The organism is Sporosarcina thermotolerans (genome assembly GCF_030067815.1).
Taxonomy (GTDB): Bacteria; Bacillota; Bacilli; order Bacillales_A; family Planococcaceae; genus Sporosarcina; species Sporosarcina thermotolerans.
Genome location: NZ_CP125968.1, coordinates 3,130,147 through 3,245,489, shown reverse-complemented (window position 1 = coordinate 3,245,489; position 115,343 = coordinate 3,130,147). Strand labels below are relative to the sequence as shown.

Annotated in this window: 100 protein-coding genes and 18 pseudogenes (2 of these 118 only partly in view); 100 read left to right on the top strand and 18 right to left on the bottom strand. The window is 42.3% G+C overall.

Translation table 11 applies throughout. The annotated features are described in order from the left end of the window. Positions 1-2,357, bottom strand: the 5' portion of a protein-coding gene (secA2, locus tag QNH10_RS18235) for an accessory Sec system translocase SecA2 (RefSeq protein ID WP_283732695.1). The gene continues 10 nt to the left of window position 1, outside the view; the window shows 2,357 of its 2,367 coding nt (coding positions 1-2,357); its start codon is at positions 2,355-2,357; its stop codon lies off the left edge, out of view. Positions 2,358-2,612: 255 nt separating this feature from the next. On the opposite strand from secA2, the gene QNH10_RS18230 reads away from it, so the two are divergent. Beyond that, positions 2,613-3,656 (top strand): glycosyltransferase family 4 protein, encoded by a 1,044-nt coding sequence (locus QNH10_RS18230; protein ID WP_283732694.1) that lies wholly within the window; start codon positions 2,613-2,615, stop codon positions 3,654-3,656. A 292-nt stretch (positions 3,657-3,948) separates the two neighbouring features. On the opposite strand, the gene QNH10_RS20850 is transcribed toward QNH10_RS18230, so the two are convergent. The 3 genes from QNH10_RS20850 to QNH10_RS18215 all read right to left on the bottom strand — a co-directional run bounded on the left by QNH10_RS20850 (position 3,949) and on the right by QNH10_RS18215 (position 5,792). Further along, on the bottom strand, positions 3,949-4,311 hold the full coding sequence (locus tag QNH10_RS20850; protein ID WP_347177921.1) for an LCP family glycopolymer transferase: 363 nt from the start codon (positions 4,309-4,311) through the stop codon (positions 3,949-3,951). Beyond that, positions 4,308-5,006, bottom strand: coding sequence for an LCP family protein (locus QNH10_RS18220; protein ID WP_347177920.1), 699 nt, complete (start codon positions 5,004-5,006; stop codon positions 4,308-4,310). Before QNH10_RS18220 ends, QNH10_RS20850 begins: the two co-directional genes overlap by 4 nt. 153 nt (positions 5,007-5,159) lie before the next feature. Continuing rightward, positions 5,160-5,792: a YigZ family protein gene (locus QNH10_RS18215; RefSeq protein ID WP_283732692.1), complete on the bottom strand. Its 633-nt coding sequence runs from the start codon at positions 5,790-5,792 to the stop codon at positions 5,160-5,162. Positions 5,793-5,940: 148 nt separating this feature from the next. Between QNH10_RS18215 and QNH10_RS18210 the strand changes: the two genes are divergently transcribed. From QNH10_RS18210 to QNH10_RS18195, 4 genes and pseudogenes are all read left to right on the top strand, one after another. Further along, complete coding sequence (locus QNH10_RS18210) at positions 5,941-7,101, top strand: sensor histidine kinase (RefSeq protein WP_381426413.1); 1,161 nt, start codon at positions 5,941-5,943, stop codon at positions 7,099-7,101. A 2-nt stretch (positions 7,102-7,103) separates the two neighbouring features. Next, positions 7,104-7,777 (top strand): annotated as a pseudogene (locus tag QNH10_RS18205) (response regulator). 63 nt (positions 7,778-7,840) lie between these two features. Further along, a complete protein-coding gene (locus QNH10_RS18200) occupies positions 7,841-8,413 on the top strand; it encodes a nuclear transport factor 2 family protein (RefSeq protein ID WP_283732690.1) in 573 nt (190 codons plus the stop codon). 489 nt (positions 8,414-8,902) lie between these two features. Next, positions 8,903-9,277, top strand: coding sequence for a YhjD family protein (locus tag QNH10_RS18195; protein WP_283732689.1), 375 nt, complete (start codon positions 8,903-8,905; stop codon positions 9,275-9,277). Positions 9,278-9,337: 60 nt separating this feature from the next. Here QNH10_RS18195 and QNH10_RS18190 read toward each other — a convergent pair whose 3' ends face one another. The 3 genes from QNH10_RS18190 to QNH10_RS18180 all read right to left on the bottom strand — a co-directional run bounded on the left by QNH10_RS18190 (position 9,338) and on the right by QNH10_RS18180 (position 11,763). After that, positions 9,338-9,688 (bottom strand): competence protein ComK, encoded by a 351-nt coding sequence (locus QNH10_RS18190; RefSeq protein WP_488199571.1) that lies wholly within the window; start codon positions 9,686-9,688, stop codon positions 9,338-9,340. 282 nt (positions 9,689-9,970) lie between these two features. Beyond that, positions 9,971-11,137 carry a M20 metallopeptidase family protein gene (locus QNH10_RS18185; RefSeq protein ID WP_283732687.1) on the bottom strand — a complete coding sequence of 389 codons (1,167 nt, stop codon included), beginning with the start codon at positions 11,135-11,137 and terminating at the stop codon, positions 9,971-9,973. A gap of 104 nt (positions 11,138-11,241) precedes the next feature. Beyond that, a complete protein-coding gene (locus QNH10_RS18180; protein WP_283732686.1) occupies positions 11,242-11,763 on the bottom strand; it encodes an antibiotic biosynthesis monooxygenase family protein in 522 nt (173 codons plus the stop codon). A 217-nt stretch (positions 11,764-11,980) separates the two neighbouring features. Here QNH10_RS18180 and hemE point away from each other — a divergent pair. The 4 genes and pseudogenes from hemE (at position 11,981) to QNH10_RS18160 (ending at position 16,332) form a co-directional block, all read left to right on the top strand. Next, a pseudogene (gene hemE / locus QNH10_RS18175) lies at positions 11,981-13,017 on the top strand (uroporphyrinogen decarboxylase). A 36-nt stretch (positions 13,018-13,053) separates the two neighbouring features. Further along, a complete protein-coding gene (hemH, locus tag QNH10_RS18170; protein ID WP_283732685.1) occupies positions 13,054-13,983 on the top strand; it encodes a ferrochelatase in 930 nt (309 codons plus the stop codon). 92 nt (positions 13,984-14,075) lie between these two features. After that, positions 14,076-15,428, top strand: a complete 1,353-nt coding sequence (gene hemY, locus QNH10_RS18165; protein ID WP_347177919.1) for a protoporphyrinogen oxidase — start codon at positions 14,076-14,078, stop codon at positions 15,426-15,428. A gap of 46 nt (positions 15,429-15,474) precedes the next feature. Then, positions 15,475-16,332 (top strand): glycerophosphodiester phosphodiesterase family protein, encoded by an 858-nt coding sequence (locus tag QNH10_RS18160; protein WP_283732684.1) that lies wholly within the window; start codon positions 15,475-15,477, stop codon positions 16,330-16,332. A 39-nt stretch (positions 16,333-16,371) separates the two neighbouring features. On the opposite strand, the gene yhfH (QNH10_RS18155) is transcribed toward QNH10_RS18160, so the two are convergent. Next, positions 16,372-16,497, bottom strand: a complete 126-nt coding sequence (gene yhfH, locus QNH10_RS18155; protein ID WP_283732683.1) for a protein YhfH — start codon at positions 16,495-16,497, stop codon at positions 16,372-16,374. A gap of 77 nt (positions 16,498-16,574) precedes the next feature. Next, on the bottom strand, positions 16,575-16,700 hold the full coding sequence (yhfH, locus tag QNH10_RS18150; RefSeq protein WP_283732682.1) for a protein YhfH: 126 nt from the start codon (positions 16,698-16,700) through the stop codon (positions 16,575-16,577). Positions 16,701-16,978: 278 nt separating this feature from the next. Here yhfH (QNH10_RS18150) and lplA point away from each other — a divergent pair, with 278 nt between their 5' ends. The 7 genes and pseudogenes from lplA to QNH10_RS18115 all read left to right on the top strand — a co-directional run bounded on the left by lplA (position 16,979) and on the right by QNH10_RS18115 (position 24,705). Next, positions 16,979-17,971, top strand: coding sequence for a lipoate--protein ligase (lplA, locus tag QNH10_RS18145; RefSeq protein ID WP_283732681.1), 993 nt, complete (start codon positions 16,979-16,981; stop codon positions 17,969-17,971). 564 nt (positions 17,972-18,535) lie between these two features. After that, positions 18,536-19,240: a response regulator transcription factor gene (locus QNH10_RS18140; RefSeq protein WP_283732680.1), complete on the top strand. Its 705-nt coding sequence runs from the start codon at positions 18,536-18,538 to the stop codon at positions 19,238-19,240. Further along, positions 19,237-20,289: a sensor histidine kinase gene (locus tag QNH10_RS18135; RefSeq protein ID WP_283732679.1), complete on the top strand. Its 1,053-nt coding sequence runs from the start codon at positions 19,237-19,239 to the stop codon at positions 20,287-20,289. The genes QNH10_RS18140 and QNH10_RS18135 overlap by 4 nt, the downstream gene beginning before the upstream one ends. Beyond that, positions 20,240-21,007 (top strand): ABC transporter ATP-binding protein, encoded by a 768-nt coding sequence (locus QNH10_RS18130; RefSeq protein WP_283732678.1) that lies wholly within the window; start codon positions 20,240-20,242, stop codon positions 21,005-21,007. The genes QNH10_RS18135 and QNH10_RS18130 overlap by 50 nt, the downstream gene beginning before the upstream one ends. A 200-nt stretch (positions 21,008-21,207) precedes the next feature. Beyond that, complete coding sequence (locus QNH10_RS18125) at positions 21,208-21,369, top strand: FtsX-like permease family protein (RefSeq protein WP_347178073.1); 162 nt, start codon at positions 21,208-21,210, stop codon at positions 21,367-21,369. Next, positions 21,366-22,964, top strand: coding sequence for an FtsX-like permease family protein (locus QNH10_RS18120; protein ID WP_283732676.1), 1,599 nt, complete (start codon positions 21,366-21,368; stop codon positions 22,962-22,964). Before QNH10_RS18125 ends, QNH10_RS18120 begins: the two co-directional genes overlap by 4 nt. Positions 22,965-23,152: 188 nt before the next feature. Then, a pseudogene (locus QNH10_RS18115) lies at positions 23,153-24,705 on the top strand (fatty acid--CoA ligase family protein). A gap of 389 nt (positions 24,706-25,094) precedes the next feature. On the opposite strand, the gene QNH10_RS18110 reads toward QNH10_RS18115, so the two are convergent. After that, complete coding sequence (locus QNH10_RS18110; RefSeq protein WP_283732675.1) at positions 25,095-25,976, bottom strand: LysR family transcriptional regulator; 882 nt, start codon at positions 25,974-25,976, stop codon at positions 25,095-25,097. 104 nt (positions 25,977-26,080) lie between these two features. Between QNH10_RS18110 and QNH10_RS18105 the strand changes: the two genes are divergently transcribed. From QNH10_RS18105 to QNH10_RS18075, 7 genes and pseudogenes are all read left to right on the top strand, one after another. Beyond that, positions 26,081-27,166 carry a citrate synthase/methylcitrate synthase gene (locus tag QNH10_RS18105; RefSeq protein ID WP_283732674.1) on the top strand — a complete coding sequence of 362 codons (1,086 nt, stop codon included), beginning with the start codon at positions 26,081-26,083 and terminating at the stop codon, positions 27,164-27,166. 77 nt (positions 27,167-27,243) lie between these two features. Continuing rightward, positions 27,244-29,212 (top strand): annotated as a pseudogene (locus QNH10_RS18100) (S9 family peptidase). A 76-nt stretch (positions 29,213-29,288) separates the two neighbouring features. Beyond that, positions 29,289-29,774 carry a GNAT family N-acetyltransferase gene (locus tag QNH10_RS18095; RefSeq protein WP_283734688.1) on the top strand — a complete coding sequence of 162 codons (486 nt, stop codon included), beginning with the start codon at positions 29,289-29,291 and terminating at the stop codon, positions 29,772-29,774. After that, positions 29,771-30,307, top strand: coding sequence for an SF0329 family protein (locus tag QNH10_RS18090; protein WP_283732673.1), 537 nt, complete (start codon positions 29,771-29,773; stop codon positions 30,305-30,307). Before QNH10_RS18095 ends, QNH10_RS18090 begins: the two co-directional genes overlap by 4 nt. A 203-nt stretch (positions 30,308-30,510) precedes the next feature. Continuing rightward, positions 30,511-31,242 carry an ABC transporter ATP-binding protein gene (locus QNH10_RS18085; protein ID WP_283732672.1) on the top strand — a complete coding sequence of 244 codons (732 nt, stop codon included), beginning with the start codon at positions 30,511-30,513 and terminating at the stop codon, positions 31,240-31,242. Next, positions 31,239-32,263, top strand: a pseudogene (locus QNH10_RS18080) (ABC transporter permease). The gene QNH10_RS18085 and the pseudogene QNH10_RS18080 overlap by 4 nt, the downstream one beginning before the upstream one ends. A gap of 10 nt (positions 32,264-32,273) precedes the next feature. Next, positions 32,274-32,921, top strand: coding sequence for a TetR/AcrR family transcriptional regulator (locus QNH10_RS18075; protein ID WP_283732671.1), 648 nt, complete (start codon positions 32,274-32,276; stop codon positions 32,919-32,921). Between the two features lie 181 nt (positions 32,922-33,102). On the opposite strand, the pseudogene QNH10_RS18070 reads toward QNH10_RS18075, so the two are convergent. After that, a pseudogene (locus tag QNH10_RS18070) lies at positions 33,103-33,877 on the bottom strand (enoyl-CoA hydratase-related protein). A 310-nt stretch (positions 33,878-34,187) separates the two neighbouring features. Between QNH10_RS18070 and QNH10_RS18065 the strand changes: the two are divergent. The 19 genes and pseudogenes from QNH10_RS18065 (at position 34,188) to QNH10_RS17980 (ending at position 48,470) form a co-directional block, all read left to right on the top strand. After that, positions 34,188-35,032: pseudogene (locus QNH10_RS18065) on the top strand (DegV family protein). 159 nt (positions 35,033-35,191) lie between these two features. Beyond that, positions 35,192-35,383: a hypothetical protein gene (locus tag QNH10_RS18060; protein ID WP_283732670.1), complete on the top strand. Its 192-nt coding sequence runs from the start codon at positions 35,192-35,194 to the stop codon at positions 35,381-35,383. Then, positions 35,349-35,432, top strand: a pseudogene (locus tag QNH10_RS21395) (hypothetical protein); the annotation flags it as partial. The gene QNH10_RS18060 and the pseudogene QNH10_RS21395, both read left to right, overlap by 35 nt. 200 nt (positions 35,433-35,632) lie before the next feature. Next, positions 35,633-36,568 (top strand): helicase-related protein, encoded by a 936-nt coding sequence (locus QNH10_RS18055; protein WP_283732669.1) that lies wholly within the window; start codon positions 35,633-35,635, stop codon positions 36,566-36,568. 120 nt (positions 36,569-36,688) lie between these two features. Beyond that, entirely contained in the window at positions 36,689-37,171 is a 483-nt protein-coding gene (locus QNH10_RS18050; RefSeq protein WP_283732668.1) for a ComF family protein, read from the top strand. A gap of 14 nt (positions 37,172-37,185) precedes the next feature. Further along, positions 37,186-37,611 (top strand): TIGR03826 family flagellar region protein, encoded by a 426-nt coding sequence (locus QNH10_RS18045; RefSeq protein ID WP_283732667.1) that lies wholly within the window; start codon positions 37,186-37,188, stop codon positions 37,609-37,611. A 286-nt stretch (positions 37,612-37,897) separates the two neighbouring features. Continuing rightward, entirely contained in the window at positions 37,898-38,236 is a 339-nt protein-coding gene (gene flgM, locus QNH10_RS18040) for a flagellar biosynthesis anti-sigma factor FlgM (RefSeq protein WP_283732666.1), read from the top strand. Further along, positions 38,181-38,681 (top strand): flagellar protein FlgN, encoded by a 501-nt coding sequence (locus QNH10_RS18035; protein ID WP_283732665.1) that lies wholly within the window; start codon positions 38,181-38,183, stop codon positions 38,679-38,681. The genes flgM and QNH10_RS18035 overlap by 56 nt, the downstream gene beginning before the upstream one ends. Positions 38,682-38,691: 10 nt before the next feature. Further along, positions 38,692-40,161, top strand: a complete 1,470-nt coding sequence (flgK, locus tag QNH10_RS18030) for a flagellar hook-associated protein FlgK (RefSeq protein ID WP_283732664.1) — start codon at positions 38,692-38,694, stop codon at positions 40,159-40,161. An 18-nt stretch (positions 40,162-40,179) separates the two neighbouring features. Further along, positions 40,180-41,055 carry a flagellar hook-associated protein FlgL gene (gene flgL / locus QNH10_RS18025; RefSeq protein WP_283732663.1) on the top strand — a complete coding sequence of 292 codons (876 nt, stop codon included), beginning with the start codon at positions 40,180-40,182 and terminating at the stop codon, positions 41,053-41,055. Between the two features lie 64 nt (positions 41,056-41,119). Beyond that, positions 41,120-41,557, top strand: a complete 438-nt coding sequence (fliW, locus tag QNH10_RS18020; protein WP_283732662.1) for a flagellar assembly protein FliW — start codon at positions 41,120-41,122, stop codon at positions 41,555-41,557. Further along, positions 41,558-41,779, top strand: coding sequence for a carbon storage regulator CsrA (csrA, locus tag QNH10_RS18015; RefSeq protein ID WP_283732661.1), 222 nt, complete (start codon positions 41,558-41,560; stop codon positions 41,777-41,779). A 249-nt stretch (positions 41,780-42,028) separates the two neighbouring features. Further along, a pseudogene (gene hag, locus QNH10_RS18010) lies at positions 42,029-42,873 on the top strand (flagellin Hag). A 113-nt stretch (positions 42,874-42,986) separates the two neighbouring features. Next, complete coding sequence (locus tag QNH10_RS18005) at positions 42,987-43,505, top strand: glycosyltransferase family 2 protein (RefSeq protein ID WP_283732660.1); 519 nt, start codon at positions 42,987-42,989, stop codon at positions 43,503-43,505. Beyond that, the gene (locus QNH10_RS18000) at positions 43,433-44,626 is read left to right on the top strand and encodes a tetratricopeptide repeat protein (RefSeq protein WP_283732659.1); all 1,194 of its coding nucleotides are present in this window, start codon (positions 43,433-43,435) and stop codon (positions 44,624-44,626) included. Before QNH10_RS18005 ends, QNH10_RS18000 begins: the two co-directional genes overlap by 73 nt. 161 nt (positions 44,627-44,787) lie before the next feature. Next, a complete protein-coding gene (locus tag QNH10_RS17995) occupies positions 44,788-46,266 on the top strand; it encodes a CDP-glycerol glycerophosphotransferase family protein (RefSeq protein ID WP_283732658.1) in 1,479 nt (492 codons plus the stop codon). 259 nt (positions 46,267-46,525) lie between these two features. After that, positions 46,526-47,224 (top strand): sugar phosphate nucleotidyltransferase, encoded by a 699-nt coding sequence (locus QNH10_RS17990; RefSeq protein WP_283732657.1) that lies wholly within the window; start codon positions 46,526-46,528, stop codon positions 47,222-47,224. Further along, positions 47,217-47,393: a hypothetical protein gene (locus QNH10_RS17985; RefSeq protein WP_283732656.1), complete on the top strand. Its 177-nt coding sequence runs from the start codon at positions 47,217-47,219 to the stop codon at positions 47,391-47,393. The genes QNH10_RS17990 and QNH10_RS17985 overlap by 8 nt, the downstream gene beginning before the upstream one ends. Before the next feature lie 135 nt (positions 47,394-47,528). Further along, positions 47,529-48,470, top strand: a complete 942-nt coding sequence (locus tag QNH10_RS17980) for a SidA/IucD/PvdA family monooxygenase (protein WP_283732655.1) — start codon at positions 47,529-47,531, stop codon at positions 48,468-48,470. 320 nt (positions 48,471-48,790) lie between these two features. On the opposite strand, the gene QNH10_RS17975 is transcribed toward QNH10_RS17980, so the two are convergent. Then, positions 48,791-50,662, bottom strand: coding sequence for a phosphocholine cytidylyltransferase/choline kinase family protein (locus QNH10_RS17975; protein ID WP_283732654.1), 1,872 nt, complete (start codon positions 50,660-50,662; stop codon positions 48,791-48,793). A gap of 995 nt (positions 50,663-51,657) precedes the next feature. On the opposite strand from QNH10_RS17975, the gene QNH10_RS17970 reads away from it, so the two are divergent. The 22 genes and pseudogenes from QNH10_RS17970 to QNH10_RS17865 all read left to right on the top strand — a co-directional run bounded on the left by QNH10_RS17970 (position 51,658) and on the right by QNH10_RS17865 (position 73,110). Next, entirely contained in the window at positions 51,658-52,008 is a 351-nt protein-coding gene (locus QNH10_RS17970; RefSeq protein ID WP_283732653.1) for a hypothetical protein, read from the top strand. A gap of 17 nt (positions 52,009-52,025) precedes the next feature. Then, positions 52,026-52,427, top strand: a complete 402-nt coding sequence (locus QNH10_RS17965; RefSeq protein WP_283732652.1) for a hypothetical protein — start codon at positions 52,026-52,028, stop codon at positions 52,425-52,427. A gap of 71 nt (positions 52,428-52,498) precedes the next feature. Further along, a complete protein-coding gene (locus tag QNH10_RS17960; RefSeq protein WP_283732651.1) occupies positions 52,499-52,822 on the top strand; it encodes a hypothetical protein in 324 nt (107 codons plus the stop codon). Between the two features lie 181 nt (positions 52,823-53,003). Continuing rightward, a complete protein-coding gene (locus tag QNH10_RS17955) occupies positions 53,004-54,377 on the top strand; it encodes a flagellin N-terminal helical domain-containing protein (protein WP_283732650.1) in 1,374 nt (457 codons plus the stop codon). A gap of 436 nt (positions 54,378-54,813) precedes the next feature. Continuing rightward, positions 54,814-55,647 (top strand): phage replication protein O, encoded by an 834-nt coding sequence (locus tag QNH10_RS17950; protein WP_283732649.1) that lies wholly within the window; start codon positions 54,814-54,816, stop codon positions 55,645-55,647. Positions 55,648-55,718: 71 nt separating this feature from the next. After that, positions 55,719-56,321 (top strand): DUF8042 domain-containing protein, encoded by a 603-nt coding sequence (locus QNH10_RS17945; protein ID WP_283732648.1) that lies wholly within the window; start codon positions 55,719-55,721, stop codon positions 56,319-56,321. Then, positions 56,321-56,841: pseudogene (locus tag QNH10_RS17940) on the top strand (cupin domain-containing protein). Before QNH10_RS17945 ends, QNH10_RS17940 begins: the two are co-directional and overlap by 1 nt. A gap of 298 nt (positions 56,842-57,139) precedes the next feature. Then, positions 57,140-57,589, top strand: a complete 450-nt coding sequence (locus QNH10_RS17935; protein WP_283732647.1) for a GNAT family N-acetyltransferase — start codon at positions 57,140-57,142, stop codon at positions 57,587-57,589. A 76-nt stretch (positions 57,590-57,665) separates the two neighbouring features. Beyond that, positions 57,666-57,938: pseudogene (locus QNH10_RS21285) on the top strand (DUF5694 domain-containing protein); the annotation flags it as partial. Between the two features lie 47 nt (positions 57,939-57,985). After that, the gene (locus QNH10_RS17925) at positions 57,986-58,414 is read left to right on the top strand and encodes a DUF5694 domain-containing protein (protein WP_430541128.1); all 429 of its coding nucleotides are present in this window, start codon (positions 57,986-57,988) and stop codon (positions 58,412-58,414) included. Between the two features lie 320 nt (positions 58,415-58,734). Then, complete coding sequence (locus QNH10_RS17920; RefSeq protein ID WP_283732645.1) at positions 58,735-59,043, top strand: hypothetical protein; 309 nt, start codon at positions 58,735-58,737, stop codon at positions 59,041-59,043. A gap of 112 nt (positions 59,044-59,155) precedes the next feature. Beyond that, complete coding sequence (locus QNH10_RS17915; protein ID WP_283732644.1) at positions 59,156-60,124, top strand: catalase; 969 nt, start codon at positions 59,156-59,158, stop codon at positions 60,122-60,124. A 256-nt stretch (positions 60,125-60,380) separates the two neighbouring features. Next, a complete protein-coding gene (locus tag QNH10_RS17910) occupies positions 60,381-63,581 on the top strand; it encodes an AfsR/SARP family transcriptional regulator (protein ID WP_283732643.1) in 3,201 nt (1,066 codons plus the stop codon). A gap of 658 nt (positions 63,582-64,239) precedes the next feature. Then, the gene (locus QNH10_RS17905) at positions 64,240-65,511 is read left to right on the top strand and encodes a substrate-binding domain-containing protein (protein WP_283732642.1); all 1,272 of its coding nucleotides are present in this window, start codon (positions 64,240-64,242) and stop codon (positions 65,509-65,511) included. 98 nt (positions 65,512-65,609) lie between these two features. Then, positions 65,610-66,384, top strand: a pseudogene (locus QNH10_RS17900) (ABC transporter ATP-binding protein). Further along, entirely contained in the window at positions 66,362-67,069 is a 708-nt protein-coding gene (locus QNH10_RS17895) for an ABC transporter ATP-binding protein (RefSeq protein ID WP_283734686.1), read from the top strand. The pseudogene QNH10_RS17900 and the gene QNH10_RS17895 overlap by 23 nt, the downstream one beginning before the upstream one ends. A gap of 13 nt (positions 67,070-67,082) precedes the next feature. Continuing rightward, positions 67,083-67,942 (top strand): annotated as a pseudogene (locus QNH10_RS17890) (branched-chain amino acid ABC transporter permease). Between the two features lie 4 nt (positions 67,943-67,946). Then, positions 67,947-68,947: pseudogene (locus QNH10_RS17885) on the top strand (branched-chain amino acid ABC transporter permease). Beyond that, a complete protein-coding gene (locus tag QNH10_RS17880) occupies positions 68,947-69,975 on the top strand; it encodes a 3-oxoacyl-ACP synthase (RefSeq protein ID WP_283732641.1) in 1,029 nt (342 codons plus the stop codon). The pseudogene QNH10_RS17885 and the gene QNH10_RS17880 overlap by 1 nt, the downstream one beginning before the upstream one ends. Beyond that, positions 69,966-70,862: an intracellular short-chain-length polyhydroxyalkanoate depolymerase gene (phaZ, locus tag QNH10_RS17875; protein ID WP_283732640.1), complete on the top strand. Its 897-nt coding sequence runs from the start codon at positions 69,966-69,968 to the stop codon at positions 70,860-70,862. The genes QNH10_RS17880 and phaZ overlap by 10 nt, the downstream gene beginning before the upstream one ends. A 12-nt stretch (positions 70,863-70,874) precedes the next feature. After that, entirely contained in the window at positions 70,875-71,615 is a 741-nt protein-coding gene (locus QNH10_RS17870; protein ID WP_283732639.1) for a beta-ketoacyl-ACP reductase, read from the top strand. Between the two features lie 19 nt (positions 71,616-71,634). Further along, positions 71,635-73,110 (top strand): acyl-CoA synthetase, encoded by a 1,476-nt coding sequence (locus tag QNH10_RS17865; protein WP_283732638.1) that lies wholly within the window; start codon positions 71,635-71,637, stop codon positions 73,108-73,110. A 581-nt stretch (positions 73,111-73,691) separates the two neighbouring features. Here QNH10_RS17865 and QNH10_RS17860 read toward each other — a convergent pair. Continuing rightward, positions 73,692-73,877 (bottom strand): hypothetical protein, encoded by a 186-nt coding sequence (locus QNH10_RS17860; RefSeq protein ID WP_283732637.1) that lies wholly within the window; start codon positions 73,875-73,877, stop codon positions 73,692-73,694. 266 nt (positions 73,878-74,143) lie between these two features. Here QNH10_RS17860 and QNH10_RS17855 point away from each other — a divergent pair, with 266 nt between their 5' ends. From QNH10_RS17855 to QNH10_RS17750, 22 genes and pseudogenes are all read left to right on the top strand, one after another. Then, on the top strand, positions 74,144-75,745 hold the full coding sequence (locus QNH10_RS17855) for a gamma-glutamyltransferase family protein (RefSeq protein ID WP_283732636.1): 1,602 nt from the start codon (positions 74,144-74,146) through the stop codon (positions 75,743-75,745). A gap of 170 nt (positions 75,746-75,915) precedes the next feature. Then, a complete protein-coding gene (gene flaG / locus QNH10_RS17850) occupies positions 75,916-76,287 on the top strand; it encodes a flagellar protein FlaG (protein WP_283732635.1) in 372 nt (123 codons plus the stop codon). A gap of 15 nt (positions 76,288-76,302) precedes the next feature. Next, entirely contained in the window at positions 76,303-77,127 is an 825-nt protein-coding gene (locus QNH10_RS17845; RefSeq protein ID WP_283732634.1) for a flagellar cap protein FliD N-terminal domain-containing protein, read from the top strand. Continuing rightward, complete coding sequence (gene fliD, locus QNH10_RS17840) at positions 77,093-77,803, top strand: flagellar filament capping protein FliD (RefSeq protein WP_283732633.1); 711 nt, start codon at positions 77,093-77,095, stop codon at positions 77,801-77,803. Before QNH10_RS17845 ends, fliD begins: the two co-directional genes overlap by 35 nt. 58 nt (positions 77,804-77,861) lie before the next feature. Next, entirely contained in the window at positions 77,862-78,263 is a 402-nt protein-coding gene (gene fliS, locus QNH10_RS17835) for a flagellar export chaperone FliS (RefSeq protein WP_283732632.1), read from the top strand. Continuing rightward, positions 78,260-78,613: a flagellar protein FliT gene (fliT, locus tag QNH10_RS17830; RefSeq protein ID WP_283732631.1), complete on the top strand. Its 354-nt coding sequence runs from the start codon at positions 78,260-78,262 to the stop codon at positions 78,611-78,613. Before fliS ends, fliT begins: the two co-directional genes overlap by 4 nt. Before the next feature lie 157 nt (positions 78,614-78,770). Beyond that, a complete protein-coding gene (locus QNH10_RS17825) occupies positions 78,771-79,358 on the top strand; it encodes a hypothetical protein (RefSeq protein WP_283732630.1) in 588 nt (195 codons plus the stop codon). 23 nt (positions 79,359-79,381) lie between these two features. Continuing rightward, complete coding sequence (locus QNH10_RS17820) at positions 79,382-80,260, top strand: methyl-accepting chemotaxis protein (RefSeq protein WP_283732629.1); 879 nt, start codon at positions 79,382-79,384, stop codon at positions 80,258-80,260. 57 nt (positions 80,261-80,317) lie between these two features. Continuing rightward, entirely contained in the window at positions 80,318-80,719 is a 402-nt protein-coding gene (locus QNH10_RS17815) for a PilZ domain-containing protein (protein ID WP_283732628.1), read from the top strand. A 107-nt stretch (positions 80,720-80,826) separates the two neighbouring features. Then, positions 80,827-81,390, top strand: coding sequence for a ribosome hibernation-promoting factor, HPF/YfiA family (hpf, locus tag QNH10_RS17810; RefSeq protein ID WP_283732627.1), 564 nt, complete (start codon positions 80,827-80,829; stop codon positions 81,388-81,390). Between the two features lie 354 nt (positions 81,391-81,744). Continuing rightward, on the top strand, positions 81,745-84,252 hold the full coding sequence (gene secA, locus QNH10_RS17805) for a preprotein translocase subunit SecA (protein ID WP_283732626.1): 2,508 nt from the start codon (positions 81,745-81,747) through the stop codon (positions 84,250-84,252). Between the two features lie 107 nt (positions 84,253-84,359). Beyond that, a protein-coding gene (prfB, locus tag QNH10_RS17800) for a peptide chain release factor 2 (protein WP_283734685.1) occupies positions 84,360-85,461 on the top strand; the annotation gives its coding sequence in 2 pieces (ribosomal slippage) (positions 84,360-84,431 and positions 84,433-85,461; 1,101 coding nt in all). Between the two features lie 220 nt (positions 85,462-85,681). Next, positions 85,682-86,005: a cytochrome c551 gene (gene cccB / locus QNH10_RS17795; protein WP_283732625.1), complete on the top strand. Its 324-nt coding sequence runs from the start codon at positions 85,682-85,684 to the stop codon at positions 86,003-86,005. Positions 86,006-86,234: 229 nt separating this feature from the next. Beyond that, positions 86,235-86,921 (top strand): cell division ATP-binding protein FtsE, encoded by a 687-nt coding sequence (ftsE, locus tag QNH10_RS17790; RefSeq protein ID WP_283732624.1) that lies wholly within the window; start codon positions 86,235-86,237, stop codon positions 86,919-86,921. After that, positions 86,911-87,794 (top strand): annotated as a pseudogene (gene ftsX, locus QNH10_RS17785) (permease-like cell division protein FtsX). The gene ftsE and the pseudogene ftsX overlap by 11 nt, the downstream one beginning before the upstream one ends. Positions 87,795-87,851: 57 nt before the next feature. After that, positions 87,852-89,135 (top strand): murein hydrolase activator EnvC family protein, encoded by a 1,284-nt coding sequence (locus QNH10_RS17780; protein ID WP_283732623.1) that lies wholly within the window; start codon positions 87,852-87,854, stop codon positions 89,133-89,135. A 231-nt stretch (positions 89,136-89,366) separates the two neighbouring features. Further along, on the top strand, positions 89,367-90,020 hold the full coding sequence (locus QNH10_RS17775) for a hypothetical protein (RefSeq protein ID WP_283732622.1): 654 nt from the start codon (positions 89,367-89,369) through the stop codon (positions 90,018-90,020). Next, the gene (locus tag QNH10_RS17770; protein ID WP_283732621.1) at positions 90,013-90,606 is read left to right on the top strand and encodes a peroxiredoxin family protein; all 594 of its coding nucleotides are present in this window, start codon (positions 90,013-90,015) and stop codon (positions 90,604-90,606) included. The genes QNH10_RS17775 and QNH10_RS17770 overlap by 8 nt, the downstream gene beginning before the upstream one ends. 71 nt (positions 90,607-90,677) lie before the next feature. After that, positions 90,678-90,968 (top strand): S41 family peptidase, encoded by a 291-nt coding sequence (locus QNH10_RS17765; protein WP_283732620.1) that lies wholly within the window; start codon positions 90,678-90,680, stop codon positions 90,966-90,968. Positions 90,969-90,979: 11 nt separating this feature from the next. Further along, complete coding sequence (locus tag QNH10_RS17760) at positions 90,980-92,119, top strand: S41 family peptidase (protein ID WP_283732619.1); 1,140 nt, start codon at positions 90,980-90,982, stop codon at positions 92,117-92,119. A 163-nt stretch (positions 92,120-92,282) separates the two neighbouring features. Beyond that, complete coding sequence (locus tag QNH10_RS17755) at positions 92,283-93,452, top strand: PDZ domain-containing protein (protein ID WP_283732618.1); 1,170 nt, start codon at positions 92,283-92,285, stop codon at positions 93,450-93,452. A 24-nt stretch (positions 93,453-93,476) separates the two neighbouring features. Continuing rightward, positions 93,477-93,743, top strand: coding sequence for a CsbA family protein (locus QNH10_RS17750; RefSeq protein ID WP_381426399.1), 267 nt, complete (start codon positions 93,477-93,479; stop codon positions 93,741-93,743). Between the two features lie 87 nt (positions 93,744-93,830). Here QNH10_RS17750 and QNH10_RS17745 read toward each other — a convergent pair whose 3' ends face one another. Together QNH10_RS17745 and QNH10_RS17740 are read right to left on the bottom strand one after the other, a co-directional pair. Next, a complete protein-coding gene (locus tag QNH10_RS17745; protein ID WP_283732617.1) occupies positions 93,831-94,139 on the bottom strand; it encodes an AzlD domain-containing protein in 309 nt (102 codons plus the stop codon). An 11-nt stretch (positions 94,140-94,150) separates the two neighbouring features. Then, a complete protein-coding gene (locus QNH10_RS17740; RefSeq protein WP_283734683.1) occupies positions 94,151-94,876 on the bottom strand; it encodes an AzlC family ABC transporter permease in 726 nt (241 codons plus the stop codon). Positions 94,877-95,030: 154 nt separating this feature from the next. Here QNH10_RS17740 and QNH10_RS17735 point away from each other — a divergent pair, with 154 nt between their 5' ends. The 9 genes from QNH10_RS17735 (at position 95,031) to QNH10_RS17700 (ending at position 107,421) form a co-directional block, all read left to right on the top strand. Continuing rightward, positions 95,031-95,654: a TVP38/TMEM64 family protein gene (locus QNH10_RS17735; protein ID WP_283732616.1), complete on the top strand. Its 624-nt coding sequence runs from the start codon at positions 95,031-95,033 to the stop codon at positions 95,652-95,654. Between the two features lie 281 nt (positions 95,655-95,935). Further along, positions 95,936-97,351 (top strand): helicase-exonuclease AddAB subunit AddB, encoded by a 1,416-nt coding sequence (locus QNH10_RS20845; protein ID WP_347177918.1) that lies wholly within the window; start codon positions 95,936-95,938, stop codon positions 97,349-97,351. After that, the gene (locus QNH10_RS20840; RefSeq protein ID WP_347177917.1) at positions 97,339-99,426 is read left to right on the top strand and encodes a PD-(D/E)XK nuclease family protein; all 2,088 of its coding nucleotides are present in this window, start codon (positions 97,339-97,341) and stop codon (positions 99,424-99,426) included. Before QNH10_RS20845 ends, QNH10_RS20840 begins: the two co-directional genes overlap by 13 nt. After that, a complete protein-coding gene (gene addA, locus QNH10_RS17725; protein WP_283734682.1) occupies positions 99,410-103,135 on the top strand; it encodes a helicase-exonuclease AddAB subunit AddA in 3,726 nt (1,241 codons plus the stop codon). Before QNH10_RS20840 ends, addA begins: the two co-directional genes overlap by 17 nt. Then, positions 103,132-103,365, top strand: a complete 234-nt coding sequence (locus QNH10_RS17720) for a hypothetical protein (protein ID WP_283732615.1) — start codon at positions 103,132-103,134, stop codon at positions 103,363-103,365. The genes addA and QNH10_RS17720 overlap by 4 nt, the downstream gene beginning before the upstream one ends. A 2-nt stretch (positions 103,366-103,367) precedes the next feature. Further along, the gene (locus tag QNH10_RS17715) at positions 103,368-104,336 is read left to right on the top strand and encodes a DUF418 domain-containing protein (RefSeq protein ID WP_283732614.1); all 969 of its coding nucleotides are present in this window, start codon (positions 103,368-103,370) and stop codon (positions 104,334-104,336) included. Positions 104,337-104,420: 84 nt separating this feature from the next. Further along, positions 104,421-105,320 carry a fumarylacetoacetate hydrolase family protein gene (locus QNH10_RS17710; RefSeq protein WP_283732613.1) on the top strand — a complete coding sequence of 300 codons (900 nt, stop codon included), beginning with the start codon at positions 104,421-104,423 and terminating at the stop codon, positions 105,318-105,320. Between the two features lie 71 nt (positions 105,321-105,391). Next, a complete protein-coding gene (locus QNH10_RS17705; RefSeq protein WP_283732612.1) occupies positions 105,392-105,766 on the top strand; it encodes a YisL family protein in 375 nt (124 codons plus the stop codon). 203 nt (positions 105,767-105,969) lie between these two features. Next, positions 105,970-107,421: an alpha-amylase family glycosyl hydrolase gene (locus QNH10_RS17700; RefSeq protein ID WP_283732611.1), complete on the top strand. Its 1,452-nt coding sequence runs from the start codon at positions 105,970-105,972 to the stop codon at positions 107,419-107,421. A 72-nt stretch (positions 107,422-107,493) separates the two neighbouring features. Here the strand turns inward: QNH10_RS17700 and QNH10_RS17695 are convergent. Further along, positions 107,494-108,343: pseudogene (locus QNH10_RS17695) on the bottom strand (DegV family protein). 21 nt (positions 108,344-108,364) lie between these two features. Continuing rightward, positions 108,365-109,181, bottom strand: a pseudogene (locus QNH10_RS17690) (Cof-type HAD-IIB family hydrolase). A 174-nt stretch (positions 109,182-109,355) separates the two neighbouring features. Between QNH10_RS17690 and QNH10_RS17685 the strand changes: the two are divergent. From QNH10_RS17685 to QNH10_RS17675, 3 genes and pseudogenes are all read left to right on the top strand, one after another. Then, entirely contained in the window at positions 109,356-110,102 is a 747-nt protein-coding gene (locus QNH10_RS17685) for a prolyl oligopeptidase family serine peptidase (RefSeq protein ID WP_347177916.1), read from the top strand. A 60-nt stretch (positions 110,103-110,162) separates the two neighbouring features. Beyond that, complete coding sequence (locus tag QNH10_RS17680) at positions 110,163-110,471, top strand: metal-sulfur cluster assembly factor (protein WP_283734681.1); 309 nt, start codon at positions 110,163-110,165, stop codon at positions 110,469-110,471. 198 nt (positions 110,472-110,669) lie between these two features. Further along, positions 110,670-112,804: pseudogene (locus QNH10_RS17675) on the top strand (ATP-dependent Clp protease ATP-binding subunit). A gap of 62 nt (positions 112,805-112,866) precedes the next feature. Here the strand turns inward: QNH10_RS17675 and QNH10_RS17670 are convergent. Next, positions 112,867-113,052, bottom strand: a complete 186-nt coding sequence (locus tag QNH10_RS17670) for a YjzD family protein (RefSeq protein WP_283732610.1) — start codon at positions 113,050-113,052, stop codon at positions 112,867-112,869. A gap of 185 nt (positions 113,053-113,237) precedes the next feature. On the opposite strand from QNH10_RS17670, the gene QNH10_RS17665 reads away from it, so the two are divergent. Continuing rightward, positions 113,238-114,170, top strand: coding sequence for a beta-ketoacyl-ACP synthase III (locus QNH10_RS17665; protein ID WP_283732609.1), 933 nt, complete (start codon positions 113,238-113,240; stop codon positions 114,168-114,170). A gap of 218 nt (positions 114,171-114,388) precedes the next feature. Continuing rightward, positions 114,389-115,343: the 5' portion of a beta-ketoacyl-ACP synthase II gene (gene fabF, locus QNH10_RS17660; RefSeq protein ID WP_283732608.1), read on the top strand. Its footprint extends 281 nt past the window's final position; the window shows 955 of its 1,236 coding nt (coding positions 1-955); it begins with the start codon at positions 114,389-114,391; the stop codon falls past the right edge of the window.

The window sequence follows — 115,343 nt, the reverse complement described above, 5'->3', positions numbered from 1 at the left end:
TCGGCCTCCTGTTGTTGTGAAATAAGCTTCATAAATCCGATTACCTCGGATGCGATACTGCGGCGCAGCTTTTGGTAATGTGTGGCGAATAGTTGCAGGCCTTCACGCTGATAAATCCGCATCGGGTCTTCTTGTCCGTAAGATCGTAAACCAATCCCTTCTTTCAGACGGGTCATCACTTCAAGATGTTTCACCCACATACTATCGATATGGCTCAACATTACTTGAGGGATGAGGTTGACGACTTCCTCATTATCAGCGAAAGAATCGACATAGGCAAACAGTTCATCAATCGGCTCTTTGTATAATTTCAGGATATCAGAAGGCTTTTCTACATTACGCGGCAGCGTAAGCGGCTTCAGTAAAAGGCTGTTCATCGTCCTTTCGATTCTATCGAAATCATAGTTGTCGACAGTTTCATTTTCAGGGCAACTGTCGTAAACGACAAATTCCACCGCTTCAGACACCATTGTTTTTAACTGGCTGAAAAGGTCTTCTTGTTCAAGAACTTTATCCCGTAATGAATAAAGAACACCGCGTTGGTCATTGATGACATCATCCAACTTCAAATTGTATTCGCGCATGGAGAAGTGGGCGCCTTCGACAATTCGTTGCGTACGCTCTGTCAATTCATTCACTTCCGGATTTTGAACAAGGCCATTTTCACCGGTTTTGACTTTTTTATTGAATTTCTCCAAATCATCTTTTGCGAAACGAGTAAACATTTCATCTTCAAGTGAGAGGAAGAACTGGCTTTCACCGTGGTCACCTTGACGTCCGGAACGACCGCGTAATTGGTTGTCGATTCGACGGCTTTCGTGCTTTTCCGTACCTAAGACGAAAAGTCCACCGATTTCCTCGACACCGTCACCAAGCACAATGTCAGTTCCGCGTCCAGCCATGTTCGTAGCTACCGTAATATGACCATATTGTCCTGCTTGTGAAATGAGGTCGACTTCCTGTTCAACGCTTTTTGCATTCAAAAGGTTATAGTCAAGCTTAAAGCGATCCAAATAATCGGCCACTTTTTCAGATTGCAAAATAGATGTAGTACCAACAAGAACGGGTTGTCCTTTTTCATGTCGCTTGGCAACTTCTTTTGCAACCGCTTCGTACTTCTGCTCAATCGTTTGGTACACCATATCTGGTGAATCAATACGAGCGCGCGGACGATTCGTTGGAATTTGGATAACTTCCATATTATATACTTCACGGAATTCTTTTTCCTGAGTCTTCGCAGTTCCTGTCATTCCGCTTAGCGTTGGGTACATCCGGAAATAGTTCTGAATCGTAATTTGGGCTTGTGCTTTATTTTCATCGGTGATGGGCAGACCCTCTTTTGCTTCAATCGCCTGGTGAAGGCCGTCCGAAAGCGTCCTTCCTTCCATAATTCGGCCAGTGAACATATCGACAAGCTCTACTTTTTCATCTTTCACGATATAATCGACATCGCGTTTGAAAATGACATATGCGCGAACTGCTTGGATCATGTAATGATAGAGTGTTTGGTGTTCCAAATCATATAGATTATCGATGCCAAACGCCTTTTCAACCTTCTCGATGCCTTCCTCAGTCAATGAAGTAGCTTTTGTTTCATCGTCGAATTCAAAATCCACGCCCTTTTTGAAACGCTTAGCAAGTCTTGCGGCGATAAAATGAAGATCCGCATCTGCCTGCATTTTGCCGGCGACAATCAAAGGTGTTTTCGCTTCATCAATCAGAACGCTGTCGACTTCATCGATAATCGCAAAATGGTATGGACGCTGAACTTTATCTGCCGTATGACGCACCATATTATCGCGAAGATAGTCGAATCCAAACTCCGTGCCGACTCCGTATGTGATGTCGGACATATACGCATCCTGCTTTTCGGGCCCTTGCATCATCGGTACATTTAAACCGACAGTCAGTCCAAGGAAGCGATGAATTTGACCGATTTGATCATAATCTCGTTTAGCAAGATAATCATTGACGGTAATAACGTGGACACCTTTTCCTTCGAGAGCTCTTAAATAGGAAGGAAGTGAAGCAACAAGTGTCTTTCCTTCACCTGTCGGCATCTCTGCTATATTTCCTTCGGCTAATACCATTCCGCCGATTAGTTGCACATCGAAGTGGCGCATGTCCAAGATTCGTTTCGAGGCTTCACGCACAACTGCAAAAGCCTCTGGAAGGATATCATGGACGGTTTCACCGTTTTGAAGTTGCTCTTTAAATACTGTAGTCATATTTGCAAGTTCTTCGTCAGTGAAGCCTTCGTATTTTGATTCTAAATTATTTATGTGTTGAACAACTTTACGGTATTTGCGAAGCTGTCTTTCACTAGTTTGATTTGAACGCTTAAAAAATGATAACATGTAATGGATGCTCCTTTGTCTAATCCCTCTTTAAGGATACGTCTATTTTATCAAAGTATATCTGAAATGACTACCACAAGGGAGAAATCAAACATTACGCACGATACGAAGCCGCTTAAATGTTCGTTTATAGTTTGAGTTAAATTAAAATAGGGTATGGAAGTCTATGTTTTTGCAAACTTGGATGCTTTCCCTATCTAAACGTGCTATAATACGTTTGGCTATCTAAATTTGTTTTATTCGGGGAGGAAGGACATGTTATTCCTTGCAATGGCTGCTGCATTCGTAGCTTCCATCATACTAACTCCACTTGTCATAAAGTTTGCATTCCGAATCGGGGCAGTCGATCATCCCAATTATAGGAAAGTGCATGCGTCCGTCATGCCGCGTATCGGCGGGGTCGCAATTTTTGGCGCTTTCGCTGTCGGCTATTTATTATTACGTCCTGAAGATGAGCATGCAATTGGAATTCTTGTTGGAGCACTTATCATTATCATAACTGGATTTTTGGATGATATGCTTGATATCACCGCTAAGGCTAAGTTACTTGGCCAATTGGCTGCTTCTATTGTAGTTGTCGCTTGGGGCGGTTTACAAATCGAATTCATTAACTTACCATTTTTCGGTCCTTTTGATTTTGGATACTTAAGTATTCCAATTACAATCATTTGGATTGTTGGCATAACTAACGCTATTAATCTAATTGATGGCTTGGATGGTCTTGCTGCTGGCGTTTCTACGATTGCTCTCATATCTATTACTGTGATGGCTGTAATCATGGGAGACATGTTCGTTGTCGCGACTGCTGCTATCTTGGCTGCAAGCTCACTTGGCTTCCTGTTCTATAATTTCCAGCCCGCGAAAATTTTTATGGGGGATACAGGGGCATTATTCCTTGGTTACATGATTGCAGTATTAGCATTATTAGGGTTTAAGAATGTTGCAGTCGTTTCGTTGGTCATCCCAATCATCATGTTAGGTGTACCAATTTCGGACACATTCTTTGCGATTGTTCGTCGTTTAAGGATGAAACAACCGATTTCAGCACCAGATAAATCGCATTTACATCATTGTCTGTTGAGAGCAGGGTTCTCCCACAGACAGACTGTTCTTATTATTTACGGACTTGCTATTCTATTCGGTGTTGCGGCTGTACTTTTCTCACAGGCAACGGTCTGGGGCGCAATCGTACTTATCGCCGTCATGCTCCTTGCAATTGAGCTTTTCGTCGAAGTCATTGGCCTGGCCGGAACAAATTATCGTCCTATATTGAACCTTGTTCGTATGATTGGAAAATAAATAATACTATATAGAACGGTGGTATGCGAATGATGCATATCATCGTTCTTTTTTATTGGAATGAAACAAAAATGGGGATCGATTGTTTGTCGCGGGTGGTTATCTGTCACTTTCACAAATTTATCGGTCACTTGCCGGGGGTTATCGGTCACTATCGCAAAGATATCGGTCACTTGCTGCGAGTTATCGGTCACTTCACGAAATATCGTCGTTTCATGACCTTCGACCTATCTGGATTATATTTTGTTCCAACAAAAAACACCCAGCTGAATAGAATCAGCGGGATGTTTTTTCATTTTATATCTTCACTGCCATCAGCACTTTCATCTGTTGCCCCGTAAATGTCTGAACTGCCATCAGTTAAATTCGAAGAATCCGGGATGAGTCCAAGATGGGCTTTCAATAACTGTTTTACATTTTCCAGGTCGGTTTGATCCAACTGATAATAATAGGGACCTTTTGAATAATCATCATAGCCTTTTAAGTTAATCGTATCGATTTTGGGCATACCACCTTTTGCATATTCCCAGAACGATGTCATCACACCAAAGGTCATGTCAGTTTTCATATTATCTCCGACAGCCTCGATGACATCTCCATACTTCCCGATCGATTTCACTGAAGCCGTTTCTTTGATGATTGCTTGCAAAATCATTTGTTGGCGCTTTCCACGTTCAAGATCGCTATCAAGCTTACGTGTGCAGCTAATGCAAGAGCATGTCGACCGTCAAGCACATGAAGTCCTTTTTTCAATTGAATGGTGTTTTTATCATTTTCGTCTTTTTCCAGTCTGTTATATGGTACTTCGACTTCAATACCGCCTAATGCATCAACAACTTCGATAAACGCATTGAAATTCATCTTCACATAATAATCGATTGGAATGTCTAACAATTCCTCGACTGTTTCGATTGCTGCATGAGTTCCTCCGAAAGCATGAGCATGGTTGATCCGATCTTTATATCCGACTTTCGGGATGTAGACGTAAGAGTCCCGAGGGATGCTTAATAATTTTACGGATTTTTCTTCCACATTGAAGGTTGCAACAAGAAGTGCATCGGAGCGGCCTCTTGCTTCCATCCGAGTATCATTTTCATCTACACCGATTAATAAAATGGATACGTTATCCCTCGACGGCTTAACCTTGGAATTACCTCTTAATTCGGATTTCGATGTAGTAGGAACCGCTTCATATGCATTTTCGACGGCTTGTTCAGCCTTCTGACGCAATGAAAGCGCGTAGGAAGCTATTACAAGCAATGCGGTCAACGAAACTAATAGACCTATTTTGACGGCAATACGAGTCTTTGACGTCGCTTTCTTCATTTTTTTAAATTCTTTTCTTTTCATATTTAAGCCTCCACCGGGCTAAGGAATTTTCTTAGCAATTTTAATCTTTTAGTTAGTATGCGCAAAAGTCTACGTGTAACTTAGTTGCAATAAATGTAATCATTCGTCAACTTTCACCATTATACTATTAAATTCGGTTGTCGTATACTATTATCAGACTTCAAATTCAAGGAATGTATTAGATTCAGTGGATATCTCGGCTTGGCCGTTTGTTAAATCTGTTATCCATTCGATAAATTCATTGGAATGATCAGTCGGTACGTATAGCAGTAAGCTGACGTCTTCCTCATATAGAATCTCTTTTAATGGATAAGGAGATTGCCTAACTTCATTCTCAACTTTTCCAAGCCAAGTGTAATCGATGGAAACTTTCATTAACTGATGCAGCTTTCGTTCAACTACACCGGTTGCGGCTATTCCTTCGGTTGTGGCCCGGCCATACGCCCGAATTAGTCCGCCGCCGCCTAATTTGATGCCTCCGAAATAGCGAGTTACTACAACTGCAGTATCTTTCAATCCTTGTTTTTTCAGGACTTCAAGCATCGGAAAACCAGCTGTTCCTGATGGTTCTCCGTCATCATTCGCTTTTTGAATCTGGTCATGCTCCCCGATAATATAGGCTGAACAGTTGTGTGTCGCTGTATGGTGCATCTTTTTGATCTCTTGTATGAAATCCAATGCTTCCTCTTCCGTCTCTACCCGTCTGACATATGTGAGGAATTTAGATTTTTGTATGACGAGTTCACTTTCGCCGGACAATTTGACTGTTTTGTAATCCGCTCTCATTTGCAGCACCCCTATCACTTGTAATACAATCTTAATATGTATTCAGTTTTATGATGATATAATAATAAAGTGTATTCGTTATTAAAGAATACTGCAACATTGCTACATAGTGGCCTGGATGGGAGTGTTAAAATTGGCAGAGAATACCATGGATATCCAACGTTTGGAAAGTATCTTCGATAATATGGTTAATGTGATGGATAAATCCAAAAATGATATTTTCTCTATTAGCGAGCAAAGCCGCCTAACCTTCCAGGAGATGCAGACTGAAATTGCACTTATTAAAGAAGAGATTTCCCGGGTAATCGATGAAGGAGATAATTTAGAGGATTTGACACGGCATTCTCGGAGAAGACTTGCGGATGTATCGAAGAACTTTATGAATTACTCCGAGGAAGAAGTGCGAAAGGCTTATGAGACTGCGAATGATCTGCTTGTAAGGTTATCTATCAACCGGATGGAGGAAAAGCAATTACGTGCACGCCGGGACGATCTTGATCGGCGAATAGCAGCTCTATTAGAGACAATTGATAAAGCTGATCACCTTATTAATCAGGTAACTACAGTCATTTCGTATTTGACTTCCGATTTGAAAAAGGTTGGTGAAGCGTTAGAAACGGCACGAAAGAAACAGGAGTTCGCTGTTCAGATTATCCAGGCACAAGAGGAAGAACGAAAACGCCTTTCCCGGGATATTCACGACGGTCCAGCTCAGATGCTCGCCAATGTTCTGCTTCGTTCTGGACTTATTGAAAAGACCTTTACCGAAAGAGGTCCCAATGAAGCGATATCCGAGCTTCACTCATTAAAGGAAATGGTAAGAAATGCCCTTCTTGAAGTGCGTCGTATCATTTATGACCTACGTCCCATGGCGCTTGATGATTTAGGGTTAATACCGACACTACGAAAGTATTCCCAAACGACCATGGAATATGAGAAAGGTACTACAATTCACTTCGTGAATAATGGCAGCGAGCGGCGCTTGGAGCCGAATTTTGAAGTGTCGACTTTTCGACTTGTTCAGGAATGCATTACCAACGCCCTTAAACATGGTAAATCAAGGGATGTATGGGTGAAAGTTGAATGGCTTCGTGATACAATGAACATTGTAGTGAAAGATAATGGAAAAGGCTTTGACGTAAATCAATCTAAAGAGAAATCATTCGGTATTATTGGGATGCGGGAGCGCATTGAATTGCTGAAAGGTGAAATGAAAATTATTTCAAGCGTAGGCAATGGTACTACAGTGTTATTCCGTATTCCGTTACAGGAAAATATAATTGTTGAAAAGGGTATTGGGAGGGAATGAAAATGACCAAAATTTTAATTGTGGATGACCATCAGCTTTTCCGAGAAGGTGTTAAGCGTATTCTCGATTTCGAAGACTCATTCGAAGTAGTGGGAGAGGGGGACGATGGCTCTGAAGTGGCTGAACTTTACAGACGCTTTGAACCAGACGTCGTATTAATGGATATCAACATGCCGGGAATGAATGGCGTAGAGGCAACAGAAAAGGTTAAAAACGAATTCCCGGACGCGAAAATTATCATTCTCTCCATCCATGATGATGTTCATATGTATCGCATGCGTTGAAGTCAGGCGCACTTGGCTATATGCTGAAGGAAATGGACGCTGACGCTATCGTCCAAGCCATCAAGGTCGTAGCGGCTGGAGGTTCATACCTACATCCGAAAGTGACTCGCAATCTTGTTGCGGAATACCGTCGTCTCAGCGAACGAGAACATAAAGGATACTTCCATCAAAATGACATTCGCCGTCCGCTTCATTTATTGACAAGACGTGAATGTGAAGTATTACAATTGTTGACGGATGGACAAAGCAACCGTACAATTGGGGAAACGCTTTTCATCTCTGAAAAAACTGTGAAAAACCACGTATCCAGCATCTTGCAAAAGATGAGTGTCAACGACCGTACTCAGGCAGTTGTCACTGCAATCAAAAACGGCTGGGTTGAAGTTAAGTAATATTAATTGGTATGATAAAGGGGCCTTTTAAAGGGTCCCTTTTTTAATGTTAGGAGGAGTAGTATGAAGAAAAATGTACTGATTTACTTGGCTTTAGCGCTTGTTCTTATTCTTGGGGCATGTTCTAATAAGGAAAATTCCACTGGTGGTTCTGTAAGTGATGGTGAAACGGTTGGTGGCTTTGGTTCGATTGATCACGGGGTAGATGAAAATAAGGTTGGTTTTAATATGTTGGGCGGTTCGATTGAAGAGGCGACGAATGTTCCTTCTGCGGAGAAGGATCTTATTATAAAGTCTTTTGAGACGTATATGCATGCTTTTAATAATCAGGATGTTGATGAATATATGAGTGTTCTTTCTAAAAATCCTAAGAGTTTTACAATTGATGAAGAGCGGGTTTATATTGAGGGTGTTTTTAAGGAGTACGCATTGAGCCGTGAAGCGTCGGATATTACGGTTGTTAAGTATGATGAGGATACGAATGAGGCTCAAGTTTTTGCGAATTTGTTTACTTCGATGAAGCAGAAGTCGACGGGTCTTGAGACGAAGCGTAATGGTCGTCAGGTGACTGTTTTCGCGAAAGAGGATGGGGAATGGAAGGTCACTTCAGTTTATTATATGGAGGATCAGAAGTAAGCAATAAGTTGATTTGCGCTTCGGGCGGACGCTTTCCGTGGGGCGCGGGTGAGCCTCCTCGTCCGCGACGCTTCGCTTTGCTCCCTGCGGGGTCTCACCATTCGCGCTTAATCCCACAGGAGTCGCCGCCCTACGCTTCAATCAACGGTGACTGCTTTTAATAAATTATTTTTTTGAATAAAACATAAGAACGAGTCCATCATTAAATTAAATGGTGGGCTCGTTTTTTATTTCCAAAATCGCATAAATTCCTTTAAATACTCATAAAACAATTGAAACACGCTTTAACGCTGTTAAAAGCTTATAAATCGCGCAAAATACGCACAAATCCCCGCAAAAGTCCATAAATCTCCCGAAACACGCATAAAGCGCGCAGCTACCTCACTCATTCTCCGCTGCGGATAAAATTACCTTCCGGCCTGTGTTGCATTTTCCGAATTTAAGTCATATAATAAGAACAAACGTTCCTTTTGAGAGGAGGAGAAAGTGATGCCTTTAATTCCTGGGAAGGCATTGCCTTATTTTGAAAATATGATTTATCTGCCGATGCTTTTAATTGTATTGCAACGTGATCGGGAGCTGCTTGAAAAGGGCCCGTTCAAATTGAAGGGCCCTTATCTTAAAATTATTGATGCTACGATGACACAGGTTCAAAGCGAGTTGCAAGAAACGAAATTTTATCTGAGACGCCATGATATGAAAGTAATCCGTAAGGACAGGGATAGTATGTTTACGGAATACATTTTTATCAATGGTGGCTATGAAGATCATCGCCGGTATTTGAATGTCCGTCTAAGAAACAGGACGGAAGAATTATTGGATTCGTATTTCACAAGGATGGGAAATTATTCGGCCTCTCATTAGCCGGGAAAAAGAAAAATGAACGGTTTGCCATTTCTCGTTTCTTTAGGAAATCTTTTTCGATCATTCTTGCCAAGGCGAATTGGCGATACAGGGTGGGGCTGAGATTTCCGTTTTGAATTTTTGTCCATTATCAAAATAAACGGAAGTGCCTAAGCCGTCAGTGCTGAAAAGATCGATTGCATGGTACGCAATCCATACATTTTGGTCTGACTGAGGTGATAGTGTTGGTAGGAAGATGTATGGTAAGCCATAAGAGTTTGCCAACAAAATGGGCGATTTTTGTCTGTTATTCCCGAATAACACTTTAGATGCCTTCAAGGTGGTTTCATAATCAGAACCATATTCGGCGCAAGAACGGCTCACAATATGTAACGGTTTTTTCGGAACGATCAACGTCTTCTCCCGCTCGATGACTCTTGTGAAGATTTTGTTGCCTGCATTTTCGGTGCCAATACGAAGGTCTTTTCTGTAATGATGTATCTCGTGGTTAACTCATTATTGATCGGTAATTCCCCCTTTTTCGTCAAAATCTCTGTCTATCCCGTCCACTTTATAGTATAGGATAAATAAAATAATAGCAATCAATTGGTGCGATAATTTGAATTATTTATTCAAAACTAACAATTACGCAGTGAAAAAGGACACCCTTCTCAAATTGGGGTGTCCTTGTAGATGTTAATTATCCAATTTTTCTTAAACAGTTTGATAGTCTAATGCGGCCGCGCCGAGTGTCTTCGCTGCAAGTAACATCGCTTGTTCATCAAAATCGAATTTCGGATGATGGTGTGGGTAAGGGGTAGCCGGTTGTGCTCCTGTGAAGAAGAATGTTCCGGGAACCTTTTCCAAATAATATGCGAAATCCTCTCCGCCCATATGTGGCTTGCTTTCGATGACCGCGTCAACACCTGGGATTTGCTCAGCAACTTCTTTTAGGAATTCAGTCTCCGCTTTATGGTTCACGACGGCAGGGTAGCCGCGGAAATAGTCGAATTTGATTTCACAGTCGTGGGTGATAGCAGTTCCTTCTACGACACGCTTCATTTCCCGTTCCATCAAATCACGAATTTCCGGGTTGAAGGAACGGACGGTACCGCCAAGTTTGGCAGAGTCCGCGATTACGTTGAAGGCATTGTCGGCGATGAAAGAGCCAACGGAAAGTACAGCGGACTCAATCGGATTGACACGTCTCGACACAAGCTGCTGAAGGTTTATGACAAGCTGCGCTCCAATAACTACCGCGTCTTTCGTCTGATGAGGAGATGCCCCGTGTCCACCTGCCCCTTGGATTGTTATTTCGAATCGGTCGGCAGCCGCCATGACTGGTCCTGTTAAGTATTCAATCGTTCTTAATGGAGTACCCGACCAGAGATGGGTACCGAAGATTGCATCGACGCCTTCGAGACATCCGTCCTCAATCATTGAAATGGCGCCACCTGGAGCATATTCCTCTGCGTGTTGGTGGATAAACACATATTCCCCTGCAAGATCTTCCTGCATTTCATGGATGGCTTTCGCCAATTGCAATAATGCAGCGGTATGTCCATCGTGGCCGCACGCATGCATGACGCCTGGTACTGTGGATTTATAAGGAACATCTTTTTCATCCTGGATTGGCAATGCATCAAAATCAGCACGCAATGCAACCGTCTTTCCTGGACGAGCCCCTTTGATGCGAGCCACTACTCCGTTGCCGCCAACACCTGTTTGAACATCGACCCCAAGATCGGTGTAGAAATCATGGATATATTGTGCAGTTTTCTCTTCCTGAAATGATAATTCCGGATGCATATGCAGATGTCTGCGGATGATCACCATATCTTCAAAGCTACGGTCCAGCTTTTCGAACAATCGCCCATTCATTCGATAACCCCTCTCAAAAACGTATTTTCTATACATTCGTAATTATAACAATACGTTTCGGGACCCGCAATATGTCTAACTGCTCCGCTTTTGCTGATAGATGCTTATCGTTCGCCGCTATCCTCTTTCTTTGCAATAAATGTAGTAATATAGGGAGCGCTTGAAAAAATATGCGTCGTACTATTTGCAAACTCCTTATTATCAATCATTTGATGGGAATTCTTATACGACGATGTGTTTTTCCAAAGGTCGAAGTCCGAAGCCTCTTCCCATTCCGTCATAATGACATATGTGTCCGAACCAATCGGGCGAAGTAGGCGGAAGGCAACGAACCCCGGTTGGGACTCGATTTCTTCATTTAAAGAAGAGAAACGATGTTCGAAAACAGGACGCCCCTCATCAGTGATTGTGACATTATTGCAGACAAAAAAGCCTTCATCTTTAAGATTGCCGGTTGAACTGATGACTTCATAACGTCTTGGTGTTTGGAATAATGACTTCGCCTCTGTTTCATGTAAAAGTAGCGACTGTCCGCCACCGTGCATGAGGATCATTCCCTTATCTTTATAGCGTTGTTGAAGTTTCTCCATAAAGTCCTTCGTTCCGGATGTCAAATACAAATTCATTCCCAAATCCTCCTCTACTATAGATACTACTCATATTTTCCCTTATCAGAAGAATTAAAACAAACAATGGCGATATGGTGGCAGAAATGACAGAGAAAGCAGTACAAATTCATGACAAAACGAGGCAAATACTATACTTTACGCTAGGAAACGTCTATATTTGAAAGCGAATAAAGAAAAACGTTTGCTAATACTTTAAGAAGGTGGGAATCGATTTATGACAACATTTAACGATACACTGCTTCGTGCTGCTAAAGGCGAAAAAATTGACCATACACCGGTTTGGTACATGAGACAAGCTGGCCGTTCACAACCGGAATACCGTAAAATAAAAGAAAAATACTCCCTTGAAGAGATTACACACCAGCCGGAACTTTGTGCATATGTAACAAAGCTGCCTGTTGATAACTACAATGTAGACGCTGCAATTTTGTATAAGGATATCGTAACGCCTTTGCCAGGAATCGGGGTCGATGTGAAAATTAAAGCGGGCGTTGGCCCTGTTATTTCTAATCCAATCCGTTCTGTGCAAGATGTTCATAATCTTGGAGAACTGTCTCCAGAAGATCATATTCCATTTGTTCTCGACACGATTAAAATATTGAAAGAACAACTGACTGTACCATTGATCGGTTTCGCTGGTGCGCCATTCACGTTGGCAAGCTATATGATTGAAGGCGGCCCGTCAAAAAGCTATAATCTGACAAAATCCTTCATGGTGTCGGAACCGGAAGCATGGTTTGCCCTTATGAATAAATTGGGTGATACAATCATCACTTCCATCAAGGCACAAGTTAATGCAGGAGCTGCAGCAATCCAAGTATTTGACTCATGGGTCGGAGCTTTGAATGTATCTGACTATAGAACATTCATCAAACCTGTCATGAACCGAATCTTCTCAGAGCTGCGCGAATTAAATGTACCGCTAATCACGTTTGGAGTCGGTGCAAGCCATTTGGCAAACGAGTGGCATGACCTTCCTGTAGACGTCGTCGGTCTTGATTGGCGTTTAAGCATCAAAGAAGCCGGGAAAGAGGTTTGACGAAGACATTACAAGGGAATTTAGATCCTTCATTGCTCCTTGCTGATTGGAACATCATAGAAGAACGTGCAAAAGTAATCGTCGAACAAGGCGTAGAGCACGGCAGCCATATCTTCAACTTGGGCCACGGAGTTTTCCCAGAAGTCCAACCAGCAACTTTGAAGAGATTGACTGAATTCGTACATGAGTACAGTGCACAACTACGAAAATAAGTAAAACTATAATCAGATTAAAACGAGGTGCAACTAATGACAAGGAAGAAAATGGGGCTTTTAGTCATGGCGTACGGAACTCCGTACAAAGACGAAGACATAGAACCGTACTACACGCATATTCGACGCGGTCGTCCACCAGCACCGGAACAACTACAAAACCTTCGTGACCGCTACCAAGCAATCGGCGGAATTTCTCCACTTGCGAAAATCACGGAAAACCAAGCAAACGCGCTTTGTGATCACTTGAATAAAACACAAGATGAAATCGAATTTAGCGTATATGTCGGACTAAAACATATTACGCCTTTCATTGAAGAAGCGGTTGAAAAAATGGACGCAGATGGAATCAAAGAAGTAGTTTCCATCGTACTTGCACCACATTACTCAACATTCTCCGTAAAATCATACAATGAACGTGCGAAAGAAGAAGCAGAAAAATACGGTATTTCGATTACTTCAGTTGATAGCTGGTACAAACAACCGAAATTCATCCAGTATTGGACAGAAAAAATCCGGGGTTCATTCGATAGCATGAACGAAGCGGAACGGGAAAAAGCATGTCTGATCGTTTCAGCACACTCTTTGCCTGAGAAAATCAAGCAGTTCGGAGATCCATATCCTGAACAATTGGAAGAAACGGCGAAAATGATCGCTGAAGCTGCTGAAGTGAAAAACTATGCAGTCGGTTGGCAAAGTGAAGGACAGACGGGAGAGCCTTGGTTAGGGCCGGACGTACAAGACTTGACGCGTGAATTGCATGAAAAAGACGGATATGAAGCATTCGTTTATACGCCGGTTGGCTTCGTTTCGGACCATTTGGAAGTTCTATACGACAATGATTACGAATGTAAAGTTGTTTGTGATGAAATTGGTGCTTCTTATTACCGTCTGGAAATGCCGAATACAGATCCGCTATTCATTAGTGCCATGTCTGATGCTGTTCTTGAACAACTGAAGGCGTGAAACAGTGAGGAAGTGATGATGGACATGAATGAACAGAAGAAAAAAGTTGTCATTGTCGGTGGGGAATCACTGGGCTCTCTGCGGCGTTTTATATGCAAAAGGCGGCACAGGAACAGAATTTGCCAATCGAAGTAATGCTCATCGAAGCGACCAAACGCCTCGGTGGTAAAATTCAAACGGTTCGCCGCGACGGATTTGTGATTGAACGTGGTCCTGACAGCTTCCTGATTCGTAAGAAAAGCATGGAGGAATTCGCCAAAGACCTCGGTATTGACGGGGAGTTAGTGCGAAATGCAACCGGGCAAGCGCATATCCTCGTGAATGGCCGGCTTCAACCGATTCCTCCAGGCTCTGTCATGGGAATTCCGACGAAGATGAGTCCATTCTTAGGATCAGGTCTGTTTTCATTGACCGGAAAACTGAGGGCAGCTGGAGATTTGTTCTTACCGCGCTCCAGAGTCGAGGGAGATCAGTCACTCGGTCAATTCTTCCGCCGTCGTTTCGGCAGGGAGATTGTGGATAACCTAATTGAACCACTTCTTTCCGGTGTCTATGCAGGGGATATCGATCATATGAGTTTGCAATCGACTTACCCTCAATTTTACCAAGTGGAAAAGAAGCACCGGAGCCTTATCCTTGGGATGAAGAGAACGACTCCGAAGCAAGTGCCGCAGAAGGATGGACACGGGGCTTCGAAAGAGGGTGCATTCCATTCATTCCGGAATGGTCTTGAATCAATCGTAGAAGCTGCGGAACAGCAACTATTTCCGGGGACTGTGAAGAAAGGGGTCCGCATCGAAAACATTTCGAAACAGGGGAACCAAACTATCCTTGAGTTGAATAACGGGGAAGTCGTTTTGGCAGACGCGGTCATCGTAACGACGGGCCATATGGCTGCCCACCAACTATTCGCTTCTCACGGACTGCTTAAAGGCTTGAAGGAAATCCAGACGACTTCTGTTGCGACTGTCGCCCTTGCATTTCCTGCAGATGCCGTCGTCCAGGACAAGGAAGGCACGGGTTTCCTTGTTTCAAGAAGCAACGATTATTCCATAACGGCATGTACATGGGTCCATCGGAAATGGCCGACAACGACGCCGGAAGGAAAAATTCTGCTACGTGCTTTCGTCGGACGGATCGGGGAAGAAGCGATCGTCGATTTGCCGGATGGTGAAATTGAGAAAATCGTACTTGAGGACCTTGGTAAAGTTCTTACGATCAAAGGCAAACCCGATTTCTCAGTCATCACACGATTCAAGGAAGATCGTCCTCAATATAGGGTCGGTCATCGCCAACGTGTTGACGAGGCACGTGCTGAATTGAAACAAGAGTTTCCGAACGTCAAATTAGCGGGCGCCTCCTATGACGGGGTCGGCTTGCCGGACTGTGTCAACCAAGGAAAAGCAGCTGTGGAAGAAGTACTTCAAGAGCTGTTTCATAATTAAAAGAAAAATCCGCCTAGTGCGGGCTTTTTGACTTAGAGGGGGAGATATGATGAAGAAAATAATCGGTATATGTATTGCGCTTATTTTATTGTCGGCTTGCTCCCTTGGGTCGGATTGGGATAATCCCATGCCTGAAGATGGGTTCATTATGATCGCTCATCGTGGGGCTTCGGCTTATGAACCGGAAAATACACTGCCGTCATTCGAGCTTGCGGAGAAATTAGACGCTGATTATATTGAGCTTGATGTTCATTTGACAAAAGACGGAGAGCTTATCGTCATGCATGATGACGAAGTAGACCGCACGACTGAATCCATGGGTAAAATAAAGGACTATACTCTTAGGGAACTGAAAGAGTTAGACGCCAATGAGGAAGAGGGCGAAATAGTTGCAGTCACGGGTCGTGACAAGGATGCCTATGAAATTCCGATATTGAGTGAAGTCTTTGATGAGATGGCGGATGATATCCATTATGTCATCGAATTGAAGGATACGGAGCAATACGTGGGAATTGAAAAGAAGATAATCGATCTGATGAAGGAATATGAATTGATTAGTGAGAACAGTAATGGTTATCCGAGAGCCATTATCCATTCATTTGATAAAGAGGCACTGAAGGAAGTGCATAGGCTAAATCCAGCAATTCCATTACTGCAATTGATTTCCTTTGATGAAGATGAGGAGGCTAAAATTCCGAAGAAGGAGTTGAAGGATATGCTATCCTATGCATCCGGAGTCGGAGTGAGTTATGAAGCGATAACCCCTTCATTTGTGAATAAAATGCATAAAGAAGGGCTTGTCGTCCATGCATATACAGTGGATGATGCGGAAGCGGCATTGCGTTTGAAGGCGATGGGGGTAAATGGAATTCATACGAATGAACCGGATTTATTGGATGAATAAAAGCAGCTGAGTTTGCGTTCTCAGCTGCTTTTATGTTGACTAAATTATATTGCATTCATCGCATTTATTGCTATAGCATTCATGCTGTTCCTCTATTTCTTTTCCGCAAGTAATACAGGTTTTCGGTGGCAGGTTTTTGAAAAACTCAATGACATTCTCCATCATAACAATCCCTCCGATCTATTCTGTAGTAACACTAAATGAATATAGTTATTTGTAATATAACAGTTTAGATAAAAAAATTAGATGACATTGCACTCTTCGCATTTATTACTGTAGCATTCGTGCTGTTCCTCAATTTCTTTTCCGCATGTAGTACAGGATTTAGCAGGTAGGTTCTTGAAAAACTCGATGACATTCTCGATCATATTGTTCTCTCCAATCTATTCTGTATTAATACTACTTGAATAATATGTGTTTGTAGTATAACAGTATTGATAAAAAAATAGTATACTACGGTATTTTCACAATTGGCTAATGGGGCGATTCTATGATTCTATACTCCCGGTCAACATATTCATCATCTCTTGTTCTATAACTAAGATTAATATTGTCAGTGTATTATAACAACCGAACAAATGTCAAGACTTATTTTGCTATTTCGTATAAAATAGAGATGAATTCAATTACATAGGGGGCAATTAGTGTGTTCTTCGTTGATAATAAAGGCATAACAGACCCACGTATCAACCTCGCGATCGAGGAGTATGTACTGAAAAACATGGACGTCGATAAAGATTCGTTTTTGCTGTTCTATATTAACGGACCTTCAATCATCATCGGGAAAAATCAAAACACCGTCGAGGAAATCAATACAGAGTATGTCGATGCAAACGGTATTCATGTCGTCCGCCGACTTTCCGGGGGCGGTGCTGTGTACCATGATTTAGGAAACCTCAACTACAGTTTCATAACGAAGGATGATGGAGAATCTTTCCGTAACTTCAAAAAGTTCACGGAGCCGGTCATCAAAGCGTTGGCAGATATGGGAGTAAAGGCGGAATTGTTAGGCCGAAATGACATACTTGTCGAAGGGCGTAAAGTTTCGGGCAACGCGCAGTTTGCTACACATGGCCGTATGTTCACCCATGGAACTCTTATGTTCAACACTGAAATTGAGCGGGTCGTTTCCGCGTTGCGTGTCAGGAAGGACAAGATTGAATCAAAAGGGATCAAGTCCATCCGTAGCCGTGTCGCGAATATCTCGGAATTCATCGAAGAACCGATGACAATCGAACAGTTCCGAATGAACATTTTGAACTCGATTTTCGGGGGCGAAGAAAATATTCAATACATGGAGTTGACCGAGCAGGATTGGGAAAATATCCATGCGTTGTCAGCTGAGCGTTACGGCAACTGGAACTGGAATTACGGCAAATCGCCTAAATTCAACGTACAGCATTCACATCGTTTCCCTGTTGGTGGCATCGATGTGCGCCTTCAAGTAGAAAACGGAAATATCCAAGACGTGAATATATACGGGGATTTCTTCGGTGTAGGTGAGGTTCAGGTTGTTGAAGAAAGTTTGAAAAATGTCCAATACGATCGTGAATCCATTAGCAATGCGATTGAAGGAGTAGACATTCCAACGATCCTTGGTGGTATTACGAAAGAAGAATTCATTAATTTAATTTATTGATTGAAAGAAAACCGGTGCATGCCGGTTTTTTTCTTTTGGTTTAGTATATGTGGGGTTTGAGGAAAGGGTGTTGGCGGATTTGTTGGTTCGAGGATGTGGAATTTGGGCGAGTTGGTGATAAAGTGCGGAGAGTCGGTGATAAACTGCGGAGAGTCGGTGATAAACTCCCCAGAGTCGGTGATAACAGGCCGAGAGTCGGTGATAACGCCCCAAAAGTCGGTGGTAATGCATTTTCATTGGTGCGCGTTTCTAAGTGAAGTGCAACTTTTCAGGTGGAAAACGGGTGTATTTGAGTGATTCGGTGATAAAGTGGCAAGAGTTGGTGATAAACTCCCCCAAGTCGGTGATAACGCTCCAAGAGTCGGTGATAACTCCTGCTTAAGCGGTGATAAACTTCCTCTAAGTGGTGATAAAGTCTGCCTAAGCGGTGATAAACTTCCTCTAAGCGGTGATAAACTCCACCCAAGTGGTGATAACCGCCCCTGGGCGATTGTGATCACTGATGCCGAGCGAATTTTTCAATGATACGATATAATATAGGAACTGGTAAGGGGGGAATTGGCATTGGCGAATCACCGTATTTTTATTGTGGAAGATGATAAGAAAATCTCACATTTATTGGCGGAGACGCTTCGGAAGTATCAGTATGATGTGGCGATTGTGGAGGATTTTGATAATGTGGACACGGAGTGTTTGGCGTTTGATCCGCATTTGATTTTGCTTGATATAAATTTGCCTTCTTATGATGGGTATTATTGGTGCCGTCAATTGCGGCAGCATACACGATGCCCGATCATTTATATTTCGGCTCGATCCGGGGATATGGATCAAGTGTTTGCGCTTGAGAATGGTGGGGATGATTTCATTACGAAACCTTTTCATTACGAGATCGTCCTTGCGAAGATCAGGAGTCATTTGAGAAGGGCGTTCGGGGAGTATGCGCCGAGTCAGGGGGAGCGGACTGTGAAGTTAGGTGCGCTTGAGTTGTTCATCGAACGGATGGAACTTCATTTACGTGATGAGGCGATTCCGCTTCAGAAAAAAGAAGCCATCATTCTTGAACTGCTAATGGAGGCGTCGCCGAAAGTGGTGTCGCGCGAGACGCTTCTTGAGGAGTTATGGGATGATCAGTCTTTTGTCGATGAGAATACGTTGAATGTGAATATGACGCGTGTGCGGAAGAAACTCACTGATTATGGTGTGAAGTCGACTATTGAGACAGTTCGTGGCTCGGGCTATCGGCTATTAGCGGCGCCGGAGGAATCATGAGGCAGATCCGTTTATTCATAAATGAATACTTGTCATGGGTCATCTTCGAAATGTTCCTTATATCGTTCATAATCGTTTTGTATTGGCTGGATGGATTCACCGGCATCAACACGATGATCTACTCGATCATCATCAGCATGCTGTTGTTAGGTGCATTCCTTGGGGCGAAATTCATCACAAGAAGATCGTATTACAATGCGATTATCCGCAAACCGACGAAGATGGAGGATGCGCTCATCAGGAATGTGCGAACGTCTGAACAGAAAAGGTCTTCGGATTTTATGCGTGATTTGTATAGTCTGCACCAGAATGAAGTGCAGACCCTTTATGCGACACAGCATCGGCAACTCAATTTCATGAATCAATGGGTGCATCAGATGAAGACGCCGATTTCTGTCATTAATTTACTCCTTCAAGAAGAAGGGGAGCTTGATAAAAGAAGTGTCCGGGAAGAAGTGGATAAAATACAACGCGGGCTGGATGCTGTGCTTGTCAATGCAAGGCTTGGGACGTTCGAAGAAGATATGCATATCGAACGGGTCGGTTTGAAAAGTCTTACCCAACAAATTGTGACGGATCATAAGCGGTTGTTCATTACAAACGGTGTGTTTCCGGTTATTTCAATCGATGAGCGGTTGGTCGTTGCGACCGATCCGAAATGGATGAAGATCGTCATCGGGCAATTCATCACAAATGCTGTGAAATATACGTTCGGCGAAGGAAAGCGAGTGTATTTATCCGCGGAGCATACGAAAAAAGGATTTGAATTGACGATACGTGACGAAGGGGTAGGCATCCCGGCATCCGATCTGAAGCGGGTGACAAGGGCGTTTTTTACTGGTGAGAACGGAAGGCTCACGGGTGAGTCGACAGGGATGGGCCTTTATATTGCAGATGAAGTGTGCGGGAAGTTAGGACACCCATTGGCGATTAAATCGGAAGTTGGAAAAGGTACGGCTGTGAAGATCTTGTTTACAAATGGAGAGATGGGTGAGGCGGATGCCGAAGAACGCAATCCTAAAACTGAAGCAGATAACGAAAATCTATGAAGGTAAGGTGATCCATCGTGCGCTAAACCGGCTGGATTTCGAAGCGGACGAAGGGGAATTCATCGCAATTATGGGGCCGTCCGGCAGTGGCAAAACGACATTGTTGAACATCATTTCGACAATCGATATGCCCACTTACGGACAGGTCCTAATCGACGGAATTGAGCCCGAGTCGTTGAATGGCAATGAATTGGCGCTCTTCAGGAGACGTAATTTCGGCTTTGTCTTCCAGGACATCAATTTGCTCCAAATGCTGACTGTTGAAGAGAACATTGTTCTGCCTCTCACATTGGATGGGCTGCCTATTTCGGAAATGAAAAGACGGATCGCTCGATTGGCAGATCAACTCACATTAACTGAAATTCTTAATCGCCGACCGGATGAGTTATCAGGCGGACAAGCGCAGCGGACAGCTGTCGGCAGAGCGCTAATCCATAAACCGAAACTTATCCTTGCGGACGAACCGACAGGGAACCTTGATTCCAAATCTGCAAAGGAAGTATTGGAATTGCTCAGCCATATCAATCAAACCGAGGGGACGACTATCATTATGGTGACGCATGATCCGATTGCAGCAAGCTATTGCGATCGTGTGTTGTTCATCAAGGATGGGGAGATTTTCAATGAAATTTATAAGGATGAAAGACGACAGACGTTTTTCCAACGGATATTGAATGTGCTTAGTTTGCTTGGAGGAAATGTCCATGATTTGCGATAGATGTGATTCATTCCAAATAGGGAGGTCTGCTGCATGACGTTTCGCCAGTTTGCCTATCGGAATGTTGTGCGGAATCGGCGAATTTACGCGGCCTTTTTCATGGCGAGTGTTTTTTCGGTAATGGTTTTTTTCCTTTATTCCATGCTGCTTTTCCATCCATCCATTGAGGGGGCTCCTTACGGGATATTGCGTTGTTGGGCATGGGTGCAGCGGAACTCATCCTTTACATATTTACAATGTTTTTCTTGTTTTATTCGATGCGTGCATTTTTGCAGGCGAGGACGAAGGAGTTTGGCATCCTCCTTCATTTAGGTATGGAAAAACGGCAATTGCATCGGCTCATTTTCATCGAGACGATATGATTGGTGCGGGCTCAATCGGAGTGGGGACGTTTTTAGGGTATATGTTCTCGAAGTTTTTCTTCATGGTCGTTAAACGGATTGTCCTATTGCCTGCGTTGCCATTGTATTTATCATGGGAACCATTTGCATTAACCGTAGGTGCATTTTTTAGCCTTTTCATCATCATTTCGCTTGTCGCTCCCGTATTCATCCGGACTGACGGATTGCATGAACTAATCCGCGGGGACGGCAGTGGAAAAGAAAAGGAAGGCTTTTCGAAAATCCGTGGTTCTCTTGGATTAATCCTTTTAGTGCTTTCCTATACGTTGGCTTCACTTACATCCAATAATATTGTCATCGGGCTCATTTTCCTTCTACCACCACTTGCAACACTTGGAACGTATTTCTTTTTTACGGATTCCTTGCCATTCCTTCTTCATCTTTTCAAAGGGAGGAAGGAATTGTATTGGCGTCACTTCCGGTTGTTGGCCATATCCGAAGGGGTAATCCGTTTGAAGGAAAATGCGAGGATGTTTTTCATCGTCACAATCGTATCTACGGTCGCGTTCATGTCGGTAGGTATTCTTGCTTCATTAACTTCATTCGCCTCGCAGTACCGGGAAGTGAACCCTCTTGGCCTTGTCTATGTCAGCTATCCGGGTGACAAGATGGAGGAACAGAACATTAAACGGCTTCGTGATGAATTAAGGAGAAATGGGCTTGAGTACACATATGTAGATTTTCCAGTCTTGAAACAACGCTCTTCCTATACGGAATTCACAGTATCCATCGTTAAACTCTCAAGTATTAATGAGTTAGCGACGGCTTTTGGCAATACAGCGTTTGAATTGGACGAAGGAGAGGCACTATTCCTGCCACCGACGATTTCTACATTCGAGCAATTGAACAGTCAAATTGTCGAAACGGTATTGGAGGAAAGCGGAGTTTCCATACGGATCAACGGCGCGTACCCTCACCAATTATTCCCGGCACATGCGATTGGAACGAATGCAATCATTTTGAATGATACGGATTTTGACCGGATTGCCGCTTTCGTTAAAACTCCATCGGTTGTTTATCATGCTTTCGACATCCCGGAGTGGCAGATGACGAAGAATATCGGCATGACGATTGAGCATTCGATGACGGAATCGATTTTGGCGGGAACATCCCATGAACTTAATTACACGTTTGATAATCCAGGGCGGAACTATTCCATCATACGGACAACATTCACCTTATTGCTTTTCATCGGTTTATTGTTAGCAGGAGTATTTCTACTTGCTGCGGGAAGTTTTATTTACTTCAGGTTGTACACTTCCCTTGACAGTGACCGGAAGCAATTCGATGTGCTGCGGCGTATGGGCATTACCGATAGGGAGTTCAAGAAAATCATCAATCGACAGCTTATTCCACAATTCTTTGTCCCTTGGGGAGTGGCGCTGTTGCATAGTTCCTTTGCATTTTTAACATTGCAAGTCATTTGGGATGCACTCGCCGAGATTTCGATTGTGCGTGAACTAATCTTCGTCTTGCTTGGGTTTACAATTTTACAGGTCATCTATTTCTATCTGATCCGCTGGCGCTATCTTGCGCATATCCGAACATCGAGCTGATGCTGAAAAGGCATGGGCTCGATGTTTTTCTTTACTAATTTTCCGAAATAAAGAATACGCTTTTAGCATTCGGACTATTACTATTTGAGTAGATTTTCAAAAATCATTGTTAACTATAAACTTTTCTTATATAATAATAGAGAGAATTATGAATGGTTGTTCATTTTTTGGGAAAGGGGATGTTATGTATGAATTTGGTCACACAGGTTTATGAAACATCGAAACTGAAGCCGGAAAAGACGGCTTATCATTTCATGGGCAAAGATACGAAATACGGCGAGTTCGACAAGCATGTGTCCACGTTTGCTCAAGGACTTGAAGATTTAGGGGTTAAAAAGGGAGACCATGTTGCATTTTTATTAGGGAATACGCCGCATTTCATCGTTTCACTTTACGCAACGATGCGGATTGGGGCTACTGCAATTCCAATCAATCCGATTTATTCACCAAGTGAAATCTCGTATATCCTACATAATAGTGATGCGAAGGTTGTCATTGCGCTTGATCAGCTATTGCCGCTCGTCGAAAAGGCTGCTACCTCGTTCCCGACAATCGAACATTATATTATTTGTGAGACAAGTACATTAACCGGAAGTTCAATTTCGGAATTACCGGAAGATGTGAGAAAGAAAGTGAGCCAGTTTACACATTTCTTTGCGAAGGACAGGCCTAACAAAGCTCCAATTGAAGTTGATGAAAATGAAACCGCTGTCATTCTATACACATCGGGTACAACTGGACATCCGAAAGGCGCGATGTTGACGCATAAGAATTTGTATTCGAATGCACGAGATACCGCGGATTACCTAAGTTTTTCAGAGGAAGACCGCGTTATTGCGACATTGCCGGTATTTCATGTGTTCGCGCTTACAGTTGTTGTCAATGCACCATTATTAAAAGGTGCAACGATTTTACTGCTGCCGAAGTTCAGTCCCGCAGAAGTATTTGAAACAATTAAGGCGCAGCAGGCTACCATTTTTGCAGGCGTTCCGACGATGTTCAATTTCCTTTATCAGTTCCCTGAAGGGGCGGCGGAGGATTTTAAAAATATTAGGATAGCTATTTCGGGCGGGGCTTCATTGCCTGTGGCGCTTTTAACAAATTTCGAATCTAAATTCAATGTAAGGATTTCGGAAGGATACGGCCTTTCCGAAGCGTCTCCTGTCACTTGCTTCAATCCATTAGACCGAGAACGCGTACCGGGTTCGATTGGAAGAAGTATTGTGAATGTGGAAAATAAAGTCGTCGATGAGTTCGGGATGAAGTGTCGGTTGGTGAAGTAGGTGAGCTTGTAGTCCGAGGGCCGAATGTGATGAAGGGTTATTATAAGATGCCTGAGGATACAGCTGCCGCAATCCGCGATGGTTGGCTATATACTGGGGATATGGCGCGACAGGATGAAAATGGCTATTTCTATATTGTAGACCGCAAGAAGGATATGATTATTGTTGGCGGATATAATGTGTATCCGCGTGAAGTTGAAGAAGTGTTGTTTGAGCATCGCGATATTGTTGAAGCTGCGGTGATTGGTGTGCCGGATGCTGATTTTGGCGATGAAGTTCAAGCCTTTGTTGTTTTGAAGGAAGGCGCAGAACGAAATGCCGAGAAGTTGAAGGCGTATTGTGCGAAGCGCTTGGCAAAGTATAAGGTTCCGAAGTCGATCGAGTTTTTGAGTGAACTGCCTAAGAATACAACAGGTAAAATTCTTAGACGGTCATTGAAGGATATAGTGAAGCAATAACAGTACAAACATTGATTTCCGCTTCAGGCGGACGCTTTCCGCGGGGCGCGGGCGAGCCTCCTCGTCCGCTTCGCTACCTGCGGGGTCTCGCCATTCGCGCTAAATCCCGCAGGAGTCGCCGCCTTCCGCTTCAATCAATAGAGAGTATTTAACATGAAAATAGTATCTCACCTTCGAAATACGCATAAACCCTCCTAAACACGCATAAATCCATACAAAAGTTTATAAACTCCGGAACTCACGCATAAATCCATTCAAAACCTCATAAATCCCCCGCAATCACGCATAACCGCCGCATCTGCTACATTTTTAAAACCTTAATTTGTCAAAAACACTTTTCACGACTATTAGAACAATAATACACTATTCTTCTCCGCGATATCGGTAATTCATCCAAAGTAGAATCCGGAGATGTCTCGGATGAATTCTTCTTCCAGATCTCCCTTCTTTTTCAACAGGATGAAAGTGGCGACGGAGGGGAGGGGGAATAGGTCGAAGTGGGGTCTCATGAGTCTTCCTTCCAATAATTCACGGCGTACAATTGAGTGGGGGAGGAATGAGACGCCGATTCCTTCTTGGATGAACCGTTTGGCTATATGGGCTTGCGTTACTTTCATCGTCCGAATGCCCGGGATCTGCTTGTTTAATGTGAAAAGCAATTCATCCCAATAGACGGGGTGATGGTGGGTAAGTAAATAATTAATCATCAATGCCTCTTTTACATCAATTTGTGGTCCGCTTTCTTCGTCATAGCTGTCGGTCGGCATGACAAAGATAATTGGATCCTCGTAAATGCGCTGGGATTCAATATTTTTTAGTGTCGCGTCGAGTGCTGAAATGCCTAAATTTACTTCGCCACTGTCGACAAGGCGTTCGATCAATTCCGACTCCTCAACTCGAATCGTCAATTCGACTTCCTCGTGCCGTTCCATGAAGGTCCTCAAAAAATATGGCAAAATCGTTTCCGCCATTAATGGTGAAATTGCAATTGTCCAGTTCCGTCTGTATCCTTGCGCAAATGCATGCATTCGATCTACGCTATCATCTAACTTCTGTATTAATCCTACTGCCTCATCGTAAAACAATCTTCCTGCCTCAGTCAGCGATACACGTCGATTGATCCGATCAAAAAGCTGTATCCCTAAATGCTCTTCCAATAGCCGGATTTGTACAGTCACACTTGGTTGGGACAGCATCAGTTTTTCCGCGGCTTTCCGGAAGTTCAGTTCTTCTGCCGCTATGATAAATGTTCGTAGCCATTGAGTATCCATTCAACCCCTCCTGATTGATTAATAAATTTAATTAAGTCAATAGTAATTATTCAATTTAATTAATTATATCTTTACTTTATACTAAAAGAAAAGGAGGAATGAACATGTTTAATAGAGGTTTGAAGGATGTTGTGGCAGTCCATACGAAGATCGCATCAGTTGACGGTGAGTTGGGGGAGCTCAGATATAGGGGGATTTTAGTGGGCGAGTTAGTCCCGGATCATTCATTCGAAGAATTGGCTTACCTTTTATGGCATGGTAAATTCCCGGACGAAGAGGAACTGAATTCATTGAAGTCGAAGATGCGAGCAGGCAGAAGACTTCCACAGCATATTGCATCCATTATCGATATCCTACCGAAAGATATTCCACTAATGGATGCGATCCGGACCGCAATTTCTGCATATGGTCAGGTTGAATTCAAGCAAAAACCGATAGATGAACAGGCGATTGTTCTCACCGCTGCGTTACCCGTTATCATCGCAAGGCATTACAGGAATGTGAATCAATTGCCCATCGTTGAGCCGGACGAAAATCTTTCGCATACTGCCAATTTCCTCTGGATGCTAAATTACGAAAAACCTACTGATGTACACGTTGAAGCGCTTGAGACCTACTTGAAACTGACGATGGAGCATGGCATGAATGCCTCTACTTTCGCTGGGCGGGTCACGATTTCTACTGAATCCGATTTGACGGCGGCCGTTACTTCAGCGCTCGGAACGATGAAAGGTCCATTACATGGAGGTGCCCCTTCAGGAGTCATCGATCTGCTTGAGGAAATAGGTACTCAAAATAATATCCGTCCAGTAATCGAGCAAAGATTAAAAAACGGTGAGCGAATTATGGGATTCGGCCATCGGGTTTATAAAACAGAAGATCCGCGCTCAATTCTACTTAGGAAGAAATGTGAAAGCATGGCAGGTAAAGATGAGTGGTTAGATCTTGCGACGACAGCCGAAAAAGAAATTATCGACTTACTCAAGACGTATAAACCAGGCAGAGAATTATACACAAATGTCGAATACTATGCGGCAGCCATCATGCGTGCCATCAACATGCCGCCTGAACTGTTCACTCCGGCATTCAGCGCCGCAAGAATTGTCGGATGGACGGCCCATGCAATCGAACAACAAGGTGATAACACCATTTTCCGACCACAATCTTTATATGTCGGAAATAAATTTTAATAAATTTAAAAATGAAGAAGGGATAACTGTTACGGGTGTCGAAATATGTAGAATAGAAAAAGAAGGGGGAATTCCATATGAGAAACCTACAAGTAGACGACCTATTTAAACTACAATCCGTCACAAACCCACAGTTATCACCAGACGGGAAAGAAGCGCTGTTCATCAAAACGCATATCGACGAAGAGGATAATAAATACATTTCAAACTTGTACCATATTGACCTTTCTACAAACGAAGTGACGCAATGGACGCACGGAAAACACCGTGTCAGCTCACCTAAATGGTCAGTGGACGGAAAGCAAATCGCTTTTTTGTCGAATCGCGACGATAAAAATCAGCTGTATATTCTGCCTGTACGTGGTGGAGAAGCAAAAAAAGCAACGTCTTTTGATAAAGGCGTTTCAAGCTTCCAATGGTCTCCTTGCGGTACAAAAATCTGGTTTGACGCATCGCTAAAAGAAGGCAGGGACTTCAGTTTCAAAGAAGAAAAGAACGATAAAAAGAAGCCTGAACCAGTACGCGTTACGAAAATGAAGTACAAAATGGATGGCGTCGGTTTATTGCCACAGGATTCATACAAGCAAATCGGTTTCGTCAATCTTGAAACTGAGGAGGTCACTCAATTTACTGAAGGAAATTTCCAGCATTCATTACAGGCGGTTTCAAATGATGGCCAACATCTTGTCATCGGTGTGAACCGGAAGGAAAACTTGGACCATGAATTCCGTCAGCCACTCTTTTTGGTGAATGTGGAAACGAAGGAAGAAACGGTAATCATTGAAGAAGAGGGCTATTATGGTGGCGCACGCTTTTCATTGGATGACAATTATATTGCGTTCGTAGGTTCGGACCGTGCATACCAAAACGCTTCACACGGCCATTTATATGTGTACGACACGAAAAGGGGCAATACAATTAATATCACTGAAAGCATCGATGCACCTGTCGGGGATTATACTGCCGCGGATCATCAGCAATCGGCAAGCGCACCAAGCGCCGTGTGGACGAAAGACAATGACCTGTACTTCCAACTTTCAACGATGGGAGATGTCCGTCTCTATTTCGCAACACTTGAAGGAGAGCTGTATCCAGCTACGCCGGAAAACGAGCATGTCTATGGATATGATGTGAATGCAGAGGGTGATTTTGCGTTAGTCGCTATTAGTGACCCTGTACATCCTGGTGAAATCTATCAAATGTATTGCAACCGGAGAAAGGAAAGCTCTCACTTCATTCAATGATAATTATTTGAAGGAAGTAGAGCTTGTTCATCCGGAAGCAATAACGTTTAAAGGTCCTAAAGATTGGGATGTACATGGTTGGCTTATGAAACCGGCAGGATTCGAAGAAGGGGAGAAATACCCATTAATCGTCAATATCCATGGCGGTCCGCACGCAATGTACGGCAACACATTCTTCCATGAAATGCAGCTGTTTGCGGCAAGTGGATATGGTGTCCTGTACATCAACCCACGCGGGAGCCATGGGTACAGCCAAGAATTCGTTGACGCTGTACGTGGTGATTACGGTGGCGGCGACTATGAGGACATCATGGCAGCTGTCGACTCTGCACTTTCCGAGAATGTTTGGATTGACGCAGACCGTCTCGGCGTGACAGGTGGCAGCTATGGCGGATTCATGACGAACTGGATTGTCGGCCATACGAACCGTTTCAAAGCAGCAGTTACACAACGTTCGATCTGTAACTGGATCAGCTTCTTCGGTGTTTCCGATATCGGATATTACTTCAGCGAATGGCAAATCGCGGCGGATATGAAGGATGTAGAGACATTATGGAAGCATTCTCCGTTGAAATATGCGGAAAATGTGGAGACTCCATTATTGATCCTCCACTCTGAAAGAGATTTCCGTTGCCCGATTGAACAGGCTGAACAGCTTTATATTACGTTAAAGAGCATGGGGAAAGAGACGGAATTCGTCAGATTCCCTGATGCAGACCATAATCTATCGCGGACCGGTGCACCGAATCTGCGAATCGAAAGACTAAATGAGATGACGGGCTGGTTCGCGAAATACCTATAATTTCGGAGGACACAGTTTGACGTATACACTTGAAGGCGTAACCATTCGCCCTATTAAAGAAGATGACTTGCGACGTATGTGGGAACTTACTTTCAAAGAGGAAAATCCAGAATGGAAGAAATGGGATGCTCCTTATTATCCGCATATGACAATGTCGTATGAAGTCTATTTAGAACGTAAAGACAAATTAATAGCACAAGATGATTATTGGGGTATCGAAGTGGACGGCGAACTTATCGGCATGCTCAGCTATTACTGGGAGCACAAGCCGTCCCTTTGGCTCGAAATGGGCATCCTCATATACGAGCCGAAATATTGGAGTGGCGGCTTTGGAACGAAAGCCCTCACAATGTGGATCGATCATTTATTCAATGAAATGCCGCTTGTCCGCGTCGGTCTTACGACTTGGTCCGGGAACATGAGGATGATCCGAGTAGCTGAAAAATTAGGCATGACAATGGAAGCGCGTATCCGCAAAGTACGTTTCTGGAACGGTGTCTACTACGACTCCATCCGTATGGGCGTGTTGCGAGAAGAGTGGGAAGAGCATAAAGCGAAATGAGATGGTCGAAGTTAAAGCAATTGGCGGAAGGATTTCTATGTGAACCGCTTCAGGGGAGAGTCCAATACCATTGGATTATCCATCGGAAAAGCCATGACCAAACAGGCACTTTTCGCATAACATTTGACGGAGATGAAATTTTTCGCGCTTCCGATATACCCTATAACCTCGCAGCCACATCCCGGGGTCAGGAACTAACTGTAGAAAGGGCGATCGACCCGTTGAAATGGGATTCCGATTGGCGGAAGATGTGGGAATCAAATGAACTTAAACAGCTTCACGCAGCGTATGATGATGCTGAAACTGAAGTTAGAGAGAGTGGCTTATATCCGGCAGGTGAAATCATCGGGCTACTGTTTGATTACATCCACATGCCCTTTGACAAAGCGCTTACCCATGAGCATCCTTTCATTCGGGCAATTGCCTTATTCGATCGGAGACTTGGGAAGCGAAGGCGGAAGGATATTAATGTAACAGATGAAAAAGAGATTGTCCGTAGTTTTTATAAACTTCGCGATGAAATAGAAGGTTGATATGAATAGACAAAAATCCTCCTGAAATCGGGAGGATTTTTGTTGTTCCATATTATCTTCTATATTTTAGGAAGGTGAAACTTGCGCAGGGTAACTTGACCACATTTAATTAACGGAAATGAGTGATTACTCACTTTACAATCTTCTTATTATCTATTAATCTAAAGTGAGTAATCACTCACTGTAGAAAGAGGTGACTTTCCATGAATGAAAAGCAAGCTTGCGTCTCGATTCGAAATGTCTCCAAAAGTTTTGGCAAGCATGTCGTCTTACAAGACATTAGTCTGGAGATCAATGAAGGGGAAATTTTCGGCTTATTAGGTCCATCTGGAGCGGGAAAGACAACATTGGTGAAGGAATTGGCTGGCCTTGACGAACCGACCAAGGGTGAGAATTATTTATTCCAGGAAAAAATGCCTTCCTTGCAACTGATCAAACGGATTGGTTATATGGCCCAATCGGACGCCCTTTACGAAGACTTATCGGCAAAAGAAAATCTTCAATTCTTCTCCGAACTATACGGATTAAAAGGACAGAAACAATCGCAGCGTATCAAGGAAGTGATGGAACTCGTCAAGCTTTCCGGAGACGTCACAAAATTAGTGTCCAATTATTCCGGAGGGATGAAAAGAAGATTATCGCTTGCCATTGCGCTACTTCATGAACCTGAATTGTTGATCCTTGACGAGCCGACTGTTGGCATCGACCCTGTCCTACGAAAAAGCATTTGGAAAGCATTCACTGATTTGAAAGCACAAGGCAAAACACTTATCGTCACAACGCATGTAATGGATGAGGCCGATAAATGCGATCGCCTTGGGTTAATGCGTGACGGGAAATTAATCGCGGTCGGCACGCCTGAAGAGCTGAAAAAGCAGACAAATACAGCAACAATCGAAGAGGCATTCCTTGTTTTCGGAGGTGTTGAACGATGAGAGTGATGGCACTGGTAAAAAGGATTCTTCGTCAACTTGTCAGAGATAAACGGACAATCGGGCTGCTTATCTTTGCACCTATATTGGTTTTGACAATGCTGTATTTTGTCTTCAATGGTTCCGATTACATCCCTAAGATTGGATTGGTCGATGTCCCGGAGATACTTGTGGATCAAATCGATACAAGTGGTGCGGAAGTGAAAACTTTCAGCAATGAGAATGAAGCGAAAGAAAAACTTGCCGCTCAGGAGTTGGACGGTTACTTGAAAATCGAGGGAATGTCACCGACCATCGTCCTTGAAGGAAGTGACCCGAGTGTCACAGGAGCTACGATGAGATGGCTTCAAAACGCTTTGCCGATACCTTCGCACGTAGAAGAAAGCAATTTGAATATCCACTATTTGCATGGCTCAAGCGACATGGGGCAGTTCGATTATTTCGGTCCGGTTCTCCTTGGATTTTTCGTATTCTTTTTCGTTTTCCTAATCGCAGGCGTTTCATTCCTACGTGAACGCACAACTGGCACACTTGAAAGGCTGCTCGCAAGTCCGCTCAAGAAATGGGAAATCGTCGCTGGATACGTTATCGGCTTTGGACTTTTCACGATGATCCAGTCAACAATCATAACAGCATATGCAATTTACGTATTAGACATGGTGATGGAGGGGGCATTTTTTTATGTGCTGCTGATCATCCTGATGCTTGCATTGACAGCACTCACGCTTGGCATCCTACTTCTTCATTCGCACATAATGAACTGCAAATGATGCAATTCATCCCGATTGTTGTCGTCCCGCAAGTCTTTTTCTCGGGCCTATTCAACTTAGAGACGATTGCCGAATGGCTAAGCTGGATCGGTATTCTGACCCCTCTTTATTACGCCGCTGAAGCACTCCGCGACGTCATGGTAAGGGGATATGGGTGGGGCGACATCTATCCGAATTTGCTTGCTCTATTAGGATTCTGTCTATTGTTCATCGCCGTAAATATTATGGTCCTACGAAAATATCGTAAAATATAAGGAGTCCATCATGACTGAACAAAATAAACATCTACTTGAAGAAATGCTGCAGGAAGACGAAAGCCTAACAGAAAAACAAAAGCAAATCCTCGTTGCAGCTACCGAAATGTTCGCGGAAAAAGGCTTCGCTGCTACATCGACAAATGAAATCGCCAAAAAAGCGGGTGTCGCTGAAGGCACCATTTTCCGCCATTACAAAACGAAAAAAGAACTGTTACTTTCCATCGTCACCCCAATGATGGTCAAAATGCTGGCACCATTCATCATCAAAGACTTGAACAAAGTGTTAGATAAGGAATTCGAGCACTTCGAAGATTTCCTACGTGCCATGATAAAAAACAGGCAGGAATTCCTTGAGAAAAACCTGAAAGTCGTCCAGATCTTCCTCCAGGAAATTCCGTTCCATTACGAATTAAGGGAGCAATTCATCGAACACGTCGGAAAAAAAGTCCTCGGACGCTTCACTCAAATCGTGGAGCATTACCAAATAAAGGGGCAGATCACCAACATGCCTCCAACGACGGTCATCCGCCTCACCGCTTCCACAATCATGGGCTATTTCGTCACAAAACACGTCATTGGCGCGAACTGGAATGATGTAGAAGAGATAAATCAAATGATCACATTCCTTATGAAAGGACTAACAGCAGAGAATTGAGTAATTTCTTAATGGAAATCAATCAATAAACGCATAAATCCTTGCAAAAGCGCATAAATCCTTACAAAAACGCATAAATGTATTCAAAAGTCCATAACATCTCCCAAACACGCATAAATCCGCAATACAAAAACGGGTAGGAATAGGAAAATCCCTATACCTACCCGTTATCTATCTAAAATTACTTCCCTTTAAACTCCGGATTCCGCTTCTCCGCAAACGCAGCAAGCGCCTCAAGTCGATCCTCCGTCGGAATCGTAATCTCATACGCCTTGCGCTCAATCGCAAGTCCAGTCTGTAAATCCGCATTCATCCCATGCTTGATAGCAAATTTCGCCTGCTGTAACGCAATTGGTCCATTGCCAAGCAATTCACCTGTGAATCGGTCCAACAACTCTATCATGTCCGCAGCAGAAGCAACATAAGTCAAAATACCATATTGCAATGCCGATTTCGAATCCAACCTTCTTGCCGTCAAAATGAGCTCAAGCGCTTTTGCTTCGCCAATCAATCTTGGCAAGCGCTGCGTTCCGCCAGCTCCCGGAATAATTGCAAGTCCCGTTTCCGTCAATCCCATGACTGCCGTATCGACCGCAAACCTGAAATCGCAAGATAGGGCAAGCTCCATGCCCCCACCGAATGCATATCCGTTCAATACCGCAATCGTTGGCTGAGGTAAGTTTTCAATCATCGTAAACACTTCACCAATTTTGTAAATATTGCGCTTCACCTGCTCATCGGTCAACAGCTTCCGTTCCTTCAAATCAGCCCCCACACTGAACGCACGAACTCCGCCCCGTAAAAATAACGACACGGATATCAGGATTAATGCGAATTGACTCGACAACCATTCCAAGTTCAGACAGCATATCGTAATTAAATGCATTCATCGCATCCGGTCTATGAAGCGTCACACGCGCAATATGCCCCTCTTGTTCATATAAAAGCGTATCCATTTTAAAACCCCCATTTGTAAAAACTTACTACAAACATATCATTTATTAGTAGATGTCGCTATGAAAGTAACTAAAAAATTAGTATACTCGTAGTATTAGCTGGAGGTAAATTCGACATTCTTCGAGCCGCTCTAAGCTTTTGTCCCATCCAGCTTCGGGCGCTAACTGCTCGGGTCATAAGTCAAAGCTGCTCTGTGGCAAAAAACGCCACTACGCATCTTCGCCTTATGCCTGTCGCAGTTGGGCAAGCGCCCTCAGCTTTTGTTCTTTCTGCTTGTTTCGAGTAGAATGTTATTCGGGAGTGATACAAGTGAACACAGCAATAGTTACGGATAGTACGGCATATTTGCCTTCTAACATAGTAAAAGAATTGGATATCAACGTCATCCCTTTGACGGTGACAATCGATGGACAAGCATATGAAGAGGAAGTCGACCTAAAGTCGGCGGAATTCTACGATAAGGTACGTGGTGACGGACCGCTTCCAAAAACTTCCCAGCCACCTGTCGGGAAATTCGCACAGTTGTTCACTCATTGAAAAAGGACCATGAGACAATCATTTCAATCCATCTATCAAGCGGAATTAGCGGAACTTTCGCAGGAGCAGTACAGGCTGGAGAAATGACAGAGGGCGTGGATGTGCGCGCATTCGACTCCGAATTGTCATGTTATCTTCAAGGATTCTATGTAATCAGAGCCGCCAAAATGGCTAAGGAAGGCGCTACGCCAGATGAAATTATGGCGGAGCTTAATGAAATGAAAAAGACGATGCGTGCTTATTTCATGGTGGACGATCTCGCGCATTTACAACGTGGCGGAAGGTTATCCGGTGCGCAAGCATTGATTGGGGGACTGCTCCAAGTTAAACCGATCCTTCATTTCCACGACAAAGTGATTGTGCCATTCGAAAAGATCCGAACACGTAAAAAAGCAATGAAACGAATCGCGGACATGCTTGCGGAAGACGCGGGGAAAATGCCCCTTGAAGCGGCAATCATCCATGCAAACCGTCCGGAAGAGGCAGAAGCTTGGAAAGAAGAACTGTCAGAACTCTTACCTGACGTCGAATTCACAATTAGCCATTTCGGCCCCGTGATCGGCACACATTTAGGCGAAGGATCAATGGGACTCGGATGGGTGAAACGGAAGGCTTAATGTGAATAAACGCATAAATTGCTGAAAGTAAGCATAAAATGCCGTAAATACGCATAAAGCGTTGAAAAACCGCATAAATCGGGCCAGAAACGCATAAAAGGACTCAATTACGCATAAACGCAATCATACATCAATAATAATAAGAAAAGGGGTGTACACATGACAAAGCCTTTCAATTCGGCAATCAGGGATTTCCTGCATGGTCGTATTTGGTTGCGCATGCACACCCCTTTTCCACCTGAAGAAATAACCGCACAGATCGAAATGGGTCATATTCAGATTATCGAAGGCATCCAAACAAAACCTTCATTCATGAATCAAAAACAGCATCTGCAACCGATGCGAAAATAATAATCCGGCCCTTTTCACAACATTTAACTGTGCCAAATGCGAAGGACCTTGTACATATTGCAGGCACTGCCTCAAAATGGGGCGAGTTTCCTCATGCACGGAATTGGTCGTCTGGAGCGGTGATAAACCTGAATACCCGACAAACCACACTTTGGCTTGGCAAGGGAAACTTACGCCGCATCAGCAAAAGGCATCTGAGGATCTTATCAGAAGCCAGGAACAGCAAATTTCCCATCTCATTTACGCAGTTTGCGGAGCGGGAAAACGGAAATTTTATTCCCGCCAATCCATAAGCTTTTATCCGAAGGAAAGCGTGTCTGCATCGCGGCTCCAAGAGTTGATGTCATTCTCGAACTCGAACCACGTCTGCGCACAGCGTTTCCGCATTCGAAAATCGAAGCATTATACGGCGGCGCGAAACCAACGATGGAAGCGTCCCAGCTTGTGCTTGCCACGACTCATCAGCTATACAGATTCCAACATGCCTTTGATGCCATCTTCGTCGATGAAGCGGATGCCTTCCCATATAAGGCAGATGAAACGCTGCAAAGAGCCGTCCAAAAAGCATTGAAACCCGGTGCTCCTGCCCATTACGTTACGGCAACCCCCTCAGATAAGCTCATTTCCAACATGAAACGATCGGGTTCCATCTCTACTATTAATCGTCGCTATCATGGCCATCCATTACCCGTTCCGACGTATGAATCCCTTTGGAACTATGAAAAACAAATACGTAAAGGAAAACTTCCAAAAAAACTGGTACAATGGACTAAGCAAAGGTTCACGAAAAATGAACCATTCCTGATATTCTTCCATCATATCGGCTTAATGGAGGAAGCAAGGCCTTTATTCCAACTACTCAATCCACATATCCAATCCGTCCATGCATCGCATCCAGACAGGAAGGAACACGTACAGGCACTTCGGAATAAAGAACTTCCTGGCCTATTGACGACTACCATCCTTGAACGGGGGATAACAATCCCGAACGTCCAAGTAGCAGTAGTTGGAGCGGAACAGCAAATCTTCGATAAAGGCGCCCTTATTCAGATCGGTGGTCGAGTCGGACGTTCAGCAGAATTCCCGACAGGCGATTTCACGTTCTTCCATAACGGAATCACCTACGCGATGGATGACGCGAAAAACGAAATTATGAAGTTGAATAAAGGAGGTCCCCAAAAATGAACTGTCTCCTTTGTGAACAAAAACTTGCGAGTACACCAAGCTGGCAATCTCTCCTTGCCATCGAAAAGACTTTATTAATATGCGAAATCTGTTCAAATAGCTTCGAACGTGTCGATACTAGTGAGAGGGGATGTTCTACATCACGTCAAATCCCTTTATACGTACAATGAAGCAATGCGCGAATATCTCCATCAATACAAATTCCTCCAAGATGTCGCACTCTCTGGCGTCTTTGCGAATGAGTTAAGAAATGAACTCAAACGGAAAAACGCAATTATTGTGCCGATCCCAATGCATTTAGATAAAAAAATTGAAAGAACTTTTTCACATGTCGAAGAGCTGTTGCATGCGGCGAACATCCCTTTCGAAGACTTGCTCGTAAAAACGAACACCGAAGTGATGGGGGAGAAGACGAGGGAAGAACGGCTTGCGATGCGCCATTTATTTTCAATCAAAGAAGGTACAGTCATCCAACAAACTACATATATACTTGTCGACGATATATACACAACCGGCACGACACTCCAACATGCAGCCACCGCTTTACTTGAAGCAGGTGCTGAAAGAGTGGAAGCGGTCACGCTCATACGTGCAGAAAGATAGGAGAAAAAAACATTATGACGGAAATACGAAATTGTTCAACCTGCAAAGGAATATTCGAATATAACGGACTAAGTGATATCTGTCCATTGTGTACAAAAGAAGAGGAAAAAATGTTCGATATAGTGCATCAGTTTTTAAGAAGACGAGAAAATCGCGCCTCAACCGTTCAAAGAATTGTCCAAGAAACGGGAGTAACTACAACATTGCTATTTAAATGGGTGCGCAAAGGCCATCTTCACCCCTCACGGTTCCCCGGCCTTGGCTACCCATGTGAGAACTGTGGAGAATTAATCACAACAGGAAAAATATGCGAAAGTTGCACCAACAAACTTAAAAGCCAGTTAGACGCATACGAAGCATCACAAGAAACCATTATTGAAATGAATGAAACGTATTTGGCACATGGAAAGATGACGAGAGAAGATAAATTCAACACATAAATTTCTACAAAAACGCATAAATCCTTCCAAAATTCCATAACTCGTAGGAAACACGCATATTTCATTCCAAAAAAGCATAAACAGCCGTAAACACGCATAAATCACCCCAAAAGCGCATAAACGAAAAACCGACTCCATAAAAAGTCGGTTTTTTCTATGCTAATTAAGGAAACACTATCTCCAAGAACGTATTCATACACAAATCTTTCACATTAAGCTAAACCTCAGCTCAAAAATGCCGAAATAAAGCATAAGGATATAAATACTCCAAGAAAGGAGCCAAATCATGAAAATAAATAGAGTCAACATCACGCCCATCAACCCATACCGCGCCAACCAAATGAAAGTTGAACAGGCAAAGGAAAACCACCAAATCAAAACCGACAAGATTGAAATCTCATCCGAAGCAAAACAACTTTCCGAAACATCACCAATCACAATCGAACGAAACGAACGTGTTCAATCACTGAAGGCGCAAATCGAATCGGGAAATTACAAAGTAGACCCCAAAAATTGGCCCAAAGCCTACTCAACTACTACAAAAAATAAGTTAGATGAAAGCAGGGACTATGATGACAATCGAAACAATACTTTCCATACTCGACAATCTGGAAAAATTGCATAAGAGCCTGCTTCGCATCGCAAAAGAAAAATCGGAACTCATTAAAAATGGCGATATTCAAGGCATTGACCAACTCCTAAAAGATGAGCAGGCACATCTCGCTGCAATCGTCCAAATGGACCAAAGCAGGCAGAATGCGGTCAGCAACTATCTTGAAGGAAAAGGTATTTCTATGCCGATGAATCCAACAATCACCGACCTGATTGAAGCAACTCCCATTCCGGATACTGAACAACTTACGGAGGCGAGGGACCGTCTCCTGCATGCGATTCATGAATTGAAATGGCAAAATGATCTCAACCAAAAACTGACCTACCAATCCCTTCAATTTGTGAATCTGTCGCTGGACATGGTTCGACCACGTACGGAATCGGTCACTTACTCAAAAACAGGCATTAACGGCAAAAAAGCGTCGAGGGATATACCAAACTTCGACTCTCAAGCATAGGAGGAACAGTATGCGCTCCACATTCATGGGACTTGAAACAAATAAACGCGGACTCTACGCACAACAAACCGGCCTTTACACGACCGGCAATAACATAAGCAACGCCAACTCACTCGGCTACACAAGAACACGCGTCAATATGCAGGCAACACAGGGCCTCACGTCGTCGCCTGGATTATTAGGGACCGGTGTCGAAGCAAGCTCAATCCAACGCATCCGCGATTCCTTCGTCGACAACCAATTCAGACAGGAATCCAACACACTTGGCTATTGGGAATCAAGATCCAATGCAATTTCACAAATTGAAGACATTATAGGTGAACCTTCAGAATTCGGTTTACAAAAATCACTAAGCGAATTTTGGTCTTCACTACAAACGCTTGCGACAAGCCCTTCAAGCAGCGGCGCAAGAGCTATCGTCATTCAGCGAGGTCAGGATGTAGCCGAGTCATTCAATCATTTACACAGTTCATTGACCGAAGCCCAGACAAACTTAGGAAAAGAAATCAGTTTTTCAACAGATAACGTCAACTTCCTATTGGAGGAAGTTGCGAGATTGAATGGCCAAATCTCCGGAATGGAGTCAGGCGGTTATCTACCGAATGAATTGTATGATCAAAGAGATTTGTTGTTAGACGAGTTGTCGACCTATTTACCGATCGAAACTAAGTTTGAAAAAACAGGTGGAGGTACATCGGCGATTGCTCAAGGGACAGTAACTGTGTCTTTGAAAATGAACGACGGTGTAAGGGTCGAGCTTGTGAAAGGCAAGGAATTTGGGGAGGTAGAGGTAAACCCTACAAATCAATTAATTCAGGGCATTTCTATAAAGGCGGTAGGCGATACTGATTCCACTAATCACGTACTTTCCGAATTCTTAGATTCTGGAAAATTGAAGTCACTAATTAATTCATATGGATATGGCACGGGTGATGGAAATGGCCTTTATCCAGATATGATTAATAATTTGAATAAGATGGCTGAGGCTTTAGCAAATGAATTTAACAGAGTTCATGGAGAAGGAATAGATCTTGATGGTAATGATGGAGAAGCATTCTTTGTTATTACAACAGCTGGTAATCTATCAGTGAATCAAGATCTGATCGACGATCCAAGAAAACTTGCAGCATCAGGTTCAGCTGATGAAATAGCTAACGCGGATAACGCCAAAGCCCTTTTAGCCATTCAAACAAGTCCATTGGACGATTTAAATAAATCCACAATTCAAGATTTCTTTTCAGGTATTATCGGAAAACTTGGAGTTAACGGCCAACAAGCACAGCGCATGGCATTTAACACAGCATCACTACAAGGTGCCGCTGCCAATCGCCGCGACTCCATCAGCGCCGTTTCACTGGACGAGGAAATGACAGATATGATCCGATTCCAGCAAGCCTACAATGCCTCCGCCCGTATGATTACGGTCATTGATGAAACACTCGACAAAATCATTAACGGAATGGGCTTATCTGGCAGATAATAAAGGGGGTACTAATCAATGCGCGTAACACAATCCATGCTTTCTAACAATACAGTTCGAAACTTGATGACAAGCTATAGTAAAATGGGTAAGCTGCAAGAACAGGCAGTCTCTGGAAAAAGAATTAACCGTCCATCAGACGATCCTGGAGCCGCCATGAAAAGCATAGGCTTCCGCAATCAAGTGGACAAAATCGACCAATACAAGAAAAACCTTATCGAAGTGAATAACTGGCTCGACAGCTCGGAAGATGCACTTGATGGCGTTGGGCAAGTCTTGCAACGTGCCAAGTATCTTGTCACAAATGCCGCAAATACCGGAGCAATGAATCCCGAAGAACGTGAGTTTATTAAAATCGAACTAAGGCAACTTCAGGAAACGATTCAAGACTTTGCAAACACACAAGTAATGGATAAATATATTTTCAGCGGGACCAAAACGGACACGCCTCTATTCAATAAACAAACTAAAGAATTCACGCCAGATACAGATGGATTTTCCAAAGACATTGAAATTGAAATATTCAATGGCGTGAATTTGAAAGTCAATACTAATGCAAGAGACCTTTTCGAAGAGTTAAATACTTTCTTTAATGAAATTACAGAAGCCGGAGAAGATGTCAAATTCGATAAAGCTCTGACGGATCTTGATAAACAGATGGATGATGTCCTTGCACTCCGAATGGACATCGGCGGCCGCTCCAACCGCGCAGAACTCATGCAAAATCGACTTGATGTACAAGAAGCATCAGCCAAAAAACTACAATCCGAAAACGAAGACATAGACTTCGAAAAAGTGATAACCGAAATGCTTACCCAAGAAGCCGTCTATCGTGCATCCCTCTCAGTAGGCGCAAGAGTTATCCAACCTTCATTAGTCGACTTTCTAAGATAAAAAAGGACGTTTATACGTTCTTTTTTTATGCAAATCAACAAAAGGAAAAGGAGCGATCACCATTATGCAAATCCAAACAAAATTCCACGGCGAAATCGATATACAAACGGACCAACTATGGAAATTTCCAAAAGGCATCCCTGGCTTCGAAACTGAAAAGCAATTCGCACTGCTTCCAATCGAAGGAAACCCTAATTTCCAAGTATTACAATCAACAACAACCGAAGCAGTAGCATTTATTGTCTCGAATCCATATTCACTTATCGAAGACTATTCATTCGACATCGACGAACCAACAATTGAACTACTTAACATCGAAAAACCAGAAGACGTATTCGTGTTAGCCATCCTAACACTCAAACAACCATTCGAAACATCAACCATCAACCTACAAGCACCACTCATCTTTCAAATGAATAACAAAACAGCAAAACAAATGATTATAAACGACAACCGATTCAAAACACGCCACATCATCGGCCAAGTCAAGGAGGAAGTCTAAATGCTAGTCCTCTCACGCAAACCGAATGAAACAATTAAAATTGGTGACGATATTGAAATACGCATTCTCGAAGTCAAAGGAGAAACCATTCGCATTGGCATTGAAGCACCAAAAACAGTGGATATTCTCCGTGGTGAACTCGTTCAATCAATAACAGAAACGAACACGGAAGCTCTTACACTGGATACTGCATTATTTTCACAGCTTACAAAAAAAGATTAAATCTCCGAAATAAAAGCCTGGCTCTCTTCCGAAAAAGCGCCAGGCCATCCGTTTAGGTAAAATCCGCTATTTTTCCACTAAATAAACCAAAATCTCACGAAATCTTTTATTAAACACTAAACTACTTGGCAACCAAACCGATATTAACAATGTAAGCGACAGTAACGAGTTCGGCCGGCTCTTACTTCGCAAACAAATTAATTGATTCACAGGGACGTGAATCTACAAACACTCAAGGAGGAAAAAATCATGAGAATTAACCACAACATTGCTGCACTTAATACGTTTAACCAACTAGGTGCTAACAACACAAACGCAGCTAAAAACTTGGAAAAGCTATCTTCTGGTCAAAGAATCAACCGTGGAGGAGACGACGCAGCGGGTCTTGCAATCTCCGAAAAAATGCGTGCACAAATCCGTGGATTGGATATGGCTTCTAAAAACGCTCAAGACGGTATTTCTTTGATCCAAACAGCTGAAGGTGCAATGAACGAAACCCATGCAATTCTTCAACGTATGCGTGAGCTTGCAGTACAATCAGCGAATGATACAAATACTGATTCAGAGCGGGCAAACCTTCAGAACGAAGTGGATCAATTAGCTCAAGAAATTACTCGTATTTCAACTGATACTGAGTTCAACAATAAGAAATTGATTAATGGCAGCTTAGCTACAAGCGGAGTGACCTTCCACATAGGTGCAAACGCTTCACAGAGTATTAAACTAACAATTGGCAATATGGGGGCAAGCGCGCTGGAGTTGAAGGCGCATCTGCAGCTTTAGGAATTAAAATTTCTACTCAAGCTTCCGCAAATGATGCTATTAAGACAATCCAGTCGGCGATTGATGCAGTTTCATCTGAGCGTTCCAAACTAGGTGCATACCAAAATAGACTAGAACACACAATCAATAACCTTGGAGCTTCTTCCGAAAATCTAACAGCTGCTGAATCTCGCATTAGAGATGTCGATATGGCCAAAGAGATGATGGACTTTACAAAGAACAATATTTTAACTCAAGCTGCTCAAGCTATGCTAGCTCAAGCAAATCAACAACCGCAAGGCGTACTTCAATTACTTCGATATAATAAATAATAAAACGGACCTGTCTCAATCATGATGACAGGTTCATAAAAAAAGTCGTACATAGACTGTACGATTTTTTTTATGAACCTATAATCTATCAAATTTTAAGGGAAGTGCTATACATGCAACCTATACTTTCTGTATGCATAATTATGAAAAATGAGGAAAAGGTTATTGGAAGATGTCTTGAATCAATTAGCGGAATCGCTGATGAAATTATAATTGTAGACACGGGCTCTAAGGATCAGTCAAAAGAAATTGCGCTTCAATTCACTGATAAAGTGTTTGACTTTCAATGGGTAAATGATTTCTCAAAAGCAAGAAATTTTGCGGCCTCAAAAGCAAGAGGAGAATGGATTCTTGCTATTGACGCTGATGAGTATGTAGATAGAGATAGCTTCGAAAAGTTTAAAAATGATCTTCTATCTAAACCACCAGTCTTCAATATAATAGGTGTTCAGATTGTTAGTTTTATTGGACAAAACGGACAGAATACTTCACTAACCACCATGAACGTTTATATAAAAATGATGGATCTATTGCTTATCGAAGAAGTATTCACGAAGTTTTGGAACATAATGATCCAGATAAGGCCAAACACGGTATTATTGACTTTCAGCTCTACCATTCGGGCTATTTGACAAGTACAGTTCAGGAGAAAGAAAAGTCAAATAGAAATTTGGAATTATTGTTGGATAATGAACATAAAGAAGCGATAGATTACTTTTTTATTGGAAATGAATATAAAAATATCGATGACAATAATAGGGCTATTCAATACTACCAGAAGGCATATAGTTTTAAGCCCGATTTAAACTTAGAATGGGTTCAAAAACTTCTTTTGTATTTATCAGATGCACTGCATCGAAGTAATAGAAACGAAGAGTCGTTAGATATCATAGAAACTTGCATAGAAGCTTTTCCTAATGTTGTTGATTTCAAATATTATAAAGGAATTATATCTTTTAATAAAAAACAGTATAAACAAGCAAAAAAAATATTTGAAGAAATAATATCTAAAAAAGAAATATTGAGAAGTGATTCAAGTGATGATTTTTTAGAGTTCTTGCCACTAAAACACCTTGGTGAAATATATGAGATAGAGAACGATTTGCATAAATCTGTAAAAAGTTATTCAAGGGCATTGTCCATAAATGACTCGGACGATAAAGTATGGGTGAAATTAATTTCTATTCTTGCAAAGCATTCATCTTTAGAAGAATTGTCAATCTTCTTGAATAATAATATGGTAAACAAAAAAACAATGACACCTTTAAGGGTTGTGAAGATCCTACTTTCTGTTCCAAATCTTAATGTACAAAAACTTAGCCGCTCTCTATTAGATAATCCAGACCTAACATCAAACGAGAATGAGGCATTATTCATAAAGAATTTGCAACTTGATGGATTTGAATCTGAAATAAGCGAGTCTTTAAAAAAGAAAAGTGATCAAGAAGTTATTTCACTACTTGCAACTGGCATATTTAGTTTAGTTGATTATATCCTATTGACTGTTAGGCTGGAATCCGAAGAATTTATTGATTTTCTATATAATATAAAATATGATCAGCCTTTAGTGAATTTATATAACATGATATTTAAGAAGAAAAATAAGAAACTAACTGCAATTGAAGAGAGTTTTTTTGAAGCAATATATAAACAGACTGAAGTTTTGGAGTCAACAGAGGTGTTAACCATTTTGAAGGGGAAAAGAGCATTTTTAAGTAAAAAACTTAAAAATAAATTGAAACTTATTGGTTGATTAAGTTGAATATCTTTGATTTGAAAAACAGAGGTTATTTTCAACAAAACTCTTTGAAATAGGTTTTCGTATTAAAGACAGGGATTTTTGTATCTATGATTCTGTCTATCGAATTACAAAGTTTCAGTATTAAAATAATTTCAGCCTAAAGGTGGGATTTTGTGCGTTATGCATTACATAAATATATTCAAGAAATGTTAGTTACATTATTAGAAGCCGCAGATTATATTCACAATGAAAAAAATAATGATGAGGTAATTTATAATCAGTTATTATTAAACAGTAAAGAGTTTCTCCAGGGAATAAAAAAAGTAATTAGTGAAAATCATAAAGATACCAATAACCAAAAAATTTTTGGTCAAATAAAACTATGCGAAAAAAAAGTTGTTGAACTTTTAATTCAAAATAAAGAAGATCGCATTCTTGAATTAACAACTGATTTAAGGGAGGATATAAAAGATTTAACGGTCATATTTGAAAAAGAAATTAGTGCTATCTACCATATTGTGTTTTTTGCAGAGCTTGGTCAAAAATGGGATTCTATGCAAAGTGTATATGAAGCTTTTAGCCAAAGAAGTGACTGCGAAGTCAGTGTGGTATTAACACCAATTTTTCGTACAGTAGAAACCAACGGAAAAATAGAAACTGATTTTATTTATGAAGATTATCTTACAAGTTTAGGAATAAACTTTATACCATATAACAAATATGATATTACCAAGCATTTACCTGACCTTGTATTAATTAGTAATCCTTATGAAAGTGTAACCCTCCCTCAGTTTTGGCCTGAAAACATTGCGAAATATACAAAACTTGTTTATCTACCATACTATACCACTTTGATATCTGACGATGCCAGTATCCAGGTTAATTGCCAGTTTCCAGTTACTAAATATGCGTGGAGGATAATTGCACAATCAGAAAAAGTAAAAGAGTTGCATAAAGAGTTTTCACCTAAGAAGGGAAGTAATGTTTTAGTAACAGGTTTGCCAAAATGGGATGAGGGATTTTTAAGTACCACACATAGAAATATAGAATGGGATAGTAAACTGAAGGGGAAAAAAGTCTTTTTATGGAACACTCATTATAATATTACTTCAAATAATGGAACACTTTTAGAATACGGAACCTCTTTAATAGAGCATTTTTTTGACAGAGATGACATTAGTTTAATATGGCGACCACATCCTATGACCGATACTATATTTAAACTGTATCAACCCCAGTATCTTAATAAGTGGGAATACATGAAAGAGATAATTAATAAATCAAGTAATATAGTTCTTGATAATAATGCTTCTTCCTATATGTCATTTAATTACTCTGATGCTTTAATTAGTGACTATAGCTCTTTGTTAGCACAATATTTATTAACTGAAAAACCAATTATTTGGGTTAAGAAAAATAAAGAAGAAATTGTTTCAGACGAAACTCAGTATATATTCCCTATCAATCATCTTGAACAAGCAACGTCTTTAAGAGAAATTCAGGACTTTATTGATAGGGTTAAAAGCGGAGTGGATACGACAAAAAATAAGAGACTACAGATAATTCAAGAAGAAATGTCAGGAGCCGATGGAAGAATTGGTGAAAGAGTAAGTGAACTATTAATGAAAAATTTACAATTGGGGCTACCATGATTAAACATCTTTACAATTAGATTTAATTCCTAATTTTAAGCAATAAAATCAATGCCACCTTTAGGGAATTTCTAACAGAAATGAGATGCACCCCAAAAGTTAGAGTCGAAAATCTAACTGTTGGGGTGTATTATTATGGTTAATAATGCAGCTAATTTTGAGGTGATTGTGTGTGGGGATCACAATAAGAGGTTTTCCGGGACAATGCTGGTATAAGCTATAATAAGTTATTGAACATTTGAAGGGATGCAGGCAAATTATGACAAGTGCAATTATTTTAGCAGCTGGACAGGGGACTAGATTGTGTCCTTTGACAGAAAAAACTCATAAATCGCTTTTGACTATTAATAAAGAGCCGTTTTTAGAAAGAACGATAAAGTTTTTAATAGCGGAAAAAGTTGAAGAAATCATCATTGTAACAGGCTATTTAAACCAACAATTTGAGTATTTGGCGGAAAAGTTTAAAGAAGTGAGATTAGTTTTTAATGATAAGTATGTTGAATTAAATAATGCGTATTCATTATATATAGTACGAGATTTTTTAGCGGATAGTTATATACTTGAAGGTGATTTGTTTATTAAGGAATCTGTATTTAAGGATATCTCAACTGATACGTCAAATTATTTTGTGAAAAGATTAGACACAACAAAAGAAGAGTGGCTTGTTACAACGGATTTAAATTCTAAGATAGTCGATATTAGGGTAGGACAGGTTTGTGGTAGCGATTATATTTCTGCTGGAATTACGTATTTAAATGATGCAGACGGTCATACTTTGAAAAATGTATTTGAAGGCTTGGATTTTGTTTCACTTTCACCGAATTTATATTGGGATACGATTTTGAAAAATAACCTTGAGAATTTAAATGTTTATGTAAAGATCATTCCAGAAAATTTAGTTTATGAAATTGACGATTTAGAGGATTATAAAAGCTTATTAGAAGAATTTAATGAATAGGTATGGTGTTTTTATGAAACGAACTGTTTATGAAACAATTATTTGTGGCGGTGGTCCAGCCGGTATGTCTCAATTAATTTATTTTGATGCTCAAGGTCAATTGGCAGAAGAATTAAATCGAGGAATTTGTGTCATTGAAAACAGACGAATTGTTGTCAGGAAACATTAAGAAATACAAAATATCTGCAAACTCTAAAGGAGGGGCTTTGTTTGAATTTTTATCTGAACATTCTTTAGTACAACAGTATTTAAATAAAGAAAAGCTTAGTGAGCAAATACAAAGCTATTGTGATATTGCCCTAGTTTGCATGATATCGGAGTACTTTATGGGAAAATCGGTAACTTTTTAGAACAGTGTATTAAGCAAAACCCAAATAGTGATGTATATAAATGCGCAACAGTTGAGCAGATACATATTTGTGAAGAGGGACTTTTCAAAGTAGTATTTAAGCAATTCGGGTGTGTAAAGGAAGTTTGGGCAAAAAATGTTCATGTCAATTTAGGTGGGGTGCCGAAAACTTTAAATCTGGATGAAGATGACCGTTATGTGCATTCTCATTATATATTGACGGAACAAAACGAGCATTTAGAAGAACTATTTACGTCAAATGATAGTCTTAAAATTGCGATTGTCGGTAATTCACATAGTGCTATGTCAGTTTTGAGTAAATTAAATGAGCGTTATAGCGTCATTAATTCATCAAAATATAGCTTTGATCTATATGGAAAATCAAATTTGAAATTATACTATTCAAGTATGGAAGATGCACTATTAGATGGATATAACTTCACAGAGGATGATATATGTCCTGTTACACAAAGGGTTAATCGTTATTCAGGAATGCGTGAAGAATCTTTCTTAGTAGCAAAGGCTATTTTGAACGAGACCATTAATAATGTTACGTTAAAAAGAGTTTATTTCAAAGACAATGCAGATTATGATTTAATTATTGAATGTCTTGGATATAAAACAAATTTAATTCCGGTTTATAAGAATGGTAAGCAGATTCAGTTTGAAGTGAATAATGGAATTTTAAAAACAGATACCCACTTTAGACCTGTTATGAAAAATCAAGAGTCCATTGACTGCTTTTACAGCTACGGTTTAGGTGTTGGAATCGGTTTAACTGAGGTTAGTGGTGGTGAAAAATCCTTTACGGGAAATATCGATGGGATATGGTTATATCAGCATTATGTTGCTGAAATTATCACAGAACTCAATAAAAAAGTTTTGGAAGTAATATAAAGTCATTTACAACTCAAACACTGGAATCGGCCAACCGTCAAGCAAATACGGTATGTCAGAAGTAATTAAACTGTATTACCCATTCGAAGAAGAGTTCTAATGGGTTGAAGGGTAACGCTGCTAAATCGTTATTTGCACATTTGAGATGGGAGCAGCACCTCCTAAAAATGTATACATCAATTATACTTAGGAGATACTGCATTTGTTTGAGGGTGCTTAAACAGTGTGATATTAACTATTAGTCCTTTTGGTTTTTCTGCTTAGTTCATAAGATTTTGGGATTACTATTTGTAACGATGCTAATCAATTTCAATACTCAATTAGTTAATTACCTTATTTGTAAGTGAATGGTACTCACGTAAAAAGTTTTTCGCACGACTGTATCGTGTTGCTGCATATGATCCGAAATCAGCTCCGCCGGCTTCCTTCATTAATCCCCAAATTGTCCATAAGAAGTCAATGAAAATTTTATTCATTAAGACTCTTGCTGTATCTTCATCTGTAACTATGCCATTAAAATAAATTGTTAAGAATAGCTCTTCTTCAGCTGAAGTTAACCCAGCTTCTATCGCATACATAGCGATATCCCACAAAGGATCGTTCATTCCCGCGTACTCCCAGTCGATTAAATACATTTTATCCTCGCTACTTTTTACAAAATTTTCTGTGAGGGGATCGATATGGCAAGGTGCTAATTTAAAATCAAGAGATAGATATTTATCTTTTAAATCTAAAACTTGCCGTTTTACTTCTTCGTAGTCTTCTGGAAGTTGACCTTTTAATTCTTTTAATACTGTTTCATATTCAGTAATCTTTTCAAACACATTAAATACTTCTACAAACTCCTCCCCGGACATATGAACTTTGCGAAAAGATTGAGCAACTAAGATAATATTGTCTTCACGTCTCCCGGTTTTCGGATTAAGGGTTTCTCCATTTTGAATATATTCAACAATTTTCAATCCATTCTCTTCATTAAAATAAAGAATATTTGGGTTCACACCCAAAGCACTAACAATTTCAGTGTTCACTTTTTCGGCGTATCTATTTAAGTACCTTTCAGTGCCTTTTCCAGGGAATCGAACTGCATAATCCTTTGAGTCAATCGATACTTTATAATTTCGATTTGTTAAGCCTCCAAGTGGCTCCATGGAAATGACACGCTTTACATCAATCGATAAAGCGTCCGCAATTATATGCTTTAATTTATCTTCTTTAAACTTTTCCTCTTTTACTTTTAGCAACGTATAGATTTTATCAGTGACTTTAAAATAATGCTCTTTGTTGTCAATTTCCGACCAAATCAATTCAGGAAGCTTTAAATACCCTAAATTAACCTTGCGGGAGACATTCAGAAGTGTATATTCATAATTGATAAAAGGGTTTTTGTTCTCCTTATAAATTTCAAGCATTTCAATAAATACTTCATAGGAAATCTTAGTGATTCCAACCATTTCACCATCTATTTGATTTAGACGATGTTTATCCTTTGAAATTTCATAAACATAACCATTTCGTAATTCAATTAACGCCTCATCACCTGAACCGCTTTCTTTTGTGATAAGCATGCAATCACGATCTTTATGATTCAATAATTCAACAAATGCTTTTTCTTCAATTAAAATATCATCTTCCACAAGTATAAAATCGTCCGTAATATATTCCGCAGCATATGCCAATGATGCCATGCTGCCTGTCCATAAATATCGAGGATTCTCAATAAAGATAATGTTTTCTTTTCCTTTAAGGCCTTCATAGTTTTCAATTTTTTCTTTTTTGAAACCTGTAATAATAATGATCTTTTCGACATCATTTTCTTCTAAGCACGAAACAGTTCGTTCAATCAGGTTTGTACCTTGAATATCAAGTAAGCATACAGGCATATCAAAATCTTTTCTTTCTCCAGCTACTAAAATAACAGCTTGAGTGACTTTCTTTCTTTCATTAGAATGAAGCAATACTTTTGTTTCCTGATATTGTTCAAGCTCGTTCAATAAATAATTTTTACCCAATTTAGTAACTTGGTAATGGTGTTTTATTCCTGATTTTCCAGTTTCAATAAACCCGTCTTTAGTCAACTCATTTAACGTATAATTCACTTTTCCAATTGAAAGATTGCACTCATCTGCCAAATGCCTTTGATTAACATCAGCATTCTTTGATAAAATCTCTAAAATTTTAAACTTATGCATATGTAAATCTCCTATCCTTGTTCAATATTTGAACAAGGATAATTGTAGTAGAATAATCAAATAATGTAAATAACAAACTTCAACTTTTATTACTAAATGGGAGGAGTGAAAGATTTCGCTTTCGTGGTGGATGGAAGAAGCATCCAAGTAATTGATCAATGACCCAAAAAAGAATCTAACATTTAATGCGAAGATTGGAAAGAGAGTTCGACTTTGCGGGTTGATTTAAACAATTTTTATGTAATTGATATTCACCAAGAAGTCAATTAGTCTGACCATTGCTTATTTTAACTGGAAAATTATGATATCATTAGTATTAATTCGGGTGGCGTTAAATATTGGACATGGCGTTAAATTATCATGAATTCAGCTTGCATAGGTACTAACAAATAAAAATAAGAAGTAGTATTTTGGAATAACCTCAAAGGAGTGGAAATATTACCAGGTTCCCATTGAAATCGGAATTGTTTTAGAACCTGGAACCTAAACCTATATTGCTGGAACCTCCTGAGAGCTCTTCTGCCACAGCGGAACTGGAAACGGTAAACGTGACGGCTTGAAAAACGAAGAGATTGGACAATCAGCTGCGAAGCCCCTGTCGGGAAACCGTGGGGAACGTTCAACGACTAGGATATACCGTCTAAGGCAATCGCTATGACGATGAAATCCGTAGGGTGTTACGAGTCGTAACATTCGAAGTGCCCAGCCCCTACAAGGTAACTTGAGGGTGAAGATATAGTCTATACCATGATTGAAAGACATGGAGGCATAGCAAGCCAATTAACAACCACAAGGCGTACTTCAACTTCTACGTTAATCTGGTTAATAAAACGCGGTCCGGGATTATTCGGATTGCGTTTTTTAATTGAATTGATTTAAGACAGAGTGAATTGTACAATGAAGTCCTTGTTTATATATTTCAAACTGGTGAAATTTATATTAATGGTTGACATCTTAGTATCCATTTAGCGTACTAATCAGAAAGGACGTTTTATATGGCTATATATGAAATAACAATGATGTACGGAATAGTTCCAATTTTGGTTACTTTAGTAGGTGGGCTTTTACTTAAAAATTATTTGCCTAATTACATGAATGAAAAAGGTAAAAACCATGCAACTAAAGAGGATATTGCTGATATTACGAGGAGAACAGAAGAAGTAAAATCTGAATTTCTTTCGAAATTGGAAGTAGAGAAAAAAGAAATAAATATTGAAATTGAAAAAATGAAATTGGAACAAGGTCAGATACTAAAGAATTTTGAGCTTTACACTCAGAAACGGCACGAGTGTTATCCGGAACTGTATAAGTTGTTAGAGATTGCAACGGTCAAATTAGGCAGTTAAGAGGTCAAAGAAGAATATTGACATTTGCCAACGCCACGGTCGCCGACGTTGAACAATTTATGAGGGAAAAAGATTTTACGGGGTATGATATAGAATTTGTTGTAAATCACTGGGATAATAATAATACCGCTGCCCTTGAAAGATTAAACTATAGATTAATAAGAATAGAATATGAGAAGGCAAGGGAAGACTTTATTACGGCAAATGATTTCTTTTTCTATAATCAAATTTATTTATCCGATGATGTTGAACAAATTGCTGATGAGTTAAGAGAAAAATTACATGACTTGTGGGTAAATTACGATTTAGATATAGGTTCATCAATTTCATTAGAAAAGAATGAGAGATTGATTCAACAAATTGATTTGAAAAGAAATGAATTAAAGATTACCATGAGGGAAGAGCTTAAAAGTATATAAAAGTGTCGGAATGTAGGGAATAATATCCGATTCCGAAAAGCTTATAATTATTCCCACAAGACAGTCGGATAGTGAAACTGAAAAATACTAGTCTCTTTAAAACACTTAAGGATTTGGGAGTCGCAGTTTCAACGGGCCCTGTTGTTGGATTCAGGGTAAAGGAACACTTGCGTATGACGTCCGAAGAGGGGACAGTACCGCTTCTTTATCCAATTCACATCGAACGCCAAGGTGTAAAATGGGTTAAAGATTCCGCATGGATAGAACCAGTTTATCTGACAAGTAATCGTTATTTACACCAAAAACTAGGAGAAATGACACTTCAAATAGAATTTGAATATCTTGCCAAAAGAATGATTAAGTATAAACAAGCATTAAATTTAGCTACACTTTGAAGCTACCATTAAGAAAAGGTGCTAAGGAATATATTGACTTTGACTCTTTGTGTAAAGAGCATTCACCTAATACAGCAGTATCACTAGAAAAGTATTACATATAAAGTAAATGTAAAAGAAAAATAAAATTATAATAAACCCGGTATACACTAGGTTAAATTAGGAAGGAAGAGGGTCCCTTATGATCTTAAAGTCCAATATACCGGCAATAAATACGTTAAACAGAATGAAGATCAATAATAACAAAGTAATGGCTGGCACAGAAAAATTATCATCCGGATTAAAAATAAACAGGGCTGGTGATGATGCCGCTGGTCTAGCCATATCCGAAAAAATGAGGGCGCAGATCCGCGGTTTAGAAAAGGCACAACAAAATATTCAGGATGGCATATCTCTTATCCAAGTAGCAGATAGCGGAATGGCAGAAATTCAAAGCATGTTGCAACGGATCAGAGAATTATCAGTCAAGTCTTCAAGTGACACGCTCACAAACGAAGATAGGGATCCGATACAAAACGAAGTAACAGAATTGGTAAAAGGGATAGATACAATAGCGAATAATACTGAATACAACGGCTTGGTATTGCTTACCGGGGAAAATGCAAAAGAGGGAAGTTCGGCAACATCGGATTCTTTAGCCCAATATGTTCACCAGATAACAGACACCAATGGTATAAATGACAAATATTCTTTTAAAGGCACTAATTACGCTAGTGCTATAATAGACTTTAGTAATATAAAATCAGCAAGTGAAGTTTCCAATCTAGTTGGAAAGGGAGTTCATTATACATGTGCTACCTGTACAAAAGCTTATAGTATTAAATTTGTAAATGGCAATCCGGATACGTCTAGACTGAATGATTTCAATCCTGTAATGGAAGTAGATGTGAGTGCAGTTATATATGGAGTTGACTTGGTGGGCAGTATTATAGAAAATGCGTATGGTCAATCAGGTTTTCAATATGACCCGATAACGAAAAATATACCTAGTTCTGCTACAGGATTTGTTGATCACTATTCACAGTTAGCCGTTAATGGAGGAAAGATATATATATATGATAATAGACCGGGACATGCAGAAGAAAAATGGCCTGCCGCTGATGGTCGGGGAGTATTCAATCATAGTGTGTACGGTGAGACTGAAGTAGCTAAAGGAAAGTTTTTATATGTGGATATTCAGGCAGGCAGTAATACGGGGCAGAGTATGAGGTTGGAAATTCCAAATGTAACAAGTCAGGAATTGGGCATAGAAAATTTGTTAGTAAATTATAGAGACAGTGCGATTTCGGCAATAACTCAAATTGACAATGCGATAAGCAAAGTTTCAAGCGCCAGGGTAACGGTAGGTGGATATCAAAACAGATTGGAACATGCTTTTAATAATATTTCTTGTTGCAAATTAAACTTATCAGATGCTGAGTCTCGGATCCGTGATGCTGACATGGCCAGCGAAATTATGAAGCTTAGTAAAGACCGAGTCATTTTACAAGCATCTCAAGCCATGATGGTGCAGGCAAATCAAATCACGCAAGGGATATTGCAACTTTTGAAATAGTGAAAGTGAATTTCAGGTCCCAGGTCTCATTGAATTCGGAATTGTTTTAGAACCTGGTACCTAAACCTTACTTTAAATGGGCTGAAGTATCCTTGCCATTAGGGAGTAGATATAGTCTGACCTTTTAGTAATAACGAGAGAAGTCGCAATCAAGCCAACAACCACAAGGCGTATTACAACTTCTACGTTAATCGTACCCTTGATATATTTTAAAAGAGACTTCTTCGCGGAAGTCTCTTTTTTATTTGCTTTATAGCTTTTTTTTGCAGAGTTCGTCTGCTTTGTTTACGTTGATCCGAAAATAAATGGTGATATTTCAGAGTTTCTATAACCTATACAAAAAATATTCCACCACCCTGTATCCTTTCCGAAAAAAACACTCTATATAGTAAGTGAAAGGACTGTTCATAAAATCTTAATTTGAGGTGAAGGGAAAATGGATCAAGGTTGGTTTAAAACTCATCGGTCACTGTGGGATAAGCCCATTTGGACGGAGGCGACGTCGGATCAGAAAGTGATTCTATTAACTTTATTGAAGATGGCTACATACAAGGAGCGGCAGTGGGAATGGAAAGGGAATCAGTATTCATTGCAGCCGGGACAGATGATAACGTCACTCCCGTCTCTCGTCTTACAATGCGGGAAGGGTATAACTGTACAGAAAATCCGTACGGCTCTCAAACGTTTTGCAAGATACGGATTTCTAACAGACGAATCAACGAATCAAAATCGGCTTATAACCATTGTAAATTGGGACGTTTATCAACAGAATGATAGCTTGGAAACAGCCGTTTCAACAGGCAGTCAACAGCCGGAGAACAGGCAGGTAACATCTAACAAGAAAGGTAAGAAAGAAAAGAATATAAGAACTAATTATCCAGCTGTTGTTTTTGATGAATCGTCCGATTACTATCAACTGGCATTGGCACTACATGAAACGATCAGTAGGAATCATCCTGACAACAGGAGACCCGATTTAGGGAGATGGGCAAACGATATGGAGCACATCGTTGAAAACGATCAACGGACAATTGAGCAGATTCAACATCTTATCAATTGGTCCCAGCAGCATCATTTTTGGCAGACGGTTATCCTATCCCCGGCAGCATTACGAAGAAATTGGGATCAGATGGTGGCACAAGTTAAACAGGAAGGCGAGCGTCGAAACGGACAAGTTTATCACCTCCCGAAAAGGCCAGTGGAAGAATTCCAGTTGGACTTGACGAAAGGGGAAGATTGGTTTTATCAAGAAGAAAACACTTCTGTTTAGCTGAAATAATGCCCATACTAACCGATATAAACAACAGCATCATAAACTTGGATTCGATGGAGGCAGTTATTTTGAAATTAATTATCGGTGAACAACAGATTGAGTATAAAGAGGTACCGTCAGTGGATGAAGTGATTGAGCTGATTAACGAAAGCGTGACAGAAGGGCGTTATTTCAGCCATTTTATTTCCGACGGTGAAGAAGTTTACGACGAGCATGAGGAGTATTTGGAGAGCAACTTAGACGAAATCAAGGAGCTACAGGTTGTCATTAAGACCGAAAAGGAATTTATGAATGATGTCCTTCTATCGGCTGAGGAATATTTGCAGCGTGCAATTCCTGATATGAGCGTGCTTGTCGAGGGCTTTAATCGTGTTCCGACAAGTGATACGTGGGACAGGTTTGAAATGCTACTTGGCGGGATGGAGTGGCTGAATGATATGCTGAAAGTAGTGACCACTAGTAAAGAACGTCCTTCAAACTGGGAACTATTCAATCAGCTGAAGTCCAACATGCAAGCGGAGCTGTTAAAGATTCGAAAAGCGATGGAAAAGAAAAACACCAATCAAATTTCAACAATAATCAAGAATAGTGTGTTACCGATTTTTACTCGTCTAAAAGAGGAATTTGGGAAGACGATCGATTCGGAGTTTGTTCGGAAGGATTTGAATTAATGATGAATCAAGATCCAATGTATTACGTATCAAAACTTGAACTAAAACCGCATCCGGAAGGCGGGTATTATAAGCAGACGTTTGTTTCGAATGAACAGGTAACCGATGAGGAATTATCGGTTACGTATGATGGGAAGAGAAAGCTTTATACGAGCATTTATTTTCTTTTAACGTCTACGGATGTGTCGCATTTTCATCGGTTGAAGTCAGATGAGTTGTGGTATTACCACGCGGGAAGTTCATTAACCGTACATATACTCCACGAAAATGGGACATATGAAGAGATTAAGCTTGGGCTGAACCTTGAGCAAGGGGAAGTCCCCCAGGCACTCGTTCCGAAAAACTCAATCTTTGGATCATCTGTTATGGAAGAAGATGCATTTTCTTTAGTCGGGTGCATGGTGTCTCCGGCTTTGAATTCCAAGATTTTGAGATGTTTACACGGGAAGAGCTGCTGTCAAAGTATCCAGAGCAAGAGGAAATCATTATGAAATTAGCTTATGAAGTGCTTCCGGAATAAAGGGCGTACTTTGAGAGATGTCTACCTAAAATTGGGTAGGTGTTTTATTATTGCAATTTCTTCTGTCACAAATCCGCTAACATAATTTGAAATTAGTTCAAATTCCTACGAACAAACTTATAAGTATTAACAAAACACGAACCTGCCAGTATCCATCAAAACTGGCAAGTTGGTGTTTTTTATTTACTTTCCCTAAATGTAACCCAATTCAGAACCTTCTTATGATAAACTAACTACTAAGAGAAATTAACGGGAGTATGGTGACAAAACCCATATTTCATCACAAGGGAATGTTTCTATGAATTACGAGATTCGCAAAGTAGATGAGCAGAATAGTAAGGATGTGTTAGAACTCTGCGTTTCTGAAGGACAGCGGGGATTCATTGAGTCTCCAGCAGAGTGTTTGAAAGATGCAGAGGAATGGCCGGAATTTCGACCTGTCGGGTTGTATGTTGATGGTCGGTTAGTTGGCTTTGCGATGTATGGAGCGCTGCTGGATAGCGGGGGTGGACGCAATTTGTGGATGGATCGGCTACTTATAGATGTACGTTTTCAGCGTCAAGGGTATGGCCGACGTTTCACGGAGCTACTGATTGAGCGCATGCTGTCGGAATACGGCGAGCAACCTATCTATTTGAGTGTGTATGCGGATAACATCGGAGCGATTCGTCTTTATGAAAACTTGGGGTTTGTGTTTATTCACGAGTATGATTCGGATGGAGAGATGATTTTCCGGAAGTCGTTTTAGTTTAAAGAAGGCAGCATTGTGAGTTAATTGTTTGCCGTAAAAATAGAAAAAATAATGTAACTGGGGATTGTTTAAAATGACCGAAATGCATAAAAAACCGACCATACTTATGTTAGGTACATTTCATATGGGTGAGACTGCGGACGTCTACGTCACAGAAACGGATGACTTATTTTCAGAGACGAGACAAAAGGAAATCAAGGAGGTCGTAGAACGGTTATCTGCATTCAAACCGACGAAAGTTGCTGTTGAGGTGGAGAAGAAGTGGGATGCAGCGCTTAATGAAAAGTATGATGCGTACATAAACGGCGAATATGAGTTGGAAATGAACGAAGTGTTTCAGCTTGGTTTTAGGGTTGCGAAAGATGCGGGACTTCCGAAAGTGGATGCAATCGACTGGATGGAGAAGGGCTGGGGAGAAGGAGTTCAGGGGAGGTCTACGAATGGGCGAAGGCGAATCAGCCGGAGTTATTCCAAGAAACTTTTGGATGGCTGGAGGACGGCCATGATTTACTTGCAATTGGGGACCGTACTATGAAAGAATGGCTAACTAATGCCAACCACCCGGATGTGATTAGCCAACACCATCGCATGAACCTGAACATCGCCCGAATAAAAGAAGCGAATTCATATGTCGGCATCGACTGGTTGGTCTGGTGGTATGAGCGGAATTTGATTATGTTCTCTAATTTAATGGACTTAGCATCTTCGGGTGATGAACGGATTTTGTTCATTGTTGGATCGGGCCATGTTGAGATTGTTGGGAATTTCCTACGTGAAAGCGGGGAGGTTGTACTTGAGCCTGTGCATCCGTATTTAGTTTGAAGGGTGCCGTAATGATAATTAAATTTATAAGATGCCTTCCTACCCCTGCAATTTTAGGTAGTGAAGGTGTCTTTTTGATTTGAAGCTTGAGCATTTTTGCTTTATAAATAAAAGCGATAGCACAAACTAACAATCCCTTATTTTCATCAACGTTGCCTTATTCCCCCGAAGAGTATATAATTGAAGTGAGAACAAATGTTTCCATTTTCCCTGATTATGCCAATGAATGTTAACTTGAATTTTGATATGATTACAGTAAATATTATTGAACATCTTTGATTGAACAAATAGACCGATTAAATAGGATAGGAGGGTGAAATATGGAAGAAAAGATAAGCCAACAAATGATCTTGCAAGCGATTATGGACCTTTCAAGTCAGGTTGTAGATCTTTCAAGTCAATTGAAAGATACGAAGGATGAATTGAAAAGTGAAATTGCAGAAGTTAAGGCTGATGTAACGATCTTGAAAGAAGATGTTTCAGTCATTAAAGAAGATATTAAAAGCTTGAAAGAAGATATCGAACGGCTCGATGATAAAGTCTCACTGTTCGATGGAAAGCTGGAAGTATTAGCAGATGACATCATAACGATGAGATCTGATGTGAAGCGGCTTAAAAAGGCTAAATAAACTTTGAATTAAAAACCACCTTTCGAATTTTCTTGTGAAAATTGGAAAGGTGGTTTTTTGGATAGCAAATGAATTAAGGAATTTTTGTTTCTTCTTGTGGGTATGAACCTTGATGTTTAAGGGTATAGAGGAGGTAAACAGCGAAAAGAGTGATGCGGTTATGTTTGGGAATGAAGACAAGTATATAGCGCCGGATGAAGCGGTCGATGCGATTGAAGATTTTGCGGGAAGGTACCCAGGCTATCGGCGGGCGCATGCGAAGGGAATTGCTTTTGACGCAGAATTTGTGCCGAACGGGAATGTGGCATCCTTGACTAAAGCGCAACATTTGCAAGATGAAAAAGTTCAAGCTGTTGTACGGTTTTCCCATAGCACCGTGAAGCCTGATCCGCCTGAATGGCTTGTGCCGATCAAGGGGATGGCGGTCCGGTTTTCATTGCCGAATGGCGGAGTTACGAACTTGACGATGGCGAATGTACCAGTGTTCATCACGAAGACGCCTGAAGCGTTTGTCAGGTTGCTAAAGATGATGACGAAAGGTGAGCTGTCGTGGCGTGAAAAATGGCGTGTCCTTCGGAAAGATCCTGAATATCGGACGGTGCCAACCCTCTTGAAGCAATTGAAGCCAACTGCGAGTTTTGCGGAGGAGACGTACAATGCGCTCCATTCGTATTACTTGGTGAACGAGCAAGACAAGCGGCAGGCTGTACGGTTCAGGTGGGTGCCCGTCCTTGAAGAGGATAAGGGATTGCCGGCCGGGCGCATGGATGATTTGGAGGCTGAGCTGATAGAGCGTATGAAAAGCGGTGATGTGCAATTTCGCCTGATGGTTAGGGTAGCAGGAGAGGGTGACCTCGTAGATGATCCAAGTGTCAGGTGGCCGGATGAACGGCCGATGATCGAAGCAGGAATTGTGACACTGAAATCAGTAAGGGAAGACGCAGCGGAGTCCCTCGTTTTTGATCCAACGATGGAAGTGGAAGGGCTTGAATGCTCGGATGATCCGATTCTCCGATATCGGTCACCAGTTTATGCGGAATCGTCGGATAGGCGATTACGGGAGGAACGGTTGCCTAAATAATAGTGGTTCAGTAAGACAGCCTAAAAAGTCTGCAGTTTACGGATTTTTGGGCTGTTGATGCTTCTTAAAATGAAACCAATTTTAAATTTACGTGTGGATTTCAGGTGGGAAGGGCATTTCTTATAGCGACAATTCTCTTCCATCACCAAGCAGTAGGGTGGTGTTTTTTTATTACGATCCAAACATGTCATTCAATTCAGAACCTTCCTATGATAAAATAGTTAGAAAGAGATATTAATAGGGTAGGTGAGAATCGATGCAGACAAAACCTATATTGCTTTCTAAACTAATGCCTCCGACCCCGTCCGCGACGTATATGCGTAGGGCTTCGTTCGTAAAAAAGATGAAGATGGCTGAAAAGGTGAAGCTGACGTTGTTGCATAGTGGTGCGGGTTACGGGAAGAGTTCCGGGTTAGCCGCTTACTTTCATGACACGCGGGCGTTATATAGCTGGTTTTCTGTCACGGAAGCGGATGACGATATCCTCCCATTCATTACTTATTTGACTGAAAGTATCCGGCGGGTTTGTCCGCATTTCGGAGACTCCCTATCCGAGTGGGATGACCCTGATATCTATCCGAGGGAACTATATCTTGAGCGCTGGCTTGCTTTGTTCATGAATGAGCTTTTTGAATTGGAAAAGCCATTTTTTATCGTTATCGATGACTTCCATTATGTAGACCACGTTTTTCAGATCAATTATTTAATCGAAAAGATGATTGGCTTATTGCCGCCACAAATCCATCTTGTCGTTGCCACGCGGAATCGTCCGCGCTGGTCGGGTTTGGTGAAATTGAAACTGACGGGCCAGTTAACCGAATTGGTGGAAGAAGATTTCCTATTTTCCGAGGAAGAAGTTTCGGTTTTCTTTGAGGATTATTTCGATCAGGTTTTGACGTCTGAAGAGGCGGCTTCCATTATCCAACTGACGGAAGGCTGGGCAATCGCAGTCAACCTGCTTGCGATCCATGTCACTGATGCGGAAGGTGATTTATCTGTTGAAATGAAACCTGCATTACAGGATCTGTTCGCTTATCTTTCGGAAGAAGTTTTCAATCGGATGATGCCGGAAGAACAGGAGTGGGCATTGGCGTTTTCCATGTTCCCGATGTTTTCAGAGGAATTAATTAAAGACTTTTATGGAGAGCAAGCCGCATTGATTCTCAAGGAACTCGCGGGTAGACATGTGTTTATCCAGTCAATCGGTGAAGGCATCTATCGCTACCATGCACTTTTTCAACAATTTTTGGAGCGGAAATGGCTGACGGTTGATAAGCAGCAATATGAAGTGAATCAAAAGAAAGCAGCGGAACTATACCTCCATCGGAAGGAGCAGATTCCAGCTATATCTCACGCACTCAAAAGCGGTGACACAAATTTCATCGGCAAAACCATTTTGGAAAATGGCGCTGCATTGATCAAATCTGGGCAGTTCGAATGGCTACTGGAAATCCTGAAGGGGCTCAGTTTCGAAATGCGGGAGATTTATTATCCCCTTTACTATTTTGAGGGAGAGGCCCATCGGTACCGTGCTTTTTACGAGAAAGCAAGGGAGGCTTATTCGAAATGCATCCAGATTGCCGAAAAGCTCGGCGATGATTATTATGCGGGCAGGGCGAATGCGGGTATTGCGCATATTTACTTGGACACGATCCAACCAGGATTGGCTGAATCTTATTTAATGAATGCGATTCTTTTGGCGGAAAAAAGTGAGAAGACCACGCCTCTCGAAATGGAGTTATTGAAACGGCAATTTGCGGAGAATCTGGTCAACTTGGGCAGAGCATCGGCGGCGGCGGAATGGGTTGAACGGGAAATTCACGATAAAAGCATTTTGCGAGAAGGAAATTTGGATGCACGGATTGCGTTGAGAAGGGGCAAGTTAATTGAAACTCAAGCTATATTGTCTTCAAGGGTCGACGATTCCACACTACCCGATGCACATCGCGAAACAGACGTCTTGCTTTCTTTGATTTACGTGATGACAGGCCAAACAGAGCAGGCTATGGAAAGTGCTGCGAAGGGAATCCGGTTAGGTGTCGCGGAAAAGTCCGGATTCATCGAAGCTGTTGGCCGCATTCGAATGGGGCATGCGAAAATACTTGCCGACCCTACCGATTTGATCACACCTAAAGAGTTTTACATACAGGCGATAGAGCGAATGGACGAGTTGAATGTATCACGCGGCAACGCGGAAGCTTATATGGGTTTATCCATATTGACTACAAGGGAAGGGAATTATTCCGAAGCGATCCAATACGGAAAAGCAGGTTTGCATGAAACGGAACGTGTAAATGATGGTTGGTTGTCTGGATTAATACATGTCGGTTTGTCGATCGTCTACTTTTACGCGCGGAATGAAAAGGAAAGCGAGAGTCATTTACAGGAAGCGGAGCGAATATTTAAGGAATGCGGGGATCACTATGGGGAGATGGTCGTTGCATTTTGGTTCATGGCCATTTATGACCGATTGGATAATGATGATTTATTCAGAGCGTATTCAAAACAATGCTTCTCCCTAATGATGACCCATCATTACTCATTCTTTTTATCATCAGATACTATATTTGGCCCGTTCGATCGCCAATCCATCCATCCATTGGTGCTTAAGGCGGCGCGCCTGCTACCAACAGAAGCAGGTATCCAACAAGTAGTCCACTTCCTGCAACTTGATGAGGTCGTTTCTCATCCCGGCTACAAATTAGATGTACGCGTCTTAGGACCTTTTACAATGTATCTTGGATTCGACGAGGTTGATGAGCGGAAATGGCAGCGGGATAAAGCGAAAGAACTTTTCCTTTATTTACTTTTAAATAAAAATCGATATGTCCCGAAAGAAGAAATCATGCAGGCATTATGGATGGATGCCGATGAAAAAAGCGCTGACCGAGACTTTAAAGTAGCATTGAATGCTTTATTAAAAGTAATCGAACCGGTACGAAGCGCAAGAGAACCGTCATTTTTTATCTTACGTAAACAAACAATGTACCGGTTGAATCCAAGAGCCGAAATCCGAAGCGACTTGGATCAATTCAATCAGTTCATGGAAAAAGGACTTTCAGAAAAAGACGCAAAACAAACGGTCGAATCCTTAATGAAAGCAGCTTCACTGTATAAAGGAAAACTATTCGAAGAAAAATTATCGGTCGAGTGGATCGCCCATCAACGCGATCAAACCGAACAGCACTTCATCCAAGTAATCGAGAGGCTCGCCCAATCCTTCACCCGACTACGCGAGTATGGCAAAACAATCGAATGGGCAGAGCGGCTATTGCATATCGAACCAACATGGGAAGAAGCCTACCGCTTACTTATGTACGCACACTACCAACTCCAAAACCGTCCACAATCAATAAAGTGGTACATGAAATGTAAGGCCGTTTTACAAGAAGAATTCGCAATTGAACCAATGGAAACAACCGAGCAGATGTATCGAATGATTATGAACGAATTATGAGGAAGCAGATTATGTCGCTTCCTTTTTTTGATAGATCCTATAATTAGGGGAAGTTAATGGGAAGTTATTGTCTGTCTATGGGAAAACTTCAAGGTTTTACGGGAAGTCATCCCCGTTCTATGGGAAGTTGTTACGGGTCTATAGGAGGTTTCTGGTGTTCAATGGGAAGTCATCTACATTCTACGGGAAGTCCCAAGTAATTTCATTCACGCAGGTCTTTGTATGAAATTGGGGACCTACTGATGCGCCAAGTGCCTTTTACTGATAAAGCCCTTAAATAAAGAAGTTACTAATTGATTAGAATTAGTTGATTGCAGCGGAGGGCGGCGAAGTGCAAAGATGTGCTCTCAACGCTTCGCTTTTGTTCGCAAAAGCCGTTCTTCGTAACGGCTTTTCCTGCGGGATTTAGCGCGAATGGTGAGACCCGCAGTGGAGCGAAGCGACCGAGGAGGATCACCCGCGCCCCGCGGAAAGCGTCCGCCGAAGCGAAAATCAACGACCAATTTTAACCTTTGCCTTAATTTCTGCAAAGAGCGCAGAAATACGGCAAATCGAACTCTTCGTGGTTCGATTTGCAACTGATTTGCAACTATCATCGAATAGAGTAATAGACAGAAAGAAAGCGGTTACAAAAACAGATGGAGAGAGGAGTTGCAGTATGAAGAAGAAATCATGGTTGTATTTATTGGTCGCAATGATGCTGGTCATTATGGCGGCTTGCAGCAAATCCGATGGAGGGGAAGCATCCACAAAGACGGATGACGACGAAAAAGCAACAAACCAGTCAAATCAAAACGAAGAAGAAGAGGAAGAGGAAGAATTAGGCACAATCAAAATCGGTGTCCTCGCATCCCTTACTGGCGCCCTTGAATCATACGGAAAGCAAACTAAGCAAGGCTTTGAACTTGGTCTTGAGTATGCAACAGGCGGAACAATGATAGTCGCAGGCAAGAAAATTGAAGTCGTCTACGAAGACACAGAAACAAAACCAGAAGTCGCAGTACAAAAAGCAACAAAACTACTTGAAGAAGATGAAGTCGACTTCCTTGTCGGATCATCCAGCTCTGGTGACACACTCGCCGTTCTTCCACTTGCTGAAGAATACGAGAAAATCATGATCGTCGAGCCGGCAGTTGCGGATAGCATTACAGGTTCAGAGTTCAACCCATACATTTTCCGTACGGGACGTAACTCATCGCAGGATGCTGTCGCTGGAGCTGCGGCGATTGCTGGACCAGGAGTGAAAATTGCTACATTTGCACCGGACTATTCATTTGGATGGGATGGAATTGCAGCATTCAAAAAAGCGGCTGAAGCTTTAGGAGCAGAAGTCATCATCGAGGAATTCGCTGATCCAGCTGCAACTGACTTCACTTCGAACTTGCAAAAGGTCATTGAAGCAAAACCGGATTATATGTTTGTCGTTTGGGCAGGTGCAAACTCGCCTTGGAACCAAATTGCTGATTTGAAGATGCAAGAAAAAGGCATCAAGATTTCGACTGGTGCACCGGATATCCCGGCACTATCCATCATGGAGCCACTTGTAGGCATGGAAGGATTCTCAGTTTACTACCACACGCTTCCTAACAACCCAATCAATGATTGGCTAGTGAAGGAACATAAAGCAAGATACAACGGTGAAGTTCCGGATCTATTCACACCGGGTGGTATGTCAGCAGCAATCGCGATTGTAGAAGCATTGAAGAAATCAGATGGCGATGCTAACGGCAAAACGTTGATAAAAGTAATGGAAGGCATGTCTTTCGAAACACCGAAAGGGAAGATGACTTTCCGTGCGGAAGACCACCAAGCATTGCAAACACTTTACTCTATTAAACTTGAAAAGCAAGAAGGCATTCCGTATCCAGTGCCTGTACTTCTCAGAGAATTGTCACCTGAGGAGACTGAGCCACCAATCCAGAATAAGTAAAAGAAAGAAGGACAGTTTGTACTGTCCTTCTCAATTGGATGAAATCCCCCTGTTTCATCCAATCGAGAAGGGCTGAACAGGTGGAAGGAGGAAACAATATGGAACCGATCATTAAAACAGAAAATTTGACGATTCGCTTCGGTGGACATACGGCAGTTTCCAAAGTGAATTTTGAAATGCCTGCCAAACAGTTGAAGTCTATCATCGGTCCGAATGGGGCAGGTAAGACTACATTTTTTAATTTGCTAAGCGGAGAACTGAAGGCAACAGAAGGCGATGTCTATTTCAAAGGGGAAAATATTACTTCAATGTCTTCCGTCGCACGAGCGCGGTTAGGTCTTGGACGTTCATTCCAAATTACGAACGTATTCCCGAATTTGACTGTACTTGAAAATGTACGCCTTGCGGTCCAATCAAAGGAAAAGATCCGGTATCAGATGTACCGGCATTTCACTCATTATAAAAAGCTGTTGGAAGAGTCGCAAAGGCTGATTGGGGTTGTCTTGCTACAAGGGAAGGAACACGCAATCGCGAGCCAGTTATCCCACGGAGAAAAAAGGAAGTTAGAGATCGCGATGCTTTTGGCGCTTGATACGGAAGTACTTTTATTAGATGAACCGACTGCTGGGATGTCGCTTGAGGAAGTGCCAGCCATCCTTGATGTCATAAAAGCGATCAAACAGACGGGCGATAAGACGATTCTTTTAATCGAACATAAAATGGATATGATTCTCGACCTATCGGATTCGATTATGGTGCTTTTCAACGGCAAACTCCTTGCAGACGGAAGCCCTGAGGAAATCATGAACAACGAGACGGTTCAAAAACGCGTACCTGGGAGGCTTATATGATGAAAACCTTGCTGAAAGTTGAGGGAATCCATACGTTTATCGGGCAATATCATATCCTTCAAGGTGTTTCATTTGAAGCGCGTGAAGGGGAAGTGAGTGTGCTGTTAGGGCGTAACGGGGCTGGGAAAACGACGACATTGAAAACAATTATGGGATTGACACCCGCTTCGAAAGGGACAATTTTTTTTGAGGACAAGGACATCAAAAAACAGCCTACATATACAATAGCCAATACAGGCATCGGGTATGTTCCGGAAGACCAAGGGATTTTCGCCGATTTGACCGTCGAGGAAAATATGAAAGTAGCAATGCGTAAAGAGGATGATGCAACACTTGCCCGACAGGAATATGTGTTGGATCTCTTTCCTGATTTGAAGACGTTTTGGAAAAAAGATGGAGGGCATCTGTCGGGTGGACAAAAACAGATGTTGGCGATGGCGAGGGCTTTCGTCCATGAAAGCAAGTTGCTGTTGATCGACGAACCTTCGAAAGGTCTTGCTCCTATTGTCATCGAGAAAGTGATGGAAGCTATTACGGAAATGAAAAAAAGCACGACGATTGTGCTTGTTGAACAGAATTTCATCATGGCAAGCAGGATTGGGGACCGGTACACACTTATCGATGACGGTGCGACGGTGCATGCGGGTGAGATGAAAGATTTGATAGGGAATGAAGAATTGAAACGAAAATATTTGGGAATCGGGTGAAGGGGGTTGCACGATGGAATTACTTATCAATTTGACGGTCAATGGCTTGGCAACGGGCATGCTCATCTTTCTACTTGCTTCCGGATTGACCCTTATTTTCGGTTTGATGAGCGTGTTGAACTTTGCGCATGGTGGATTGTTTGCCTGGGTGCCTATTCCGCGGTCTGGTTTTATTCGCTTACCGGTAGTTTTATTCTTGGTATTTTAGGTGCTATCGTAACGGGGGCAGTCCTTGGATTCATTACAGAGAAGCTTATCATCACGCCGGTTTACGGGAATCACGTTCAGCAGATTCTTATAACGCTTGGATTCATGCTTGTGTTGGCGGAGCTGTTGAAAGTTGTTTGGGGGCCCAATCAAATACGGGCGATAGTGCCACCGAAATTGGAAGGTAGCTGGGAATTTGGGGATGTCCTTATTATTAAGTACCGATTATTCATCATTATCGTCGGGTTTGTTATCTTCGGCATTTTTCAATACATGTTGCAAAAAACGAAAATCGGTCTTGTTGTCCGTGCGGGCGTTATGAATAAAGAAATGGTGCAGGCACTTGGCATTAACATTAAACGCGTATTCCTATATGTATTCATGACTGGTGCGGCACTTGCAGCACTCGGTGGTGCACTGTTTGCCCCGTATTCCGGTGTCATCTATGCAGAAATGGGATTTGAATTTGCGATTTTGGCGTTCATCGTTGTTGTTATCGGTGGAATGGGCAGTTTTTCTGGATCGCTATTAGCCGCTATCCTTGTAGGGTTAGCGGGAAGTTATATGGCCTATTACGTTCCGGCACTTTCACTTGCGGTCAATATGATGCTAATGGCAATCGTATTAATCTTCCGTCCGCAAGGGCTATTTAGGGCAAAGGGGTGACGGCATGAAAAGAAAATTTCAATTGAATCATTACTTACTTGTCGTTATTGTAATCGCGCTTGCGATCTTCCCATTCGTATCGGATTCAAGGACTTGGACTATTTTATTGACGCAAATATTCATCTTTTCGATCCTTGCGATGAGCTATGATATTTTGCTTGGGTATACGGGTATTGTCTCATTCGGGCATGCGATGTTCTTCGGGATGGTGCATATACGACCGCAGTCATGCTGAAGAGGATTGAGCCGACTATGGGGACGTTCATCGTTTCAATCGGTGTCGGCATGCTACTTGCAGGATTGATCAGTTTCTTCATCGGCTTACTTACATTGCGATTGAAAAGCCACTTCTATGCGATGTTGACACTCGCTGTGTCTGGATTGTTTTTAGTGTTAGCGGAGAAATGGCGGACATTGACTCAGGGGAATGACGGATTTACTTTTAAAGCACCGGAGTTTTTCAAAGATCGTGTCATGTTTTATCTTGTCGTTCTTGCTTGCCTTGTACTCGTTTATGTATTCCTAAGAAGATTTGTGAATTCTCCTTTCGGAAGAGTGCTTGTTGCCGTCAGGGAGAATGAACAGCGAACAAGTTCCCTTGGCTTCAATCCACTGCATTATAAAGTGATTGCCTCAGTCGTTGCGGGTGTTATTGCGAGCTTGGCAGGTTCGTTGTATGCCGTATCGCTTCGGTTTGTCAATACGAGTGTGCTGACGATGGATATCACTTTGGATGCGTTACTTATGACGATCATCGGCGGTGTGGGGACATTGATCGGCCCGATTGTGGGTGCAGGGGTAATTGAATTAGCGCAGTATTATTTATCAGGCTTGGCAAAAGAATATCCGATTTTCGAACGGTGGATCATTTTCTTCGGAATCGTATACATTTTAGCGGTCGTCTTCTTCCCGAGAGGTGTTGTCGGAACAATACGGGAGCAATTCTGGAAACGGAAGATGAAAAAGGATGGAGCAAAAACTGTACCTAAGAAGGAGGTTTCATAATGGTCGTCGGGATTGTCAGCACTGGTGTTTATATTCCTGAAACAAAAATGACTGCGGCAGAAATCGCAGAACGTGCTAATTTACCCGTCGACGTTGTGAAACAGAAGATGGGTATTACGGAAAAGCCAATTCCCGGTGAGCATGATCATACCGTTGCGATGGGGATCTGGGCGGCTCGTGAAGCGATGAGGAAAGGGCAGATCGAGCCGAAGGAAATTGATGTCATCATCTATATCGGTGAGGAGCATAAGGAATATCCATTATGGACGGCTGCTATAAAGATGCAGGAGGAAATTGGTGCCTATCATGCATGGGCATTCGATGTGGCGCTCCGCTGCGGCACGACGATAATGGCGATAAAAGTGGCGAAAAGTCTTATGGTGGCTGATCCTTCCATTCGGACGGTTCTTTTAGCCGGCGACCGTAATGGCGACTTCATCGATTATGAAAATGAACGGACACGCTTCATGTTCAACCTTGGGGCAGGCGGCGCGGCGATGATTTTACGTCGTGATCATATGGAGAACATCATACTTGAAACGGAACTTATTACGGATGGCTCATTCTCGGAAGATGTCGTCGTTCCTGTCGGGGGAACAAAGAGGCCGCTGACAACCGAGGATTTGGATAATGGTTTATATCGCCTTGATGTACTTGATCCAGTTGGAATGAAAACAAGGCTTGAACAGAAATCGATGCAAAACTTCCTTCAAGTCATCCGGGGTTCATTGCAAAAAAGTGGATATACCGAAAAGGAAATCGACTATTTAGCTATTTTGCATATGAAAAGGTCAGCGCATGATTATGTGTTGCGCGAGCTTGGTCTAACTGATGATCAATCTATTTACTTGCATGAATTCGGTCATATTGGCCAAATGGATCAAATCCTTTCATTGGAGTTGGCTCAATCAGCAGGGAAATTGAAAGACGGTGATCTCGCAGTCCTTGTCAGCGCTGGAATCGGCTATGCATGGGGTGCGGTGACCGTGAAATGGGAAAATGTGAGGAGGAATAACGGATGGAACTAAAAACAGGATTAAAAAAAGTCGTGTTGCAGAACAACGAAGAGATTGCATATCGGGAGCGGGATGGCGGCGACAAAAACGTCGTTCTCGTCCATGGGAATATGACCTCGTCTAAGCATTGGGACGTCCTGATTGACAAGATGGATTCGAAGTATAAAATCTATGCACTCGATATGCGCGGGTTCGGAGAGTCTACATATTTTGAGAGAGTTACAGGTATACGGGACTTCTCCGAGGACTTGCACGGTTTCATCGAGGCGTTAGGGTTGAAGGAATTTTCCTTAATCGGCTGGTCGACGGGCGGGGCTGTTTGCATGCAGTATGTTGCTGATCATCCGGGTAAATGCGAAAAACTTGTCCTCAATGCTTCGGCATCCACAAGGGGCTATCCGTTTTTCGGTACGAAGACGGACGGTACCCCTGACATTGAGCATCGTTTGCAAACAATCGAAGACGTTGAGCAGGATCCTGGAAAGACGTTGGCGATGCAAGGATTGTATGACTCAAAAAATCGGGATGGCTTAAAAGCAGTTTGGAATGCGTTGATCTACACTCATCAGCAACCTCTTACGGATAAATACGAAGAGTATGTTGACGACATGCTAACCCAACGGAATTTGGCTGATGTCTACCATTCATTGAACACATTCAATATAAGTCCAATTCATAACGGCGTCAATGAAGGCAGTGACCAGGCAAAAGATATTACGATTCCCGTACTTGTCCTTCGCGGTGACCGTGACTATGTTGTGACAGAGCAAATGACCAAAGAAATCATGGAAGACCTTGGCGACAATGCGACGTTTGTATCGCTCGAGGATATGGGGCATTCCCCGCTTGTGGATAACTTGGAAAAACTGAATTCGACGATTGAAACGTTTTTGGCGTAAGGAGCTGACATAATGAGACTAAAAGGGAAAGTAGCAATTATTACTGGAGGAGCGAACGGCATCGGTTTGGCTGCATGCGAGCGTTTTGCTGAAGAAGGGGCAGCTGTTATCATGGCCGATTTTGATGAAGCCGCGGGCAAGGAGCAAGAGGTTTTATTCAAAGAAAAAGGGTATGAAATCACTTTCTGTCAAGTGAATGTCGTCGACCGTGAGAGCGTTGCTCAGGTAGCGGAAAAAACAATTGAACTCTATGGCAAGATTGATATTTTAATAAATAATGCAGGGATTACGAAGGATGCTACATTGCTGAAGATGGAGCCGGAAGATTTCCAGCGTGTCTTGGATGTGAATCTTACTGGCGTCTTCAATTGCACGCAAGCAGTCGTACCACATATGATTGCTGCTGGAGCAGGGAAAATCATCAACACGTCTTCAGTAAGTGGTGTTTACGGGAATTTCGGGCAGACGAATTATGCCGCGACGAAAGCGGCTGTAATCGGTATGACGAAGACTTGGGCAAAAGAGTTCGGACGTAAAGGCATCAACATAAATGCGGTAGCGCCAGGATTCACGGCGACTGCGATGGTTCGTAAAATGCCTGAAAAAGTCATACACCAGATGGAATCGGCGGTTTCATTGCAACGGCTTGGAAAACCGGAAGATATCGCCAATGCGTATTTGTTTTTAGCAAGCGGAGAATCCGACTATGTACACGGACATGTCCTGCATGTCGACGGCGGAATAATGATGTAATGGAGGGAGGGGGACTACCGTGTTCCATGAGCAAGGCTGGATATTGAAAAGGGCCGCACTATCTCCTGATCGGATTGCGTTAATCGATATCCATACGGATGTGCGCTGGTCATACAAGGATTTGCGAAATCGGATAATTCGGTGGGCTTCCTTTTTCCGGGAAAGAGGGTTTGCGAAAGGGGAACGGATTGCCGTTTATTCCCCGAACAAACCTGAGCTGTTTGCCATTCTATTCGCGTGCGAGCAAGTCGGGCTGATGTATGTTCCGTTGAACTGGAGGATGAGCCGCCCGGAATTGCAGGCGTTGTTAGAGGACTGTACGCCGGTGTTAGTTGTTTACGATGACAGTTTTAAAGAATCGATATTTGGGTTGAAAGTTGCCGATTCCGTCTCACTTACAGTCATCGAGTCGTTAGGGATGCCCGAAAATTCGGCGTTTGAGGAAAAGGTGAATCATACGGATCCTTGGATGATTATCTATACTGGCGGCACGACCGGTATGCCGAAAGGTGTCATGCTGTCGTATGATGCGGTGAATTGGAACGCGTTGAATACGATTATAAGTTGGGGGTTATCCGAAGATGATACGACCGTCAACTACATGCCGCTTTTTCATACGGGCGGATTAAATGCATTAAGCATCCCATTACTGATGGCAGGTGGAACAGTTGCTATCGGACATCAATTTGACCCGGAAGAAGCTTTGAAAGTAACAGATAAATACGAAGCGACGATTTCATTATTCGTCCCGACGATGTATCAGATGATGATTCAGACGGAGTGCTTCCGCCAATCTTCGTTTCCTTCAATGAAAGTATTCTTATCCGGAGGAGCTCCATGTCCAGCGACGGTTTATCGTTCTTTCAGGAAAAAAGGGTTGCGGTTCAAGGAAGGATACGGATTGACGGAGGCAGGGCCGAATAACTTTTTCATACGCCCTGAAGATTCGGAACGTAAAGTCGGTTCTGTTGGGAAAAGTATGTTATTCAATGAAATCCAGGTGTTGGACGAAGAAGGAAACCGTTGTGAAAAAGGCGAAATTGGCGAGCTTTTGGTGAAGGGGCCCCATGTATTTTCAGGATATTGGAATAAACCACGTGAAACATCAGAAGTCGTACAGGATGGATGGCTCCGCACAGGTGATTTGGCTAAAATCGATGAGGACGGTGATACATTCATCGTCGGAAGAAAGAAAGACATGATCATTACTGGCGGGGAAAACGTCTATCCGCAAGAAGTAGAGCAATGTCTGATCAATTATTCCGGAATCCGCGAAGCAGCCGTTGTCGGTATGGCGGATGATAAATGGGGAGAAATTGTAGTTGCTTTCGTGGTAGCTGTTGAAAGTGATTTGTATCATGACGCTGTCATTGCGCATTGCAAAGCCACACTTGCTTCCTATAAGATTCCAAAGAAAATTGTTATTTTAGATGAGCTACCGAAAACACATGTCGGCAAAATCGATAGTGGGTATTTATGCAAGATGCTGATTTAATCAAGAGCGCCTCAAAAGTCGGAATTTGACTTGGAGACGCTTTTTTTTGTGGGGGTAACGGGAGAGGTTTTTTTAGTAAAGGAGAAGTCTTTGACGATGAATGAGAAGTTAATGGGAGTTAATGAGAACTCTTTGGTATTGAATGAGAACTCTTCAGCGCTAAACGAGAAGTCATCGGTGATTAATGAGAAGTCATCGACGTTAAATGAGAAGTCCCGGCGTTCTACGGGAAGTCTTCGGCGTTCTATGGGAACTCCCCTGCGTTCTACGGGAAGTCTTCGGCGTTCTATGGGAACTCCCCTGCGTTCTACGGGAAGTCTTCGGCGTTCTATGGGAAGTTCTCGGTGTTCTACGGGAAGTCCCCGGTGTTCTATGGGAAGTCTTCGTCGTTCTATGGGAAGTTCTCGGTGTTCTACGGGAAGTTTTCTGCATTTAATGGGAAGTCAACATCGTTCTACGGGAAGTCCCATGCATTCTACGGGAACTCCTAACAATAAAAAAACGCAGCCCGATATGGCCGCGTTTTTCACTATCAGATTATAAATTATAGGCACAGGGTTAACCCAATCCCAGTATATTTATCAAGGATCATACCTATTTAACAGACGGTTTCGGCGTTCTCTTGTATTATTTGCTTCTGCATCCCTTGCCATCTGATCTTTTCGTAATTGGCCATTTATCCGGGGGTCTTGTAATCTCATACTTCCCCACATCTTGCTACCGACTTTATTCTTCACTTTTTCGATTTCATCTTCAAAAAATAACATGTCCATTCCTCCCTTCTCCTGAAGTGGATTTGAGAGAAAGGTAACTAAAAATTCCCCTCTCATTACAATACGCAAGTAACATTGACGTATGGAGGTTTATGCACAGGGGAGATCACTTTAAAATAGAAAATTTTGATGTTGTAGTTATAAAAAATGAGATTTCTTAATAATACTTAGGGAATCTAAATAATTTTTGAACTATTTATAGCAATCTTCCATTATAATAGAATTTATAATAATCATTTATCTATAATGGGGGAATTGAAATGGACTACCTGTACAATCCGTATGCAACAATTCGTCATACCGCGTTCGCAAGAAAGGGAATGGTGGCAACCTCTCAACCACTTGCTGCACAAGCGGGTATCGAGGTAATGCAAAAAGGGGGCAACGCGGTGGACGCGGCAATCGCAACGGCTGCTGCACTGACAGTTGTTGAGCCTACTTCGAACGGAATCGGGGGAGACGCGTTTGCACTTGTCTGGATGAAGGATACACTATACGGATTAAATGCATCCGGACAGGCGCCGGAAGCAATGACGATAGATGCATTTAAAGAAGACGGACATGAGAAAATTCCAACTTGGGGATTCAAACCAATTACAATACCCGGGGTGCCGGCAGCTTGGGCTGAGCTATCAAAACGGTTTGGTAAGCTTCCTTTAATTGAAGCTTTAACACCTGCAATACGTTATGCAGAAGAAGGTTATCCGTTAACACCTATTTTAGGAAAGTATTGGCGAATTGCATATAATCGCTTCAAATCACTTGATTCCTCGGAATTTGACGAATGGTTCAAAACGTTCGCACCCGATGGGAGAGCACCAGCAACAGGGGAAATGTGGAAGTCTCCAGGGCACGCGAAAACATTGAGGGAAATTGGCGAAACGAATGCCGAGTCCTTTTACAAAGGTGAATTAGCAGATGCGATTCACGAACATGTGGCAGCGAACAATGGTTATTTACGAAAGTCGGATCTTGAAAATTTCAAAGTCGAATGGGTCAATCCAATCTCGACAAATTATAAAGGCTATGATGTTTGGGAAATCCCTCCGAACGGTCAAGGCATGATTACGCTAATGGCATTAAACATCTATGCTGAGATGAACCCGCCGGTCCCGAATGATGTACGTACATTACACGAACAGATTGAAGCGATGAAACTGGCATTTACAGACGGTAAAGCATTCATTACCGAAGAAAAAGATATGCCAATAGACGTTGCCCACTTGCTGTCGAAGGAATATGCAAAGCAGCGTGCGTCTAAACTTACGGACAGGGCAACAATTCCAGATCCATATGAATTACCGAAAAGCGGAACGGTCTATTTGGCGACTGCAGACGAGGAAGGTAATATGGTTTCATTCATCCAATCGAATTATATGGGCTTCGGCTCGGGAATCGTCGTGCCGGGAACTGGAATTGCACTTCAAAACCGGGGGGTGGACTTCTCATTGGACCCATCGCATCCAAATGCGTTGAAACCAGGGAAACGTACGTACAACACAATCATCCCTGGATTCCTGACGAAAGACGGAAAGGCTGTCGGACCATTCGGAATCATGGGTGGCTTCATGCAACCTCAAGGCCATTTCCAAGTTGTCGTCAATACGATCGACTATCACTTGAATCCGCAAGCTACATTGGATGCTCCGCGTTGGCAATGGATCGAGGGGAATAAAGTGCATGTCGAACCAAATTTCCCGAATCACCTTGCACAGGCACTAACAAGATTAGGGCATCAGATCGTGCCTACACTGGATAACGGTTCGTTCGGTAGAGGTCAAATCATTTGGCGCAATCCGGAAACTGGCGTCCTTGCGGGCGGAACCGAATCAAGAACAGATGGAACAATAGTCGCTTGGTAAATAAATAACATAGGCAGCACCTCCTCAACCGGTTTCATATGAAATCCGGTTGGGGAGGTGTTTTTATGTTTACAAAGTATGCATGTTATTTTTTAGCTGTTTACTCAACTTATAGTTAGTTTAGCCGATACAAAGGGTAATGAATTTCTTATTCACAGGAGGTTGGGAAGATGGTCGGACGCATTGGGGATGCAAGTGGCACACAACAAATAAGGGCGAAATTGGAAAGTGCGGCACCTGAAAAGAATTCGAAAGTCGCGGAAGTACAAGCTATATCTGTAAATGTTCAGGAGCAATCACAAGAAGGGCAGCAGCTGCCAATCGAAAAAGCTCGGCAAGTGACCGATAGCATGAATAAATTCCTTGAAAGTGCAAACACACAGTTACGCTTTAAATTACATGATAAATTAAATGAATATTACGTCGTAATTATAGACCAGAAAACAGACGAAGTCGTCCGAGAAATTCCTTCAAAAAAGCTAATGGATACCTACGCGGCCATGAGGGAATTTGTCGGAGTACTCATCGACCGGAAAATCTGAGGAGGTTGAAACAGTATGCGAATTAGCGGTTTAGCAACAGGCATGGATACGGAACAAATCATAAGGGATATGATGAAGGCACATCGAATCCCACTCGAGAAAATCACTCAGAAGAAGCAATATACGGAGTGGCAGATGGATGATTATCGGAGTGTGAATAGAAATATAACGGACCTGAAATATAAAGTAACCGATACAATGGGGCGTCAGTCGACGTTTATGCAGAAGACGGTTAATATATCGAATCCGAATGCTGTGGGGATTAAGGGACTAAGTGCGATTAGTGAGTTTGCGGGGACGATTAAAGTAGACAAGTTGGCAACTCAGGCGAGTTTGCAAGGGGGCATGCTTACGAACGTAAAAGGCTCAACAAGGTTAGAACAGTTAGAAGGCTATGATGGAGAAAAGATTATTAAAGTAAGAGCGATAGATAAGAATGGTGAATTGGGAGAAGTAAAGGAATTAAAGTTTTCCGCAACAGATACAATTGACTCTGTAATTAAGAAAATCAATAGTGAAACTGGCGTTAATGCTTTTTTTGATGAATATACAGGTAAAATAGCAATGACTGCTAAAAACAGCGGTGCGCTTAAAGGTGATGTTGGTACTCCGAGTATAGTCATTGAAGGTAAATTAGGTGATGTTTTAAAGCTAACTGGCACCCATGATCCAGATGATGACAATTCACCTAAATTTACCGCCGGTAATAATGCTGAATTTATATTTAATGGGCTTAAAACACAACGTGCATCTAATACCTTTACAATCAATGGTTTTGAAGTGAATCTAAAACAAGTAACTACTGATGAAGTCACCTTCAGCTCCGCCGGATACCGATAAAATCGTAGAATCCGTCGTCAAATTCGTTGATGACTATAATAAATTGATCGAAGAATTGAATGAGAAAATCCGTGAACCAAAGTATCGAAACTTCCAACCTCTTTCGGATGAACAGAAGAAAGATATGAAGGAAAAAGAAATTGAACTTTGGGAAGAAAAGGCGATGAGCGGTACGCTACGGAATGATCCTACGATAGCAAGTTTATTAACAAATCTTAGGCAATTGATGAGTAGTCAAGTGGAAACTTCAAATGGTGAATTTATCAGTTTGAAAAAGATTGGAATAGAACCAATCAAGGACTTCAAAGAAAATGGAAAGCTGGCAATCAATGAAGATGATTTAAGAAAAGCAATCACTGAAAATCCGAACCAAGTCTACGAATTGTTTGCGAAATCTGCTACAGATACAGACAAGGGTGGAATTGCTATTCAGTTCCGTAAAACTATGGATGGTTTCAATGCAGTTATTTCAGAAAAAGCGGGCACAACCGGTACAGTGAGTGATAACTTCGCAATGGGACGCAGCTTGAAAAGCATGAACCAGCAAATCGACCGCTTCGAAGATCGTCTGAAAATGATGGAGGATCGATATTGGAGGCAGTTCACTGCAATGGAAAAAGCGATTCAAAAGGCCAATGCCCAATCCGCTAACATGATGAATATGTTTGGTCAGTAATTATAAATGGGGTAAAGATGTCCGTAACAGTGGAAACCTTTAAAGGAGAATAAAACCAATGGCAATTAATAATCCATATGCAATGTATCAGAACAATTCAGTGAATACATCGACGCCTGGTGAATTGACGCTTATGTTATACAACGGATGTTTGAAATTCATCCATCAGGCAAAAAGGGCTTTGGAACAAGGAAATATCGAGGAAAAGAATATAGCGACGCAGAAGGCGCAGGCAATCGTAAACGAGTTAGTGGTGACGCTTGATCGGTCAGTACCGATTTCAGAGAATATGACGGTGTTGTATGAGTTCGTCAATCACCGACTTATTGAAGGAAATATTAAAAACGACAATAAGATGTATGATGAAGCGGCAGAAATCATCACGGAGTTTCGCGATACGTGGAAGCAAGTCATTCAAATAAATCGTTCGAAGCAATACGCGAATATGGATGGAATATGATCCGGTCGTCAATGATACGTTGGCAGGAAACGGCGCAGCAACTCCTGTCATTAACGAGTCGAACAGATGAAGAAAATCGAGACGCTGTAATTGAGGAAATCGATCGGCTATTGGATGAAAGAGATTTATTACAAATGGATATTGTCGCTCCTTTCACAGCGGAAGAAGAAGAATTGGGAAGGGTTATAGTCGGATTGGAACAGCAGGTTGTGAAGGGACTTTCTACATTCACAAAGCATATCCGCACCGATATAACCGCTGCACAGTCCAAGAAAGATCATATGAAAAGTTACATTAACCCATATGCCAATGTGGCGAGGGATGGAACATTTTACGACACGAAGCGATGAAGGGCTAATCAGTTCACACTGATTGGCTTTTTTTGTCGGTACTCTACTAAAAACAACACCATTACGTCAAAACTCCCACTTTTCATCTACAACTATTTCACTATTCATGGTACATTGAAAATAACATAATGGGGTTAACAATAACTTAAAAGGGGGAATGAAAAAAATGGGAGTAGGAGATGTGGAAAAGCTCATGTATGAGCAATTTTCTAAGAAAAATTTTATTTTATTCGTAACGCTTGGTGCTTCAAGTTTAATAGGGGCAATTTATTATTATCTAACCGGTCAGGATGCATTAAAAACGATTAGCATGACAATTCCTCTGACGACGTCAATCATCGTATTTCTTTTATCCAAAAAAATCTTGTTTTTCGAGAAACTGTTTCCATGGATCATCATTGGCATCACAGCGTTTGCAACGATTTTCAATGGTGTAGTTGGTGATCCTTCCATCGTAACCGCTGGAATCGCATTTTTCATCGCTGGCATTGCCAGTGTGCATGTGTCCATGCGGATTATGACATATGGTTTTGCCCTATCGATTGCTGTAATGATTATTTTTTTAATGAATTATCCATATCAGGAACAGATTGCGTCAAGCAAAGGAAGTCTCATGTTGCCACTTATTTTGCTCGCGGCAGGTTTTTTCATTCAAATTAAGCAGACAAAAAAGCTTGAGGAGCAAGTGAATGTATTTACAGTGGAGCAGGAGAAACGTGCAAAGAGGAAGAATATAAGCATCTAACTCTGAATGAAAACGTAGAGAAAGTGGCGGATGATTTAGTCTCAATCGCACATACTGCAAAGCGGCACTGGACTTCTCAAAAAGAATTATTAGAAATTATGGATGACATCGCAGCAAGTGTTGAACGGGAAGCCGAGCAGATTAGCAGGATTGCGCAAAATACAGAACGGGTGCAAAACGATGTGGCAAATATGCAAATCGAAACGCAGTCGATGTTTAAAGATGCGGCAGAATTGCGATCTGAGTCGGATGAAATCGTAAGCCTGATGCGTAGCGTTCGAAATGGAATGGAAGAAGTGGAGCAGCTTTTGAATGAATTGAATGGATCATTCGGCCTGCTAACTCGAAATATCGAAAAAACAAATGCATTAGCAAAATCGATTGCCTCCATTACCGAACAGACGAATTTATTGGCATTGAATGCGTCAATTGAAGCGGCACGGGCCGGAGATCATGGAAGAGGGTTCGCCGTCGTAGCCGAGGAAATACGGAAACTTGCACAAACTACAGCTGAAACGCTAAATGAAATTAATAACAACCTGACAGATGTAAATAAAATGAATAGACAATCTCAAAAGAATTTAACAGCAAGCACCGATAAATTAAAGTCGCAAGGCCTGATAACAATCGATGCTGAATCAAAAATCGAGTCCATGCATCAAACGTTAGGTCTTTTGCACGAGAATCTTTTGATGTTTGATACAAAAACTAAGATGATTTCAATTGATACTTCGGAAATCGGTAACACCACCGGAACGTTTGCCGATTTACTAGGACAATCAAGCGCATCACTTGAAGAAGTCAATGCCACAGTGCATACGACGGTTGCAGATAATGAACAAATCGTGCTAACGCTTGAAGGAACGATGAAGAGGACAAAAGAGTTGGCTGAAAGTCGATAAAAATCAGTTCATTTGGTATAATGAATATAAGGAAAGGAAATGGAACGGGGTGGGGACATGCAATACAAACGTCATGAATATTTCAGGCATACTTTCGACAACCCCCTATCAGCAACTTTTCGCATCTTAGTCGAGGGATCATCGAATGAATCCAATCCAGGCAATTGCATGCTTTTGGATATCAGCACTGGCGGTACGAAACTTATTTCGAGTTTAGATATACCGACGGATACTGGGCCTGTACGTCTACGACTTAACTTCGTGATTTATGAAGCGAATATTAATGTCATCGGAGAAATAGTATGGAAAAGGCGGGGTATCGATGGAATCCGTTACGGCATCAAATTTATTGAAGACGCTTCAACTGAAAAACTAATTCTTGATGAACTAAAGCTGCGCAGACGGACGGAAATCGGAGCGGCTATTGAAAAAAGAGGCGAAAATCCTCCAACAAGATGATTTTCGCCACAATTGACAAGATTTTAATTTTTCCTTCGAATAAAAGAAGGAAATTAAAATATAGATGTAGAAGTATATAGTATCGGTTAATCAAAGGAGGAGTTCATATGTTAGACTTTAACATCCGGGGGGAAACCGAGGTAACTCCAGCAATTCGTGAGTACGTCGAGAAAAAAGTACAAAAGCTCGAAAGATATTTCACAGAAGGTGCAAATGCAACCGCTAATGTCAATTTGAAAGTGTATAATGACAGACAGACAAAAGTGGAAATCACAATTCCTATGAAAAACTTGACACTGCGTGCTGAAGAACGGCACGAAGATATGTACGCTGCAATCGACTTGATCGTAGACAAATTAGAACGTCAAATTCGAAAATACAAAACAAAAGTGAACCGTAAGTTCCGCGAAAAAGAAGGCGTAGCAGCTTTCTTACAATCCGTCGGAAAAGAGAAAAATAACAACGAAGAAGAGACTGTGAATGAAGACTTCGAGTTCCAAGTCGTCCGCACAAAACAATTCGACTTGAAACCGATGGACCAAGAAGAAGCAATCCTTCAGATGAACATGCTTGGCCATAATTTCTTCATCTTCACTGATTCCGAATCAGAAGATACTAATATCGTTTACAAACGAAAAGACGGGAAATACGGTTTGATCGAAACAAACTGAATTAAATAAATCTCGACCCCCGGAGAAATGCGGGGGTCTTTTGAATATTTCGTGGGGAAACTTGCCCCATTTTTAGAACCGTCCAATATATGTAGACAGAAATTAGTTGCTTGGAGTGGAAGGCGGCGACTCCAGGGGGAACAGCGCGAGCTGAAAGCCCCGCAGGAGCGAAGCGACGAGGAGATTGAAGCCGTGCCCCGGAAAGCGTCCGCCTGAAACGGAAAGCAACGGTTTATTTATATGTTAATCTATTGATATATTTAAAATAAACCCTTTACAAATTGCTCCGACTATTTGCACGGTGCTTTTTACAATGTTAAAATGAAGGGTGAACTTAATGAGGATGTGACCTAAATGCTTGGCGTATTGAATAAAATGTTTGATCCGAATAAAAGAGATTTAAAACGTCTTGAAAAAATTGCAGATAACGTTGAATCCCATGCTGCGGAAATGGAACAACTTTCCGATGAGCAGTTAAAAGAGAAAACGGCAGAATTCCAAGAGCGAGTTGCAAATGGTGAAACAATTGAAGAAATCCAGCCAGAAGCATTTGCAGTCGTCCGTGAAGCTTCACGACGCGTCCTTGGCATGTATCCGTTCCGTGTACAAATCATGGGTGCTGCCGCGTTGAATGAAGGAAATATCGCGGAGATGAAGACCGGTGAAGGTAAAACATTGACTTCAACACTCTCCGTTTATTTAAATGCACTTGAAGGAAAAGGCGTCCATGTCGTAACGGTGAACGAATACCTTGCAAGCCGTGATGCGAATGAAATGGGAGAGCTATTTGAATTCCTTGGACTGACTGTAGGCTTGAACTTGAACAGCTTGTCAAAAGAGGAAAAGCGCGAAGCATATACTGCTGACATTACGTATACAACGAATAATGAGCTTGGATTCGACTATTTACGTGACAACATGGTTTTATATGATGAACATAAAGTGCAACGGCCGCTTCATTATGCGGTCATTGACGAAGTTGACTCAATTTTGATCGATGAAGCGCGTACGCCTTTGATCATTTCAGGACAGGCGGCTAAATCGGCCGAGCTTTACCGTTTGGCTAACCGTTTTGTCATGACGTTGAAAAAAGAAGAGGATTATTCCTATGACGAATCAACGAAGGGCGTCGTACTGACGGAATCCGGTGTTGATAAAGCCGAAAAAGCTTTCGGCATCGAAAACTTGTTTGATTTGCAGCATGTTACGTTAAACCATGCGATCAACCAATCATTGAAAGCCCATGCAAGTATGCATATTGACGTCGATTATGTCGTCCAGGAAGGCGAAGTAGTTATCGTCGATTCATTCACAGGTCGTTTGATGAGCGGCCGTCGTTACAGTGATGGCTTGCATCAGGCAATCGAAGCGAAGGAAGGCTTGGAAGTTCAAAATGAAACGATGACGCTTGCGACAATCACTTTCCAGAACTTCTTCAGAATGTATGACAAGCTCTCCGGGATGACGGGTACTGCAAAAACGGAAGAGGAAGAATTCCGTAATATTTACAATATGAATGTCATTGCCATTCCGACGAACCGACCAATCGCGCGTGATGACCGTCCGGATTTGATCTATGCATCGATGGATGGAAAATACAAGGCTGTTGCTGAGGATATTCGGGAGCGCCATAAAAAAGGGCAACCGGTTCTCGTTGGTACAGTAGCGATTGAAACATCTGAAATCATCTCGAATTACTTGAAAAAGTACGGTATTCCACATAATGTATTGAATGCGAAAAACCATGGTCGTGAAGCGGATATCATTTTGGAAGCAGGTCAAAAAGGCGCCGTTACAATTGCAACGAACATGGCGGGCCGTGGTACGGACATCAAGCTTGGTGAAGGTGTTCAAGACCTTGGTGGACTCGCAGTAATCGGTACAGAGCGACATGAATCACGACGGATCGATAACCAGCTTCGTGGTCGTTCAGGCCGTCAAGGAGATCCAGGTGTCACTCAGTTCTACCTTTCCCTTGAAGATGAATTGATGCGCCGTTTTGGTTCTGAGCAAATGAAAGGCATGATGACGAAGCTTGGTATGGACGATACGACGCCAATCCAATCAAAAATGGTGTCACGTTCAGTTGAATCTGCACAAAAACGTGTGGAAGGGAATAACTTCGATTCCCGGAAACGTTTGCTGCAATATGATGATGTATTGCGCCAACAACGTGAAATCATTTATAAAGAACGTAATGAAGTTCTTGCATCCGAAAATATCCGTGAAATACTCGAAGGCATGTTATCAAATGTCATCGATCGAGTCATTGCAATGCATGCACCGGATGAAAAAGATGCTGAATGGAATTTGAAAGGACTTGAAGATTTCCTTGGGGCAAACCTTTTGCCGGAAGGTCGTCTAACTGTCGCTCAATTGGAAGGGAAATCCGCGGAAGAATTGAAAACTTTAATTCACGATGCGGTCATTGAACGATATAATGAGAAGGAAGCCGAAATGTCGGATGACCGCATGCGTGAGTTCGAGAAGGTCATCCTACTCCGCGCAATCGATTCGAAGTGGACGGATCATATTGACGCAATGGACCAATTACGTCACGGAATCCACTTACGTGCTTACGGTCAAACTGATCCACTACGTGAGTACCAGGCTGAAGGTTTCTCCATGTTTGAGGATATGGTAGCATCTATTGAAAATGATGCATCAAAATATGTGATGAAAGCTGAAATCCGCAACAACTTAGAGCGTGAAGAAGTTGTAAAAGGTCAGGCCGTCAATCCAAAAGAGGATGGCGAAAAAGTTACTAAAAAACCTGTCCGCCGCGCAGTCAACATCGGCCGTAACGACCCATGCCCTTGCGGAAGCGGCAAAAAGTACAAAAACTGCCATGGCAAAGGCTGACAAATAGTCATATAACATGTAATATTAACTTCCCATCGGTATTACGCAGATTGCGTTTTACTGATGGAAGTTTTCATTTTATTTACTTTCAGGAGGAAACAACTATGATGGAATTATCCGATGTTCGGAACGAGCTTGACAAAACAGCTAAGAAATTAGCGGACTTCAGGGGGTCTCTTTGACTTAGAAAACAAAGAGGCACGTATGCAAGAACTCGACGAAATCATGCTTGAGCCAGGCTTCTGGGATAACCAGGATTCCGCGCAAAAAGTCATTTCCGAATCGAATGCATTGAAAGATACAGTCGGTGAATTTAACGAACTCAACGACACGCAAGAAAATCTTGAAATGACATTGGAATTGCTTCGTGAAGAAGCCGATGAAGAGTTACAAGAAGAGCTCTTTGCCGAACTAAAAGAATTCAAGAAAAAAATGGAAGACTTCGATCTCCAAATGCTTTTGAGTGATGAATACGATAGAAGCAATGCAGTCCTTGAAATCCATTCAGGCGCAGGCGGAACGGAATCCCAGGACTGGGCATCCATGCTGCTTCGCATGTACACACGTTGGGCCGAGCACCAAGGCTTCAAAGTAGAAACGCTTGATTATCAGGCGGGTGATGAAGCGGGTGTCAAATCGGTCACACTATCGATTAAAGGACATAATGCATATGGCTATTTGAAAGCCGAAAAAGGCGTTCACCGTCTTGTACGTATTTCGCCTTTTGATTCGTCAGGTAGACGTCATACGTCATTTTCATCAATCGAAGTCATGCCTGAATTTGACGGTGACGTCGATATTGACTTGAAAATGGAAGACGTAAAAGTCGACACATACCGTTCAAGTGGAGCGGGCGGACAGCACGTCAACACGACTGATTCAGCAGTCCGTATGACGCATATCCCGACAGGTGCAATCGTTACCTGTCAAACAGAACGGTCACAAATCAAAAACCGTGAACGCGCCATCAACTTGTTGAAAGCGAAAATTTATCAAATCAAACGCGAGGAAGAAGAGGCAAGACTTCTTGAAATCCGTGGAGAGCAAAAAGAAATCGGTTGGGGAAGCCAAATCCGTTCTTATGTATTCCACCCATATTCCATGGTTAAAGATCACCGTACGAATGAGGAAACAGGTAACGTTGGTGCTGTCATGGACGGAGAAATCGACCTGTTCATCAATGCGTATTTACGCTCTAGAATTTCATAAGACAGACAAAAAAGTGCACTTCGGTGCGCTTTTTTATTTTGAGTTTAAAATTTTCATTTAGGTGTATAGTAAAAGGTAAAGGGAAGTATGAAGCTTGAGAAAAACCTTCCAATTTGTCATAAATTTGATAAATATGAACAGGTTGGACGGAAGTTTACGATCCGGTTCCTTTGGTATACTAAGGAATGTAGCAGAGCTTTTAATGACAGGAGGAAAAACAATGAAGAACAAGCTTTTAGGAGTTATGTTTGGAGCAGCACTTGTACTTGGTGCATGTGGCGGTGGAAACAATGCGAGCAACAATGGCAATGGCAGTACTGCCGGTGTAGACGCAGATAAAGTTTTCCAAGCAAGCTGCGCAAGCTGTCATGGTGGGAATCTTGAAGGACGCGGAACAGCCCCGGCTTTAGCGAATATCGGTTCTGAGTTATCAGAAGCTGAAATTCACGATATTATCCAAAACGGTAGAAATGGTATGCCTGGCGGTCTAATCAAAGGCGAAGATTTGGATGCTGTTGCAAAGTGGCTATCTGAAAAGAAATAATACGTTAAGTAACAAACGCAATGGGCAAACCTGCCTATTGCGTTTTTTTATAGCTAAAATTATTTACCAAAATAATCCAAACAATGAACTTTATTTACAGATTGAAAAAAATGTGGTACTCTGTCGAACCAAATGAAATAAATCTGTAATACTCGCAGTGCTTATGCATGTTATAATGTGGTTGTCGGGAAAAAAATGTGGAATACAATAATATTCAGGTGGTTTTCAAATGATTGTGATGAAAGATGTATATAAAAAATATCCAAACGGTGTTGTTGCTGCTAATGGCATCAATGTCGAAATCGGTCGTGGGGAGTTTGTTTACGTCGTCGGGCCAAGTGGGGCGGGGAAATCAACGTTCATCAAAATGATGTACAGAGAGGAAAGTCCTACAAAAGGTGACATACTAGTCAATGGCATTAATCTTGCAACATTAAGGAACAAAAGAGTCCCTTATTTAAGAAGGCAGATTGGTGTTGTTTTCCAAGACTTTAAACTACTTCCTAAGTTGAATGTTTACGAGAATGTAGCTTTTGCGTTGGAAGTAATAGAGGAATCTCCTAAACAAATTCGCAAAAAAGTGAATGACGTTTTGGCGCTTGTCGGATTGACGCAAAAAGCCAGAATGTTTCCGAATGAATTGTCTGGTGGAGAACAGCAGAGGGTATCCATTGCACGTTCCATCGTCAATGTTCCGAAGGTCGTCATTGCGGACGAGCCTACAGGAAACTTGGATCCAGATACTTCTTGGGAAATCATGAAGATCTTTGAACAAATTAATGCGCGGGGCACGACAATTGTCATGGCCACGCATAATAAGGAAATAGTGAATACAATCAGACACCGTGTACTCGTCGTCGATGGCGGGATGATCACGAGAGATGAATATGAAGGGGTTTACGGTTATGAAAGCTAGGACATTGGGGCGACATATCAGGGAAAGCCTTAAAAGCCTCGGACGTAACAGCTGGATGACCTTCGCCTCTGTCAGTGCAGTAACTGTTACACTTCTGTTAGTCGGGGTGTTCATCGTCATTATGATGAACTTGAATCAATTGGCGGATAATCTTGAGAATGACGTTGAAATAAAAGTAATTGCGGAACCTGCAGCAGATGCCGAAGCGGTTAAACAGTTGGAAAAAGAGATCAAAGCAACCTCGGGCGTGGCAAGTATTATTTACGCCACGCGGGATGAAGAGTTAGACAAGATGATCAAGTCTTTTGGTGATGAACTTAATTTATATAAGCAAAGCAATCCTTTAGGAGATGCGTTTTACGTCAAAGCGACGGACCCTCATAGAACTGCCGAGATTGCCTTGAAAATCGATAAATATAACAACACGTATAAGGTCGTTTATGGGGAAGGAAAAGTCGAGAAGCTTTTCAATGTACTTACTATAAGTAGGAATATTGGAATGGGGCTCATTCTCGCATTATTGTTCACAGCTATGTTTTTAATTTCAAATACTATCCGACTTACCATTGTGGCGAGAGGTAGGGAAATTGAGATTATGAAATTAGTAGGTGCAACAAATAGTTTTGTACGAGTCCCATTCGTGTTGGAAGGAATTTGGCTTGGCGTACTTGGTTCAATCATTCCGATGATAGTCATTTCAGTTTCGTATTATGAACTGTACCAACAATGGGAACCGAGATTACAAAACGAGCTATTCCAATTATTGAACGCTACACCGTTCATCTACCAGGTAAATGGACTTCTTCTATTCATGGGAATCTTTATCGGAGTATGGGTAGTTTTATGTCTGTTCGTAAATTTCTTAGAGCCTAATAGATTGGGAATGTTGTTGTCTACCAGCATAGCCTAAAGGGGGAAAATGAAAATTTGATGAAGCGCAGATGGTTTTTGGTGAGTATTATTGCGGTATTCATGTTTACATCATTTATCGGGGAAACAGGAGTCCTGGCAAGTAAGTTAAATGAATTAAAGAAAGAACAAAAGCAGAATGAGATAAAAAAGAATGACCTTAAATCTGACATTCAAACGAAAGAAAACGAGATTAAAAAGATTGAAGCTAAAATTGAAGACTTTATGAAACAAATTCTTTCATTGAATAAAGAAATCGAAGAAACAAATGCGAATATGAACAAAGTCATCGATAGTATCAATCAAACGAATGAAGAGATTGATATATTAAAAGAATCTATTGCAGATTTGGAAAAGAAAATTGAAGAGCGTGATGTGGTGCTTCGTGAACGCGTTCGTGCAATGCAGGTAAAGGGAAGCCAAGTGAGTTACTTGGATGTCCTGCTTGGTGCAAATAGCTTTGCGGACTTCATTGACCGTTTTTCTGCGGTTACAACATTGATGGATGCTGACCGTGATATTATGCGCAGGCAACAGGAAGATATCGACCAGCTTGAAGTAGAGAAAGCGCTTGTAGAAAAGAAACTAGGAGAGTTGGAAGAAAGCAAAGCGCAATTGGAAAAATTGAAAGCTTCACTTGAGGCACAGAAAAAAGAGAAAAGCCAATTGATTGATCAATTGGAAGCTGAACAGGAAAAGCTTTCTTTAGAAAAGAAAGATCTTGAAGAAGAGTACCATGATACGATTGAAGTTGAGGCAGAGCTTGAAAAAGCAGTGATTGCCGAACAGAAGCGTATCGCAGAATTAGCCCGACAAGAGGAAGAGCGTAAACGGAAAGCTGCGGCGGCTGCAGCTGCGAATAAACCGGGAGCATTGCCCAACGTGTCCAGCGGTTTTTGGACAAGACCGGCAAACGGTAGGGTCTCTTCACACTTCGGATGGCGAGTGCATCCGATTTTCAAAACTAAACGTCAACATCGTGGAACTGATGTTGCCAATTCAATTGGAACACCAGTTGTATCTGCAGCGGACGGAGTCGTTTCCTATGCAGGGCAAATGGGCGGTTATGGAAATGTGATCATGGTCACCCACTCATCGAATGGTAGCATTTTCACAACAGTGTACGGACATTTATCGAAAATCAATGTGAGTGTAGGACAGGTTGTCGATAAAGGTACCCGCATTGGTGCACTTGGCAATTCCGGGAACTCAACAGGCCCACATCTTCATTTCGAAGTGCATATAGGTAACTGGACAGCGTCCGGTCCAAGTGCAGTAAATCCATTACGATATGTATCGTTTTAATTGAAATCCGCCCTTTCCCGGCGGATTTTTTATGGAGTTTGGAAGTGGGGAGGTTGCGGGTAGACCTTTCGAATTCGCGATGAGACTTTCTTGTTTTCCGGGGACACTAACGACTTATGGCTAAAACTTCACAAATATTTACCTTTTCTTCTTTAAACTACAAGTTAGCCTCTCGCAATTTGTTGGTCTTTCATCTACCATAGGTGGTATAAGGATAAAGGAGTTTTCCGGATGCTTGTTACGAAACTTTACGTAATTGGTAATATCACGGTGCCATCCAACTGGATTGCACTCATTGTTGCCTTTATAATTGCATATAGTATTATTCGCTTAAGGCTTGGAAAAGTTTCAGCCACGCTGTTTAGTGATGCGGTGTTTTATATAATTATCATTTGGAAGTTATCGGTGATCATTACTGATTTCAGTACGGTGATCCGGGCGCCTATTTCCATTGTTTATTTCAATGGGGGATTTACTGGGTTCTGTCTTGGACTGCTTTTCGTTGCCGGTCGAATTTGGTTTGATTGGATAAGGGGAAAAGTGGATAAGGAATCTCTCGTTGCTTTATTCACAGGGGCCGTTACGGTGCAGACTATATTTCAGGTAATGATGGTGTTGTTGAATAAAGGAAGTTTGATCGCTGGAATTGGTACTGTAGTTATCTTTATTGCCCTAACATTTTTTGTCTGGAGAATTGAACAAATAGGGGATCATATTGCCCTGATATCAATGTTATTTATGGCGGCGCATATTTTTGTGGCCACGATTCAGCCAAAAGGATTGCTGAATCCACCACTTTTCATAACGCTTATTATCGGCGTATTTTTTATAGCGATTTTCAAGGTTACAAAAGTCCAAACAGAACGGGGGAGCGGATTTGAATAAGAAAGTGATTGGATACATAATTGCTGCGTTGCTCATTGGCTCGATGGTTGTGATCATGATCAGTACGAATTTGAAGAAGGTAGACCCGATTGCTACAGCCGGCGTTTTGGTTGAGTCCGGAGTAGGATCCGAAGTCGCGATGGAAGATGTCGGTTTAAGGCAGGGGGACTTGCCTCCCGATTTTGAATTGACGACAGTGACTGGAGATATGGTTAAGCTTTCTGACTTGAAAGGGAAGAAGGTCATCCTGAATTTCTGGGCGACTTGGTGTCCGCCATGTAAAGCGGAAATGCCGCATATGCAGAACTACTACAAGAATTCTGCCGAAAAGGATAATGTGGAAATTTTGGCAGTCAATTTGACGACTGATGAACATCGTGGAGTGAAAGCTGTTCAGGAATTTGTGGATTCATACGGATTGACATTTCCAATTCCGTTGGACGAATTAGGTGTGGTCGGGGAATCTTATCAGGCATTCAGGATTCCAACGACATATATTCTGAATACGGACGGTACGATTGCGCATGTGCTTGTCGGACCAATGGATGAATCGATGATGGAAAGACTTGTCCAAGACCTTGATTGACAAAATACGGTTTTCTGTTGTCGTAACAGCCCCGCTTCGTTCATATAGTAAACGGAGGAGGGAAGTTATCGATGCGCAGAAGCCGTTTTTTTGTGTTCGCATTATTAGCTGTGATAGCAACAGGTCTATTTTTGGTGCTGGACGGCTGTTCATCTGAAAAAGGGAAAAATGCGGACGTGGCAATGAAGGAAATGTTCCCTGTTATTAATGAGGCGTATAACATCATCCAGGAGAATACGGTGTACCAGGTCGAAGGGGACAGGCTAATTGAGGGTGCATTGCGAGGAATGGCGGATACAATCGGTGATCCGTATTCGACGTATCTTCTAAGGAAGAGGCCGCTTCGCATCGGGAATCGTTAGCTGGTGAAAAGTTGGGAATCGGAGCTGAAATTACTCGGTCGGGTGGAAAGTATATCATTGTTGCTCCAGTTAAAGGATCTCCGGCAGAAAAGGCGGGCCTACAACCTTACGATGAGATTGTACGTATTAACGGCGAGCCGTTAGGCGGGATGACACTTCAAGATGTCGTCAAAAAAATCAAAGGCAAGGAAGGGACTACCGTCAGTTTGACGATCTACCGGCCGGATTTAGGCAAGCATCTTGAGTTGAAAGTGATGCGTGATGTAATTCCGGTTAAGACCGTATCGGCTGAGTTAATGGAAGAGCGGGGCAAGAAATTCGGTTACATAGCATTGACAATGTTTGGCGATGAAACGGCCGCTGAATGGAAAAAAGCGACCGATGATATGATTGCCGGCGGTGCAGAGGCTCTTATTATTGACGTTAGAGGTAATCCTGGTGGGTATTTACGTGCTGTTGCCAAAGTGGCGGGAAGTTTGTTGCCTGATGATTCAATCTTTGCTTATATGCAGAACGCTCAAGGTCAACTCACACCTCTTGTTGTCGAGCCGTCTGAAAAGTTTTCCTATGATAAAAAACTGAAAAATATACCGGTTGTTCTACTGCAGGACAAAGGGAGCGCCTCGGCCAGTGAAGTGTTAAGTGGTGCCTTGAAGGATTTACGCCGTGGCTTTATCATCGGTAAGGTGAGTTTCGGAAAAGGGACTGTACAGGATACGATGGAACTATCAAATGGCGGTGAGATGAAACTTACCACTCATAAATGGTTGACACCGAAAGAAACATGGATACATGGCAAAGGTGTCAATGTCGACCTTGAATCGGAACAGGATAAGCTATTTACGGAACATATCCGTTTCTCGACGGAGGTGTATGCAGAAGGCGATTACCATGAGGACATTTCATATGCCCAAAAACTGTTGGTCGGACTTGGTTATGCGGTTGACAGGGAAGACGGCTACTTTGATGAATCAACAGCCCTCGCAGTGCACGCATTTCGAGTGGATTCCAAGATCCCGACAGAAAACATAATGGATCGAAAGTTCTTTGCATCACTAAGGGAAAGAGTGGAAAATTATCGTAAAGATAAAAAGAATGATGTCCAGCTGCAGGTTGCTATTGGGTATGTCCATCATTTATTAAGCAATTAATTAATTAATTAATCAAGCTGAAAGGCCCTTTGTTTCTGACAAGGGCCTTTTTTGTTGTTAAACACGTAGTTTCATAGAAAATTTTTGGGCTTCTCACACGTATGACGATTCTTTTGATACAATAAAGAATAATCATGTTTTGGGGATGGGAAGGTGACAGTTGATGAGTGAAAACGTAATAGTGGATTTGTTAAAAGCGGTTGGACTATTTTTCTTGAATCCTGTTTGGTTGATAGCCCTTGGTGTGGCGGTCGGGTTAGGGTATTTTCGCGTGAAAAGGGAACGGCGTAGCTTCCTAGTACGCTTACTTCCAGGCTTGACGGAAATGAAACGGCTGTTAGCTGAATCATGGATGCCCGCTCTGATTCTATCGATTCTTATATCAGGCGTAGGTTTGACTGTAGAAGTTTCTTGGATCGTCCTATTTTCAGCAATCGCTATTTTGTCTATGATTTCGTTTCTTTATCAAACTGCATCGCCGATTTACTTTGCAACGATCGCGTTTTTCGGTTTATATGCATTGGAACGATTCATGCCTGATTTTACATTTCGTGGATGGACTATAGGAAACGTGGATCTATTAGGTGACATGGCGTTAACAGTAGCTGTCATTGCAGGACTTTTCCTCGTTGCAGAAGGTTTCCTCATTCGCCGACATACTGTTCACTATGCATCCCCTTTCCTGACATCTACGAATCGGGGATTGCGGGCTGCTGCTTATAAGTCGAAACGGCTATGGCTTTTACCGATTGTATTTCTTGTGCCTGGAGATTTCTTGTCAGCTATCACACCATATTGGCCGCAGTTTACACTTGGAGGAACGACTTTTAGCTTTCTTCCTGTGCCAATTATTATCGGATTCTCCCAGGTTGCACGGGCAAGCTTCTCAGATATCATGTTCCCTAAAATTGGACGAGCTGTTACAATAATTGGATTGATTGTCGTCATTATCGGTATATCTGCCTATTGGCTGCCGATTTTAGGTTGGGTTGCTCTGTTAGTCGGTTTTATCGGCAGGGCAGCGATTACCATCTTTTTCGCAATACGTGAACGGAAAAGTGGATTTGCTGCAGTTCCGAAACCAACTGGAGTTATCATTGCGGGGATCTTGCCGGAATCTCCTGGTGAAAAGCTTGGTCTTATTCCCGGTGAATGCATCAGAACTGTAAATGGCATCCAGGTTACGAATGAAAAGGAATTATATGATGCCATCCAGGTGAATGCTGCACATTGCCGTTTGCAAGTGATAGGCCGTGACGGGGAAGTTCGGCTTATGCAGCAAGTGCTGTATCGCCACGATCATCATCGATTGGGACTGTTAGTCGTCCGTTAATCCATTCGGAAGGATAGGTGGAAAATGGATATTGCCACATTGGAAACGAAATTGATACTTGCACTATTACTTCCAGGGTTGCTCGTTGTATTTTTTACAAGGGTTACCTTCCATCACATTGTCGGGCTTGCGTTAACAATTGCGCTTATTGCAGCTTCGGTTTACGCGGGTTATACGCATAACTGGATCCTTTATGTCGCGGATGCGCTTTCGCTGACGGTCGGTTTTTGGTATGCGACGCGAATGGTGAATAGGGCAAAACAGAAAGGCCAAGAGGTTGATGAAGGCTAATAAATTATATAAATAAAAAGAGGCATATTCTATTCTTAATTGAATAGAGTATGCCTGTTTTTGTATAAATTGAACTAATAAACCTTATTATATAAACAGGCCATAAATTGCGAGGACTCCGATTGTTCCAAGGACGACTGACATGACGCCACCACCAAGGAACGCGATAAGGAATGCTGTTGCGGCTCCGATTATACCGAAGAGGATATTGCCTTCCTGCACGAAAAGAATCGCAGGGAAGATTAGGGCTCCCAATACTGCATAAGGGATGTTTCTAAGTACGCCACTGATTATTGGAGGCAATTCTTTTCCGTCAAGGAATGTGAGCGGCACCATCCTTGGGAGATACGTCACGATTGCCATCCCAGCTAACATCCACCAGTATGTTGTTCCCATTAGTCAACCTCCTATTCTATGTAGTCGCTGTCAGTATTTTTTCCTCGTCGGGAATAAATAACTTCAACTAAAATTGCCGAGCTAAGTGTTGAGACAAGAATCGCCCATCCGGTTGAAAGAAGTTCACCGAAATAGATGATACTGTGAATGGCTGCTGCAAGTGAGGCAAGCATGACTACTTTACGATTGCCTTTCATTGCCGGGACAAGCAGTCCGATGAACATAGCATACAAGGCAATGGACATGGCAACTTGTAGGAAATCAGGCAAGTTGGCGCCGATGACGTAGCCAACTACGGTGAAAATCACCCAGCTCCCATAGGCGATAGTTGTAACTCCGAAGGCGAAAGCCGTAGTGATTTTCTCCTCTTTCCTTATGGCGAGGACTGAAAAGGACTCGTCTGTAATGCCGAATGCGTAAATCGATTTTATCCATTTTGGTGCTCGATGCATCTTTTCATTCAAGGAAGCCGTCATAAGAAAGTGCCGGATGTTGACGATGAATGTGTTAACAACAATTGTGAATGGGTCGACTCCTGAATTGATGAGGCTGAGTGACATGTATTGCGCGGCACCTGCGTAGACGAACATACTCATGGCAGTAGCCTCGATGAGTGAAAGTCCAGGCATTTCACTTGTCCCAGTGTTGGCAAGCAATCCGAACGTTAAAGCAATCGGAAAATAGCCGATTGCGATGCTAAGTCCGGATTTCAGTCCGGATAAGAACTGATTATTCATCAAATAGTCACATCTTTCTTGTATGTATATTTGAAATTATACTATAAATTTTGTGTTTTGGTGGTATTCTATAAGGGAAAAGGGAATAGTTGAACTAATAGTCTATTAATGGAAGTTTGTTTAGGGAATTGTATATATGACGAGGGTGTTGTGAATGAGTGAATGGTTAGATGTTGATAAAATAAGTGAGTTGGCTGCACAATATAAGGCGCTTGGACCGTTAATCGGACTTTTGCTGCCTTTCATAGAATCATTTTTGCCGTTTTTACCGCTTTTCGTATTTGTCATAGCGAATACGGTTGCCTATGGAATTTGGTATGGCTTCATTTTATCATGGGCAGGAACGGTTGTAGGCTCTTATGTTGTATTTCTGATTATCAGAAAGTACGGTAGAAATCGTTTGTTGAGTTTTTTGACTAAGCATGAGCGCGTGCAACGATTGATCGGCTGGGTGGAGAGGAATGGCTTCGGGCCGTTGTTCATATTGCTTTGCTTTCCGTTTACGCCGTCCGCACTTGTGAATCTTGTGGCAGGCTTGTCGAATATGAAGAAGAAAAGTTATTTGTTGGTTCTTCTTGCTGGGAAATTCGTTATGATTTTCACGATTGGATTTATCGGGTATGATTTGAAGGCGTTGTTGACGCAGCCGATTCGTACTGCGATTGTTGTGGGGATTATCGTGTTGTTATGGGTGGTAGGAAAGTATTTTGAGAAGCGTCTTGATAAGAAAGTGGAAGAGGAATCGAGTACGATGTTTTATGATGAGGATGAAGATTGATGGCGGTTGCGTTTATGCGTGTTTGGCATGATTTATGCGTGAGTAGGCAGATTTATGCGTTTTTGGCGTGATATATGCGTGAGTAGGCGGATTTATGAGTTTTTGACGTGATTTATGCGTGTATAGGCGAGTTTATAAGTTTTTGGATGATTTTATAAGTTTTTTGATGGTAGGCATACCTTAAAAAGGTATGATGCAAATAGTTCCTGTCGTCCTATTCTTTCGGTACAATGAAAGATAGGGAGATAGGGATTTTTATTTTGATAGGAGGGATGAGGGCGATGACTTTACGCTTTGTAACCGGCAGGGCCGGGACGGGGAAGACGACGTTGATAGAGCGGGAGATTGCAGCTGAGCTTGAACGGGACCCGCTTGGATCTGCGATTATTTTAATTGTCCCGGATCAGATGTCGTATTCGATGGAACATAGTTTGTCGGTTAACTTCGGTTTGAATGGAATAATTCGAGCGCAAGTGTCGACATTTAAGCGGCTTGCGTGGCGGGTTCTGCAGGAAACGGGAGGCATCACGCGCAAGGAAGTTGATGGGTTCGGTTATCGGATGCTTGTGCGAAGTGTTTTGGAAGAGAATCGTGATGAGTTGAAATTGTTCAGGCAGGCGGCCAATAAAAGAGGGTTCACCGAAAAAATTGGAGACCTTATGAAAGAGTTCAGCAGGTATTGCTTGGATCATGAATCCTTAATCGGTTTGCAGCAGGAATTGTCCGCGGGCGATGCACCACGTACGCTGCAAGATAAGGTAAGTGATTTGACTTTACTTCTTACGAAAATAGAGGAGCGTCTTGGGACAGCGTATGTGGATAGTGAAGGGCATCTCACTTTATTGACTTCGCAAATTAAGCATTCGGAACTGATAAAAGGCGCGGATATTTATATAGATGGTTTTGAGAGTTTTACGGCAAGAGAGTATGAAATAATTACTGAATTGCTGAAGTACGGGCATCGGGTGACTGTTGTCCTTCCGATGGAATCTGATCTATCGGGGCATGCAGATCATGAGCTGTTTTTTAATCCTGTTAGGACTTCCTTAAGACTTAGGGAGATTGCGCGTAATGAATCGGTCGATATTGAAGAAGGCGTTCATCTTGGACAAGCACTACGGTTTAAAAACGAGGAACTTAGACATTTCGAAAGGGAATTTGAGTTGTATCCTCCGAAGGAAAGACCGTCCGAAGGTGCAATAACTTTAATCGAAGCGACGGATCGTCGGGCGGAAATTCATGCAGTGGCAAGGAAAATCCGTGAGCAAGTGATGCGGGGCGAACGATATAAAGGAATTTCGATTTTGTACAGACAGCCGGAAAAATATGATGAATTAATCGAAACGATCTTTTCGCAATACGATATCCCTGTATTCATCAGTAGGAAAAAGCCGATGCTCCACCATCCTCTAATTGAGTTCTCACGTTCTGTTTTGGAGGCCGTGACATCGGGGTGGACGTATGAGACCATATTCCGGGCTGTAAAAACGGATTTGTTCTTTCCGCATAGGGAAGATAAGCTGATTTGGCGTGAACGTGCGGATCGTCTTGAAAACTATGTGATTGCGAATGGAATTTACGGGAAGCGGTGGATGGATGAAGTTCGCTGGAAGGTGAAGCGATATCGTGGTTTGGAATTGCATACGACAGTGCAAACCGATGAGGAATTGCAGCTGAGCGGGAGTTGCATGCGATAAGGGATTTGATCCGTGAGCCGTTGAATAATTTTGAAGCTGACTTGAAACGGGCTAAAAATGGACGGGATTTCGCAGCGGCGATGTTTTCATTCTTGGAATCTATGCATGTATTTGATAAAATCATCGATTTGCGGGCGGAAGAAGAGCGTGCCGGTAGGCTATTGAATGCGACAGAGCATGAGCAGGCATGGAATTCGTGGATTAATGTCCTTGATCAGTTCGTTCTTATGTTTGGAGATAAAGAAATGGAGCTGAAAGAGGCAGCCCGGATTTTGGATGAAGGGTTTGATACGCTCGAATTCACCCGGATTCCACCGTCCCTCGATCAAGTGACCGTAACGACGATTGAACTTGCAAGTTTGATGGAAATCGAAGTCGGGTTCATCATCGGGGTCAATGATGGCGTTCTTCCACAACGAGTCGATGCTGAAGGACTTCTGTCCGATTCAGACAGGGAATGGTTCTCGAAAAGCGGACTTGAGCTTGCACCGTCATCCAAGATGAAACTAATGGATGAATCATATATGGCGTACAGAGCGTTCACGTCGGCAAGGGAGAAGCTTTTCATCTCCTATCCGATTGCGGATGAGGAAGGGAAATCACTTTTACCGTCGCTTTATATTCAACGGATTGGGCAGTTATTGCCTAATATAGGGTTACAGTTGGCAGTTTCGGATCCATCTGAGCTATTAGATAATGGTGAGCAAATCGATTACATCATTCATCCAAGAACGGCTCTACCATATGTATCAATGAGGGTTAAGGAAGCCGAGAAAACGGGACAGCTTCAGGCGGAATGGAAGGCTGTTCTTGATTATTATGAGGATGATCCGTTATGGTCTTCCGTGCTTCAACATATAACGAAATCGAGGAATAGCCGTAATGAGACTGAACGGCTCGCGCCGGAAATGACGGAAGGTCTGTATGGCAAGTCGTTCGTTTCAAGTGTTTCAAGGGTGGAATCGTATTACAGCTGTCCATTCCAGCATTTCGCGTCCTATGGGCTCGGGCTGCAGGAACGGATGGAATATACATTGGAAGCCCCGTCTATCGGGGATCTATTTCACGCTGCATTGAAATGGATTTCGGATGAAATGAATCGGACAGGGAAGTCTTGGACGGAATTGTCGAAAGAGCAATGCTGGCAACTGTCGAGAGATGCAATGGAATTCATTACACCAATGTTTTTCAATCGTATCTTGTTATCGACAAGCCGCTATCATTATATCCGACGGAAACTGACCCATATCCTAACAAGGACAATTTTCGCCCTTGGGAAGCAGGCGACGAAAAGTGTGTTCAGACCGGTCGCCATCGAAGCTGCCTTCGGACCTAATGAACAGTTGCCGCCTTTAGAGATTCCGCTTCGCCGTGGTAATAAAATGAATCTCCGTGGGCGGATAGATCGCATCGACGCGACTGAAATTGATGGGAAGAATTATTTGAGGATTGTAGATTACAAATCTTCTGCCAAACAACTGGATTTGACGGATGTCTATTATGGCGTATCTTTACAGATGTTGACGTATTTAGATGTCGCGGTCGAACATGCGGAAGAATGGATTGGATTCAAGGCGGATCCCGCAGGAGTCCTTTACTTGCATATCCATAATCCGATGATCAGAACAGAGTTGGAGCTCACCGAGGATTTGGTTGAGCAGGAAATCATAAAGTCCTATAAAATGCGTGGGTACTTATTAGATGACACGGAAGTTGTCATGGGAATGGATGCGCAACTTGGCAAAACATCGACCGTTATTCCGGCTGCTTTGAAGACGGACGGAACGTTTTCAAAGACTTCAAGGGTACTTGCATCGGATGATCTGCAAGTTGTACGAAAGTTCGTCAGACAACGCCATCAACAGGCTGGCGACGGGATGCTTGCCGGCGATACACGGGTCTATCCGTATAAATTGAAGGATAAGATGCCTTGCCAATATTGCTCGTATCGATCGGTTTGCCAATTCGATCCGACTAATCCAGAGCAATTGTACCGCCAATATGAAGATATGAAACCTGAGGAAACATTAGAGAAAATGAGAAAGGAAGTGATGGATGATGGACATTCCAGTTAAACCGGCTGATGTGACGTTTACAGATGCGCAATGGAAGGCGATTTGGGCAACAGGCAAAGACATTCTTGTGTCGGCAGCTGCTGGTTCGGGAAAAACGAAAGTGTTGATAACACGGATGATTGAAAAAGTGTTGAGCAGTTCTAATCCAATTGATGTTGATGAATTGCTAGTCGTCACGTTTACGAACGCTGCTGCGGCTGAAATGCGCCACCGGATGGCTGAGGCCCTCGAAGAAGCGATTGCAGTCAACCCGGATTCAATCCATCTTCGCAGGCAATTAAACCTTTTGAATAAAGCTCAGATTTCCACTTTGCACTCCTTCTGTCTCAATGTTGTTAAACAGTATGCCTATCTTCTTGACATCGATCCGGGGTTTCGTATCGCGGATAGCACGGAAGCGGCGTTGCTACGCGATGATACAATCGGGGATGTGCTTGAAGACGCATATAATGCAGAAAATCCCGAAGCGATGTACCGTCTTGCGGACAGTTTCACATCAGACCGCAATGACCAGTCAATCGAGACGTTAATCGATAAGCTCTATGATTATTCAAGGGTTCATCCTTCTCCTGAAAGATGGCTCCGGATGATTCCGATGCAATATGAGATTGGGGAAGATATAACGATAGATGAACTCGATTTCGTTGGACCGTTGAAAACGGCAATTCGTCATACGCTTGAAGAAGCGATTGCCCTGACTGAGGATATGAAACGCATTGCACTGATGCCAGAAGGTCCCGAGCCACTTGCAGTAACCGCAGATGCTGATTTGCAATGGATTAGGGAGGCGAAGCGGCGAATTGAGGAAGGTACTTGGGAGGAAACATATTCATTCTTCGGTTCATTGACTTGGGTCAAGGCAGGTACAATCAGGAAAAACACATGTGATGAGGAGTTGGCGAAACGAGCAAAAGCGATAAGGGATTCAGTGAAGAAAATCATCAATACATTGAAAGAGTCCTATTTTGCCCGTACACCTGCACGTCTATTGAATGAAATACGTCTCATGGCCCCAGCGATGCATACGCTTGTCGGGTTAGTCATAGATTTTGGTGAACGCTATGGACGAGTCAAAATGGATAGAGGACTTGTGGATTTTTCGGATTTGGAGCATTTCGCCTTGCAAATTCTTGCGAGGGAAGTGGACGGTGAACTTGTGCCCTCGGATATCGCGACAGATTATTTGGATCGATTCGCGGAAGTTCTTGTTGATGAGTACCAGGACGTCAACTTGTTGCAAGAAGCGATTATCCAATTGGTTAAGCGTGGCAGCGAAGCGGACGGGAATTTATTCATGGTGGGAGATGTGAAACAGTCGATTTATCGTTTTCGTTTGGCAGAACCAGGGTTATTTCTTGGGAAATATACTCGATTTACGTCGAATGATGGCGAAAATGGGTTAAAAATCGATTTGAACGCTAACTTCAGAAGCCGAAAAGAAGTGTTGGATGCAACGAATTTCATCTTCTCTCAAGTGATGGGGAAACGTGTAGGAGAAGTTGACTATGACGATGCAGCCGCCTTGAAATACGGTGCTCGTTATCCGGAAAAGGAGTCGGCCACAGCGTTGACCTTGCTTTACGCGGATGATGGAGAAGATATCGGTACTGAGGACGACAATGAGGCAACAGAGTTAACTGGACAGAGCTTGAAAAGTTCACAGGTGGAAGCACGGTATATGATTAAACGAATTAAGGATCTAATGGCAACTGGCGCAGAAGTGACAGATGCATTCACTGAAAAGCGTCGACCTCTTGAATACAGAGATATTGTCATTCTAATGCGCTCAATGAGCTGGTCAGGAGAAATTGCGGAAGAATTTAAGCTTGCTAACATACCGATTTACGCGGAATTATCACATGGTTACTTTGACGCTATTGAAGTGATGATTATGCTCAATACATTACGTGTCATCGATAATCCCTATCAAGATATTCCGCTTGCGTCCGTACTTCGGGCGCCATTTGTCGGTATGACAGAAAATGAGTTATCCCAAGTCCGACTTGCTGCGAAGAACAAGCCGTTCTATGAGGCATTGAAGCTATTCATGGCAACCGGCGGGGCGGGAATCGCTTCGGAAACACAAGTGAAACTACAACGCTTTTTCCTAATGTTCGAGGACTGGCGCAATCAGGCAAGGCGGGGTTCATTAGCCGAGCTTATATGGCAAGTGTTTTCGGATACCCATTATTATGAAATGGTTGGGGCCATGCCGAACGGAAAGCAACGACAAGCTAACTTGAGGGCGCTGCATGACCGTGCAATTGACTATGAAAAGACATCATTCCGGGGCCTGTTCCGCTTTTTACGTTTCATCGACAGGATGCAGAAGCGTGGAGATGATCTTGGGGCAGCTCGTTACGTCAGCGATACGGAGGATGTCGTCCGTATCATGACAATCCATTCGTCAAAGGGTCTGGAGTTCCCTTATGTTTTCATAGCAGGGGCCGGCCGGCAGTTCAATAAGATGGATTTCAACGAACCGTATTTATTCGACCAGCATTTCGGTCTTGCCGTAAAAGCGATTGATCCAGATCTTCGTATTACGTATACATCGTTGCCTTTCCTCGCGATGAAAGAGAAGAAGGAACTTGAAATGCGTGCGGAGGAGATGCGGGTCCTATACGTAGCAATGACGAGGGCGAAGGAGCATCTCGAACTCATTGCATCTGTTAAGGATATCGAAAAGGCAATCGGTAAATGGCAGGATGCACAGCTGTTGGAATCGGGTGCTATGTTGCCGGAATACACAAGATCCCGGGCGAACGGTTATTTGGATTGGATCGGACCTGCGATTGCAAGACATTCAGATTTCGAAAAGTTTGGTGTTATGTACGGCGGTAGTTTGACCGCTGATGCATCCAAATGGGAAATTTTCGCATATCCAGTTTCTTCATTTGTAGATACCGAAGTCAATTCAGTGGAAACTGCTGAAATACAGGAACTGATTCCCGTAGATGAAGCAGTAGACGCGGATTGGTCTTCTGAAGTAAAGCGAAGATTTGACTATGTTTACCCGTATATGGCTTCTGTTTCAAAAAGATCCAAACAGACGGTAAGTGAGTTGAAAAGGGTGTCACTGCTTGAGCGGGAGGACGATTTCGATGATTTCTTTGCTTCAAAGGATGATGAAGTAAGTACTCCATATTTGCATGCCCGTCCTTCGTTCTTGCAATCAAGGGCATTATCAGGTGCGGAAATCGGGACTGCAATGCATACAATCATGCAGCATATCGAAATGACTAATTCCCATTCGGTACAAGAGATTGAACGATTTATTACCGAATTAACGGCACGTCAATTACTTACGGAGGACGAAGCGAAAGCAGTCGATGTGAATATGGTCTTTCATTTTTTTGAAACGCCGATATTCAAGCGATTATCGCAATCGAATCGTATTCTTCGGGAAGTTCCATTTACGTATGCATTCGATGGAAAAGACGGAGATCATCAGATTTTACAAGGGATTGCCGATTGCTTATTCGAAGAAGCGGATGGCTGGGTGCTTTTAGATTATAAGACAGACCGGATTCGTGGGCTTTATAAAAATGAAGCTGACCTTGTCGATGAAATGCAGAAACGCTATGGCATCCAGTTGAGCCTATACAAGAAGGCTGTAGAGTCAATTGCAAAAATACAAATAAAAGAAATGGTCCTCTATTTGTTCGACGGGGAGAGGATTATGCAAGTTCAGGAGGAGTCTGTTTGAGAGTATCACCTACGATTGGCAGCAGAATAGATTCATTAGATATGCTAAGGGGCTTTGCGCTTCTTGGAATTCTCATTGCAAATATGCTAATTTTCCATTCACCATATTTCTACATCGATGCACAAACCTATTTCGGGACGCCGGGTGATCAGGAGTCTTACAAGCTAATCAATATTTTTATAGAGGCAAGCTTTTATCCATCTTTGCGATGCTGTTCGGTTATGGGTTGAATATGCAGTATGATAAGGCAAACGCGAACGGGGCGAATTATGCTCCGATGATGGCAAAGCGACTTGCTATACTCTTGGCTTTCGGTTTGGTTCATGCACTATTCGTTTGGTCGGGGGACGTGCTCTTTACGTACGCGATAATGGGCTTCATAATGATTGCAGCTGTAAGAATACCGAAAAAGTGGCTTTTATGGATTGCAGCCTTAGTCTATTTGATTCCTTCGCTATTACTGATTGGTGTCATTTATTTAATGACAATATACGACCCCAATCAGCTGATGGAAGGTTTCTCGGATATCCAACAGATTGAAAGGGCTATAACTGCCTATGGGCATGGGACATATGTAGAAGTGCTTGCGTTCAGGATTTCAGAATGGTTATTGTTCGGAATGACAGGCACATTTATGGGAGTTTTCATGATTCTTCCGCTTATTATGATTGGCGCGGCTTTCTCCAAAATGAAGTTATTTGAACGTGCCTCTGAATGGAAAGGGCGAATTGCCCTCGTTACTATTTTAAGCCTAACAATCGGGATTTTCATTAAATCATGGCCATATATGGACACCCACACGTCCTACAATACGTTGATCCAGCAACTAATTGGAGGTCCAATATTGGCAATCGGATATGCGGGAATCATTATCCTTTTATGTCAATTGCCTATTTTCATGACCATTTTCCGACCTGTTTCAAAAGCGGGACGTATGTCATTGACGACGTACTTGATGCAATCTGTCATTGGAACACTGCTATTTTACAATTACGGATTGGGACTATACGGGAAAGTGGATATAGAGACAGGAACAATGATAGCTGTAGGGATTTTTGCCATTCAAGTGATTTTTGCGGAACTATGGCTTATGAAGTTCAGGATGGGGCCGTTTGAATGGTTATGGCGCAAAGGGACCTACGGCAGAGATGCCTTCGGTAGAAATTTGCCGAAAAAAGAGGAGAACGGGAAAGTTTTGTAGAATTAATGGATATATAAGCGTAGGTGCTTATATGATTGATTAAATGAAGTGTTATCCAAATTATGAGGAAGGATGGGCTTGTACATGAAACTTTTATCGTTCCGGTTTGAAGGCAAAACATTATTCGGTCCGAAAGTGAAAAAAGAGGAAGCGGTCTGGGATGTGAAATCAATTGCCGAGACATTCGGTGAAAAGGATTTCCCTTCAACAATCATCGAGGGAATCGCAGGAGGTTTGGAGTTTGTTGAAAAGGTGAGGAAACTTGCCGAACAGGCTCGGAATAGTGAAAATCCGGAACAATTCAAACATGCTTTTACGGATATCGAATGGCTTTCTCCAATTCCACGGACGCCAAAGAATGTACTGTGCGTCGGCAGAAACTACGCCGAACATGCAGCGGAAATGGGCGCGGACACACCACCTGAAAAATTGATGATCTTCACAAAATCACCGACTTCGATTGCTGCTGACGAACAGGACCTTCCAATTCACGCAGACCTCACGGAGAACATGGACTATGAAGGCGAATTGGCTATTGTGATTGGTAAGAAAGGGAGTAAAATTCCGAAACAACTTGCCTATGACCACGTTTTCGGCTATACAATTGCAAACGACGTGACTGCACGGGATATACAATATGGCCATAAACAGTTCTTCCTTGGGAAAAGCTTGGATGGTACTTGTCCAATGGGTCCGTATATCGTGACGAAGGATGAAATTCCGAATCCGCATCAGCTTTCGATTGCAACAAAGGTGAATGGTGAATTACGCCAAAATGGAAATACAGCTGATATGATTTTCAAAATAGATGAGTTGATCTCTGAAATCTCGAAATTTGTCACGCTGGAGATAGGCGATGTCATTCTGACCGGAACACCTGCAGGGGTCGGAAAGGGAATGAACCCACCGAAATACCTGAAGGCGGGAGATACAGTGAAGATTTCCATCGAGAATATCGGTACGCTTGTTAATCGTTTCGTGTAAACCATTTTTCTATATTGGCAAGCCCTTCTATGATAGGATAAATAGGAATTATAATAGATGAGGTGAACAGTTTGGGATTTTTGTCGGATACAACCCATTTTCATATTTTCACATGGGTCGTTGGTATAATCGTTTTTCTCGTCGCAGCTGTAATGGCTAACGGGACGAAAGGCAAGAAAATTACGCATATGATCGCACGCCTATTCTATGTGCTGATCCTTATTTCAGGCGTTGCGCTTTTCATCAAAGGTATGGATTATGGCAGAGGTGCTGAATACGGTATCAAATTCCTTCTTGGTTTAGTGACAATCGGGATGATGGAAATGGTATTGGTTCGTTCTACAAAAGGAAAGCCTGTAACAATGTTCTGGATTTTGTTCTTCGTTTTCTTTTTCGTGACAATGTTCTTCGGCTTCAAATTGCCGATGGGCTTTGAATTCTTTTAATCATGATATGAAAAGGTTTGGGCCTCCGGCAAATGATGCCGGAGGTTTTATTTTTGTGAAGGTGTCCTTGCAAAAACACGCCTCCCATTCACAAATTAGACTCATTTTACCAGTGGCAATTCATTTTTTATTTCATTACATGGCGGGGAGCGTTCTGTTTTGATAAAATGGCTACAGATAGCTCGGGTAGGGAGGCTTTTTTTGTGAAAAGAAAACGTTTTACTGGCTTTGTTGCATGTTTTTTACTGTTCATCTCAACAGTTTTACCGGCAAATGCTTCAGCCAAAGTAGATACAAGCATTGCTGATGAAAGCATATATGATTTATTGGTGGATCGCTATAATAACGGTGATCGCAAGAATGATTTGGATGCTGATATTCATGATGACTATGCATTCCATGGTGGGGATTTTGTTGGAATCCATGCCCGATTGCAGCATATTATTGAAATGGGCTTCACGATGATTTCCATCGGGCCGGTATTTAAGTCCGAGTCCTATGATGGAAAAAAAGCGTTGTCTTACTCCGAATTGGATCCGCATTTTGGAACAGATGACGAGCTTAAGGATTTGGTTGAGGAAGTCCATAAACAGAAGATGAAAGTGATTGCGGATTTTCCGTTAGGCAAAGTGGGTGCAGATCATGAGTGGACCAAAGATCGTACGTATAAATTCACGCATTCCGCGGATGGTACAGTCGATTGGAATACTTCTGATCCAAAAGTTCGTGAGGATTTGATCAGGGCAGTAGTTGATTTTGTAATAACATATGATTTGGATGGTATTCGTCTTACGCAATTGGACGGATTTGACGATGCTTATTTGAATGAAATGATTAACGCTATCCACGGTGCTCAGGAAGGTTCATATGTTTTGACGAATGAGGAAAGCGCTGCGAATTTCGATTCTACTCCAAGTGGCACGAAGATGGATATCCTTCGTGAAACATTCATGACGATAGATCCGGATTCATCGAATATGGAAACTTTCAAAGACAATGACGAAACTAGATTGATTCAATTCGATGATCTAACAGGACCACGTCTCACGTATGATATGGTTGAATTGAGGATGTTCCCGCCGACCCGATGGAAAGTGGCAGCAACGGCACTCTTCACGCTTCCTGGCGTTCCGCTTATGACGTATGGGACTGAAATCGCGGTGAACGGAAAAGAAGCTCCTGAAAGCCATCCGTTATTCAATTTCAAGACAGATATGGAGTTCAAGGAATTGATCGGCAATCTGAATCTGTTGCGTAATAAATCGGATACACTTCGTAATGGTGAATTTGAATTGCTTCACAACAAAGATGGATTCATCGTTTACAAACGTTCTTCCGAAGACGAGACATGGCTCATTGCTGTTAACAATACATCGAAGACTGCCAACGTGGAAATTCCGATTGAAAAGATTGGCGAAAATAAAAAGTTACGCGGCCTCTTAGACGGCGATCTGATCCGTGAATCGGATGATGGTGTTTTCCGAGTCGTTTTAGATAGGGAAATCGCGGAAGTGTATATCGCTGATGATGATAAAGGATTCAATACTCCTTACTTAATCGCATCGATTCTTGTCTATGTAATTTTCCTTGGATTCCTGTTCATTATGATAAAAAAAGGACGAGAACGAAGAAAAGTAGAAAGTAAAAAAGCTTAATCATTTATTACAAAATGCCTTTTCATGACACGGACAAAACCGTGTTTGAAAAGGCATTTTATTAGTAAGTCATTAATTTAATTTATTCAAAAAGAAAATTGCGATTGTTCCAGGGCCGGCATGTGATCCTATAACGGAACCAATCATATGGACTTCCACATTTTTCGGTTTGAACTTCTCTTCGATCATCGTCTTCACTTCATTTGCTGTAGCCTCATCATCCCCGTGACTAATTGCAATTGTTTGTTCAGACAATTCGCTTCCGCGCTCTTCCATTAAATCTAAAATTCGGCGGAACACTTTTTACGGCCACGGTGTTTCTCGATTGGTACAAGCTTACCATTTTCGACATGCAGTAAAGGTTTGATGTTCAATAAACCTCCGATGAATGCACTCGCCTTGGAAACTCGACCGCCTTTTGCCAAATAATCAAGATCTTCAACAGTGAAAAGATGCTCCATATGGGCAGCCATACTACGGATTTTCCGCTCGATTGTCCGGACATCATCACCCGAATCACGTAAACGGACTGCCTCCTTCACTAATAAGCCGTGTCCAAGTGAAGCGCAACGAGAGTCAATAATGACTAAATTAAAGTTCGGATTTCCTTCCTTTACTTGGTCTCTCATCATGACGGCAGTGTTGTACGTACCCGAAAGTTCCGAGGAAAAAGCGATATATAAGCCTTCTTCGTCAGATTCCGCAAGCTCCTTCCAAAAGGAAAGTAGTGACTCTGGAGATGCTTGTGATGTTTTCGGATGCTTACCATTACGGATTGCATCGAAAACCTCTTTGAGTCGATTTCAATGACATCATCATATTCCTTGTCATCGATCAAAACACTTAATGGGATCAATGTTACATCATTTTCATCAAAAAATGATTTTGGTAAATCTGAACCGCTATCCGCAAAAATTCTCATTAGGGACCCCTCACATTCTTTTTATATTTTATTCTGTAAAAACAGTCGTTCTTTCAATACTTCTGCGATACCGTCTTCGTTATTTGAAAGCGTCACTTCATCCGCAATAGATTTTAGTCGGTCAATACCATTGCCCATTGCAACCCCGACTCCAGCGTAATCAATCATTTCCAAATCATTGTCTTCATCTCCGAAAGCGATAATTCGCTCGCGAGGAATACCGAGCCACTTGGAAACATGTGAGATACCGACTGCTTTATTCAACCCATGACGGACGATTTCAATGACATCCACGGTGCTCCCCAGTTCCTATGGTCTATCACTTCGGCATGCACTTCGGCGAGATGTCTTCGTATCGGGTCGACAGAATCAGATTCAGCCTGGATAAGCAAACTTGTAGGATCGACCTCTAACATTGTTCTGATATCGCCTTCCTTGATGACTGGATTTCCAAAATTGAATATATCCAAAAGTTTTGTGTCATGATACTGCAAGTACACATCATCCATCACTTCGGCCACAATATTATGAAGTCGGAAATCCTGCATCGCATCGACTACATCTTTTACGACAGGAAGTGAAATCGTTTCATGGATTGTTTTCCAAGAGCGGTCGGTTGGATGGTGAACGAATGCACCGTTGAAATTGACTATTGGCGTCTTTAATCCAAGTTCGCGGTAGTACATTGCACTTGCGCGATATGGACGACCCGTTGCAATCATTATTTGGTGGCCTTGTTCCTCTGCTTGTTTCAATGTATTTGCTGTTTTTTCGATATGATTTTTTCATCTGTTAGCAATGTCCCGTCAAGGTCAAGGACGATTAAATGCGGTTCCATCGTTCCGCCCCCCTTTTTTAAAGAATTCGTTATCTATCTTGTCTTATACCCTATTTTCAGTTTATCGTTCATAGAGGTGGTGAGTCAAAAAATTCCATCACGTAACCGTACCTTTTGTTTTTCTACGAAAACTTTGATACGATTTAAGGAAAAGTACAGAAGGTGTTTGAATGCTTGTCAAAGAAGAACTGGAGCAATATACCATTACTGCATATTGTGGACGAAACATTGGAAGATAGCAACATTCCAGCAGTCATTTTCCTACATGGGTTCACGAGTGCCAAGGAGCACAACCTTCATTATGCATACAATATCGCGAAGAAGGGGTTACGTGTCATATTACCGGAAGCCCATCTTCATGGCGTTCGTGATGAAGGTCTGGATGAAGTTCAGCTAAGCTTGCGGTTCTGGGAAATCGTTCTCACATCAATTGAAGAAATGGGTATTCTCCATAGGGAATTGATTGAAAAAGGTGTTCATAAAATTGGAATGGGTGGGACCTCGATGGGTGGCATTACGACACTCGGATGCATGACTGCCTATCCTTGGATTGACGCGGCTACAGTCATGATGGGGGCGCCTGGATACGTAGAACTAGCAAAAGCTCAAATTGCCCAATTTGAAAATAGAGGTTTTAAATTACCGATATCTGATGAGGAAAGAAAATCCCTGCTTGAAACATTGGCTATATTTGATATGACGAAACATAGGCAGAAACTTAATAAGCGACCGGTATTCTTTTGGCATGGTGAACAAGATACAACGGTTCCATTCGAACCCACATTTAACTTCTTCAATGCAGCAAAAAAGATTATAAAGAGACGCCTGAGCGTTTTGAATTCATCTCCGACCCAACAGCAGGACATGCCGTTTCAAGAACGGGCATGTTGCGCGCTACGGATTGGTTCGCGAGTTATTTGAATGAATAGGTCCATCTTTGATATGATGAAAGAAGAACAAATACGGAAAGGGGAATTTACAATGAATGATGATATGAAGGGCAGCCTAATGGGCGCTCTCGAAAACGTAATCGATCCAGAGTTAGGTATTGATATTGTCAATTTAGGACTCGTCTACGATGCTGAAATGGTGGATGAAGGTACTGCAAAGGTCACAATGACATTGACATCAATGGGTTGTCCAATGGGACCTCAGATAGTTTCGAATATCAAGCAGGAACTTATGGAACTGCCAGAAGTGAAGGACGTTGACGTTAACATCGTCTGGAATCCACCATGGTCCCGTGATAATATGTCCCGCTACGCAAAAATGGCGTTAGGCGTACGATAATAGAAGAAAATCAAGGCTGTTTGACTATTTGTCATGCAGTCTTTTTTTTATGGGAATAGCGCTTGTTTCATGTGTTTTGAGAAAGGTACGGATAGAAATGAGGAAGTGCAATACACTTTACTTATATGAAAAATCAGCTTATAATTTAATTAATCAAAGATAGTCAAAGTCAAACTAATGAGGTGAATGTATATGAGAATGGGCGGCATGCAAGAAGATCAACGTACACCACTTGAGCAATTTGGTCGAAATCTTGTTGAAGATGTGAAGAACGGAAAGATGGATCCCGTTATTGGACGTGACGAAGAAATCCGAAATGTCATCCGAATTTTATCTAGGAAAACAAAAAACAATCCTGTCCTTATTGGGGAGCCCGGAGTAGGGAAGACGGCAATTGTCGAAGGCCTTGCTCAACGAATCGTCAAAGGCGATGTGCCTGAGGGATTGAAAGATCGGCAAATTTTTGAATTGGATATGAGCTCCCTCATCGCAGGTGCCAAATACCGTGGCGAGTTCGAAGAGCGTTTAAAGGGTGTCTTGAAGCAGGTGAAGGATAGTGATGGGGAAATTATTCTTTTCATCGACGAAATCCATACGATTGTAGGCGCCGGAAAACTGAAGGTGCGATGGATGCGGGGAATATGTTGAAACCGATGCTTGCACGCGGTGAGTTGTATTGCATCGGAGCGACGACACTTGACGAGTACCGAATGTATATAGAAAAGGATCCCGCACTCGAACGCCGTTTCCAACAGGTGCTCGTGCGTGAACCGTCGGTGGAAGATACAATTTCGATTTTACGCGGTTTGAAAGAAAGATTTGAGCTACACCATGGTGTTCGTATCCATGACCGTGCAATAGTCGCTGCAGCTACATTGTCGGATCGTTATTTAACAGAACGTTTCATGCCGGACAAGGCAATCGACCTCATTGATGAGGCGAGCGCCATGATTCGGACGGAAATTGACTCGATGCCTCAGGAGCTCGATTCGGTCACACGTCGGATTATGCAGCTTGAAATTGAGGAACAGGCATTGCGGAAAGAGAAGGATGCAATCAGCCAAACCCGCTTGGAAGCATTACGTACGGAGTTACAGGAATTAAAGGATTCGTCATCCGATATGCGTCAGCAATGGAATAAAGAAAAGGAAACACTGCGCGAAATCCAATCGAAACGCGAGGAGCTGGACAGATATCGCCGAGAGTTGGAAGATGCGCAGAACCGCTTCGATTTGAATAAAGCTGCAGAGTTGCAGTACGGCAAGATTCCTGAATTGGAAAAAGAACTGCAGGCAATGGAAGGACCGTTAGCCAACAGTTCTGAAAATCGTTTGCTTCGCGAAGAAGTGACGGAAGATGAAATCGCGATGATCGTTGCCCGCTGGACAGGAATTCCGGTTACGAAACTTGTTGAAGGTGAAAGGGAGAAATTGCTACGTCTTGGTGAAACGTTGGAAAAACGGGTTATCGGACAAGATAATGCTGTTCAGCTTGTCACAGAAGCTGTTTGGCGTGCGAGGGCAGGCATTAAGGATCCGGATAAACCAATAGGATCATTTCTATTTCTTGGACCGACTGGAGTCGGAAAGACAGAACTGGCGAAGACTCTCGCTGCGTGCATTTTCGATTCAGAAGATCATTTTATCCGAATCGACATGTCTGAGTATATGGAGAAACACAGTGTATCCCGACTCGTCGGTGCACCTCCTGGTTATATAGGCTATGAAGAGGGAGGCCAGTTGACGGAAGCGGTGCGCCGGAACCCGTATTCAGTCGTACTGCTTGATGAAATCGAGAAGGCGCATCCTGATGTATCGAATATTTTGCTTCAAGTCCTGGATGATGGCCGTATTACCGATAGCCAGGGAAGACTCGTTAATTTTACGAATACAGTTGTAATCATGACATCTAATATTGGTTCAGCCTTCTTGTTGGGGGGAAAATTCGATTCGGAAGATCATGCGGCGGAAGACTTAGTTATGGCTGAATTGCGCCGCCACTTTAAACCTGAGCTGTTGAATCGGATGGACGATATTATCATCTTCCATTCTTTATCAGGGGACTCATTCCGTTTGATAGCGAAAAAAATGTTAGAGAATCTCGTCAAACGGTTGGATGAGCAGGAAGTTGGCTTGGAATATAACGATGATGTCCTTGATTGGATTGTAAAGGAAGGGACAGACGCGGACTTCGGGGCAAGACCGTTGAAACGGTTTATCCAACGCCATGTTGAAACAGTAGTCGCCAAGGAGATCATTAAAGGTGAGCTGAAAGATGGGGAGAGATTAGTGTTATCAATGGATGATGGGAAACTATTGGTTGAGAAGAAGTGAATTTATAGAATTAAAAAAGCCGCGTCACCGATTTGAATCGATGGCGTGGCTTTTTTGTTGAATCAATGATCCGCTACTTCCCCTTCAGGAATAGCTGTTGTCATAAGAAGAATAATAACTGATAGGACCACTGATGCGATAATACCGGTCATGAAGTCAAACGATGCGATTCCAGCGATTGAACCAGCAACATAGTTCAACATCGACACTAAAAGAAAGGACCAGAAAAAAGTCATAATATATTTCATCGAAATCACCTCAATAAACTATTTCACCATTCATCATACCATAGCAGGCACAATCATCAAACAAAATAATTTTTAGATTTCACATTCTTTGGCGAAATCGTGTCCAGATATTGAAAAGTGAGCTCAGTTATCTTATAATTAATACCAGGTACTAATAATAGATGATAAGGAACGGGGTATGTGCTATGAATGCAGGGTTGATTGGTATAGGAAAGTTTGTCCCATCAAAAGTAGTGACAAATAAGGATCTTGAAGCTCGTATAGATACTTCTGATGAATGGATCCGCACACGCACCGGCATTGAAGAAAGACGCATTGCGGACGAAAATACAGATACATCCGACATGGCATATGAAGCTGCATTGGATGCTATAAAAAATGCAGGTATCAATGCGGAAGAGATTGGTATGATCATTGTTGCTACAGTAACTCCTGATCGTCCTTTCCCTTCTGTCGCTACGATGCTTCAAGAGCGGTTAGGTGCAAAAAATGCAGCAGCCATGGATGTTTCCGCTGCATGTGCAGGTTTCATGTACGGAGTTGTTATGGCGAAGCATTTTGTTGAAGCTGATACGTATAAGCATGTCTTAGTCGTCGGTGTTGAGAAATTATCGAAGGTAACAGATTGGGAAGATCGTAACACTGCAGTACTTTTCGGAGACGGTGCAGGAGCTGCAATCGTCAGTAAAGTGAGCGAAGGTCGAGGAATTCTTTCGTTCGAATTAGGAGCAGACGGTACAGGTGGCAAGCATTTATACCAAGACAGATACATTCGGATGAATGGACGTGAAGTATTCAAGTTTGCGGTAAGGCAAATGGGCGAATCTGCTGTCAATGTTACGGAAAAAGCAGGTTTGACTACTGAAGACGTGGATTATTTGGTACCTCACCAAGCAAATATCCGAATCATGGAATCTTCACGTGAACGTCTTGGATTGCCAGTAGAAAAGATGTCCAAATCCGTCCATAAATACGGAAACACCTCAGCTGCCTCTATTCCGATTTCATTAGTTGATGATTTACAGGAAGGCAGAGTCAAAGATGACGACATCGTTGTATTGGTAGGTTTCGGCGGAGGCCTCACATGGGGCGCTTTATGTATTAAATGGGGAAAATAATCACGGATTACTATATACTTGATAAAGAATATTGTTATTGATTGCAAACTATAGGATTGTAGCGAAAGGCGGCGACTCCTGCGGGAAAAGCGTCAGCAGAAGACCCCGCAACGAAGCGTAGCGAAGTGAGGAGGCTGAAGCGACGCCCGCGGAAAGCGTCCGCCTGTAGCGTAAATCCGATTTAAATTACTTGTAATGATGAAAGGGAGTTTTCAGGAATGGAAAAACGTCGTGTCGTTGTTACTGGAATAGGTGCTGTTTCTCCAGTAGGAAATTCCGCGGAAGAATCGTGGGAAGCGGTATTGAATGGAAAGTCGGGAATCGGCCTGCTAACAAGATTAGACAGTGATCAATTCCCTGTTAAGGTTGCAGCGGAAGTAAAAGATTTTGATATTGAAGAATATATCCCTAGAAAAGACGCCCGGAAAATGGACAGATTTACACATTATGCAATGGCAGCGTCCATCATGGCAATGAAAGATGCAAACCTCGAATTAGACGAAGAGACCGCTCTACGTACAGGAGTCTGGATTGGATCTGGAATCGGTGGCATGGAAACCCATGAACAGCAATTCAAAACATTCCTTGAAAAAGGATATCGCCGAGTAAGTCCATTCTTCGTACCGATGATGATCCCGGACATGGCTTCTGGTCAAGTATCCATCCACTTCGGAGCGAAGGGCATTAACTCATGTACAGTTACAGCATGTGCATCAGGTACGAACTCTATTGGAGACGCATTTGAAGTCATTAAACGCGGCGACGCAGATGTAATGATCACAGGAGGCGCAGAAGCACCAATTACAACTATGGCTGTTGCTGGCTTCTGTTCAAACACTGCATTGTCATTGAACCCGGACCCTGCATCCGCATCTCGTCCGTTCGATAAAGAACGGGATGGCTTCGTCATTGGCGAAGGAGCAGGAATCCTAATCTTGGAAGAATATGAACATGCGGTGAAACGCGGAGCGAAAATCTACGCGGAAATCGTTGGGTACGGCTCAACTGGAGACGCGCACCATATTACAGCTCCTGCACCGGAAGGCGAAGGCGGCGCGCGTGCGATGGTACAGGCACTCGACGAAGCAGAAATCAGCCCGGATAAAATCGACTATATTAATGCACACGGTACAAGCACGCCATATAACGATCTATTCGAAACGATGGCAGCGA

Excerpts from the sequence above, each read along its gene's own strand:
- phaZ (WP_283732640.1), top strand. The coding sequence starts at position 69,966 with ATGGAACTAAAAACAGGATTAAAAAAAGTCGTGTTGCAGAACAACGAA.
- QNH10_RS17990 (WP_283732657.1), top strand. The coding sequence starts at position 46,526 with ATGACAAGTGCAATTATTTTAGCAGCTGGACAGGGGACTAGATTGTGT.
- QNH10_RS18135 (WP_283732679.1), top strand. The coding sequence starts at position 19,237 with ATGAGGCAGATCCGTTTATTCATAAATGAATACTTGTCATGGGTCATC.
- QNH10_RS17975 (WP_283732654.1), bottom strand. The coding sequence starts at position 50,662 with ATGCATAAGTTTAAAATTTTAGAGATTTTATCAAAGAATGCTGATGTT.
- QNH10_RS17735 (WP_283732616.1), top strand. The coding sequence starts at position 95,031 with ATGAGTGAATGGTTAGATGTTGATAAAATAAGTGAGTTGGCTGCACAA.
- flgK (WP_283732664.1), top strand. The coding sequence starts at position 38,692 with ATGCGCTCCACATTCATGGGACTTGAAACAAATAAACGCGGACTCTAC.
- hpf (WP_283732627.1), top strand. The coding sequence starts at position 80,827 with ATGTTAGACTTTAACATCCGGGGGGAAACCGAGGTAACTCCAGCAATT.
- addA (WP_283734682.1), top strand. The coding sequence starts at position 99,410 with ATGGACATTCCAGTTAAACCGGCTGATGTGACGTTTACAGATGCGCAA.
- QNH10_RS17845 (WP_283732634.1), top strand. The coding sequence starts at position 76,303 with ATGCGAATTAGCGGTTTAGCAACAGGCATGGATACGGAACAAATCATA.
- QNH10_RS17775 (WP_283732622.1), top strand. The coding sequence starts at position 89,367 with ATGCTTGTTACGAAACTTTACGTAATTGGTAATATCACGGTGCCATCC.
- QNH10_RS18005 (WP_283732660.1), top strand. The coding sequence starts at position 42,987 with ATGCAACCTATACTTTCTGTATGCATAATTATGAAAAATGAGGAAAAG.
- QNH10_RS17935 (WP_283732647.1), top strand. The coding sequence starts at position 57,140 with ATGAATTACGAGATTCGCAAAGTAGATGAGCAGAATAGTAAGGATGTG.
- QNH10_RS17860 (WP_283732637.1), bottom strand. The coding sequence starts at position 73,877 with ATGTTATTTTTTGAAGATGAAATCGAAAAAGTGAAGAATAAAGTCGGT.
- QNH10_RS18120 (WP_283732676.1), top strand. The coding sequence starts at position 21,366 with ATGATTGGTGCGGGCTCAATCGGAGTGGGGACGTTTTTAGGGTATATG.
- QNH10_RS18185 (WP_283732687.1), bottom strand. The coding sequence starts at position 11,137 with ATGAATGGGCGATTGTTCGAAAAGCTGGACCGTAGCTTTGAAGATATG.
- QNH10_RS17710 (WP_283732613.1), top strand. The coding sequence starts at position 104,421 with ATGAAACTTTTATCGTTCCGGTTTGAAGGCAAAACATTATTCGGTCCG.
- yhfH (WP_283732682.1), bottom strand. The coding sequence starts at position 16,700 with ATGATCGAGAATGTCATCGAGTTTTTCAAGAACCTACCTGCTAAATCC.
- QNH10_RS18220 (WP_347177920.1), bottom strand. The coding sequence starts at position 5,006 with ATGAAAAGAAAAGAATTTAAAAAAATGAAGAAAGCGACGTCAAAGACT.
- QNH10_RS17715 (WP_283732614.1), top strand. The coding sequence starts at position 103,368 with ATGCAGTATGATAAGGCAAACGCGAACGGGGCGAATTATGCTCCGATG.
- flaG (WP_283732635.1), top strand. The coding sequence starts at position 75,916 with ATGGTCGGACGCATTGGGGATGCAAGTGGCACACAACAAATAAGGGCG.
- QNH10_RS18085 (WP_283732672.1), top strand. The coding sequence starts at position 30,511 with ATGAATGAAAAGCAAGCTTGCGTCTCGATTCGAAATGTCTCCAAAAGT.
- QNH10_RS17750 (WP_381426399.1), top strand. The coding sequence starts at position 93,477 with ATGGATATTGCCACATTGGAAACGAAATTGATACTTGCACTATTACTT.
- QNH10_RS17815 (WP_283732628.1), top strand. The coding sequence starts at position 80,318 with ATGCAATACAAACGTCATGAATATTTCAGGCATACTTTCGACAACCCC.
- QNH10_RS17920 (WP_283732645.1), top strand. The coding sequence starts at position 58,735 with ATGGAAGAAAAGATAAGCCAACAAATGATCTTGCAAGCGATTATGGAC.
- QNH10_RS17915 (WP_283732644.1), top strand. The coding sequence starts at position 59,156 with ATGTTTAAGGGTATAGAGGAGGTAAACAGCGAAAAGAGTGATGCGGTT.
- QNH10_RS18125 (WP_347178073.1), top strand. The coding sequence starts at position 21,208 with ATGGGTGCAGCGGAACTCATCCTTTACATATTTACAATGTTTTTCTTG.
- QNH10_RS17665 (WP_283732609.1), top strand. The coding sequence starts at position 113,238 with ATGAATGCAGGGTTGATTGGTATAGGAAAGTTTGTCCCATCAAAAGTA.
- QNH10_RS18095 (WP_283734688.1), top strand. The coding sequence starts at position 29,289 with ATGTGGGAACTTACTTTCAAAGAGGAAAATCCAGAATGGAAGAAATGG.
- QNH10_RS17855 (WP_283732636.1), top strand. The coding sequence starts at position 74,144 with ATGGACTACCTGTACAATCCGTATGCAACAATTCGTCATACCGCGTTC.
- QNH10_RS17740 (WP_283734683.1), bottom strand. The coding sequence starts at position 94,876 with ATGAATAATCAGTTCTTATCCGGACTGAAATCCGGACTTAGCATCGCA.
- fliW (WP_283732662.1), top strand. The coding sequence starts at position 41,120 with ATGCAAATCCAAACAAAATTCCACGGCGAAATCGATATACAAACGGAC.
- QNH10_RS17825 (WP_283732630.1), top strand. The coding sequence starts at position 78,771 with ATGAAAAAAATGGGAGTAGGAGATGTGGAAAAGCTCATGTATGAGCAA.
- QNH10_RS18130 (WP_283732678.1), top strand. The coding sequence starts at position 20,240 with ATGCCGAAGAACGCAATCCTAAAACTGAAGCAGATAACGAAAATCTAT.
- QNH10_RS18075 (WP_283732671.1), top strand. The coding sequence starts at position 32,274 with ATGACTGAACAAAATAAACATCTACTTGAAGAAATGCTGCAGGAAGAC.
- QNH10_RS18110 (WP_283732675.1), bottom strand. The coding sequence starts at position 25,976 with ATGGATACTCAATGGCTACGAACATTTATCATAGCGGCAGAAGAACTG.
- QNH10_RS17985 (WP_283732656.1), top strand. The coding sequence starts at position 47,217 with ATGAATAGGTATGGTGTTTTTATGAAACGAACTGTTTATGAAACAATT.
- QNH10_RS17680 (WP_283734681.1), top strand. The coding sequence starts at position 110,163 with ATGAATGATGATATGAAGGGCAGCCTAATGGGCGCTCTCGAAAACGTA.
- QNH10_RS17765 (WP_283732620.1), top strand. The coding sequence starts at position 90,678 with ATGCGCAGAAGCCGTTTTTTTGTGTTCGCATTATTAGCTGTGATAGCA.
- hemH (WP_283732685.1), top strand. The coding sequence starts at position 13,054 with ATGACAAGGAAGAAAATGGGGCTTTTAGTCATGGCGTACGGAACTCCG.
- hemY (WP_347177919.1), top strand. The coding sequence starts at position 14,076 with ATGCAAAAGGCGGCACAGGAACAGAATTTGCCAATCGAAGTAATGCTC.
- QNH10_RS17905 (WP_283732642.1), top strand. The coding sequence starts at position 64,240 with ATGAAGAAGAAATCATGGTTGTATTTATTGGTCGCAATGATGCTGGTC.
- QNH10_RS18035 (WP_283732665.1), top strand. The coding sequence starts at position 38,181 with ATGATGACAATCGAAACAATACTTTCCATACTCGACAATCTGGAAAAA.
- QNH10_RS18180 (WP_283732686.1), bottom strand. The coding sequence starts at position 11,763 with ATGAATTTGTATTTGACATCCGGAACGAAGGACTTTATGGAGAAACTT.
- QNH10_RS17950 (WP_283732649.1), top strand. The coding sequence starts at position 54,814 with ATGGATCAAGGTTGGTTTAAAACTCATCGGTCACTGTGGGATAAGCCC.
- flgM (WP_283732666.1), top strand. The coding sequence starts at position 37,898 with ATGAAAATAAATAGAGTCAACATCACGCCCATCAACCCATACCGCGCC.
- ftsE (WP_283732624.1), top strand. The coding sequence starts at position 86,235 with ATGATTGTGATGAAAGATGTATATAAAAAATATCCAAACGGTGTTGTT.
- QNH10_RS18060 (WP_283732670.1), top strand. The coding sequence starts at position 35,192 with ATGACAAAGCCTTTCAATTCGGCAATCAGGGATTTCCTGCATGGTCGT.
- fliT (WP_283732631.1), top strand. The coding sequence starts at position 78,260 with ATGATCCGGTCGTCAATGATACGTTGGCAGGAAACGGCGCAGCAACTC.
- csrA (WP_283732661.1), top strand. The coding sequence starts at position 41,558 with ATGCTAGTCCTCTCACGCAAACCGAATGAAACAATTAAAATTGGTGAC.
- QNH10_RS17755 (WP_283732618.1), top strand. The coding sequence starts at position 92,283 with ATGAGTGAAAACGTAATAGTGGATTTGTTAAAAGCGGTTGGACTATTT.
- QNH10_RS18195 (WP_283732689.1), top strand. The coding sequence starts at position 8,903 with ATGCCTTTAATTCCTGGGAAGGCATTGCCTTATTTTGAAAATATGATT.
- QNH10_RS18105 (WP_283732674.1), top strand. The coding sequence starts at position 26,081 with ATGTTTAATAGAGGTTTGAAGGATGTTGTGGCAGTCCATACGAAGATC.
- QNH10_RS18210 (WP_381426413.1), top strand. The coding sequence starts at position 5,941 with ATGGATATCCAACGTTTGGAAAGTATCTTCGATAATATGGTTAATGTG.
- QNH10_RS18230 (WP_283732694.1), top strand. The coding sequence starts at position 2,613 with ATGTTATTCCTTGCAATGGCTGCTGCATTCGTAGCTTCCATCATACTA.
- QNH10_RS17670 (WP_283732610.1), bottom strand. The coding sequence starts at position 113,052 with ATGAAATATATTATGACTTTTTTCTGGTCCTTTCTTTTAGTGTCGATG.
- QNH10_RS17780 (WP_283732623.1), top strand. The coding sequence starts at position 87,852 with ATGAAGCGCAGATGGTTTTTGGTGAGTATTATTGCGGTATTCATGTTT.
- flgL (WP_283732663.1), top strand. The coding sequence starts at position 40,180 with ATGCGCGTAACACAATCCATGCTTTCTAACAATACAGTTCGAAACTTG.
- QNH10_RS20850 (WP_347177921.1), bottom strand. The coding sequence starts at position 4,311 with ATGATTTTGCAAGCAATCATCAAAGAAACGGCTTCAGTGAAATCGATC.
- fliS (WP_283732632.1), top strand. The coding sequence starts at position 77,862 with ATGGCAATTAATAATCCATATGCAATGTATCAGAACAATTCAGTGAAT.
- QNH10_RS17895 (WP_283734686.1), top strand. The coding sequence starts at position 66,362 with ATGAAAACCTTGCTGAAAGTTGAGGGAATCCATACGTTTATCGGGCAA.
- secA (WP_283732626.1), top strand. The coding sequence starts at position 81,745 with ATGCTTGGCGTATTGAATAAAATGTTTGATCCGAATAAAAGAGATTTA.
- QNH10_RS17870 (WP_283732639.1), top strand. The coding sequence starts at position 70,875 with ATGAGACTAAAAGGGAAAGTAGCAATTATTACTGGAGGAGCGAACGGC.
- QNH10_RS18160 (WP_283732684.1), top strand. The coding sequence starts at position 15,475 with ATGATGAAGAAAATAATCGGTATATGTATTGCGCTTATTTTATTGTCG.
- QNH10_RS17880 (WP_283732641.1), top strand. The coding sequence starts at position 68,947 with ATGGTCGTCGGGATTGTCAGCACTGGTGTTTATATTCCTGAAACAAAA.
- fliD (WP_283732633.1), top strand. The coding sequence starts at position 77,093 with ATGAAGTCACCTTCAGCTCCGCCGGATACCGATAAAATCGTAGAATCC.
- QNH10_RS17970 (WP_283732653.1), top strand. The coding sequence starts at position 51,658 with ATGGCTATATATGAAATAACAATGATGTACGGAATAGTTCCAATTTTG.
- yhfH (WP_283732683.1), bottom strand. The coding sequence starts at position 16,497 with ATGATGGAGAATGTCATTGAGTTTTTCAAAAACCTGCCACCGAAAACC.
- QNH10_RS17745 (WP_283732617.1), bottom strand. The coding sequence starts at position 94,139 with ATGGGAACAACATACTGGTGGATGTTAGCTGGGATGGCAATCGTGACG.
- QNH10_RS17955 (WP_283732650.1), top strand. The coding sequence starts at position 53,004 with ATGATCTTAAAGTCCAATATACCGGCAATAAATACGTTAAACAGAATG.
- QNH10_RS18215 (WP_283732692.1), bottom strand. The coding sequence starts at position 5,792 with ATGAGAGCGGATTACAAAACAGTCAAATTGTCCGGCGAAAGTGAACTC.
- QNH10_RS18045 (WP_283732667.1), top strand. The coding sequence starts at position 37,186 with ATGACGGAAATACGAAATTGTTCAACCTGCAAAGGAATATTCGAATAT.
- QNH10_RS17910 (WP_283732643.1), top strand. The coding sequence starts at position 60,381 with ATGCAGACAAAACCTATATTGCTTTCTAAACTAATGCCTCCGACCCCG.
- QNH10_RS18200 (WP_283732690.1), top strand. The coding sequence starts at position 7,841 with ATGAAGAAAAATGTACTGATTTACTTGGCTTTAGCGCTTGTTCTTATT.
- QNH10_RS18090 (WP_283732673.1), top strand. The coding sequence starts at position 29,771 with ATGAGATGGTCGAAGTTAAAGCAATTGGCGGAAGGATTTCTATGTGAA.
- cccB (WP_283732625.1), top strand. The coding sequence starts at position 85,682 with ATGAAGAACAAGCTTTTAGGAGTTATGTTTGGAGCAGCACTTGTACTT.
- QNH10_RS20845 (WP_347177918.1), top strand. The coding sequence starts at position 95,936 with ATGACTTTACGCTTTGTAACCGGCAGGGCCGGGACGGGGAAGACGACG.